The following is a 115,343-nucleotide window of genomic DNA, read 5'->3' on the forward strand; positions in this document are numbered from 1 at the left end:
TTGGTTCGATGACTACAATTCTTATCACCCGCACAGTGCGTTGGGATATTTGCCACCGACCGTGTTCAGGGAAAAACAATCGGTAACTTGAATATACCGACGGTACTGGATTACAGGGTCAAGACCAACGGGGGCTTGAAAGTCGCACTCACAAACCGCATTGAAATTGCTGAAGTGGAACCATCATCATGCAAAGAAAATGTTTGTATGCCATTAGTCAAGATAGTACTACCCAAAATGTCATAGCCATATTTACCATCACACACGGGAAAATACTTTAGTGTCATTGTTGGATATTGATTTGGCGGCACTTTTACATTCACATAAGCCGTTGCCCAAGTCTGCCCGCCATGCCCATCGTCTGACAAATAATCAAACGATGCAGTTCCCGTAAATCCCGTCGTGGCTTGAAACTGCACTTGACCATTCACGATGGATGCATGACCGTTCGCGTGGTCTCTCACGGCACTGACGGTCAACGAGTCGCCATCCACATCGCTGTCATTGCTGGTCAACTGATTGAAAGCAACCGTCACGGGTGTATTTTTATAAGTATCAAACTTGTCGTCCACGGCCACTGGCGCATCGTTCACTGCGGTGACAGGAATGACTGCTTGCACTACGGCTGATTCAGCCCCTGCGGCATCGCGCACTTTGTATTGAAACGATGCGTTGCCGTTGTAGTTGGCATTGGGCGTGAACACCACATTGCCATTGCCGTCCAAACTGACCGAGCCTCCCGAAGCATTGCCAACCCAGCTCAAACTCAATGCGCTGCTTGCATCATCAATGTCGCTGTCGTTGGCCAACAGGGTCGATTTGTTGATGTAAAAAACCGCATCCTCGCTAGCGCCCGTCACGATTTCGCCTTGCGCCGTTGGTGCATCGTTCACGGCGCTGACAACAACCGTTGCGGTCACCGCATTGGATTCCAAACCATCAGGGTCTTTGACCCAGTAGGTGAATGTTGCATTGCCGTTGTAGTTGGTGTTCGGCGTGAACACCACATGACCACTGGCATTCAAATAGGCCGTGCCGCCTGCGCCCGACAGAACGCGCGAAATGGTCAAGCTAGCTTGTGTGTTATCTACGTCTGTGTCGTTTTGCAGCAAGGCACTGCTCAATATCGTGAGCTGCTGATCTTCCACGTCCTGAACCGTCTCACCCGTTGCCACAGGCGCATCGTTCACGCTCAGCAGCGTGATCGTGGCGGTAGCAGATGCAGCGCCTCCATTGCCATCATCGACGGTGTAATCAAAGCTTGCCGTTCCGTAGTAGTTGGCGTCGGGTACAAACAAAATCGTGCCATCGGCGTTGAGCGTCACGCTGCCGTGCCGTGCATTTGAAACGGCTTTGATGGTCAGCACTTGTCCGTCCGTTGCCGCATCCACGTCACTGTCGTTTTTAAGCAAGTCGCTCTGATTGAGCAGCAAATTTGAATCTTCCGATGAGCTGATGGTTTCGCCTGTTGCGACAGGCGCATCGTTGACAGCGGTGATGGTGAATGCTGCCGTTGCCTGTGACAAGGCACCACTTTGATCGCGCACCTGGTACACAAAGCTTGCCACCCCGTGGTAGTTGGCATCTGGCGTAAAAACAATCTCGCCATTGACCAAGGCCACGGAGCCGTGCGTGGCGTTGCCCACCGCAGATACGGTCAAGACATCGTTCGTACCGCCCAATAAAGCATTGGTGCTATCCGCGTCGGTGTCGTTGGATAACAGTTTGGCAAAACTGATGTGCAACGCGTTGTCTTCCGCGCTACCGCTCAAGCTGTCATCGGATGCAACAGGTACGTCGTTGATCTGAGCCACATTGATCGACACGGTGCCTGTTGAAGTTCCGCCCGCACCATCGCTCACGGTGTATTGAAAACTTGCAACACCGAAATAGTTTGCATCGGGCGTGAAAGCAATGCGTCGGCTGCCATCGGCTTGCGTAACGAACCCCACCGTGCCATGCGTGGCGTTGCTGACTGCGGTGATGCTCAGCACCTGACCATCGGTTGCCACGTCTATATCGGTGTCGTTGGTTAGCAAATCAGAGGGGATAAACCAAAGCGTGGTGTCTTCGTTGGTACTGACTGTTTCGCCCGTCACAACTGGCACATCATTGACGGCGTTAACGGTAATGCTCACGCTGGCGTCTGTGGTGCCGCCGTTGCCATCACTCACGGTGTAGGTGAAGCTGGCTGTGCCGTGGTAGTTGGCGTTGGGGATGAAGCGGATGTCGCCGTTGGCGAGCATGCTCACCGTGCCATTTGTCGCGCCTGATACGGCGGTGATGGTTAGCACTTGGCCGTCGGTGGCCGTGTCTACGTCGCTGTCGTTGTTTAAGAGTTGCGCCTGAGTGAAGGTCAACCCCACATCTTCGTCGGTACTGCTGAGCTCGCCCACCGTGACGGGTGCATCGTTAACCGCTGCTAGGTTGATGGTGGCTAGGGCGGTGGCATGTCCCCCATTGCCGTCGCTCACCGTTTAGTTGAAGCTCGCTACACCGTGGTAGTTGGCGTCTGGCGTGAACTGCACGGTTTGCGTGCCGTCTGCGTTGTTGATCAAACTCACAGCGCCGTGGGTCTGCCCGCTAATGCTGCTCACCGAACTCAAGCTCAGGACTTGGCCATCGGTGATGGTGTCTACGTCACTGTCGTTGGCTAGCAGTTTGCTGGCTGCTATGTAGAGCGTGGTGTCTTCGTTGGTACTTGTGCTTTCTCCTAGCACCACGGGTATGTCGTTGACCGCATTGACGGTGATGCTCACGCTGGCGTCTGTGGTGCCTCCGTTGCTGTCGCTCACGGTATAGGTGAAGCTGGCTGCACCGTGGTAATTGGCGTTGGGGATGAAGCGGATGTCACCGTTGGCTAGCATGCTCACCGTGCCGTTGGTAGCCCCCGAGACTGCGGTGATGGTTAGCACTTGGCCGTCGGTAGCGGTATCTACGTCGCTGTCGTTGTTTAAGAGCTGTGCCTGGGTGAAGGTCAACCCGGTGTCTTCGTCTGTGCTGCTGGTCTCGCCCACCGTGACCGGTGCGTCGTTAACAGCTGCAACCGTCACCGTCGCCACGGCAGTGGCATAACCTCCGTTGCCGTCGCTCACGGTGTAGTTGAAGCTGGCTGTGCCATGGTAGTTGGCGTCTGGCGTGTACTGCACGGTTTGCGTGCCGTCTGCGTTGTTGACCAACGCCACCGTGCCATGGGTCTTGCCGCTGATGGTGCTGACTGAACTCAATGTGAGCACTTGGCCGTCTGTCGCTGTGTCCACGTCGCTGTCATTACTCAATAGGGTACTGACTGCGATATTGAGTGTGGTGTCTTCGCTGGTGCTGACCGTCTCTCCCAACACCACCGGCGTGTCGTTGACCGCGTTGACGGTAATGCTCACGCTGGCGTCTGTGGTGGCCCCGTTGCCGTCGCTCACGGTGTAGGTGAAGCTGGCTGTGCCGTGGTAGTTGGCGTTGGGGATGAATTGAATGTCTCCGCTGGCCAGCATGCTCACCGTGCCATTTGTCGCGCCCGATACGGCGGTGATGCTCAATACCTGGCCATCTGTGGCGGTGTCCACATCGCTGTCATTGGCTAATAGGTCAGCTTGCGTGAACACGATGGCGGTGTCTTCGTCTGTGCTGCTGGTCTCGCCCATCGTGACCGGTGCGTCGTTAACAGCGGCAACCGTCACCGTCGCCACGGCGGTGGCATAACCCCCGTTGCCGTCGCTCACGGTGTAGTTGAAACTGGCTGTGCCATGGTAGTTGGCGTCTGGCGTGTACTGCACGGTTTGCGTGCCGTCTGCGTTGCTGACCAAAGTCACTGTGCCGTGGGTTTTGCCATTGATGCTGCCGACAGCGCTCAAGCTCAGCACTTGGCCATCGGTGATGGTGTCTACGTCACTGTCGTTAGCCAGCAGCTTGCTGGCTGCTATGTTCAGCGTGGTGTCTTCGCTGGTGCTGACCGTCTCTCCCAGCACCCCCGGGGTGTCGTTGACCTCGTTGACGGTGATGCTCACGCTGGCGTTGGTGGTGCCGCCGTTGCCGTCGCTCACGGTGTAGGTGAAGCTAGCTGTGCCGTGGTAGTTGGCGTTGGGGATGAATTGAATGTCTCCGCTGGCCAGCATGCTCACCGTGCCATTTGTCGCGCCCGATACGGCGGTGATGCTCAATACTTGGCCGTCTGTGGCGGTGTCCACATCGCTGTCATTGGCCAGCAATTCAGCTTGCGTCCATGTGATCGCGTTGTCTTCATCAATTTGGTCGGTTTCATCTGCTGTCACTGGCGCGTCGTTGACTGCTGACACCGTCACTGTTGCTGTTGAAGTGGCATAACCTCCATTGCCGTCGCTCACGGTGTAGTTGAAACTGGCTGTGCCGTGGTAGTTGGCATCTGGCGTGTACTGCACGGTTTGTGTGCCGTCTGCGTTGGTCACCAAACTGACCGTGCCATGGGTTTTGCCACTGATGCTGCTGACAGAGCTTAAGTTCAGCACTTGGCCGTCTGTGGCTGTGTCTACATCGCTGTCGTTGCTCAACAGGGTACTGGCTGCGATGTTGAGGGTGATGTCTTCGCTGGTGCTGACCGTCTCTCCCAGCACCACCGGCGTGTCGTTGACCGCGTTGACGGTAATGCTCACGCCGGCGTCTGTGGTGGCCCCGTTGCCGTCGCTCACGGTGTAGGTGAAACTGGCTGTGCCGTGGTAGTTGGCTGTGGGGATGAATTGAATGTCTCCGCTGGCCAGCATGCTCACCGTGCCATGAGTGGCGTCTGAGACAGCGGTGATGCTCAGCACCTGGCCATCTGTGGCTGTGTCTACATCGCTGTCATTGGCCAGCAACTCAGCTTGCGTCCATGTGATCGCGTTGTCTTCGTCAATTTGGTCGGTTTCATCTGCTGTCACTGGCGCGTCGTTGACGGCTGACACCGTCACTGTTGCTGTTGAAGTGGCATAACCTCCATTGCCGTCACTCACGGTGTAGTTGAAACTGGCTGTGCCATGGTAGTTGGCGTCTGGCGTGTACTGCACGGTTTGCGTGCCGTCTGCGTTGCTGACCAAAGCCACCGTGCCATGGGTTTTGCCACTGATGCTGCTAACCCCACTCAGGCTTAGCACTTGACCATCGGTGATGGTGTCCACATCGCTGTCGTTAGCGAGCAGCTTGCTGGCTGCTATGTTCAACGTAGTGTCTTCGTTGGTATTCGTAGACTCGCCTTGCACCACCGGGGTGTCGTTGACAGCCCCAATGCTTAAAGTCACCGTGTTCGTACTTGTGGCACCAAAAGTATCTGTCACCACATAGTCAAAAGTCGCTAAGCCGTGGTAGTTGGCATCCGGCAAAAACTCAATTTGCCCTGAACTCAACAAGCGCACTGTGCCGTGACTGGCATTGCCCACACTTTGCACTGACAGGCTGTCGGCATCGGTCAGCACATCGTTGTCGGTGTCGTTGGCCAATACATCCGCTTGTTCAAGAATGATGAGTGTGTCTTCCGTGCCATCAAAGCTGTCACTCTGACTGACTGGCGCGTCGTTGACGGCACTCACACCCGCCACAACAAACGCGGTGCTGGTGGCACCAGATACATCGGTTATTTCGTAACTGAACCTGACATTGCCGTGGTATTGCGCATCGGGCACGAGGTTGATCGTGCCATCTGTGTTGAGGGTGACAGTGCAATGCAGGGCGTCAAACACCCGACTGATGGTGAGGACGTCAGCATCGGTCGCAATATCGTTATCGGTGTCATTTGCTAACAGCTGTTTTGAGGTCAGCACGATGGCACTGTCTTCTTGGGTGACAAACACATCACCCAACGCTTTCGGGCTATCGTTGACTGCAAGCACCGTCAAATTAACGCTCGCGTCTGTGGTGGCTCCGTTGCCGTCACTCACCGTGTAGGTGAAACTGGCTGTGCCGTGGTAGTTGGCGTCGGGAGTAAAGCGGATATCGCCATTGGCCAACATGCTCACCTTGCCATTTGTCGCGCCTGATACGGCGGTGATGGTTAGCACTTGGCCGTCGGTGGCGGTGTCTACATCGCTGTCGTTTTCTAAGAGTTTTGCTTGTGTGAAGGTCAACCACACATCTTCGTCTGTGCTGCTGGTCTCGCCCACTGTCACCGGCGCATCGTTGACCGCTGCAAGGTTGATAGTCGCCACTGCGGTGGCGTACCCCCCGTTGCCATCACTCACCGTGTAGTTGAAGCTGGCTACACCGTGGTAATTGGCATCGGGGGCGAACTGCACAGTTTGCGTGCCGTCTGCGTTGTTGACCAAACTCACTGTGCCGTGGGTTTTGCCACTGATGCTGCTGACAGCGCTCAAGCTCAGCACTTGGCCATCGGTGATGGTGTCTACGTCACTGTCGTTGTCAAGCAGTTTGCTGGCTGCTATATAGAGCGTGGTGTCTTCGTTGGTACTGGTGCTCTCGCCTTGCACCACCGGTGTGTCGTTGACTTCGTTGACGGTGATGCTCACGCTGGCGTTGGTGGTGCCGCCGTTGCCATCACTCACGGTGTAGGTGAAGCTGGCTGCACCGTGGTAGTTGGCGTTGGGGATGAAGCTGATGTCGCCGTTGGCGAGCATGCTAACCGTACCATTGCTCGCGCCCGTGACGGCGGTGATGCTCAATACCTGGCCGTCGGTGGCGGTGTCTACGTCGCTGTCATTTTTTAAGAGTTGTGCCTGGGTGAAGAAGATGGGAATATCTTCATCCACACTGTCTGTATCTTGTTGGGTAACGGGAGCATCGTTCACGGCGCTGACGTCTACATTGACTGTGGCGGTGGTGCTGCCGTTGTTGCTTGCATCGTTGCCGTCGTTGACGATATAGGTGAATTGGGCACTGCCATGGAAATTGCTGTCCGGCACAAAGCGTATGCGTCCATCTGCCAACAAGGTTGCCGTGCCATTCTGTGCGGCGGCAATGCCTGTGATGCTTAGCACCTGACCATCGGTGACCGAGTCCACATCGCTGTCGTTGCTCAGCAAGTCTGCCACGTTGAAATAGATGGCTGTGTCTTCTTGTGTCTGCCCTGTTTCACCCTGCGTCACCGGTGCATCGTTGACAGCAGCAATCACCAGCGTCGTGCTGCCCGTGGTGCTCAAACCATATTGGTCTGTCACGGTGTAGGTGAAGCTGGCCTCGCCATGGAAGTTGGTGTTGGGCATGAACACCACCACACCGTCGTTCAAGCTGACCTGCCCGTTCACCGCATCTGCAACCGCTGTGATGGTGAGTGCGGGTGCATTGGGGTCTGCGCTGGCGTTGGGGCTGCTGTCGTTGGCCAACAAAACGTCTTGGCTCAAGCGCAACACTACGTCCTCGGTGCCGGGCAAAGTTTCGCCACTGACGACGGGGTAATCCAGTGTCACGTAAGTAGCGGCACTCGCGCTCACGCTGGACGTGGTGGATGTTGCGTCTGTCGATGTTGCTGTTGCACTGCTGGTAGCAGACGTGCTGTCTGAACTGGCTTTGCTGCTGGTTGCGCTGCTGATCACCACCGCCTTGACCACCACCACAGGTGCAGCCTCTGTCACAGGGCTGGCTGGCGTTGACGAAACAAAGGCAGGCGAGGACGTGCTACTGGATGTGGCTGCGGTTTGCACCGTCTGCACACCCTGCACCACCAGCACAGGAGCAGAGAACACCTCAGCCTGTTTGACGACCACTTCTGCTGGCGTGGATGGTGCAAGTGACGTGTTTGAGCTTGCGCCTGAAGTCGGCAAGGTGGTGGTGAACTGGTTGTTGGTGCTCACCGCGTTGGCGCTGTTGCTGCTTGGGTTGGTGTTGCTGCCAGCGCTGACCACATTGGCCTGCACCGCTGCCGCCTCTGCCGCACTGGCGGTGGCCCCTAAACCGACCGCGCCTAAAACCCCCAAACCCGCCGCCCCAAACATGCTGCTGCCAGCGCTCTCAATCATGTCTTGTGTGACAAGGCGAATTTCATTGGTCGACGACGCCTGGGTGCTGGGCACGAAGGCCAGCCGCGTCTCTGGGACGCGGATGCTGTTGGCAGCTGGGCTAGGTGTTGGAACTGCATCACTCTTGATTCGACTGTCGCCCGCCACAAAGGTGACCTGCGCGTTGGGCTTGACTGTGGCTTGGGTGGGTGCATCACTGACCACCCGCGCATCCCCAGCCGCGACGGTGCTTTGTGTGGTTTGATTTGCTGCTGCTTTGACGGGCCCAAAATTTGTGGCACCTGTCGCCGTTGTCTGTGTGGGTGCACCCTCCACATTGCCACCGCCTTGCCTGTGTGCTTCTTGCTCTGCGGTACCTTCCCAGTCGCCCGTGCGCAAGGCTTGCTGCTCATAAGTTTGTTCGCGCTTGTCCACCCAGCGTGTGCCACCTTCATCGGTGATCTGCACTTGGCCTTGGTAGCCTTCGTGTTCCAAGACCGTGCCTGCGTCTAGGGTGCGCAGCGTACCGTCGGGGTTGACTTCTCGTATCTGCGTGAATTTGATGCCCTCTGTGTCTGCTTTGAGGGTTTGTGCTGTCAGCGCATCGGTGTGGCCGTCGGCATACGTCACCTCGCCTGTTTTGAAGTTGATGCTGCTGATGTGCTGGCTAGCCAAACTGCTGACTTCGTTGCCTGATTGAACACCGTCTTGGTTGACATCGACCCACAGTTTGATGGCGGCAAACGCCGGGTCGCTCTTGTCAATCGTTCCGTCCCCGTTCGCATCTAACCACTCGATGTTGTTGCGTTGCAAGTCTGCGTTGGCATTGGCCAGTCGTGCTGCGTCAGTGGGATTGCCTTCGCTGGTGTTGCCGCCTAAGTTCAAGATGTCGCGGGTTTCGATCAGACCGTTGCCATTAAAGTCAAGAACTAAAAGAGCTTGTAAGTTACCAGAGAAATCTTTTGCGGAAAATAACTGTGTTTTTTCTAAATACCCATCACCATCGACATCTCTTAACAACTCAATTGTCGAGGCAACCTCTCCTCGCGCATGTACCAACAGTGCGCCATAAGTTTGACTCTTAAAGTCTGCAGATTGTGATGCATCACCATAAACTGCACTTGATCGAAGCTGGATGAGTGCATTGGCTTCGAGAACTGTTGTATCAGCACCTTGAAGTTGTTGCTCATGAATATCTGATTGCGTATTAATCCAATGCTCTCGAATCGTCTCATATTCCCAAGATGTTTGAATACAACCATCTTGGCTTAACTTGTCATGTAGCTGCTCTCCGAACCCATTTAAATTGATGGCTTGAAGCTTCTCTGTACCTTCATCTGAATAGCTTAAAAAATAAGCTCGGTCTCCATCAAATTTAATTTCTGGGAGCTTTGCTGGATTTAGTGCAACGTGATACTGATCCCATTGCAGCTCTGGTACGCCATCTAAGTTGAGCTTTCGATCAATCCGGTCGTTTAATAAGTCCACTTGTATTTGGGCTTGACTCAAAATTTCCTGAGCATACATTTTGGCTATTTGCCCACCCAATCCGTTATTCCGGTTCTGTGCCGTTGCGTTACCTGCGCTATCCAATGTAATTTGAGCCGTCCCACTAATTTCAACGCTGAGGTCACGTGCAACGTTCGTCACATCGTCAATACCGACATCTGCATGTTTTGTGATTGATTGGAATTTTTCAATATCAACAGCCCATTTAGGTTGGATACAGAAATGACCTTCTGCAAAGGATAAAAATCTTGTGGCTGATGCCCAAGAAAAGCTGTCTGTGTAACCTGTTAAGGCTCCATTTTTCTGGTCCCACTGCACGCTTGGTAGCGTCGAGGCATTCACACTAACGTGGAAACTTGTAAATACAGCAGGATCAACCCCTTGTGCGAATAGTGCTTCATCTATTGCCTGGTTACGCTGAGTGACTATTTGATTTAATCCATCAAGTAGCTGGTTTGCTACTGAAATTGCAGCATTGGCCCCCCCGCTTTGATCGATATCCACCAAAGGAATAATTTCTCCATTGGCATTCCAGCCAAAATGCACAAGGCCTAAGGGCGGAGGTGGTGGATCGTCGTCGCCCCAGAGGCCGCCCAAAGCACCACCGATAAACCCGCCAATGGCTCCACCAATAGCTGCTCCAATTGGCCCGCCCATGACAGCACCAATGTCTTCACCAATGTAGGTGCCCAACATCGTGCCTGCTGCAACTTCGGGGTTATCTTCAAAGTTGCGAATGGCCAATGCATAGCTCAGGTAAGGCACCGACTCGCCCGCAGCCGTGTTGCCAAAGGCCTCGTTCATGGCGTTGTCCAGCGCACGGTCACTGACCACGTTGATGCCGTTGGCAATGATGAGGCTGTCTCCGCTTTGCAGGCCTTGCGCCAAACTGAGCCAGCCTGCGGCTGCGCCTAAGTCGCCGGGCAGGTTGTTGCCCGTGGCACCAAAGGCTTCTCCCAATTTGTCGGTGGCGTTATACAAGTTGACCAAGGCGCTGAGCTTGCCCACATCGCTCAAGTGGTCCCAGTTGTTGGCAGCCATGAGGCTGTTGAACAAGGCGCTGGCTTGTTGTTGGGCTTGGGTGTTGTACTGATCTTGGGTTAGAACGCTGCCTTGTTCGTTGATGTGTTGGTTGACTTCTACCGTGTTGCCACTGGCATCGATGGCGGTGGCTTTGAGGTTCAAGTCGCCTGATGACGAGTGAACAATCTCGCCCACGATGTCGCCGTCTGCGGTGGCTATCAATGCACCGCCACCGGGCAAGGTGTAGAAGGAGAGGGATTTGTCGTTGCCTAGCCCTAGCTTGTCCATCTGCGCCGCGAGTGCGTCTTGTTGCGCTGTCGTGAGGGTGTTGGCTTGCGTGTCTAGGTAGTGGGTGAAAGTGTTGGTGTTGGCATTGGTGGGGGCGGGTGTATCGGGTAACGTGCCGTTGGCGTCTGCCACCTGCACACCTTTGTCGGTAGGTAGTTTAGGGTTGCTGAACACATCAAGGAGGTTTTCGAAAACCTGCGCTGCATCGCTACCTGTTCTCAGTGCGTTGCTCACCTCACCTGTTGCGGGGTCGTATTGCTGCACTTGATCGCTGGTGCCTGTGCGCACTTGCACGATGCCCGTCTCAGGGTCGCGCTCCATCGTTTGACCTGGCCCTGCACTCAGCAGCACATGGCCGTCTTTGTCGAGCAGTTTGGCGGTAACTGTGGTTTGACCATTCGCTGTGGTGGATGTGCTGACTACGCTAGTGCCATCGGGGAGAGTGGCGTCGATGGCGTCGCCGGCAATACTCGCAGGCCGCTTGGCGATGATGACCACGTCATCAAGCTTTGTTACAGAATTCGCACTGGTCTCGGTAGCTAAATTTTCTCGATTCGTATCGTGTAAGTCATAGCCAGAGAATTTCTTTACATACGACGAAATTCGAGTCCCATTCCCGTCAATGTTGTCATCTACTCCATCCGATTTCAAATATCGTTGAAGCCCGCCAACACCTTTTAGGTGCGCCCCAGCAATAAGACCACTTTCCGTAATAAATGTTCCATCTGAAAGTGTTTTACCAATGTACTGATCTAAACCAAGATTTTCTATATAGTTCCATTGTTTATCAACGTAAGCGCGAATAGCATTCTCTTGCGCCTGTGAATTAGATAAAAAATCATCTTTGCTTGATACACCATCCTTACCCGTCCACTGCCCTCTCCAATCATTCTGAGTACTTCCATCTCGCTTGTAATAGCCAGCGTCGATTAGAGCAGTTTCACCGACTTGGTATTTTCCTAAGTATCCGAATTGATTGACTACAGAGTAATTCCCGCCAGATTCCCTTGCAGCCAAGCTCGTCAAAAAATCTGACATATTTTTCATTTTTTAGCTCCGAGCAAATTCGACAAAACACCCGTCAACTCAGTGCTGGGCGACGATATCGATTCAATGTCTGATCGAATAGACAACATCCCCCAGCCAGCACCTGAAGAAGGTGCATAAACGAAATACAAATACTCTGCATCACACGCATGAGGACGACAAGTTGAATAGATATAAATCACGTCGCCATTTTTTAGGGTTTTCTTTTCAGCGGGACTTGTAGGTCCAGAACCAAAAGACACCCACTTCAGTCCAAGATATGGCTCAAATACTTTTTTGTAAGCAGCAGAAAAGCGTTGCTCTTTCAGAGCGTTAAAAAGAAGCGGTTGCACCTGCTCCTGCTCCTGCTGAAAATTGTTTTGCGCCCAAATTGCAGGCGTCATTAAAAACACAGCACAAAGCAAGCATCCTCTCCACGCTTGACCTATGGCATTGCCCACAAACACCACTTTGCCTTCAGCTTGATTCACAACCGATGAGCCTAGTGGCGCAGCAATGTCTGAACCCTTGTGGTTAGTTCCTTCGTATTGCTGTTGAAGCTTTGTGTTATTTGCATCAATCATGCTTTGTCTCCCTGATGTGCTTTAGCGTGAGCCATGCAATGACGAGAAGCGGATAGATGAGTTGTCTAAGAAAGAAATACTCCGTTTCGGCAGGGGTCGTGTTTTCGTGGAAATGGCCGCCAAGAATTAGCGTTTCGCCAAACCCGTAGAAAAATGCACCAAGAGCAGCCCATCTCAATGTGGACTGATGCCGCAATGGGAAAAGGAGCGCACAAAGCAAAAGTACGCTGGCTGGAATCGCGCCCCACAAGCTGGCTGCAACCCAAAACCCGCGTGTCCAACTAATTCCATCCATCTCGGCACAAGCTCGCACACCACCCCACAAAACAAAAATCCAAATCAACGAACTCAACCGCTTGGATTTAGGTTGCTCTTTGGTAACTACTTCGCTTTGCGTTTCTGCGTTCATGCAGCGCTCCTAAAAAACTCGTCGTTTTTCGCTATTTGATTTGTGTCACTACTAGCTATGTCTTCTTGTGTCTGCCCTGTTTCACCCTGCGTCACCGGTGCATCGTTGACAGCAGCAATCACCAGCGTCGTGCTGCCCGTGGTGCTCAAACCATATTGGTCTGTCACGGTGTAGGTGAAGCTGGCCTCGCCATGGAAGTTGGTGTTGGGCATGAACACCACCACACCGTCGTTCAAGCTGACCTGCCCGTTCACCGCATCTGCAACCGCTGTGATGGTGAGTGCGGGTGCATTGGGGTCTGCGCTGGCGTTGGGGCTGCTGTCGTTGGCCAACAAAACGTCTTGGCTCAAGCGCAACACTACGTCCTCGGTGCCGGGCAAAGTTTCGCCACTGACGACGGGGTAATCCAGTGTCACGTAAGTAGCGGCACTCGCGCTCACGCTGGACGTGGTGGATGTTGCGTCTGTCGATGTTGCTGTTGCACTGCTGGTAGCAGACGTGCTGTCTGAACTGGCTTTGCTGCTGGTTGCGCTGCTGATCACCACCGCCTTGACCACCACCACAGGTGCAGCCTCTGTCACAGGGCTGGCTGGCGTTGACGAAACAAAGGCAGGCGAGGACGTGCTACTGGATGTGGCTGCGGTTTGCACCGTCTGCACACCCTGCACCACCAGCACAGGAGCAGAGAACACCTCAGCCTGTTTGACGACCACTTCTGCTGGCGTGGATGGTGCAAGTGACGTGTTTGAGCTTGCGCCTGAAGTCGGCAAGGTGGTGGTGAACTGGTTGTTGGTGCTCACCGCGTTGGCGCTGTTGCTGCTTGGGTTGGTGTTGCTGCCAGCGCTGACCACATTGGCCTGCACCGCTGCCGCCTCTGCCGCACTGGCGGTGGCCCCTAAACCGACCGCGCCTAAAACCCCCAAACCCGCCGCCCCAAACATGCTGCTGCCAGCGCTCTCAATCATGTCTTGTGTGACAAGGCGAATTTCATTGGTCGACGACGCCTGGGTGCTGGGCACGAAGGCCAGCCGCGTCTCTGGGACGCGGATGCTGTTGGCAGCTGGGCTAGGTGTTGGAACTGCATCACTCTTGATTCGACTGTCGCCCGCCACAAAGGTGACCTGCGCGTTGGGCTTGACTGTGGCTTGGGTGGGTGCATCACTGACCACCCGCGCATCCCCAGCCGCGACGGTGCTTTGTGTGGTTTGATTTGCTGCTGCTTTGACGGGCCCAAAATTTGTGGCACCTGTCGCCGTTGTCTGTGTGGGTGCACCCTCCACATTGCCACCGCCTTGCCTGTGTGCTTCTTGCTCTGCGGTACCTTCCCAGTCGCCCGTGCGCAAGGCTTGCTGCTCATAAGTTTGTTCGCGCTTGTCCACCCAGCGTGTGCCACCTTCATCGGTGATCTGCACTTGGCCTTGGTAGCCTTCGTGTTCCAAGACCGTGCCTGCGTCTAGGGTGCGCAGCGTACCGTCGGGGTTGACTTCTCGTATCTGCGTGAATTTGATGCCCTCTGTGTCTGCTTTGAGGGTTTGTGCTGTCAGCGCATCGGTGTGGCCGTCGGCATACGTCACCTCGCCTGTTTTGAAGTTGATGCTGCTGATGTGCTGGCTAGCCAAACTGCTGACTTCGTTGCCTGATTGAACACCGTCTTGGTTGACATCGACCCACAGTTTGATGGCGGCAAACGCCGGGTCGCTCTTGTCAATCGTTCCGTCCCCGTTCGCATCTAACCACTCGATGTTGTTGCGTTGCAAGTCTGCGTTGGCATTGGCCAGTCGTGCTGCGTCAGTGGGATTGCCTTCGCTGGTGTTGCCGCCTAAGTTCAAGATGTCTCGCGTCTGAATGACGCCATCACCATTGAAGTCAATAGTCAGTACCGCTTGCAAGTTGCCTGCGCTGTCTGTGGCGGCCACTGCTTGGGTTTGCTCAAAATATCCATCGCCCTCGACATCGCGCAGCACTTGCGTGAGTTGGGTTTGGGCCGCTTGCACACCGGGGATGTCACCCAGGTGCAGCACCAGCGCACCAAATGTTTGGCTCTTGAAGTCGGCGCTTTCTGCGGCATTGCCTTGCAAGCTAAACGCCTCATTGCCGGCATAGGATTGGCCGCCTACGCCTAGTTTGAAGTCGTGGGCTAGCTCAGTGAGGTGCGCTTGGGCTTGGCTAATTTGATGGCCTAGCGCGTTGTAGTTCTGCTCTTGGCCTGCTTTGAGTTGCTGCTGCGAATAAACACCATCTTCCGTTTGAACGTCAACGGTCTCCAGCAACGCATCGCGCTGGGCTTGCAGCTGTTGTATTTGTTCTTGAGCATGTTGCCACTTCGCTTGCTCGGTCTGCACTTGCCATGCAGGAGCGAGGCCGCCGTTGTTGCTCAAAGTTTCCAGTAATTTCTGCGCAATGCTCTCGCTAAATATAGGCTCATGGAATGTGGTGCCATCGGTCATGGTGACCTCTAGCCACGCACCACCTGTTTGGCTGCTGTAGCCGATGCGCGGAATCAAGTACGGGTTGATGGCCACGTCGTCTGCGCTGCTGGGGTTCTTCTCGTTGATGGCTTGCACCACAGCTTCGAGCAAGCTCTGCACACCTGTGGCCAAGTTGTTGGCCACATCACCACCGCCACTTTGGTTGTAGTCGATGGTGTGTTGGATGTTGCCGTTGGCATCCCAACTGAAATGCACAGCGCCATCTGGGGGTGGGGGTGGGTCGTCGTCGCCCCAGAGGCCGCCCAAAGCACCACCGATAAACCCGCCAATGGCTCCACCAAGTGGCCCACCAAAGTACATGCCCACCAAGGTGCCAATGCTCTGCGCTGGGTTGTCTTCTAAATTGTTGAGCGCCAACGCTATGCTGACGTAGGGCACGGCATTAGACATGGCGTTGCTGGCTGCCGCACTCTCTAAAGCCGACTCTGCCGCCGCGTCAAAGGCCGCGCTGCTGGCAGCATCGACGGTGCTTTGCGCCATCATGTCGTCCATCATCTGCATGGCCGCATCGCTCATGTAGCTGCTGTACGCGTTCAACCCCATTTGCCCCACTTGCAAGCCGCTTTGCAGCGTCATCCACCCGTTGCCGCTGTCGAGGCCTTGCATGAGTCCCAGCACACTGGCAAAGCCACCCAAGTCGCCGGCTAGCTCTGCGCCTACAGCGTGGGCTGCGTTGTACGCACCCGTGAGTGCGCTGAGTTTGCCGACATCGCTCAATTGATCCCACTGCTGGAGGTTCATGAGTCCGTTGAACAAACCTATGCCCTGCGCCACGCTTTGTAACTGGGCTTGGTTGTACTGCTCTTGGGTTTGAACGCTGCCTTGTTCGTTGATGTGTTGGTTGACTTCTACCGTGTTGCCACTGGCGTCGATGGCGGTGGCTTTGAGGCTGAGGTCACCCGTGCTGCTGCGGTTAATCTCGCCCACGATGTCGCCGTCTGCGGTGGCTATCAATGCGCCGCCACTAGGCAAGGTGTAGAAGGAGAGGGATTTGTCGGTGCCTAGGCCTAGTTTGTTTATCTGCGCCGCGAGTGCGTCTTGTTGCGCGGTGCTGAGAGTACTTCCTTGCGTGTCTAGGTAGTGGGTGAAAGTGTTGGTGTTGGCATTGGTGGGGGCGGATGTATCGGGCAACATGCCGCTGGCGTCGGATTCGCTCTGTTGTGTGTTTTCTTGAGCTTTGTGAACTTGGTCGCTTTGCAAGTCCATGCCGTTCACAGAGTCGGCGCTATAAATATTGATCTCTGGAGTTCCCCGAGGGTCTTGCAAAGACGTCAACAATTCACTCTGCGAAAGAACCCGCCGTTCACCACTTACGGTTGTTTCGATGACCTGAGGAGAGCTTGCATCTTGTGCGTGTGCCAGATGTATTCGATTGCCACTTTGCACAACTACCGCCACGGGTTGCATTTCACCGTCAACAACCTCACGATCAAAAAAAGCGATGGCTTTGCCACTTTTATCGACCAACGCTTGTATTTGCCATGTATTGCTCGACGAACCATCCGAAGAAATAGGCGCATAGAGCACCGGCTTACCATCACGACCCAGAAACATGGTTTGCAATGTCAACGCGCCCGCATCAGCAATTTGTCCCTTGACGCCTGCGAGCATGTACAAGGCATCTTCAATCTTTACTGAGCTGTGCTCTGCCACGGTTTGCAACGCCTCCCCCGTGGCAAGTCCAGCTAGCGGGTTTGCTAAAAATGTACCCAACGTTGCCAAGGTGTCCACGCCACCCATTTGACCCAGCGCAGGAATGGGAACAACCTGTGTTTCCTGAAACTGTTCTCCGAGTTTGGCAATATTGGATGTGGTGACGTTTTGTATCTTTCCCGTGATGTCGTGCCCACTTTCAGGCTGGCCATTTTCAAGTGCGATTTGTTTGAATTGCGGCGTATCAATCAAACGTGCCGCACCAGGCGCATCTTGTACTTGTGCGTCAACACCGTACATCTTGGCCACCACTTGAGCCAACATGCCGCCTAGGCTGTGGCCTGTGGCTAGGGTGGTGATTTTTGGTGCATCAGTAATGTTATCCTGCTCAGCATATTTACCAACTGCATCGACTGCCATTCCCTGAGCCTGCTTCATATAAGCAGCCGCATCGGTGAACTGTCCATTCCAAGTGCCGTTAGCTGCTGCTTTGAGTGCTGTGGTTAAGTCAGTGGTTGAATCACTCCCTCGATAGGCCACCACCAACTCACCTGTTTTAGGGTTCACATATGCACTGGCGGCAAAGTCGGGGGATTGGGGATTTTCTAAAACAACTTTAAGTGGCTCAAACCCTGCGGGTGGAATGAACGGCGTTTTGCTGTCATAGGCCCCGCGCGCAAAAGTTGAGGCCTGAACAGCCTTGCCACTCACGCTTGATAAATTCAAATCGCTCATGGCTTATCTCCTTTGGGCATGCCTTCCCACACCCCTTTGTAAAAGTTGTGCTCTTGCTCACGGTCTTGTTTAACCACTTCGCCTGCACGCGAACTCCAAGCAGCAGGCAAATAAATTTCGTACAAAACCTTGTCTACCTTGAAGGTCATCTTGTCTTCAAGCTGCAGGTTCAATGTTTGCCCGTTGACAAACGGATGCCCCCCGCAACCATGGTTGAGCTTTAGATAGCTGTAGCGGCCATGAATCTCTCGGTCATAAGCCATGGTTTGCAAACGTCCCGTACCTTGACGCGCACCTACCGACTGCCAGTACAAATCTTTTCCTGTTTCAGGGTCGACGAAGGGAGTATTCCCAAAAATAACTCTTGGTTTACGACCTGAGGTTTTGGTCACTGAATCGAATGCCCAAAGCTGTCCATGTTTAATCGACGAGAAATACCCCTTTGCAGAATCGAAGTCCACAACTGGCGACCCCTCACGCCAAGGCAGCTTTTGAACAGTGCGATCAAAGTACAACTCCAACACACAGTTCATCACTGGGCTGCATGCATTTTTGTTTCCGCCCCAACCACAGTCTTGTTCTGCGCCTTCAGGTTCGCGTCTGAATGCTGCGGCCACTACGCCTTTGAGTTCATCGCTGGCCCATTCCATCGGCATTCCCGCGTCCCGCGCCACCGCTGTCGTGTACACCCAAATATTGGGATCACGCCGAAACACACCACCGCTACCTCCATGCTCGCGCTCGTAGCGCAACATTTTTTTCGCAGGTTCAGCAGGTGTCTGTGCAAAGGCTTCGACTGCGCTCAATGCTGAAAGAACAACAAGGACGTATTGGGTCAAATTTCTCATGCAGCTCTCCAATGCAATCGTCATTGGCTGCTTGTTCGAAATTACATAAAAAGAACTACTAGCTCAAGACAATTTAAGAAATTAAACTATCTGAGCTAGACACTGAATTTAAGTGCCTCTTTTCTTTACTGCTACCGTTGGTGTTGCACGGTAGGTTCGCGCTTTCGCTTTCAGCGTGCGCCGGTGAGCTGTTTTACTCAGCCGACTGTGCCTGCGCCCATATCTTGAGGTATTTGTAATAGCTGGTCTCTGCGTTAGAGATGGCCAAAGCAAGGCCATGCCCTCCGTCCAAAAAGCCTGCACGCAGCACATAGGTACGAAAGAATGCCCATGCACCGTGCCCAACGGCGCTGCCCACAGTGGCGCGCTTGCCACGCGCCAATGCTTGCTTGGCCGAGGCAGTGGAATAAGCATCCACTTTGGCCAGAACTTGCGAAAAATCGCGGTAGCTGTAATGCAACAAATCGTTTTGAAGTTGCTTGCATGGCAAGGTGGTCACCACGCGTTCGTGCACCAGGTCTTGAGAGAACTGCGCCTGCAGGCGAGGGAACAAACGCAACACATGGTCAGGTCGCCAGCCCGCGTGATGAATGAATTTTCCACAGTACCAAGACAGGCGCGGGATTTCATATGCCACAGCGTCAGCACCTGACGTCAAAACACCGCGAATCTCTACAGCCAAAGCCGGTGTCACACGTTCATCGGCATCGATGGACAACACCCAATCGCTGGTCGCCATGTCGAGGGCACGATTTTTTTGTGGGCCAAATCCCGGCCATCCATCGGGCTGCGCCACCTTGGCACCATGACGCAGCGCAATGGCTACGGTCTCATCGGTGCTGTGACTATCAACCACCACAATTTCGTCCACCCAACCTTTGAGTGACATCAAGCAATCGTCCAGGTTGTGCGCCTCGTTGCGAGTGATCACGATGACAGAAAGGGTTGGGGCACGAAGTGTCATCGGATGGGTCCATTCACGGGTGGGCGTTTTTTTGGGCGTCCAAAAGCTTGGTCAAGGTGGTGGCCAACTCGTCTTGGCCAAGCAGCTTGGCGCTGTCGATCAAGCGTTGCACCACCCGCGGTTCAGGCGAGTAATGCACCACACGTGCAGCGACAAAGAACACGTCTTGTGCGTTCTCGGCATTCACCGTGTTCATGGTCAGTTCTGCAAATTCTGCTTGGTTTTGAAACAACCAAGAGGCATTGGCGTGCGAAATCGGGTCGTCTCGGTACGCCGCGTCACGCTGAGCGATGGGCCGGTAGACTTGTGCCACACGGTTGAAATCCCACGCCGCATACAGACACCCAATGAACATCAAAGCGGCCAAAGTGATGACGCGTGCCTGTGACACGGTTGAGGGCTGTTCAAGGTCTGCCAACTCAACCGACACCAGCTGCGGCTTGCACCACAGCAGCCCCAGGGCAAGCCCAACCGCCATTTGGAACGGTCCGTACCACAAGGGGTATTCGAGCAAACTGTGCACCCCTACCACCAAGAGCACCCCCCAAGCCATGCTGCGCCAAGTGTCTTGCTCTCGCCAGGGTTGACGCTGCCACACCCACATGGCGGCACACGTGAGCAAGACCAACGCGAGGGGAATGCCAAAGTCCATTGCCAGTTGCAGTGGCAGGTTATGGGCGTTGTCGGGCATGTCGCAAAAACGCATGCCGGAATAAGCAGTCATGAAATGGGCGTAGTCCAACTCACCCCAGCCCCAGCCAAGCCAGGGGTGTTGGGCGATCAACACCAAGATGTTGGACCACAACACGCTGCGACCACCGCAGGCTCCTAAATCCTGCGCCTGACCTGCAATGCGCTGAATGACGCTCATGCCTGGATGACCTGTGATGTAGGCCGCGATCCAAGGCATCAGTGCCGACCACAGCAGCACCAAACACGGGGCCGCTAACGCCGCCACCAACAAGGCACGTTGTGACCCTGCCTGCTGGCGACATGCGCGCCATGCCCACAACGCGGCCAACACGCCCAATAGCAGCCACTGTAGGGCGCCCGTGCGTGACACAGAGCAAGCCACACCCATCGCCAACAGATTCAATAGCAACACAGCAAGTGCCAGCACACGTGGTGTGAGTGGTGCGCGTTGTGCGCGTGCGGCCAACAAGGCGAGCCCTGCAGCCAAGCCAATGCTGGTAAGGGTTGCAAACTGGTTGCGTTGGCGCAAGTTGGCAAAGGCCTCGCCGAAAGGCGGTTGGCTCACCCAAGGTGCCAGCTCCCTGGCCCAACCCAAATATTGCAAAACACCCAACAGACTACTGACCGCTGCGGCCACCAGCCAAGCCAACGCAACCCAAAACATCAAACCATTGCCGCGCCAAGCCACGTGCATGCCCACGCGAGCCATCAAGGCGATGCTAAGCAAAGCAGCCAACAAGCCCACGGTAAGCGCATGGTCCACTTCTTGAGGAACCAAGACCAAAGAGGTCAAACACGCCAGACCGATCACCCACATGGCTACCAAGCTCGACCGCGACATGGGCTGGTGCAACACAGGCAAGTCGACCACCAGCAAGACCAAGCAGGCTGACGCGATCCAACTGACCAACAGCGGAATGACTGCGGTTGTGGGAGTGGCCGTGAAAGGGTTGAGCCAGGGAAGCGTGAGGCAAGCCATCAACAGTGCGTTGCGCAAATGCATGGCGTAGGTGCGTAATGGTGTGTGCATGAGCGCCGATTTTCCATCATCTTTCAGGCGTGAAAAAAGGCGCCGCAGCGCCTTCTTTGAAACCGCCCAGCGTTACTTGCAATCGCTGGGCACGTACTTGGTGTCCAAGGCATCGCTGCCCACACTGATGCCGGCAAACGTGGACGCTCCTTTGGCCAGACATTTCCACATCACCGAACCCGACACAGCGGTACTGGTGGCAGTAGGAGTTGGCAATGCAGACACGGTGGCGCCCGACTGTGAATAAGGTACCAACAGCAAAGTGCCGCCGCCTGCCGCCGTGGTGGTGGTGATGGTGATCACGCCGGTTTCTGTGGCAATCGCAATGCTGCTGATATTTTTGGTCGCGGCCGGCGACACGTAATCTGAACGGTAGCCATTGGTAGAGCTGGCCACACTGCCGCTGTTGACTACATCCAGTACTGTCGTCTTAGCCGCTGTGGCCAAGCCCAAACCTTCGGCCACACGGGCACGCACCACATAGTCTTGGTAGGCAGGCAAAGCCACCGACGCCAAAATGCCAATGATGGCAATCACAATCATGAGCTCAATCAATGTGAAGCCTTTTTGAGCGATCTGTTTCATAAAAACTCCTGGTGTAGATGAGTGCTTGGGATTCGTGATGAATTCTAGGAAGCGCTTTTACATGCCAACCACAAGACAAGCTTCAAAAAAAAGCGAGCGGTGAATAGTCACCGCTCGCCGTATCTGGAGAAGCACCCGAGCTTTACGCTTGCTCTGTCGCTTCTTGCTTGTGACGATGCTCCATGAATTTGCCCCAAGCCAGAACAATCGCTGCTCCGGCGGCGGCAGCTGTCATGTGGAACCAGTGGTTTTCACCGGCAAAGTCGCGCAGCAGCACGTCACTAGCAACCGTCTCACCACCCACCCAGCCAATCAATGCCGCACCCAAGGTGATGATGACGGGGAAACGCTCCATCAACTTGATCATCATGGAGCTACCAAAAATCACCAAAGGAATACTGATGGCCAAGCCGATGATCAGCAACAGTTGGTCGCCTTTGGCCGCAGCAGCCACGCCAATCACATTGTCCAAACTCATCACGAGGTCAGCAATCAGAATCGTGCGCACAGCGGTCATCAAGTTGGATTGCTCATGGCCTTCATCTTCGCCTTCTTCTTCATCGGCCAACAGTTGGGCACCGATCCATAGCAACAACAAACCACCAATGATTTGCAAGCCTTGCAACTCCAGCAACCAAGCGGCCACGATGGTCAAGCCAATACGCAAGAACACGGCAGCACCAGAGCCATAGAAAATGGCTTTCTTTTGTTGTGCCGGTGGCAGACCACGTGCGGCCAAGGCGATCACCACCGCGTTGTCGCCAGACAAAAGGATGTTGATCCAAATGATTTTCAGCAGCCCGACAAGAAAGTCTGGGTTCTGAAAGGTTTGTAGAAAGTCCATGCTGGCTCCGTTGTCGTTATGGGGCGGCAAGACAGCGGTCTTGTCGCAGCTTTGAAAGGCACAAAGTGTAACGGGCCCGACAAAGTGGGCCCGTTGGTATTACTGCTTACGCAGCAGACCTTACTTGAGCTGTGCCTTGAGCAGCTTGCCCAACTCGGAAGGGTTACGCGTGACGATGAAGCCGCACTCTTCCATGATGGCCAGTTTGGCGTCGGCCGTGTCAGCACCACCAGAGATCAAAGCCCCTGCATGGCCCATGCGCTTGCCGGGAGGTGCGGTCACGCCTGCGATGAAACCAACGATGGGCTTTTTCATGTTGGCTTTGCACCAACGGGCGGCGTCGGCCTCGTCTGGACCACCGATTTCACCGATCATGATGACGGCGTCGGTGTCTGGATCGTCGTTGAATGCTTGCATCACGTCGATGTGCTTCAACCCGTTGATCGGGTCACCACCAATACCAACGGCACTGGATTGGCCCAGACCCACTTCGGTCAACATAGCCACAGCTTCATAGGTCAAAGTGCCCGAGCGGGACACCACACCAATGCGGCCTTTGCGGTGAATGTGACCCGGCATGATGCCGATCTTGATTTCGTCAGGCGTGATCAAGCCAGGGCAGTTGGGGCCCAACAGCAGCGTCTTCTTACCGCCAGCCGCTTCTTTGGCTTTCATCTTGTTGCGCACTTCAAGCATGTCGCGAACTGGAATGCCTTCGGTGATACAGATGGCCAAGTCCAAGTCGGCTTCCACAGCTTCCCAAATGGCAGCAGCAGCGCCAGCTGGTGGCACGTAAATCACAGACACCGTGGCGCCTGTGTTGTGCGCAGCCTCTTTGACCGAGGCAAAGATAGGCACGTCAAAAATCTTTTCGCCAGCCTTCTTGGGGTTCACACCCGCCACGAAACAGTTTTTACCGTTTGCGTATTCAATGCACTTCTCGGTGTGGAACTGACCGGTTTTGCCGGTGATACCTTGGGTGATGACCTTGGTGTTTTTGTTGATGTAGATTGACATGGGGCGTCCTATTTACTTAACTGCGGCAACGATGGACGTTGCGGCTTCGGCCATGGTGTCGGCAGAGATGATGGGCAAACCCGACTCGGCCAGCATTTTCTTGCCCAGCTCGTCGTTGGTGCCCTTCATGCGCACCACCAAAGGCACCGACAAATTGACCGCCTTGCAAGCAGTGATCACGCCGCTGGCAATGGTGTCGCACTTCATGATGCCGCCAAAGATGTTGACCAAAATGCCTTTGACATTGGGGTTTTTCAACATGATCTTGAACGCTTCGGTGACTTTCTCAGCCGTTGCGCCGCCGCCCACGTCAAGGAAGTTGGCAGGCTCGCCACCGAACAGCTTGATGGTGTCCATCGTGGCCATGGCCAAGCCAGCACCGTTGACCAAGCAACCGATGTTGCCGTCGAGCGAGATGTAGGCCAAATCGAACTTCGAAGCTTCGACTTCGGCAGGATCTTCTTCGTCCAAATCGCGGTAAGCCACGATTTCGGGATGACGGAACAAGGCGTTCGCGTCGAAGTTGAACTTCGCGTCCAAGGCCATCACCTGGCCTTTGCTGTCGCGGTTCAAGGGGTTGATCTCGACCAACGATGCATCGGTATCCATGTAGCACTGGTACAGCTTTTTAAAGATGTCCACGGCTTGTGCGGTGGAGTCAGCAGGCATGCCAATGGCGTCTGCAATCTTCTTGGCTTGTGCGTCGCCCAAACCGGTCAGCGGGTCGATGAACTCGGTGATGATTTTCTCGGGTGTGCTGTGGGCCACTTCTTCAATGTCCATGCCGCCTTCGCTGGACGCGATAAACGCAATCTTTTGCGTGGCACGGTCGGTCACCACCGACACGTAATATTCTTTGTTGATGTCGGCGCCATCTTCAATGTAGAGGCGACGCACTTTTTGACCTTCAGGACCTGTCTGATGAGTTTTGAGCTGCATGCCCAAGATTTCACCAGCCAAACGCTTGACGTCGTCAATGGTCTTGGCCACTTTCACGCCGCCGCCTTTGCCGCGGCCACCTGCGTGAATTTGTGCCTTCACCACCCACACGGGGCCACCCAGTTTTTGAGCGGCTTCCACCGCCTCTTGAACCGTGAATGCTGGAATGCCGCGGGGTACAGGCACGCCAAATTGACGCAAGATTTCCTTGCCTTGGTACTCGTGAATCTTCATGAGATCTCTCTTCGGAATCGGTAGATTTGTGTTACGGATATAGCACTCATAAATGTATCATGCTGCATTGCATCAACCTTTGATTTGGCTTACGCCCAACAAAGGCCCTCATTTTTGTGATCATTCGCGTAACTAAAAGTATGGCCAAAGTTTTTATCGACGGCGAAGCAGGCACCACAGGACTGCAAATTCGCGAGCGCTTGGCCCAGATGCCACAGATTGAGCTGGTCAGCATTGACCCCGGCTTGCGCAAAGACCCTGACGCCAAACGTGCCCTGATGGCGCAGGTCGACTTGGTCATTTTGTGTCTGCATGACGATGCAGCACGTGACTCGGTGGCCATGATCGACAGTTTGATCGGACACCGCCCCAAAATCATCGATGCATCCACCGCACATCGCGTCGCACCTGGCTGGGTCTACGGGTTTCCCGAGTTGGCCTCAGGCCAGCGCAATGCAGTGATTCAAGCCACCCGCGTGGCCAACCCCGGCTGCTACGCCACGGGCGCCATTGCCGTGTTGCGCCCTTTGGTAGATGCCGGCTTGGTACCCGCAGACTTTCCGTTGGCGCTGCCCTCTGTCAGTGGTTACTCCGGTGGTGGCCGCGCCATGATAGAAGACTACGAAGCAGGACGCGCCCCTTTGTTCGAGGCTTATGCCCTCGGCCTTGAGCACAAACATTTGCCAGAAATGATGGCCTATGCGGGCTTGACGCGTCGGCCCATTTTTGTGCCGTCGGTCGGCAACTTCCGTCAAGGCATGTTGGTGCAAGTGCCGCTGCATTTAGACCTGCTGCCTGGTAAGCCCAAAGCAGCAGACCTGCACAACGCCTTGGTCAAACACTACGGCACCAACCCAGACAGCTGGGTCAGCGTGCATCCGGCCACCGACAACGGCAAGCTTGACGCTACCGCGCTCAACGACACCAACCAATTAGAAATTCGGGTGTTCGCCAACGAGAGCCATCGCCACGCGGTGTTAATGGCGCGCCTGGACAACTTGGGCAAAGGTGCCAGCGGTGCTGCGGTACAAAACCTGCAGTTGATGCTAGGCATCTAACTCACAACTCGTCAGCGCCAGCCACCACGCGCCGCACCACCTCAGGGGCAAAACCCCGACTCACCAAAAAACGAGTTTGTTTGGCGCGTGCCGCCCCATCTGCGGGTGGCGTACCAAACTTTTTGCGCCAGACCTCACGGGCCCGCTCAAGCTCGGTGCTGCGTAAATCTTGCACGGCCTCAGCAATCGCCTCTGCAGGCAATCCCTTGGCTTGCAACTCTTGACGCACCCGGGATGCACCGAGCTTGTTCGAACGCCGATTCACCACCGACTCCACCACACGTTGTTCGTTGATGAAGCCCTTGGCTTGTAAAAAGTCCAGCGCCTGGGCCAACTCACCAGGCGTTTCTTCAAACGCCTTGAGCTTGCGCTCTAACTCGTGGCGTGAATGCTCGCGCTGCGACAACAAGCGTAGAGCACGGCCTTTGAGAGAGAGCTGAAATCCACCCACCTTGCGGTCTTTGGGAACGTCAGCCTCTGCGCCAGCATTCACTTGCGACATGTTTTGCCTTAAGCCGTGACTTCTTTGCCGTCAATGGCCTCTGCCAGCAACGGAATACCCAAAGAGTCGCGCACCTTGTTTTCAATTTCGTAGGACAAGGCGGGGTTCTCACGCAAAAACTCGCGTGCGTTGTCACGGCCTTGACCAATTTTTTCGCCTTGGTAGGCGTACCAGGCACCTGACTTGTCAATGATCTTGGCCTCCACACCCATGTCGATGATCTCGCCATGACGGCTGATGCCTTCACCAAACAAGATGTCGAAGGCGGCGGTTCTGAAAGGAGGCGCCACTTTGTTCTTCACCACCTTGACTTTGGTCTCGTTGCCAATTGCTTCCTCGCCCTTCTTGATGGTGCCAGTGCGGCGAATGTCCAAACGCACAGAGGCGTAGAACTTGAGTGCGTTGCCACCCGTGGTGGTTTCGGGTGAACCAAACATCACACCAATCTTCATACGAATTTGGTTGATGAAGATGACCGTGCAGTTGGTTTTCTTGATCGACGCGGTGAGCTTGCGCAGGGCTTGGCTCATCAAACGTGCTTGCAGGCCGGGCAACGAGTCGCCCATGTCGCCTTCGAGTTCTGCCTTGGGTGTCAACGCGGCCACCGAGTCGATGACCACCAAATCCACCGCACCCGAACGCACCAGACTGTCGACAATTTCCAAGGCTTGTTCACCGGTGTCAGGCTGGCTGATCAGCAACTCTTGCAAATTCACACCCAGCTTTTGCGCGTACTGCACATCCAAGGCGTGTTCAGCATCCACAAAAGCGCAAGTGCCAGCTTGTTTTTGCATTTCGGCAATGACTTGCAAGGTCAGCGTGGTTTTGCCTGAGGACTCAGGGCCGTAGATTTCAATCACGCGCCCACGTGGCAAACCGCCCACGCCCAAGGCAATGTCCAAGCCCAAAGAACCGGTTGATACCACCTGGATATCGTCAATTACCTCGCCTTCACCCAAGCGCATGATGGTGCCCTTGCCGAATTGTTTTTCGATTTGGGCGAGGGCGACTTGGAGGGCTTTGGCTTTTTCGCCATCGGCGACTGGGTTTTTGGCGTTCATAAAAATCTCCATCAATTCAAGGACTTACCGGATATCCCAGCCACTGTGTTGATCAACAGCTGGATGCTTGACCAGTACTTTAACGTAAAGTCAAAATTAATAAACAGTTTTTTTGGTCAGTTTGCCTTACTATTTAAAGATGGCTAAAAAACCAATTTTTTCAAACACGACACAAGACTGGCGACAACTGCACCTGGGGCGTTTACTCGGACATGCCATGCGCCGCTTTGATGCACGCGTGCTGCACCTCATGGCAAACAACGACGAGGTGCCATTGGCACTTTCCAACTTAGCGGCTCGCGCACAAGTGAGCGCGGCGCACATCCACATCACGCGACATTTAAACCTGCAAGGATCTCGCTTGAGCGAACTGGCACAGGCTGCAGGCATGACCAAACAGGCGATGGGCGACTTGGTCACGCAGTGCGAGGCCTGGGGCTTGGTCACACGCGCACCCGACCCGAGTGACGCACGGGCGCGGCGCATTGTGTTTAGCGACACGGGATTGGCCTGGTTGCGGGCATTTGAGCGTGCAGTTGCACAAGCCGAAGCGGAATTTCGCCAAGAAGTCGGGGCCGATGTAGCCACCGTGGTCAGCTTAGGGTTAGAGGCCTATGCGGGCGCTTACCCGGACCTAGAATTGAACTCATAAATTTGCCAATAAACGTCCAACCCGCAGGAGACAAACATGCGCATTTTGATTGCCGAAGATGACTTGGTGTTAGCCGATGGTCTGTTGCGCACACTGCGCGCATCGGGTGCCGCAGCCGACCATGTGGCCAGTGGCAGCGAAGCCGACGCGGCGCTGATGACCACCGACGAGTTTGATTTGCTCATCCTCGACCTGGGCTTGCCCAAGATGCACGGGCTCGAAGTGCTCAAGCGCTTGCGTTCACGCGGGTCCTCCATGCCGGTGTTGATTTTGACGGCCGCCGACAGCGTGGAAGAACGCGTCAAAGGCCTGGACTACGGCGCCGACGATTACATGGCCAAACCGTTCAGCCTGCAAGAACTTGAAGCCCGTGTGCGTGCCCTCACACGCCGGGGCATGGGAGGGGCCACCTCGTCCATCAAACACGGTCCCTTGGTGTACGACCAAACAGGCCGTGTGGCCACCATCGACGGCAAGATGGTCGAGTTGTCCGCGCGTGAGCTGGGCTTGCTGGAAGTGCTGCTGCAACGCACCGGTCGCTTGGTCAGCAAAGACCAATTGGTCGAGCGCTTGTGCGAATGGGGCGAAGAGGTGAGCAACAACGCCATCGAGGTGTACATCCACCGCCTGCGCAAGAAGATTGAAAAAGGTCCGATCCGCATTGCCACCGTGCGCGGCTTGGGCTATTGCTTGGAAAAGATTCCGGGCTAAGCCCCGCGAATCCGTACGTCCATGGTCAAGCTGTTTCAGCGCGAACAACACTCGCTGTTTGGTGAGATCCTAGACTGGATGCTCACACCGCTGCTGCTGCTGTGGCCTGTGAGCTTGGCGCTGACGTGGCTGGTGGCACAAAACATTGCAGGGCGTCCGTTTGACCGTGGCTTGGAATACAACGTACAAGCCTTGGCGCAACTGGTCAAAAGCGACCAGCAACGCATGTACTTTCATCTGCCACTGCCCGCGCGTGAAATTCTGCGTGCCGACGAAGCCGACTTGATTTACTACCAAGTGCTCGGAACACGAGGCGAGTTTGTCAGTGGGGAACGTGACTTTCCTCTGCCGCATGAAGAAGAACTGCCACAACCTGGCGAAGTGCATTTGCGCGATGACGAAATGCGTGGCAGCGATGTGCGCGTGGCCTACACCTGGGTGAAGATCGACGCACCAGGCGCCAAACCGGTGTTGGTTCAAGTGGGCGAAACCTTGGAAAAACGTTCGGTGCTGGCCACTGAAATTATCAAAGGCGTGATGCTGCCGCAATTTGTCATCTTGCCGTTGGCTGTGCTCTTGGTGTGGTTGGCCCTGGCACGTGGCATCAAACCTTTGAACTTACTGGAAGAGCGCATTCGCCTGCGCAAACCCGACGACTTGAGCCCCTTGGATGAACACAGCGTGCCATTGGAAGTGGCCCCGCTGGTGGCCTCCATCAATGATCTGCTGACGCGCTTGAAAGAATCCATCGCCACCCAAAAACGCTTCTTGGCCGATGCAGCACATCAACTCAAAACGCCTTTGGCGGGATTACGGATGCAAGCCGATTTGGCACAACGCGAAAGTGCCAGCGCCGAGGAGTTGAAGCAATCGTTGAAATTGATTGGCCGAGCCAGCATTCGCGCCACCCACACCGTGAACCAATTGCTGTCTCTGGCGCGCGCTGAAAGTGGCAGCACGCACATCACGCGCGCGCCCTGCGACTTGGTGGCATTGGCGCGCGATGTGATCCAAGACTCTCTGCCACGCGCCATGGACAAGCACATCGACCTGGGCTACGAAGGCGTGGCGCTGGGCAGCCCCGACGTGCGCATCAACGGCAACGCCACATTACTCAAAGAGTTGATTCGCAACTTGGTGGACAACGCCATCAACTACACCCCGTCCACTGAAGAAACTCCGGGCGTGGTGACCGTGCGCATCTTGGCCGATCGCTTTGGCAAAGTCGTGCTGCTGCAAGTGGAAGACTCAGGGCCTGGTATTCCAGAAGCCGAGCGCGAGTTGGTGTTTCAACCGTTCTATCGCGCCTTGGGTACCGAAGCCGATGGCTCAGGCTTGGGCTTGCCCATCGTGATTGAGATCGCCCAGCAACACAGCGCCACCGTGACGCTGGAAGAAGTGGCAGCTGGCAAGCCCATGCCCGGTGCACGCTTCACGATACGCTTTAACTCTGGAACAAATTGAGCTGCAAACGCTCGCGTTCGATGGCCCGTTGAACGGGTGGGTGTTGCGCCACACGCTGTACAAAAGTCCACAGCGATGGGTAGTCTTCGGGGTTGATGCCCGCAATCGTGCCCCAACGCGTGAGGGTCAAGGCGTAGGCATCCAAGGGGCCAAAGTGGGCGCCACCAAACCAAGGTTGACCTTGTTTCAAGGAAGCCTCGACCAAGGCTTGCAACTCCGCCAGCAAGTTGCGGTACGTGCCAACAGCATGCGTCTTGATATCAGCCTGCACCTCGGGTGAGCTGCTGTACTTGTTGGGCATGAACACATGGGTGAAGGTGGTGTGCACCGTGTTGTTCATCCACATCAAGGTTTCCAGCACCTTGGCGCGGGCCACACCTGAGGCAGGCAAGAAGTTGGCTTGCGGAAACTTCTCTGCCAAGTACAAGCTAATCGCCACGATTTGCGTGATGACTTGTCCGTCATCCACCAGCACCGGCACTTGCCCACGCGGGTTGATGCGTTGGTAGGCGGGTTCGTACTGCTCGCCTTTGTGAAGCTTGACCATGTGGGGCTCATAGGACGCGCCACTGGCTTCCAGCAAGCAATGGGGCACAAACGAACACGCGCCGGGGGCGAAGTACAAAACAAGACTCATGGTTTTTCCTGTCGTTGAAGAAGATGTTCTTGCACAGCACTTGTGGCCTGGGCCGCGCACGGCATGCTGCACAACTCATGGTGATTCACCGGACACGCACGGTTGAACGTCACCACATGGTCCACCTCGGCACGAATGCCAATCCACTCACCCACCGTGTGGTCATGGTGGCTGGGAACATGGGCCATCACGGTCTCACCCGTTTTCAGCCGCAGCGTGTACAAAAATTCTGAACCGCGAAACGACTTGCGCAAAATCTCTGCCTTCACCGGCGCATCGTCGTCGTGCACGATGTCATCGGCACGCAGCAAGACATCGCATTCACCGGCAGTGAAAGCGCAGGGCAGCGGGCATTCCGCCACATCGGTCAATTCACCCACAGGGGTAGACACCACGATTTGGTTGTTCACCTCACGCAGGGTGGCTGGCGTGAACACCCCATGGCCAATAAAGTCTGCGACAAAGCGCGTGGCCGGGCGGTGGTAGAGCGTGTACGCATCGTCCCACTGGTGCAAACGACCTTCAGACATGACACCAATCACATCGCCGATGGCGAAGGCTTCCATTTGGTCATGCGTCACAAACAAGGCCGTGGTGTTGGCTGCCTTCAAAATGCCACGCACCTCCAGTGCCAAGCGCTCGCGCAACTCAACATCCAAATTTGAAAACGGCTCATCCAGCAACAAGAGTTGTGGGGCGGGGGCCAATGCACGCGCCAACGCCACACGCTGCTGCTGACCACCCGACAACTCGTGCGGGTAGCGCTGCGCGCTCGACGCCAAGCCCACCAAGTCCAACACCTCGCGCACACGTCGCTGTTGTTCGCTGCGCGCTTGGTGGTGCAGCCCAAAGCGCACGTTGTCTTGCACCGACAAATGGGGGAACAAGGCATAGTCTTGAAACACCATGCCAATGCGGCGCGACTCAGGCGGCAGCCGCACACTGGCACTGCTGACCACGGCATCAGCCAGACGAATCTCGCCCGCCGTGACACGCTCCAACCCGGCGACCGCACGCAGCAGCGTGGTTTTGCCGCAGCCCGAGGGACCAATCAGCACGCCCACTTCACCCGCACGCAAGCCAAAGCTCACGGCATCGACCGATGGGCGTGGGCGGTCTGGGTAACGCACTTGAAGCTGGGCAACATCTAAAAACATCGTTTCATTGTAAAGAGCGCATCTGAGACGACACGCCATGCAGGCACATGCCCCTCCCTACAATGCCGCATGCCGTTTCGTGCCCAGCTTCTTGTTCGCGTGTTCACTTTGTGTGTGGCCGTATTGCTGGCCTGGCCAGTGCTCACCGTGCTGTCGTCTTGGCTGCAGTTCACCCCGGAGTCGTCATCCATCTTGGCCGAAATGGCCAGCACCGTGTTGCCCGATTACCTGGGCACCACCTTGTGGCTGTGTGCCTTGGTGAGCTTGGGTGTCATCAGCATGGGGACGGTGACCGCCGCGGCGGTCACGCTGTTTGATTTTCCTGGGCGTCGCACCTTGGAGTGGGCACTGCTCTTGCCACTGGCCATGCCCGCTTATGTGGTGGCTTATGCCTACACCGATTTTTTGCAGTTCAGCGGCCCCTTGCAAACCTGGATGCGCAACAGCTGGCACTTGGAAGGTCGCGTGTTACCGGAAGTGCGCAGCGTGTGGGGCGCCGCTTGCGTGTTCACCTTGGCGCTGTACCCCTATGTCTATCTGCTTGCACGTACAGCGCTGGCTGAACGGGCCAACCACCTGATGGAAGCCGCCCGCTTGCTGGGTGCCTCCATGCCCCGACGCATTTTGCGTGTGGCACTGCCGCTGGCACGTCCTGCCATTGCCGCAGGTACCGCACTGGCCTTGATGGAAACACTGGCAGACTTTGGCGTGTCGAGTTACTTTGGCATCCAAACCTTCACCGCTGGCATCTACAAAGCTTGGTTGGTGATGGACAGCCGCACAGCCGCCGCGCAACTGGCCACCATGCTGCTGCTTGTCGTGGTGGTGCTACTGACCTTGGAACAACGTGCGCAATCGCGTCTACGCTTTGCCAGCACACGCGCGGATCGTGTCAGTGCAGAGTCTCAACCTTTACGCCTGAGCGGCTGGGCAGCCGTTGCTGCGCTGGTGCTGTGTGCGCTGCCCGTGCTGTTTGGGTTTGTGCTTCCGGTGGCTTTTATGCTGCGTGCCTTGGTCTTGGGCACAGAGTGGGCCGATCTGCCTTGGGCGCGCTTTGGTCAATGGGCACTGACCAGCCTGTCGCTGGGCTTGACCACAGCGGTGTTGGCCGTCGGCGTGGCTGTGTTGCTGGCCTCCCACGCGCGTTTGCAACCGAACTGGATGTCACGCCTGGTGATGCGCTTGGTGGGGCTGGGTTATGCCGTACCCGGCGCTGTGATTGTGGTCGGCTTGCTGTTGCCTGTGGGCTGGCTGCAAGCCACCTGGCCCAACTCTGGCATTGGCTTTTGGTTGACCGCCACCGTGCTGGGCTTGATTTGGGCCTACCTGGTGCGCTTTGTGGCTGTGGCCTTGCAATCGGTGCAAAGCGGCTACAGCCGCTTGTCCCCCAGCCTTGATGACAGCGCACGCATGCTGGGTGTCTCTGGCCTGCGCTTGGTCGCACGGGTGCATTGGCCCATGCTGCGCAAACCGGCTGCTGCTGCCGCCTTGTTGGTGCTGGTGGACGTCATGAAAGAACTGCCCGCCACCTTGGTGCTGCGCCCCTTCAACACAGACACCTTGGCCGTCATGGCTTATCAATTGGCCCGTGACGAACGCCTCGGTGAAGCGGCTTTGCCCTCGCTGGCGCTGGTGCTGGCTGGCTTGTTGCCTGTGATCTTGCTCAGCCGCACACTGCGTCGCCAATAAAACCCCTTCTGACGCGCGACCAGCAGGCTGCCAGCGGGAACTGAAAACACCGTCCATTTGAGAACGATTCGCATTTGGTGTAAGCTTGTCGCCAGTTTCAAATTTTGGAGTCCCTCTCATGCGCCGCATCCTGACCGCTTTGTCCCTGGCAAGTTTGAGTTTGCTTGGCAGCTCATTGCATGCACAAGAGCAAGTGCTCAACCTCTATTCCGCGCGTCACTACCCAACGGATGAGGCCTTGTATGCCGACTTCACCAAGGCCACCGGCATCAAAATCAACCGCGTTGATTCTGACGATGCAGGCATCGTGACACGCCTTAAAGCGGAAGGCAGCGCGTCACCTGCCGATGTGATTTTGCTGGTCGATGCAGCGCGCTTGTGGAAGGGCGAGGTCGACGGCCTGTTCTTGCCCATTCGCTCCAAAGTGCTGGAAACCGCCGTTCCCAAGCAACTGCATGCAAAGCCCACCGACGACGGCGGCATTGCCTGGTTTGGTTTGTCCACGCGCGCGCGCGTGGTGGTGTACGACAAGCTCAAAGTCAAGAAACAAGACGTCGACACCTACGAAAAGCTGGCCGACCCCATCAACAAGGGGCGCTTTTGCGTGCGCTCGGGCTCGCACCCCTACAACCTGAGCTTGTTTGGCGCCATGACCGAGCACTTAGGCCCAGTTCAAACCGAGGCATGGCTCAAGGGCTTGGTCAACAACATGGCTCGTGCTCCGCAGGGTGGCGACACCGACCAAATCAAAGCGGTGGCCAGCGGCGAGTGCGGTGTGGCCTTGACCAACACGTATTACCTAGCGCGCTTGATGCGCTCTAGCAACCCGGCCGAGAAAGCCGTCGCCGAGCGCGTGGGCGTGGTGTTTCCCAACCAGCAAAGCTGGGGCACGCACGTCAACGTGGCGGGCGGTGCCGTGGCGCGCCATTCCAAGAACGCCACCAACGCGGTGAAGTTTTTGGAGTATCTGGTGAGCCCCGCTGCACAAAACCATTTCGCCAACGGCAACAACGAATGGCCCGTGGTCCAAGGTTTGAAGCTTGATAACCCCGTGCTCAACGCCATGACCGCAGGCAACTTCAAAAGTGAATTGGTGCCGATCAGCGCGGTTGGCATGAACCAAATCAAAGTGCAACAAATGTTGGACCGTGTGGGTTTTAAGTAAGCCTCAGACACATCTTTCTCAATCGCCCCGATTGAAACAACCAATCAAGAGACGGGCCAGATGGAATTATGATTCGCTCAATGAGTTCTACTCATTCGATAGCTTTCATCAACTTCACCTAGGAAACTCTCATGTCTCTGATCAACACGCAAGTTCAACCCTTCAAAGCCAACGCCTTCCACAACGGCAAATTCATCGAAGTGACCGAAGCCAGCCTCAAAGGCAAGTGGTCTGTGTTGATTTTCATGCCTGCTGCTTTCACCTTCAACTGCCCCACAGAAATTGAAGATGCGGCCGACAACTATGCAGCTTTCCAAAAGGCCGGCGCCGAGGTTTACATCGTCACCACCGACACCCAGTTCTCGCACAAGGTGTGGCACGAGACATCACCTGCCGTGGGCAAAGCCAAGTTCCCCTTGGTGGGCGACCCCACCCACCAGCTGACACGCGCTTTTGGCGTGCACATTGATTCCGAAGGCTTGGCACTGCGCGGCACCTTCGTGATCAACCCAGACGGCGTCATCAAGACCATGGAAATTCACTCCAACGAGATCGCACGTGACGTGTCTGAAACACTGCGCAAACTGACCGCCGCTCAATACACCGCCGCCAACCCAGGCCAAGTGTGTCCAGCCAAATGGAAAGAAGGCGCGAAGACCTTGGCTCCTTCGATCGACTTGGTCGGCAAGATCTAAGAACAACCCTGCCAGCGCAGGGCAGCATACAAACACCCTGCGACCGCAGGGCGTTGAGCGCAGCGCACATCAGCCACAAGTTGGCGTGCGCTGTACCCAGCGAACCCCACCCCGATTCATCACCAAGGTCAGCACCCCCGTGCATGGCCTGGGGCTTTTGCACCCCGAAACAGGAGAACACCATGCTCGACGACACACTCAAAGCCCAACTTCAGCAATACCTCGCATTGCTGCGCCAGCCCATCCGTCTGATCGCATCCTTGGACGACAGTGAAACCGGCAAAGACATGGCGGAGTTACTCAACACCATCGTAGGCTTGTCTGACAAAGTCACGCTCGACACTTCGGGCACAGATGCACGCAAACCTTCATTTGCGGTTGTTCGGGAAGGCGAGACTCAAGGTGTGCGCTTTGCAGGATTGCCCCTAGGCCACGAGTTCACCTCGCTGGTGTTGGCCCTGTTGTGGACCGGTGGTCACCCGCCCAAAGTAGAACAAGACGTGATTGACGGCATCAAAACGCTCGAGGGTGATTTCAACTTCGAGGTCTACATGTCCCTCAGCTGCCACAACTGTCCAGACGTGGTGCAAGCGCTCTCGCTCATGGCCATCGTCAACCCCAAAGTCAAAACCGTGGTGATCGAAGGCGGCGCGTTCCAGAAAGAAGTGGAAGAACGCCAAATCATGGCTGTCCCCATGGTGTTCTTGAACGGCCAAGTATTTGGCTCAGGCCGCATGGGTGTGGAAGAAATTGTGGCCAAGCTCGACACCAATTCAGAAGCCCGTGAAGCCGCCAAGCTCAATGAGAAAGAGCCCTTTGATGTGCTGATCGTGGGCGGTGGCCCAGCCGGTGCTGCCGCTGCGGTGTATGCGGCGCGCAAAGGCATTCGTGTGGGTGTGGCGGCAGAGCGCTTTGGGGGCCAAGTCAACGACACCATGGCGATTGAAAACTACATCTCGGTGTTAGAAACCGACGGCCCCAAAATGGCCGCCGCGATGGAAGCCCAAGTGCGCCACTACGAAGTGGACATCATGAACCTGCAACGCGCCGCCAAGGTGGTACCTGCCACCACACCTGGCGGATTGACACAGGTGCACATGGCCAACGGTGGCGTGCTGTCTGCACGCAGCGTGATCTTGTCCACCGGCGCACGCTGGCGCAATGTCAATGTGCCGGGCGAAGAACAGTACAAAAACAAAGGCGTGGCCTATTGCCCCCACTGCGACGGCCCCTTGTTCAAGGGCAAGCGCGTGGCGGTGATCGGCGGCGGTAACTCCGGCGTGGAAGCAGCCATCGATTTGGCTGGTCTGGTCGCGCATGTGAGCTTGGTGGAGTTTGCCGACGCCTTGAAAGCCGATGCGGTGTTGGTCAGCAAGCTCAAGAGCCTGCCCAATGTGAGCATCCACGTGAATGCGCAAACCACCGAGATCACCGGGGACGGCCAAAAAGTCACGGGCCTGAGCTACAAAGATCGCGCCAACGAAGCGCTGCACCACATCGAACTCGCTGGCGTGTTTGTGCAAATCGGCTTGGTGCCCAACACCGAGTTCTTGAAGGGCACGATCGAGTTGAGCAAGTTCGGAGAAATCGTGGTGGATGCCAAGTGCCACACCAACCTGCCGGGCGTGTTTGCCGCGGGCGACGTGACCACCGTGCCCTACAAGCAAATTGTGATTGCCGCAGGCGAAGGTGCCAAAGCCGCGTTGAGCGCGTTTGATTACCTGATTCGCCAGCCCGTGGTCACGCCCGCGGCTGCCGTCACGGCTTGATCATTGCGAGGCAGCCGCCGAAGCAGGGGCTGCCTCTTGCGGCGCGACGGTGCCAGGCACTTTGATTTGCACCGCCTCAGGCGCCACTTGGTTGTCTAGGCGCTCGGGCTCGCGCACAGGGTTGGGGTCAAGCCCCAAAAAGCCCAGGTAGCCGCCCGTCCACAACGCAAACAACACGTTGGCCAATACCAACACAACAACTGCATTGCGCCAAAAAGAAGAAGGGTTCATGGGGGGCTGTGCCTTAGGTTGAAAGGTGACTGAGGGGGCTCACTGAAGCCGCACACTCACTTCAGCGCTGGTGATGCGTTCGCGCCCTTGTGCCGTGTCCACGCGCAGCGCACCATCCAGGTCTACACCACGTGCCGTGCCCACACGGCCATCGCTCAGACGAACAGGCCTATCGTGCAGTGCATCACGGGCGTTGAACAGCGCTTGCAAGGGGGCAAACCCTTCACGCTCAAACGCCAACAAGGTTTTCAACAAGGGCAAGGCCACTTGCGTCAATGTGCTGGGGGCAGTGGCCTCGGGCCACAACTGTTGCAAACCCAAAGGTGTGGTGGACAGCCCGGGCTCTTGGGGTGGCGCGATGTTGATGCCTACGCCCACCACGCAGTAACGGGGTTGCTCTGGCGTCGCGTGTGCCGTCAGTGCGGTTTCGATCAGCACACCTGCCAGCTTGCCCCAACCATCGCTTGTCTGCGCTTGGGCCACCCACAAGTCGTTGGGCCACTTCAGGCGCACACCCAGCGCACCCTCAGGGTCAAGGCTTTGCGCCAAACACAAACCCACCGCCAGCGACAAACCCGACCAGTCGCGAGGCATCAGGGGCAAGCCCAAAGAGAAAGTGAGCGCCTCGCCCGCCTGGCCATGCCAAGGGCGCCCCAAGCGACCCCGTCCCGCCGTTTGTGCCTCGGCCACCAACAGCACGGGATCGTTCTGGCCCGCACGCGCACGGCGCATCAGCTCGGTGTTGGTGGAATCGATCTGGGGCAGCACCTCCACCGTCAAGCCAGGTTGCCAAGCCACCAAGGCTTGCCACAGGTCTTCAGCGGGCCAGATCATGGGTCAATGCTTTTTGTCGGCCTGCTTGGCTTTTTTCTGGGCACGGCGCTCGCGCTTGTTGGGCTGGCTTGATGCCAACAAGGTGCCACGGCATTTCTTGGCACCACACCAGCAGGGGTATTCGGCCTTGAGCTTGTCGGTCAGTGGCGCGTCAATCACCAAGCCGTAGTCGTAGTTCAGCTCTTCACCGGCGGCGATGTTGCGCAAGGCCTTGATGAACACGCGCCCCTCCACCTCGTCAGGCTCGCAATTGGGCTTGCACGAGTGGTTGATCCAGCGCGAGGAGTTGCCGCCGTACAAGGCGTCAATCACATGCTTGTCGTCGAGGTGAAAGTAGAAGGTGTGGTTCGGGTCTTTGGGGTCATGCGGGTGGCGACGCAAAGCCTCTTTCCAGGTGATGATCTCGCCCACATACTCAATGATGGTTTCGCCTTCGGCGATGTCGGTCAGGGCAAACACCCCTTTGCCGTGCACGCCGGAACGTCGGGTTTGAATGCGGCGGCCGGTGACGGGAGCGGGGGTATTTTTGGACACGGTCAAAACTCTGTTAACTTAAATACGTACGCACACATGTGCGCACAGGCGCGTGTGCATGCGCGCACGCGCGAGAAGCGCAAATTGTAGTGGTGAGTTTTCTAAGGACCTTTGAAATGAGCAAAACCCTCGTGATCGCCGAAAAACCTTCGGTCGCGCAAGACATCGTGCGCGCACTCACGCCTGTGGCGGGGAAGTTCGAAAAGCACGACGATCACTTTGAAAGCGACACCTATGTGGTGTCCAGCGCTGTGGGCCACTTGGTCGAAATCCAAGCGCCCGAAGAGTTTGACGTCAAGCGCGGCAAATGGAGCTTTGCCCACCTGCCTGTCATTCCACCCTACTTTGATTTAAAGCCGGTCGAGAAAACCAAAAGCCGCTTGAACGCGGTGGTCAAGTTAGCCAAACGCAAAGACGTGACCGCCTTGATCAACGCCTGTGACGCGGGCCGTGAAGGCGAATTGATCTTTCGCTTGATCGAGCAATACGCCGGTGGCAAAAAGCCGCTGGACAAACCCGTCAAACGCTTGTGGTTGCAATCGATGACACCACAAGCCATTCGCGATGGCTTTGACTCACTGCGCTCTGAAAAACAAATGCAAGGTCTGGCCGACGCTGCGCGCAGCCGCTCGGAGGCAGACTGGCTGGTGGGCATCAACGGTACCCGTGCCCTGACCGCGTTCAACTCGCGCGAAGGCGGCTTCTTCTTGACCACGGTAGGCCGCGTGCAGACGCCCACGCTGAGCGTGGTGGTGGAGCGTGAAGAACAAATTCGCAAGTTTGTCAGCCGTGACTATTGGGAAATTCACGGCAGCTTTCAGGTGGCTGCTGGCAGCTATCCTGGCAAATGGTTCAACCCCGAACACAAAAAAGACGCCGACGACGCCGAGAAAAAGCACGACCGTGTGTGGAGCGAAGCCGAAGCCTTGGCGATTGCCGATGCCGTGCGCCACCAGCAAGCCACGGTCACCGAAGAGAGCAAACCCACCACCAAGGCCAGCCCCGGCTTGTTTGACTTGACCTCGCTGCAACGCGAGGCCAACGGCCGCTTTGGCTTCTCCGCCAAAACCACGCTGGCACTGGCGCAAAGCCTGTACGAACGCCACAAGGCCTTGACCTACCCGAGGACCGATTCACGCCACCTGCCTGAAGACTATGTGCCAGTGGTGAAACAAACCTTTGAGATGCTGGCCGACAGCGGCATGAAACACCTGGAGCCACACGCCTTGGTGGCCTTGAACAACAACTACGTGCGCAAACTGCCACGGGTGTTTGACAACAAAAAGGTCAGCGACCACTTTGCCATCATCCCCACCTTGCAAGCCCCCAGCGGCCTGTCTGAAGCCGAACAAAAACTCTACGACATGGTGGTGCGCCGCTTCATGGCGGTGTTCTTCCCCAGCGCCGAGTACATGGTGACCACACGCATCAGCACGGTCAAAGCCGCCGGCATGGACCACCACTTCCGCACCGAAGGCAAGGTCTTGGTCAACGCCGGTTGGATGGCGGTGTACGGCAAAGACGCCGCACAAGAAGCCTCGGACAACGAAGAAGACGGCAAAACCCTGGTGGCCTTGGCCGCAGGCGAGTCGGCCAAGAACGAGCAAGCAGACGCCAAAGGCCTCAAGACCCGCCCACCGGCGCGCTACAGCGAAGCCACCTTGTTGGGCGCCATGGAAGGCGCGGGCAAGCTGGTGGAGGACGACGAATTCCGCGAAGCCATGCAAGAAAAAGGCTTGGGCACACCCGCCACGCGCGCGGCCATCATCGAAGGCTTGATCAACGAGAAATACCTGATCCGTGATGGCCGAGAAATGATTCCGACCGCCAAGGCCTTCCAGCTGTTCACCCTGCTGCGTGGTTTGGGCGTGGAAGAGCTCTCCAAGCCCGAGTTGACCGGCGGCTGGGAACACAAACTGGCGCTGATGGAACACGGCGAACTCAGCCGCGAAGCCTTCATGCGCGAGATTGCGGCCATGACCGAGCACATCGTCAAAAAAGCCAAAGAGTTCGACCGTGACACCATCCCGGGTGACTACGCCACCTTGCAAACTCCCTGCCCCAAGTGCGGCGGTGTGGTGAAAGAAAACTACCGCCGCTATGGTTGCGTGGGCAAAGACGGCGCTTCGGAAGGCTGCGGCTTTTCGATCAGCAAAATTCCAGGCGGCCGCACCTTTGAAGCCGCCGAGGTGGAGCAGTTCATCCGCGACAAAAAGATTGGCCCACTGGACGGTTTCCGCTCCAAAGCAGGTTGGCCGTTCACGGCAGAAATTGCGCTCAAGTACAGCGAAGAAGACCAGAACTGGAAACTCGAATTCGACTTTGGCGACGACAAGAACGCCGAGTCTGGCGAGATCGTGGAGTTTGGTGACAGCGAGACCTTAGGCAACTGCCCCAAGTGCAGCAGCCCTGTCTATGAACACGGCAGCAACTATGTGTGCAGCAAGGCCGTGCCCACGCATGCACAAGCCACACCGAGCTGCGACTTCAAGAGCGGCAAGATCATCTTGCAGCAACCCGTGGCGCGCGAGCAAATGACCAAGCTGCTGAGTGAAGGCAAAACCGACTTGCTCGACAAGTTTGTCTCGATGCGCACACGCCGCGCCTTCAAGGCCTTTTTGCAGTGGGACCCCGAAGCTGGCAAGGTGAACTTCGCCTTCGAACCGCGCACCAGCAAATACCCGGCGCGTGGCGGTAAAACGCCCACCACCAACGCCTTGATCAAAGCCGCTGGCAAGAAAGCCCCCGCCAAAACCACCAAGGGTGCCAAGGCAATCAAGGCCGACAAAGTGGCCAAACCCAAAGCGCCGCGCAAAGTGACCGCCGGCTTTTTGCCCAACGCTGCATTGGCCGCCGTGATTGGCACAGAGGCCGTGGCACGCACCGAGGTGATCAAGAAACTGTGGGACTACATCAAGGCCAACGGCATGCAAGACGCCACCAACAAACGCGCGATCAACGCAGACGCCAAACTCAAAGAAGTGTTTGGCAAAGACCAAGTCACCATGTTTGAACTGGCGGGCATCGTGGGCAAGCACCTGCGTCCCGTGGGCGAATAAGGGTTGAGTCAACGAGTCTGAACGCAATGTCCACCAAGACCCACGCCCCCCTGATCGCCACGCCGCAAAGCATGCACTTTGCCGCGCCACTGGGGCTGCAAAGCGGCGCCAGCTTGCGCGACTACACGCTGGCTTATGAAACCTATGGCACGCTCAACGCTGACAAGTCGAATGCAGTGCTGGTGTGCCACGCCTTGAATGCCTCACACCATGTGGCAGGCGTGTACGAGAACCAAGTCCACAGCGAAGGCTGGTGGGACAACATGATTGGCCCTGGCAAGCCCGTGGACACCGAGCGCTTCTTTGTGATTGGCGTCAACAACCTGGGCTCTTGCTTTGGCTCGACCGGCCCCATGCACACCCACCCCGACACCGGACAGGTGTACGGCGCCGACTTTCCTGTGGTGACAGTGGAAGACTGGGTCAACGCCCAAGCCTTGCTGTTGGATGCATTGGGCATCAGCCAACTGGCCGCCGTGATGGGTGGCAGCTTGGGCGGCATGCAAGCGCTGAGCTGGACGCTGCAACACCCCGAGCGGGTACGTCACGCCGTGGTGGTGGCCAGTGCACCCAATTTAACGGCAGAAAACATCGCCTTCAACGAGGTGGCGCGACGCGCCATCGTGACCGACCCAGACTTTCATGGCGGGCATTTTTACCAGCACGGCGTGGTGCCCAAACGAGGCTTGCGCATTGCACGCATGGTGGGGCACATCACCTACCTGAGCGACGATGTGATGAACGAAAAGTTTGGCCGAGAGCTGCGAAATGCTTTGGCAGGCAGCGCCACCGGCTACCGTTACTCCACACAAGACGTAGAGTTTCAAATTGAAAGCTACCTGCGCTACCAAGGCGACAAGTTCAGCGAGTACTTTGACGCCAACACCTACTTGCTGATCACGCGCGCGCTCGACTACTTTGACCCCGCACGCAGCTACGGCGGTGATTTGTCGGCCGCCTTTGCCCGCACCGCCGCCAAATTTTTGCTGGTGAGTTTCACCACCGACTGGCGCTTCTCGCCCGCACGCAGCCGCGAGATGGTGCGTGCCCTGCTCGACAACCAACGCGATGTGAGTTACGCCGAGATTGACGCGCCCCATGGCCACGATGCGTTTTTGCTGGACGATGCCCGCTACATGAACGTGGTGCGTTCTTACTTTGACCGCATCGCCCAAGAGACCGTGCACGCTGGAGGTGCCGCATGACGCACGACACCCAACTACTCACCTTGCAAGCGATTGCTGCGTTGGTGCCCCATGGCAGCCGGGTGCTCGACCTGGGCTGCGGCGACGGCGCTTTGCTGGCGCATTTGCAGCAACACCGGGGATGCACCGGCTATGGGGTCGAACTCAACGACACCAATGTGCACGCCTGCGTACAACGCGGCGTGAATGTGTTGCAACTCAACCTCGACCAAGGCCTGAGCTTGTTTGGCGACCAGTCGTTTGATGTGGTGCTGCAAATCGACACCTTGCAGCACCTGCGCAACGCCGAAACCATGCTGCGCGAAACCGCACGTGTGGGCCGTTTAGGCATCGTGTCCTTTCCCAACTTTGCGCACTGGCCCAACCGCTTGAGCGTGTTGCAGGGCCGCATGCCCGTGACCAAGCGTCTGCCCTACCAGTGGTACGACACACCCAATATCCGCGTGGGTACGTTTGCCGACTTTGAGGTGCTGGCCACCAAAAACGGCTTGCACCTGCTGGACGCGTTTGGTCTGCAGAACGGCGCGCGCGTGGCGGTGTGGCCCAACTTGCGAGCGGGCACCGCCGTGTTCAAGTTTCAGCGGGGGTGACGCGCACGCGTTCACCACACCGGTTTGTTGATGCGTGTTGCCACGCGAGGAGTGTTTGTATGAATGCCCGAGTTCCCAACGCCGCGCTCAATAGCGCACAAGTGTTGCAATCCGTCACCCAAGCCTGGGACCGCGACATCGTGTCCCAGCTCAGCGACTACATCGCCATTCCCGCCAAGTCACCCGCGTTTGATGCCGAGTGGGCACAACACGGTCACATCGACACCGTGGTGCAACGTGCCGCAGATTGGGTACTGACACAACAGGTGGCAGGCCTGACGCTGGAGATCGTGCGCTTGCCTGGCCGCACGCCGGTGCTGTTCTTTGAGGTGGCGGCCACGCGCGCCAGCCACAGCCAAAGCGAAACCGTGCTGATGTATGGCCACTTGGACAAACAACCCGAGTTCAGCGGTTGGCGCTCCGACCTGGGCCCTTGGACGCCCAAGTACGAAGACGGCAAGCTCTACGGTCGCGGTGGTGCCGACGATGGCTACGCGGTGTACGCCAGCATCGCCGCCATCCAAGCGCTCAAGGCTCAAGGCGCCACCCACCCGCGCATCGTGGGCCTGATTGAAACCTGCGAAGAAAGCGGCTCAGCCGACTTGCTGCCCTATGTGGACGCACTGCGCACGCGGATGGGCAATGTCGGCTTGGTGATGTGCCTTGACAGTGGCGCGGGCAACTACGACCAGCTGTGGCTCACCACCAGCTTGCGCGGCATGGCCAGTGGCGTGTTGAAAGTGGAGGTGCTGAGCGAAGGCGTGCACTCGGGCGACGCGTCGGGCGTGGTGCCGTCGAGTTTTCGCATCATGCGTCAGGTGCTGGACCGGTTAGAAGACAGCGCCACCGGGCGTTTGCTGCCCGCCAGCTTTCATGTGGAGGTGCCGCCCGAGCGCTTGGCCCAAGCACGCGCCACGGCCGCGCTGCTGGGCGACGAGCTGTACCAACGCTTCCCCTGGGCCCACCACGACTGTGGCGGTGCCACGCTGGTCACCCTGCCCATGACCCAAGACCCGCTGCAAGCGCTGTTGCAACGCACCTGGGTACCCACCCTGAGCGTGACCGGCGCCGAAGGCTTGCCCGCCTTCAAAGACGCGGGCAATGTGCTGCGCCCATCCACCGCCTTCAAGCTCAGCCTGCGTTTGCCGCCACTGGTGGATGCTGGGCAAGCGGTGCAAGAACTCAAAGCCCTGCTGGAAGACAACGCGCCCTACCAAGCGCGCGTGACCTTCCACGCCGAAGGCTCAGCCAACGGCTGGAATGCGCCTGACACAGCCTCTTGGTTTGAGCAGGCCTTGAACACGGCCAGCCAAGCGCACTTCGGCGCACCCTGTGGCTACATCGGCCAAGGCGGCACGATCCCGCTGATGAACATGCTCAGCCGCGGTTTCCCCAAGGCGCAAATGATGGTGTGCGGCGTGCTGGGCCCCAAGAGCAACGCCCACGGGCCGAATGAGTTTTTGCATGTGCCCTACGCCAAGAAGCTCACCGCCGCGGTGGCGCAGGTGATGGCGGCTATGCCAGCGTGAGCCGCGCCAACGCCCCCAAGGCTGCCGTCTCGGCGCGCAACACGCGACCTCCCAAGCTCAAAGCCACAAAGCCCTGAGCGCGGGCGGCGGCGTCTTCGGCGTCGCTCAAGCCCCCTTCAGGGCCATTGAGCAGCACCCAGGTGAGGCTTTCGTCTGCCACGCTGTGCTGCGCCAGCAAGGCACCCAAAGGCTGGCTGCTGGGGTGCAAAGACAAGACCGCATGCACCTGTGGTCCCTGCGGTGGCGTCTTGGCAAGGCGGGCTAACCACGCGTCCAAGCGCTCAGGCGCGTCGATCAGCGGCAGGCGGTTGCGCCCACATTGCTCACACGCGCTGGCCGCCACGGCTTGCCAATGCGCGAGTTTTTTGTCGGCACGCTCACCCGTCAAGCGCACGACGCTGCGTTCGGTCATCACGGGGGTGATGCGGGTCACGCCCAGCTCGGTGGCTTTTTCAACCAACCAGTCCATGCGTTCGTTGGCGGGCATGCCGACCACCAGATGGACACGCCGCGTGGCTTCACATTCGGTGGCATGGTGTTCGCCCACACGCACGCGCACATCGCTGCGACCCATGTGTTCCACCTCGGCGGCAAACTCACCCCCTTCGCCATTGAACAAGGTCAAGGCGTGTCCGGGTTGCATGCGCAGCACCTGCACATGGCGTGCGGCGGTGGGAGGTAAATCGAGGGTGGTGCCGCTGGCCAGCGGCATGGGGCAATGAAAGCGCGCCATGCTCACGCGACCCCGCCAGAACGGGGCGTGAGCTTGGGATAGGCCAGGCTGAGCGCAGGTTCGGTGCCTTCGACCTTGTCGATCAAACGCAACAAGGGGGTGAGTTCGCTGTAGCGGCTGGCGGTGGATCGGATGTAACCGATGAATCGCGGCGCGTCGGCCAGGTATTTGGGCTTGCCATCGCGCAAGGTCAGGCGCGCGAAGATGCCTGCCACCTTGAGGTGACGCTGCAAGCCCATCCACTCCACCGCACGCCAGAACTCGCCGAAGTCTTGTGACCAGCCGTCGTGGTCGAGCAAGCCCAGCTTGCGCGCGCGCTCCCAATAGCGGATGGTGACATCGAGCACAAAGTCTTCGTCCCAGCTCAAAAACGCATCGCGCATGAGGCTGGCGATGTCGTAACTCACTGGGCCGTAGACGGCGTCTTGAAAGTCAAGCACGCCCAGCCGTGGCTCGCTGGGGTCGTGCGGCATCATGAGGTTGCGCGGCATGAAGTCGCGATGTACATACACACAGGGTGCCGCCAAGTTGCGCTGCACGATGGTTTGAAAGGTGCGCGCCAGCATGTCACGTTGCTGGGGGTCGAGTTGCACACCACAGTGCTGGGCCAAGTACCAATCGGGAAACAGCGACAACTCGCGTGTCAGCAGCGCCTCGTCATAGGCGGGCAATACGCCTGGACGGCTGGCTTGCTGCCAAGCCAACAAGGCATCGATGGCGCGCATGTACAGCCCATGGTTGGCTTGTGACTGGGTGGGGTCGATGACCTCCATCATGGTCTGCGTGCCCAAGTCATCGAGCAACATGAAGCCTTGCGGCTCGTCCCACGCCAGGATGCGCGGCACCAACAGATGTGCGTCTTGCATCAAGCGCGCCACATGCACAAAGGGCTGGCAGTTTTCTTTGTCGGGCGGCGCATCCATGACGATGCACGAGCCTGCGGAAGTGTCCACCCGAAAGTAGCGCCGAAAGCTGGCGTCAGCCGATGCGGCACGCAGCGTCGTGGGCTGCACGCCATGCACCGCCACTTGGGCGTTGAGCCATTGGGTGAAAGCGGCATGGCGCTCGGGCTGCGACCATTCGATGGTCGCCGAGGTAGAAAGGCCCGAAGGCGCGAGGGTAGGGGGTGTGCTCATGGATAATCCAAATTCTACAAACCAGCTTTGCACACCGTTCTTTGGGGCGTGTGACCAGAGCGTCGCTTTTTGAAAGCTTGTCTCGCGTTCATGTCCTTGCCTGCGTATCCCCGTCTGTCTCGTCTACCTCTTGGGTGGGCACTGGGCTTGCTGGGTGGCGTGATGGGCATAGGGTCAACCGCCCAAGCGCAAGAGTCCAACGGACCAGCGTTGACGCTGCGTCCCAGCAGCACCTTGCAAGAAGTCATTCCAGATGACGTGCGCAAGCAGTCCCCCACCTTCATCCAAAGCGACCATTTGAGCGGTCAGACGGATGTCAAAACCGTGCTGGAAGGCAACGTGATGATTCGTCGCGGCAACATCTTGCTCAAAGCCGACAAGGTGGACTACGACCCGGTGGAAGACTTGGCCCAAGCGCGTGGCAACGTCACCATCAACCGCTCAGGCAATGTCTACCAAGGACCTGCATTAGACATTCACTTGGATGCGTTTGAAGGCTTTTTCACCCAACCGAGTTATCAACTGCTCAAGAACAACGCTTACGGCAAAGCGGAGCGAATTGATTTCATTGACAGCGCACACACAGTGCTGCACAAGGCCGACTTCACCACCTGCCCGCGCAAGCCAGGCCCGAGCTGGATGCCCGACTGGTTTTTCAAAGCCGACAAGATCACGCTGGACACGGACCGCAATGTGGGTATTGCCGAAGGTGCGTCGCTGATCTTCAAAGATGTGCCGATCTTGCCGGTACCCAGCATTGACTTTCCGTTGACCGAAGAACGCAAGTCCGGCTTTTTGCCACCCACCATCGGCGTGGACAACATTGGTGGCCTCGAATACACGCAGCCCTACTATGTGAACCTGGCCCCCAACCGGGATGTGACGTTTTTTCCCACCTACTGGAGCCGCCGTGGGCTGCGCCTGGGCACCGAGTTTCGTTACCTGGAGAGTCAATCGGCAGGTGCGCCGTTTGGTGGGGAAGCACGCATTGATTACATGGAGAAAGACCTGCTGCGCGGCGAGCGTCGCTGGGGTCTGCAATACAAGCACACCGGCTTGATCGACCCGTCATACGCAGGGGGTACGCTGGGCTTGAACCTCAACCTCAACCGCGTGAGTGACGACAACTACTGGAAAGATTTTTCCATGGTCAACAGCTCGGGCGTGCAACGTTTGTTGTCCAGCGACGCAGGCCTGACGTGGACAGACGGCGTTTTCAGCACCAGCTTGCGGGCGCAAAAATGGCAAACTCTGCAAGACGTGGCAGACACCAGCAACCGCATCACGCCACCGTTTGACCGTGTGCCCCAGTTCATCGCCAGGATGCAACGCAGCAATGTGGCGGGGTTTGACTTCAGCGTGCAAGGCGACTTGACCCGCTTTGAATCGAACCGTGACTACGAATGTGCCAACAGCGGCTTGTACAACTGCGCGCCCAACGCCAACCGCAGCGTGGCTTCTCTCCAGTTGAGTCGCCCATTCACCAACGCGCTGGGTTATGTCACGCCCAAAATGCAGGTGAATTCACGCAGCTACCAGTTCGATGGCGGCTTGCCCAACAACAGTTTCTACGACGGCCACGCCGGGCAAACCAGCGCCAGCGTGACCGTGCCCACCTTCAGTCTTGACAGCGGTATGACCTTCGAACGCAAACACCGCTTGTTTGACCGTGCCTGGTTACAAACACTGGAGCCTCGCGCGTTTTACGTCTACACCCCCTACAGAGACCAGAACTATTTGCCCAATTACGACTCAGGCAGCAATTCGTTCAACTTCGCCAGCGTGTTCACAGAAAACGCGTTTGGTGGCTCTGACCGTATCTCTGACAGCAAGTTGTTGACCTTGGGCGCGATCTCACGCTTGATAGACCCTGAGACAGGCGCAGAAGGTGCGCGCTTTGGCTTTGCACAGCGTTTGCGGATGCAAGATCAACGCGTGGTGATTCCCGGAGACTCAACGGCTAAATCGGGCATCAGCGATATCTTGGCCGGTGCCACCCTCAACTTGAGCAGAACCTGGGCGCTGGACTCGACGGTGCAATACAACCCCAAAACTGAAAACTACATACGCCGCATGGTAGGCGGGCGTTACAGCCCAGGCTCATACCGCGTCATCAACGCGGCTTACCGCAGCCAGAACAACGACGACGGTTCGGCGTCTTCACGCCAAATCGATATCGGTTGGCAATGGCCATTGCACGACCTATGGGGTGGCGCGGATGAGTCCTTGGGCGAGGGCCGTGGCTTGGGAGAAGGTCGCTGGTACAGCGTGGCACGCATGAATTACAGCCCTTTGGACAAAAAAGTGGTCGAGTCCATCATTGGCTTCGAATACGATGCAGGCTGCTGGATCAGCCGCGTGGTGGCCGAGCGTTTGCAAGTGACCGACGGTTTGGCTCGCCAACGTTTGCTGTTCCAATTGGAGTTTGTCGGCTTCTCTCGCTTGGGCACCAATGCCTTGGGCTCGTTGCGCACCAATGTGCCACGCTACCAACCCCTGCGTCAAAATTCGATGACGCCTAGCCGTTTTGGCAATTACGATTGATGGTGACCATGTCTTTTTCAATGCTTCGCTCTGCACTCAGGTTGCCCCTGGTCTTGCTGGTTGTCTTTGCAGCCACTGTGACGACCCATGCACAAACATCTCCACAAACAGCGTTGGCAGGGCGTGATTTCATCGTTGCCGTGGTTGACGCGTTACCCATTACCAACCACGACGTTCAATTGCGCGCAGAACAGTTGCGTCAGCAGCTCTCACAGCAAGGCCGTTCGATCCCACCAACCAGCAGCTTGCTGCGCGAAGCCTTGGAAGGCTTGATCAACGAAAAAGCGTTGTTGCAATTCGCCAAGGAAACGGGCGTCGAAGCAGAGGCCGTCCCCACCGAACCACTCACGGGAACGCCCGCGAACTCGGCACGAGAGCGTCAAGATCAACGTGACCAACTCACGCTGCGACGACTGACTGAGCGCAACGTGCCTGCACGCATCAAAATCAGCGATCTTGAAATTGAGCAAGCGCTTCGGGACCGCCAAGGTTCGCAAGTCAACACCACCGCCGAGATTGAGCTCGGTCACATTTTGATTGCGGTGCCAGAAAACGCCAGCGAAGCACACGTGTCCTTGTTGCAAGCCAAAGCACAGAGCACCTTGTCGCGCCTCAAGCGAGGTGACAGCTTTGCAGTAGTGGCCAAGGAAGTCTCTGACGGCGCGGACCGAGACAAGGGGGGCTTGATGGGCTTGCGTCCCGCCGACCGTTACCCCACGTTGTTTGTCGAAGCCACCCAAGGCTTGTCTGTGGGTGAACTGAGCCCCGTGGTGCGATCGGGTGCTGGCTTTCACATTCTCAAGCTGGTGAACAAGCGCAGCAACAACACCATGACGGTCACCGAAACACGTGTGCGTCATATTTTGCTGCGCCCCAGTAGCCAACTGAGCCAAACCGCGGCGCGCGCGCAACTGGCTGAGAGCCGTCGCCAAATCGACGCCGGTAAAGCAGACTTCGCCAAGGTGGCACAGGAAATATCTCAAGATGCCAGCGCCGCCAATGGCGGCGATCTGGGCTGGGTGGGTCCTGGCATGTTTGTGCCTGAGTTTGAACAGGTGATGAACAAGTTGACCGTGGGCCAGTTGTCTGACCCCGTCATTTCTCGCTTTGGCGTTCACTTGATTCAGGTGTTGGCGCGTCGTGACGCCGCGTTGAGTGAACGCGAAATGCGCGACATTGTGCGCAACAGTCTGCGGGAGAAGAAATACGACGAAACGCTCCAACTGTGGGTGCAAGAGGTGCGTGGGCGCGCTTATGTGGAATACCGCGATTCCCCGCAATAAATTGGATCTGCGTTGAAACACATTGCCCGCAAACGCTTCGGCCAACACTTTTTGACCGATGGGGCCATCATCGATGGCATCGTCGACGCCATCGCACCCCAGCCAGGTGAGCCCATGGTTGAAATTGGCCCGGGCCTGGCCGCTCTCACGCAACCTTTGGTGGAGCGCTTGGGCCACCTGCACGTCATTGAGCTAGACCGTGATTTGGCGGTTCGCCTGCGTGCGCATGGTCAATTGACGGTGATTGAATCTGACGTGCTACGGGTGGATTTCACAGCCCTGGCACAAACGCTGAATGTGCCGCGTCTGCGCGTGGTGGGGAACTTGCCCTACAACATTTCGTCGCCCATCTTGTTTCATCTGCTGGACCATGTGGCCGTCATCCAAGACCAGCACTTCATGTTGCAAAAAGAGGTGATCGACCGCATGGTCGCAAAACCATCCACCAGCGACTACGGACGATTGAGCGTGATGTTGCAGTGGCGCTACGCCATGGAAAACGTGTTGTTCGTTCCCCCAGCGTCGTTTGACCCACCACCACGGGTAGACAGCGCAGTGGTGCGCATGGTGCCTTTTGCTGAGCCTCCTACCTTGGACCTGCGTTTACTTGAAAGCATGGTCCAAGTCGCCTTCAGCCAGCGGCGTAAATTGCTGCGCCATACCTTGGGGCGCTGGCTAGAAGCACGTGGTTTTGGCGGGCATTTTGACGTGCAACGCCGCGCCGAAGAAGTGCCTGTCGCCGAATACGTGGCGCTGGTTCAATCTTTATAAAGATCGTTTAAATCACAGACCCAACCAACAGCAAAAAGCCCGTCAATGACGGGCTTTTGGTTTGGATACGGGTGTTGGGAAAGATTAAGCGGCCGTCAACCAGTAACCGGCATTGAAGGGGCTGCTCATACGCAAGGCCATGGGCGAGACATCGACCAGCTTGTCGGTTGGCATCTTCTCGCCTTCTTCCAGACCTTCCACGCCTTCGACATCCGCAGCACCAGCGACTTTTTCAGCCGATGGTGCACGTGCCACCGAGAAAGAATAGAAGCAACGGAATGGGACTTTGCGATCTGCCCAGTAATCTGAGGCTTCGCGGAAGATGTCCAACAGCTGCTCACGGGCTTCTTTGTCGAACTTGGCATGAGCAGGGATGTGCTCCAACACCAAGATAAAACCTGGCTGAGGACCTGATTTGTGCAAGGGGTCGGTCATACCGTCGTACAAAGAATCGAAATTCTTGCTGGCTTGGGCAGGGAAGGTGAACTCTTTGGCGATCAAATCCAGAACATCTTGCTTGCTTTGGGTTTGAGCCAAATTGGCATACAAAAAATGGTGTCCGAGTGCTTGTGCAGCATCTTGCAAGTCTTGCACGCGGAATGCGCGAATCGACTGAACAATGTTGGTTTTCACCGTACGAAGTGGCATATCCATCGCCGTCTAGTTCCTGGGGAAGTTGTTTGCATGAATTCGGGTAAACCCCGAAATTTGATGTGCAAGTGTCGCTGAAAGCCCACAAAAAAGCAAGTGCCCGCCCAAGAAGGGCGGGCACCGAAGTGGTTAATGCAAGAAAAGTAGGTGCTTACAACAACGTCATCAGCGCGTGGCGCTGGCGTCTGCCACGGTGAGTGCCGTCATATTGACGATACGACGCACGGTGGTGCTCGCCGTCAAAATATGGACCGGTTTGGCCGCACCCAGCAACACGGGGCCAATCGCAATGTTGCCGCCTGCCGCTGTCTTGAGGAGGTTGTACGCAATATTGGCGGCATCCAAATTCGGCAACACCAACAAGTTGGCATTGCCAATGAGGGTGGAGGTGGGCATTTGAGCCGCGCGCGAAGCACCGTCCAAGGCGACGTCGCCATGCATTTCGCCATCTATTTCAAGCCAGGGCGCTTTTTTCTGAACCAATGCAAGGGTTTCGCGCATTTTGATAGCGGTGGGCTGGTTGCTGCTGCCAAAGTTGGAGTGGGACAGCAAGGCAGCTTTGGGGTGAATGCCGAAGCGTCGCATTTCCTCTGCCGCCATGATGGTGATTTCTGCCAATTGCTCGGCTGTCGGGTCGTAGTTGATGTGGGTATCCACCAAAAACACCTGACGATCGGGCAACAACAAGCCATTCATGCAGGCATAGGTGCTCACACCTGGGCGATTGCCAATGACTTGATCGACGTAATTCAGGTGGGTATGCGGCGTGCTCCAGGTGCCACAAATCAGGCCATCAACCTCACCTTTTTGCAGCATCATGGTGCCGATCAAAGACAAGCGGCGACGCATGTCAATTTTGGCCAATTGCTCAGTCACGCCTTTGCGCGCGGTCATCTTGTAATAGGTTTGCCAAAAATCTCGGTAGCGGTGGTCTTGCTCCACGTTGACCACTTGGTAGTCCACGCCCTCTTTCAGGCGCAAGCCAAAAGTTTCAATGCGCTTGGCAATCACGGCGGGACGCCCGATCAAGGTTGGCTGGGCCAAGCCCTCGTCCACCACGATCTGGACCGCACGCAACACGCGTTCTTCTTCGCCTTCGGCGTAGCACACGCGTTTTTTGCTGGCGCGCTTGGCTGCCGCATAGATGGGCTTCATGGTGGAGCCCGAGGCATACACAAAGCTCTGCAGTTTTTCAATGTAGGCCTGCATGTCTTGGATCGGGCGACGCGCCACGCCACTGTCCGCTGCGGCTTTGGCCACAGCTGGCGCGATCTTGATCATCAGGCGAGGGTCGAACGGTTTGGGAATCAAGTACTCAGGGCCAAAGGCCAAGCTTTCACCCGCATAGGCAGCCGCCACCACTTCGCTTTGCTCGGCTTGAGCCAGCTCAGCAATCGCATAGACCGCAGCAATTTCCATCTCATCGTTGATGGTGGATGCGCCCGCATCCAGAGCACCGCGAAAGATGTATGGGAAACACAAGACGTTGTTGACTTGGTTGTGATAGTCGGTGCGACCTGTGGCAATGATGGCATCGCTGCGCACAGCCTGAACTTCTTCAGGCAAGATTTCTGGCGTAGGGTTGGCCAATGCCAAGATAAGTGGCGTGGCTGCCATTTTCTTGACCATATCGGCCTTGAGTACGCCGCCAGCGGACAAGCCCAAGAAGATGTCTGCACCTTCAATCACATCACCCAAGGTGCGTGCTGAGGTTTTTTGAGCAAACTGAATCTTGTCTTCGTCCATCAATTCGGTGCGGCCCTCAAAGACCACACCGGCCAAATCCGTCACGAAAATATTGCTACGTGGCACGCCAAGCTTGAGCAACAAGCCCAAACAAGCCAGCGCTGCAGCTCCGGCCCCAGAGGTGACGACCTTGACGTTTTTGATGTCTTTATTGGCGACTTTGATGCCGTTCAAAATGGCCGCGCCCACCACGATGGCGGTGCCGTGCTGGTCATCATGGAAGACTGGGATTTTCATGCGTTCGCGCAATTTGCGCTCGACATAAAAGCAATCTGGGGCCTTGATGTCTTCGAGGTTGATGCCACCAAAGGTAGGCTCTAACGCGGCAATGATGTCCACCAACTTGTCGAGGTTCTTCTCCTCAATTTCCAAGTCAAACACATCAATGCCCGCAAATTTTTTGAATAAAACGCCTTTGCCCTCCATGACTGGCTTGGACGCCAGTGGGCCGATGTCGCCCAAACCCAAGACGGCAGTGCCGTTGGAAATCACCGCCACCAAATTACCACGGCTGGTGTATTTGTAAGCGGCCTCCGGGTCTTTGACGATTTCTTCGCAAGGTGCAGCAACGCCGGGTGAATAAGCCAGGGCCAAGTCGTGCTGGTTGACCAGCTGCTTGGTCGCCGCAATGGCAATTTTTCCGGGGGTAGGGAACTCGTGGTACTCAAGCGCCGCACGGCGCAGTTCTTCACGGGCTTGGTTGGAATTCACGGCCATTGTTTATCTCCTGAAAATGCAATGGGCTGTCACTTGGAATTCCAAGCAACAGCCCAACAAGGCGCTTTCATTGTAGGCCGGGGCAAGCCGCGGTCACGGCCGCGTGATGTGCGTGGCTAGGTGGCTCTGTTTTTACTTTTATGCAAAGCCCACTCAATGAACCACGAGCCGCGTGTGCTCGGCACGACGCGCGGTCTGTGCACCACTGAGCACAAAGCCGCGCACCTGAGCCTCAGCGTCAACAAAGTGCCAAACACCTATCGCCGTGCTTTGCCATTGCCCGGCTAGACCTGGCGAAGGAGGTGCCACCACCAGTGGCATGGCGGGTGTTTTGATGGCCACGGGCATCAAAGGAAAACGCACCTCCGTGGGCGTACCCGCCAAGGTGTGCGCCAGCGCTTTGGCAGCATGCATGATGGGCATGACGTAAGGCAATGTGCGAGAAAGCCCACCGACCGATGATCCAACATATTGGGTGTTGTCACCCAAGGCATACACATGAGAAGCACTGCTCTGCAAGTTAATGTCCACGAGCACCCCACGGTCGACCTCAAGACCCGCTGCCTGTGCCAAGCCAATGTCCGCTCGCAAGCCCACCGCGCTCAACACGACATCGGTGGTTGTGCTTTGCCCATTGGCCAAGGTAACAACCAACTCATGACCTGCACGATCTACTGCCTGCACTGTGGTGCCCAAATGCCATTGCACGCCCAACGCACTCAAAGCCGTTCGCAGATCGGCGCTGGCCGCTTGAGGTAACAGGGCGGACAAGGGTTCAGCGCCGGGATCTACCACCTGAACCGCGTAGCCAGAAGCTGCCAAGTCATTGGCGAACTCGCAACCAATCAAGCCTGCACCCATGACCAACACACGCGCACCGGCAACCAACTTGTCGCGGAACGTGGCGTAGTCGCCCAATGAGTTCACCGACATCACGTCATGCGTCGCGTTGCCCGCGAAACTCAACCGAATGGGTCGGGCTCCCGTGGCCAGCACCAACTGACGGTAGGCAAATGCGCCTTTGGAAGTTTGGACTTCTTGGCCCACCACATCCACCGCGCTGACCTGGGTGTGTTGCAACAGCGTGACGCCTAGCGTTGCCACCATTTTTTCGGCTGACGTAGTGACCAATTGCCCGGGGGCTTTACCCTGTACCAGCGCGTTGGAGAGTGCCGGTTTGGCATAAAAGTCACCCGCATCGGCCGTCACCATGAGCACTGGTGTGGTGGTGTCGAGCTTGCGAAACTCTCGCACGACAGACCAGCCAGCCAAGCCAGAACCCACCACCAACACGGGGGCATCGGGGTGACGCTGTGCAGTCATGGTGACTCCTTAAAACTCGACCGGTTCGAAATCAGCTTTGGCCACACCGCAGTCAGGGCAAGCCCAGTCTTGCGGCACATCAGCCCATAAAGTGCCAGGGGCGATGCCATCTTCTGGGCGACCTGCGGCCTCGTCGTACACAAAACCACACACGATGCAGATGAAAGATTTGAAATTAGCGTTGCTCATGATGTATTCCTTTTTTTGAGTTCAGTCGGTGGACGTGGGTTAAACAGCAGCCTTGACTTTGTCGAGTTGGGCTTGGTAATGGTTGGCATGGCGCTCTTCCACCTTGGCCAAAGCAGCAAAGCGCTTTTGCGCTTTCAACAAAGTGGCAGCAAACTGGGCGGCGTGCACTTTGGATTCTTCAATTTGTTCGTCCATCTCGGCCACGGCAGCGGCATTGCCTTCTGCTTCGGCGGTTTTGCGGAACGTGGGGTACATCTCGGTGTACTCGTAGGTTTCACCATCGATGGCGATTTGCAAGGCTTTGGCAGGGGTCATCTCAGCCTTGGGGTAGAGCAAGTCCAAGTGACCAAAGGCGTGCATGACTTCCTGATCCGCGGTTTCTTCGAACGTACGCGCGGTTTCTTCATCGCCCATTTCTCGGGCTAACTTGGCGAAGTAGCGGTACTTGATATGGGCCATCGATTCGCCCGCAAAAGCGGCTTCGAGGTTGGCGATGGTTTTGATCTCGGGACGGGTCTGTGCAGTCATCTGGAACTCCTTCAGTTAACGAAATTAATCGGGACAGGAGGAATGATAGGCCCAGTTAATTGATTGGGCCAATTGAGATTTTCTAATTCATTGATAGGGGCTATGAAGTACAGGGCGTGGGTGGATAAGCCAGCCCTCCTCAGAGACTGCGTCACGATTACGTCGGGCGGGCTCACCCCACCCACACCCTATGCGCCGTGCCAAATAAATCAAGCCCGCATCAAGGCTTCAATTTCAGACGCCACCACCGGCACACCACGCGTGATCAACTGGCAACCATCAGAGGTCACGATCGCATCGTCTTCAATGCGGATACCGATGTTCCAAAACGCCTCGGGCACATCGTCTGCAGGGCGCACATACAGGCCTGGCTCGATGGTGAGCACCATGCCCTCGCGCAAGATGCGGCTGGGACGATTGATGATGGTTTCGCCTGAGAGCGGGTCTTGGCGCTCGCTGGTTTGGCCCAGCTCTGACTGCTCCACATAGCTGCCGCAGTCATGGACATCCATGCCCAGCCAATGGCCGGTGCGGTGCATGTAAAAAGGAAAGTAAGCCCGCTTTTCAATCACGTCTTGTGCGTTCCCGTGTTGGGCTGGATTCAACAGCCCAAGGTCTAACAAGCCTTGCGCCAGTACCTTCACGGTGGCTTCATGCGGATCGGTAAAGCGTGCACCTGCGCGGGTCGCTGCCACGGCGGCGTCTTGGCTGGCGAGCACCAAGTTGTAGAGGTCGCGCTGCGGGCCTGTGAATTGACCATTGGCGGGGAAGGTTCGGGTGATGTCGCTGGCATAGCCGTCCAGCTCACAACCTGCATCGATCAACACCAATTCACCAGAGCGCACAGGCGCCACATCCGCTCGGTAGTGCAGGACGCACGCATTGGCACCAGCCGCCACGATGGAGGTGTAGGCCGGAAACTGCGAGCCATGCAGGCGGAACTCATGCAACAGCTCCGCATCCAAGTGGTACTCGCGCACGTCTTGGCCAGCGCGCAACATGCGCGCGCTGGTTTGCATGGCGCGGATGTGCGCACGTGCGCTGATGGCACTGGCGCGACGCATGATGTCTTGTTCGTGTGCGTCCTTAACCAGGCGCATCTCGTCCAAGGGGCCACACACATCGCGTTGCTGCGCGGGACACTGCGCGCCAAAGCGCACGCGCGCGCGCACGGCATTGAGCCAACCGTCGACACGCGTTTCCAAGCCTTTGTGCGTGGCAAACGGATACCAGACCGTGTGTTGGTTCTCCAGCAGCTTGGGCAATTGCTTGTCCAGCTCAGCCGCCGAGTACGCAGCGCTGACGCCCAGCGTATCAACCGCCGCATCAGGGCCCAGTCGGTAACCGTCCCAAATTTCGCGCTCTAAATCTTTAGGCTGGCAAAACAAGGTGCTTCGCCCTGTGGCGTCCAGCACCAACCACGCATTGGGCTCGGTGAAGCCGGTCAGGTAATAAAAGTAGCTGTCGTGGCGGTAGGGAAAATCGCTGTCTCGGTTGCGGGCATGCTCAGGCGCCGTGGGAACGATGGCCACACCACCAGTGCCCAATTGGGCAGCCAACTGGGCGCGTCGTTGCGCATAGATTGAAAGAGTCGTTTGAATCATAGGATGGCGCGCTAGGGAGATGGTGATGTACAGGTTCAGCGATTGAGCTGGCCCAAACGCTCGGGCGTGCCCACGTCAGTCCAAGGACCCTCGTAGAGTTGGGCGCTCACCGCGTGATTGTCCATGGCGGCCCGCAACATCGGTGCCAAAGGGGCTTTCAAGCCCAACGGATTTCCGTTGGGAACGGCACACCATGGTGCGTTGAAAAATGCGCGCTTGTAGAGCGCAATCGTGCTGAAGGTCCAGCGGGGAACGTCTGGCGTTCCCGTCGTCGGCTCATGCTTGGGCAGGTTCATGGCCAAGCCTTGAGGGGACAAGCCAAAATCGCCACCCGGGTTGTGCGCCGGGTTGGGAACCAGCCAAATGTGGGCGAGTTGGGGGCTGGCTTTGAAGCGCGCTTTAACTTCGGCAGAAAAGACAAATTCTGGGGCAAACACATCGCCCGCAGCCACCCAAAACACCTCATCGAGTTGGGGCAGTGCGCGAACAATGCCCCCGGCAGTTTCAAGTGCGCCACCAAAGTCAACCCCTTCTTGCGAATAGTGCAGGTGCATCGGGGCTTGGCCCGCGATTTCAAACACTTGGCCAAAGTGCTGTGGAATTTGCTCGCCCAGCCAGGCCGTGTTGATCACCAGCTGTTGCACGCCACCACGCTGCAAGCCCTCCATGGCCCACTGCATCAAGGGTTTGCCACGCACGGTCAACAAAGGTTTAGGCGTGGCATCGGTGAGCGGGCGCATGCGCTCGCCACGACCCGCGGCCAAGAGCAAGGCATCGGCCGCAAGGGTTGGATGGGAGGGAGCACGATTCATGACCAAACGAGTGTAGCCAGCGGTTTTGAGTCAATACACGCAGGCGACAAGGCGGGTTCAGCCCGGTGTAGGGCGGCTCGCTAAAATCTGGGTTTTCCCTCATTACCCCCCGGAGTCGCCTGACATGGCAAACACCCAACAAATGGCCAGTGCAATTCGTGCCCTGGCAATGGACGCTGTCCAACAAGCCAACTCAGGACACCCCGGCGCGCCCATGGGCATGGCCGATATGGCCGTTGCCTTATGGGGCGACCACCTGCGCCACAACCCCAAAAATCCGCATTGGTTGAACCGCGATCGCTTTGTGCTCTCCAACGGACACGGCTCAATGCTGATTTACGCCTTGTTGCACCTCACCGGTTACGACTTGCCGATGAGCGAGTTGAAAAACTTTCGCGTGCTGCACAGCAAAACTGCAGGCCACCCCGAAGTGGGCGTGACTCCTGGCGTAGAGACCACCACCGGCCCGCTGGGCCAAGGCATCACCAACGCCGTGGGCATGGCCTTGGCTGAAAAGCTGCTGGCCAGCGAGTTCAACCGCGAAGGCCACAACGTGGTTGACCACCACACCTACGCCTTCATGGGCGATGGTTGTTTGATGGAAGGCATCAGCCATGAAGCCTGCTCGTTGGCAGGCGCTTGGAGACTCAACAAGTTGATCGCACTCTACGACGACAACGGCATCTCGATCGACGGTCAAGTGGCCCCATGGTTTGCCGACAACACCCCCGAGCGCTTCAAAGCTTATGGCTGGCAAGTGATTGGGCCCATCGACGGGCACGACGCCGCGGCAGTCAGCAGGGCCATTGCCACCGCCAAACTGAGTGCCGACAAACCCACCTTGATCGTGTGCAAAACCAGCATTGGCAAGGGCAGCCCCAACCGCGCCGACACCGCCAAAGCCCACGGCGAACCCTTGGGTGCCGAAGAAATTGCATTGACCCGTGCGGCCATTGGCTGGAACCACGCGCCCTTTGACGTGCCCAAAGAGGTCTACGCAGACTGGAATGCCGCCGCCAAAGGCAAAGCCTTGGAAGCCGAATGGAAAACCACCTTTGCGGCCTACAAAGCGGCTTACCCCGCGTTGGCCAAAGAGCTGTTGCGCCGCATGGCGGGCGAACTGCCCAAGAACTTTGCCCAAAGCGTGGTCGACACGGTGATTGGTGCACACACCAAAGCTGAGACTGTGGCCAGCCGCAAGGCCAGCCAGTTGGCTCTGGAAGCATTCACCGCGGCTTTGCCCGAGATGCTGGGCGGCAGCGCAGATCTGACCGGCTCGAACCTGACCAACACCAAGAGCACGCCCAATCTGCGCGTGGACTTGGCAGGCCACGTGGTGAAAAACGAAGCCGGTGTGGGTGGACGTCATATCAACTATGGCGTGCGTGAGTTCGGCATGGCCGCGATCATGAACGGCGTGGCGCTGCATGGTGGATTCATTCCCTACGGCGGCACGTTCTTGACGTTCAGCGACTATTCACGCAACGCCATTCGTATGGCGGCACTGATGAAGCAACGCGTGGTGCATGTGTTCACCCACGACTCCATTGGTTTAGGCGAAGACGGCCCCACGCACCAGTCCATCGAACATGCGGCCTCACTGCGCTTGATTCCCAACCTGGACGTATGGCGTCCCGCAGATACGGCTGAAACGGCAGTTGCCTGGGCTGTGGCACTGCAAAACCAACACAAGCCCACGGCTTTGTTGTTGAGCCGTCAAAATCTGCCGTACTTGCCCAAAGGTGAGGCGCTGGTCAGCCAAACGGCTGGCGACATCTCCGGCTTGGATGCCATCAACAAGGGCGCCTACGTATTGGCAGAGCCCTCCGAAGTGGGCTTGAAGAAGAAGGCCCAAGCCGTGATCTTGGCCACGGGCTCTGAAGTTCACTTGGCGCTCAAAGCCCAAGCGCTGCTGGCCGAGAAAAAGATCGCCGTGCGCGTGGTGTCTGTGCCCAGCACCACCACCTTTGATCGTCAAAGTGTGGCGTACAAATCGGCGGTCTTGCCAGCGGGCATCCCACGCATTGCCGTGGAGATGGGCTCGACCGACGGCTGGTGGAAATATGGTGTCTCCGCAGTGGTGGGCATCGACACTTACGGCGAGTCCGCGCCTGCACCGGTGCTGTTCAAGCACTTTGGCTTCACCCCCGAGAACGTGGCCGAGACGGTGCAAGCCGTGCTGGCCAAGTAACTGTTTCACTGCTTCATTTTTAACTTTAGAAGGGTAATTTCATGGCTATCAAGATCGGTATCAACGGCTTCGGTCGTATCGGACGCATGGTGTTTCGCGCCGCTGTACAGAACTTCAACGACATCGAAGTGGTTGGCATCAACGACTTGCTGGAACCCGATTACTTGGCATACATGCTCAAGTACGACAGCGTGCATGGCCGCTTCAAAGGTGAGGTGTCTGTGGACGGTGGCAACCTGGTGGTCAATGGCAAAAAGATTCGACTGACCCAAGAACGTGATCCGTCGGCTTTGAAGTGGAACGAGATCGGTGCTGACATCGTGATTGAAGCCACTGGTTTGTTCTTGGACAAGCCCACGGCCGAGAAACACTTGGCGGCAGGTGCCAAGAAAGTGTTGCTGTCAGCGCCTTCCAAAGACGACACCCCCATGTTTGTGTACGGTGTGAACCACACCACGTATGCGGGCCAAGCCATCGTGTCTAACGCTTCTTGCACCACCAACTGCTTGGCACCTGTGGCCAAAGTGTTGAACGACAAATGGGGTATCAAGCGCGGCCTGATGACCACCGTGCACGCAGCCACCGCCACCCAAAAAACCGTGGACGGCCCGTCCAACAAAGACTGGCGCGGTGGCCGTGGCATCTTGGAAAACATCATCCCCTCCAGCACTGGCGCCGCCAAGGCGGTGGGCGTGGTAATTCCAGAGCTGAACAAAAAGCTCACTGGCATGTCCTTCCGCGTGCCAACCTCTGACGTGTCGGTGGTGGACTTGACGGTTGAATTGAACAAAGAAGCCAGCTACGCTGAAATCTGCGCCGAAATGAAAGCACAAAGCCAGGGCGCCTTGAAAGGCGTGTTGGGTTACACGGAAGACAAAGTGGTTGCCACGGACTTCCGCGGCGAGCCATGCACCAGCGTGTTTGACGCAGATGCCGGCATTGCACTGGATAGCACCTTCGTGAAAATCGTGTCTTGGTACGACAACGAGTGGGGCTACTCGAACAAGTGTTTGGAGATGGTTCGCGTCATCGCCAAGTAATACGGCAAGCCCAAGGCACTCGAGGTGCCTTGAGCATCCAGCGCCCGGGCTTGAATGCTGCGGGCGTTTTTTATGCCACAACCAGTATGGCCCACACCGAGCGCCGCAAATATGGCGACGGGCATGGTGTGAACAAGCTTCATGGGAATGCGGTCTGCCAATCTATTCCCCAAAAACACGGCGGGTACGTCTGCAATCAGCATGCCTAGCGTGGACCCCATCACCACCAGGAGTGGATCGCCATAGTGAACCGCCATGGCCACCGTCGCGATTTGGGTTTTGTCTCCCATCTCCGCCAGAAAAAACGTGACAAAAGTCGCCCCGACCACACCAAAACGTTGTGCAATCTGCGTTTCTTCCTCTTCGATTTTGTCCGGAATCAACGTCCAAATGGCCATGCCAATATGAAGATGCGATCTATCTACGTATACGAAAAATCTGTTCTTGTGAAAAATTTCGCCCCAAAACCGTGATGGGCTACTTGTTTGGTGCGTTTATTGCTTGCATATGGTGCGCTTTGTAAAAAAAGCACCGACTCGCACCAAACAAGTTCAACCCATCAAGGATTTATTCATGGACGCACTTAAACAGGGCGCAGATGCACTGTTCATCCTCCTCGGAGCCATCATGGTGCTGGCAATGCATGCCGGCTTTGCTTTCTTAGAACTAGGCACCGTTCGCAAAAAAAACCAGGTCAATGCTTTGGTGAAAATTTTGGTGGACTTTTGCGTATCGACCGTCGCTTATTTTGTGGTCGGTTACGGCGTAGCCTATGGCACGAGTTTCATGGTGGGAGCCGAAACACTAGCGGCCAAAAATGGCTACGAACTCGTGAAGTTCTTCTTTTTGTTGACTTTCGCCGCTGCCATTCCTGCGATTATTTCTGGCGGCATTGCTGAGCGCGCCAAGTTTTGGCCACAGCTTATTGCCACCGCCGTGATCGTCGGTTTTATTTATCCCTTTTATGAAGGCATTGCCTGGAATCAACATTTCGGTGTTCAGGCTTGGCTCAAAACCAGCACCGGTGAAGAGTTCCATGATTTCGCAGGCTCCGTGGTTGTGCATGCCTTGGGGGGCTGGATTGCTTTACCCGCCGTATTATTACTAGGCGCACGCAGCAACCGTTACCGCAAAGACGGGGCTGTCTCTGCCCATCCACCTTCAAGCATCCCCTTTCTCGCCTTAGGCGCATGGATTTTGATCGTGGGCTGGTTTGGATTCAACGTGATGAGCGCTCAAACGCTAGACAAAATTTCTGGTTTGGTGGCGGTAAATTCACTGATGGCCATGGTCGGCGGCACTTTGGTTGCTCTGCTGTTGGGTAAAAACGATCCTGGCTTCGTGCACAACGGCCCACTTGCCGGTTTGGTCGCTGTTTGCGCTGGCTCTGATGTGATGCACCCGATGGGCGCTTTGGTGGTTGGCGCTGTGGCTGGGGCCATTTTTGTGGTCATGTTCACGCTGACACAAAATAAATGGCGTATTGACGATGTGTTGGGAGTCTGGCCTTTGCACGGTTTGTGTGGCACCTGGGGCGGCATTGCCGCTGGCATTTTTGGCACCACAACGCTCGGCGGCCTAGGTGGGGTGAGCTTGTCGGCCCAGTTGGCAGGTACGGCATTGGGGGTTTGCTGGGCCTTGATTGGGGGCTTTGTGGTTTACGGTATTTTGAAAATATCCCTTGGTTTGCGGCTGAGCCAAGAGGAAGAATTTGAAGGAGCCGATTTGACAATTCACAAGATCAGCGGAACACCCGAACGAGAAGTGAGCTGGTAAGCCGCATGAATTGTGGTTTTTCACGCATGAATTCTTTCAAATACAGGTAAACGCTTGGTTTTTCTGCTCACTTGTGCTCCATAATGGTCTTTGCTGGGTTGGCGCTCGCGCCAGCACAGTGTGTTTGGTGATCGGTCAGTTTCGCGCCACCGCTTTGGTTGCGTTGTGCATTCGGGACTCCATCGCTTGTTTTTTGTGTTTTAAGGAGTCCCTTTCATGGGCAATAAACTGTACGTCGGCAATTTGCCGTATTCGGTACGCGACAGCGATCTTGAGCAGTCTTTCGGACAGTTCGGTACTGTGACCAGCGCCAAAGTCATGATGGAGCGCGACACTGGTCGTTCCAAAGGTTTTGGTTTTGTGGAAATGGGCAGCGACGCCGAAGCACAAGCCGCTGTTGAAGGCATGAACGGCGCACCTTTGGGTGGTCGTAGCCTGGTTGTCAACGAAGCACGCCCCATGGAGGCACGTCCTCCACGTACCGGCGGCGGTGGCTACGGTGGTGGTGGTGGTGGTGGCGGTGGCGGCTACGGTGGTGGCGGTCGCGAAGGTGGTGGCGGCGGCGGTTTCCGTAGCCCCTACGGTGGCGGCGGTCGCGAAGGCGGCGGCGGTGGTCGCAGTGGCGGCGGCGGTGGTCGCGGCGGCTTTGGCGGCGGCGGCAACAGCTACTAATCTGCCCAGCTCACGCTGAAGCAAATCAAAAGGCTCCCGAGGGAGCCTTTTTGCTGTCTACTCACACGCCTTAGGGTTTGCTTTTACGCGGCAATATCGTGCCATGCACACGACCGCCCAGTTGCATCAAGCGGTCCATGTTGTCGTAATCCATGTGATCAGCCGTGAATCGTTCGCCATCGCCCCTAAGCAGCTCCACGGGTAAATGCGTTCGGATTTTTTCTGTATTGGGAAACAAGTGTAAAAACTCACTGCGCAATTCGCTACGCGGCCATATCTCACCCCGTGCACTTTGAGCAGCCTCTCGGATCAATACTGTTTTCTCAAACAGCTGAATTTCTGAGCCATCGGCATTGATCACGGCACGCGTAGCACGCGCCGTGGTGATACGACCCTCTCTAGAGATCGCACGAATACGTGGCTGGTCTATTTCAAGAGTATCGGTGTCTGGATAGTGTCGGCCTTGCACTCCTGCCATTTCGCTTTTGAGTACGCCGCGTGCATCAAAAACTTTGACCGAGAAGTCACGCATGAAATAGTCAGGAACATGCTGGGGTGCAGCTTCCAGCTCCACATCCAACACGGTTGGGGTGTTGCGAACCAGCCAATACGTCGCAAGCGCCATCAACCCCATCAAGATAAGTGGAAGGTAAACCGCCACACGATCCCAAAGGTGTCGAGCTCGCATCCACCATGAAACACGTGTTGCCAATGCGGTCATGCCAAATAACCTCGCCACAGATCTGCATAACGACCTGAAGCGACCAATAACAAATCACAGAACTCACGCGCCGCGCCATGGCCACCTTCGCGTTCGGTGACGTAATGGGCGATGGCCTTCGCTTCGATATGTGCATTGCTAGGTGCACAAGCAAAAGCAACGCGCTGCATCACGGCCAAGTCAGGCCAATCATCGCCCATTGCTGCAGCTTGCGACCAATCAAGCCTCAACGATTGCAGAATTTCGAGCGCAGCAGGGGCTTTATCTTCCGTGCCATAGCGAACATGTTCAATGCCCAGAGCCTTCAGTCGTGTCCGCAAAGGGGCACTGTCCCGACCGGTGATGACAGCCGGTGTAATGCCCGCCTGCCGCAACATTTTTAAACCATGTCCATCCAGGGTCGAGAAGCGCTTGATCGTTTCGCCGACGTCGGTGAAATACAAACCGCCATCGGTCAAAACACCGTCGACATCAAAAAAAACTACGCGAACACCCTGGGCGCGTAACAACAATGTCGGATCAATTTGGAGAGCAGGCGTACGCAAAGGCGAATGAGACATCAAATCACCTTGGCACGCATCAGGTCGTTGGTGTTGATGGCACCACACAGGAGGCCCTCCTCGTCAACCACCAGCACACTGGTGATGCGATGGAGTTCCATCAACTCCGCGGCTTCTGCGGCCAAAGCATTGGCGCGTACAGAACGAGGGGTCGTGTGCATCACTTGTTCTGCCGTCAGGGCGCGCATGTCTACACCTTTTTCAATCAGGCGACGCAAATCACCGTCGGTAAAAATACCAAGAACTTTGCGCTGTTCATTGACCACAGCCGAAGCACCCAGCCCTTTAGCGCTCATCTCGCGCATCAAATCACTGAATGTGGCGGACGGCAATACGCTAGGAACAGCGTCGCCACTGCGCATGACATCGCTTACATGGGTGAGCAAGCGACGACCCAAAGCGCCTCCGGGATGTGAGCGTGCAAAGTCTTCAGCTTTGAAACCACGAGCATCCAGCAATGCAACGGCCAAGGCATCACCCAATGCCATTTGTGCCGTCGTACTGGCTGTAGGCGCCAAATTCAACGGGCAAGCTTCCTTGGTTACTCCGCTATCGAGCACGATGTCCGCATGACGCGCCAATGTGGAAAGAGCTCCTCCGGTAATGGCAATCAACGGCACACCTTGCCGCTTCAAGACTGGCAAGATAGCCGACAGCTCATCACTCTCACCGCTGTTGGAGATGGCAATCACCAAATCACTGTCTTTGACCATGCCCAAATCCCCGTGACTAGCCTCAGCAGGGTGCACAAACATGGCTGGTGTTCCGGTCGACGCCAGGGTTGCCGTGATCTTGCGTCCAATGTGTCCGCTTTTACCCATTCCCATCACCACCACGCGGCCACGCACAGCCAGAATAGCGCGAACAGCGTGCACAAAACTCGGCGTCAATCGGTCACGCAGTTGATGGACCGCTTGGGCTTCAATTTCTAGCGTGTCATGCGCGAGCGTCAAGATGCGTTGATCATCCAAGACGTTTTGAATGGTCGCGTTATGAGAAGTTTGGGTCATGGGTTAATTTTATCGGTCCACCTGTATTTATTTGCCAATACAAAAACTTGAAAAAATCACGCCTAACAAGTCGTCAGATGTGAACTCACCGGTGATCGCATTCAGTGCGTTTTGCCCCAGTCGCAACTCTTCGGCTAGCAAGTCCAAGGCGGGTTGTTGCACCTGTAAACAGGCCATGGCTTGATTCAAATGCGTTTGCACATCACGCAATGCTTGAACATGCCTTTCCCGCGCCATGAATAAGCCTTCTGTGCCACTGCCCTGCCAACCCACAACATCCAGCAACTTTTGCCGCAATGCCGACAGCCCCAGTCCTGTCTTCGCAGACAACACAAGGTGCTCATCTGAAGTGCAACTCTTTTGTGTGAAAGCGCTTGTGTCTGCCTTGTTCCATAAATGCAGCAGTGGGACATGACGCGCGAGAGTGGTTGTCAATGTCGCTTCAATTTGTGCATCGGCTTGAACATACATCGGATCGTCTTGCCGTGTGAGGTCATGTAAAAACAACACCGCATCTGCTTGTCCAATTTGCGCCCATGCACGTGCAATGCCTATGCGCTCGACCTCATCTACATCTGGGTGATCACGTAGACCGGCCGTGTCCACCACATGCAATGGAACACCCTCAATCTGAATGGTTTGTTGCACCACGTCACGGGTGGTCCCGGCAATAGGCGTCACGATGGCGAGTTCGGCACCCGCCAACGCATTAAGCAACGAACTTTTCCCCGCATTGGGCTGTCCAGCAATGACCACGCGAATGCCTTCGCGCAACAGCGCACCTTGACGTGTGCGCAGCATGACTTGACTGAGCTGATTTTGCAATCGTTCTAGCTGGCCTTGCGCGTCCGCCTGCTTCAAAAAGTCGATGTCTTCTTCCGGAAAATCAAGCGTCGCCTCTACCAACATGCGCAAGTGAATCAGTGCATCTCGTAATTGATGAATTTCTGCTGAGAACGCACCGGCCAGAGAACGGCTCGCACTACGGGCGGCTGACTCGGTGCTGGCATCTATCAAGTCGGCCACAGCCTCTGCTTGAGCCAAATCGAGTTTATGGTTCAAAAATGCGCGCTGCGTGAACTCACCTGGCTGCGCCAAACGCAAACCAGGCAAAAGTGGTTGCTGACCTTCAACGCACGTTGCCGCGACCTCCAAACAACGCGCCAACAAAAGCTGCAAAACCACCGGACCACCATGTGCTTGAAGTTCAAGCACGTCTTCGCCTGTGTAACTGTGTGGCGCTACGAAGTGAAGCGCCAGCACATGGTCTATGGGCGAGCCAGTTGCATCAAGAACTGGTAAATAAGTCGCCTCTCGTGGCTTCAACCCTCGACAACACAAGGCCTTGACCAAAGGCGTCAATCGTTTGGCACTCAAACGAACAATGCCAACAGCCCCGCGACCTGGCGCTGTGGCAATGGCAATGATCGGTGCGTCGTGTTGGGCAAACATGGTGGTGATTGTCAGGAAAAAACCCCGCTGTCCTTGCGGACGGCGGGGTTTATTTAAAAAACAACATGGCCTTCGTTTAGAACTTAGGCAAGTTGAACTGGGGGGGGACACCCATGCGGGTGTTGATGACCCACTGCTGAACAATTGACAAAACGTTGTTGGTGATCCAGTACAACACCAACCCAGCAGGGAAGAAGAAGAACATGACACTGAACGCGAGCGGCATGATCCACATCATCTTAGCTTGCATCGGATCTGGTGGTGCAGGATTCAAAGCTGTTTGCAGCATCGTGGTTGCTGTCATGGTCAGAGGCAGAATAAAGAATGGATCCGGTGCAGCCAAGTCATGAATCCAACCAATCCAAGGAGCGTTGCGCATTTCAACGGTTGACAACAGAACCCAGTACAAGGCAATGAACACTGGAATTTGTATCGCGATCGGCAAACACCCACCCATGGGGTTGACCTTCTCTTCACGATAAATTTTCATCATCTCCATTTGCATTTGTTGCGGGTTGTCTTTCAGGCGCTCACGCATTTCCATGATGCGCGGATTCACCGCCTTCATCTTGGCCATGCTGCGATACGCATGTGCGTTGAGCCAATAAAACCCTGCCTTCAACAAAACCACCAAGGCCACGATAGACCAACCCCAGTTACCCAGGAAATGGTTCAACTTATCGAGCAACCAGTACAAGGGTTTAGCCATGATGGTGAGCCAGCCATAGTCTTTGACCAACTCCAAACCAGGATAAACGGCTTCGAGTTTTTTCTCTTCTTGAGGGCCCACATAGAAGGTGGCTGCCACCGTTTTGGTATCCCCTGCCTTGATGGTGTCGAGGGGAGCAATCAACGTTGCGCGGTAGCAGCAGTCTGCAACCGAAGAACCAATGTCCACAGCATCCAAAGAAATATTGCGATTCAACCCGTCTGGCAAGATCCACGCACTAAAGAAGTAATGCTGGACCATTGCAATATAGCCATTGAGCGACTGCTTCTCGACATCTACTTTTTTCTTCTTGATGTCTGCGAACTCAACCTTTTGATATTTCTTAGCTTCGGTGTAAACCGCGGGACCCGTAAAAGTCGAATAGAAAGACGACTCGCCAGTGGGTTTGTTGCCGTCACGTACCAACTGGAAATAAAGCTGAGGCGCAACGTCTTGTTGACCCACGTTCACAATCTCATGTTTCACAGCAACGTCATATGCGCCACGCTTGAGGGTGTAGGTTTTCACCAGTTTCACCCCGTTTTGTACGGGGGACTCAAACGTCACCGAAACTTCGGAGGCATCTTTTTGTAGGCTGCGCACGCCGGGATGCACCGTCATTTGGCTTTTATGCGTAGGCAAAGCATCGCTTGTCGCGCTGCCAATCAGCCCTGTTTGAGCTAAATAAATGCGGTCCTTGCTGTCATCCAGCAAAACCACATTTTTGCCCACATGGTTGACATCTGCATGTTCCAAAAACTCCACACGTGATACGGTTGCACCTTCTGTATCAAAACGAAGTTTCAACACATCGCTTTGCACGTCAACGTATTCTTTAGCTTTGCTGCTTGCAGCATCAGCCAAAGGCAGAGTCATCGAAGATGCACTCGCCACGGCTGAAGGCACGCCAGCATTATTTGTTGCGGTTGATGATGCCGCGATAGCAGGCACCTCCTTGGAAGAAGAGGCTGTCGTTGGCGTTGGGAAAAACGTGGCTTTATGACCGTTGTGTACTTGCCATTGATCCCACAGTAAAACCATGGAAAAACCAAAGATCACCCACAAAATGGTGCGGCGAATGTCATTCATGAAGATTTCTTCCTGAGTTGGAGGGGGTCAAAGGCGCTGTAAAGACGGTTTGCTTTGGAGGAACAGGGTCATGTCCGCCGGCACACCAAGGATGACAACGCACCAAACGGCGCAATGTCATGTAGGCACCATGTTGCGCACCATGGCGCTGCAGCGCTTCAAGTGCATACGCTGAACATGTTGGCTCAAATCGACAAACTGAGCCCAACCAAGGGCTCAAGAACAGTCTGTATGTCTGGACACATCGAATTAAAAAGGCTTGCATCATGAAGTAGCCACTTTGCCAAACAACTGTGTCAGTTCTTGTCGCACAGCTTGTTTGAGAATCTCAGAAGAAGCACTCATGAATCTCTTTGAATCAAACGCTGCACGCAGGCGAACAACATACGCTGTCGGCTTCAGATTTGATGCAAATTCTTGTGACACGTGATGAATTTGACGCCTGATGAGATTTCGCGTGACAGCACGCTTGGCCCACCGTTTGGGTGTCAAGGCACCAAGTATCAAAACACCGTCAGCAAACGGGGCCTGAGTTTTTTCAAACCCAAGCCCCGTAGAGGTTTTTTCAGTTGGTTGCCATTCGTGCAACACAAAGTGCGGTGTTTTCGCCGCGGTGCTTGCGCGCATGACTGCCTGAAATTCAACCCACTGCTTTAAACGTTCCACGGCTCGCTGGTCGCGGATAGGTTCAATCGCAAGAAAATTAGACAGCTAAACGCTTACGACCTTTGGCGCGGCGTGCGTTGATCACGGCACGGCCGCCACGGGTCTTCATACGGACCAAAAAGCCATGGGTACGGGCACGACGGGTTTTAGAAGGCTGGTAAGTGCGTTTCATGTTGATTCCAAATATCTGAACCCTGTAGATCAGGGAAACCAATTATTATCTCAAATTTTTTAGCTGTCGACAAGCCATAAACAACCTACCAACTTGAGCAGCGTTTTTGCCTTTCAAAAAACATTTATTTCTTCTGTGGATAAATTTTTGATAAAGTCCAGTTCCGCGTGCTTTTATGCACAGCTATCCACAGAAAAAACTCATGATTCAGGGTGCATCCCCATCCAGCAGCTCCGACGGCTTACCAGCAGGTTCTGGTGATGGTTTATGGCAGGCCTGTGTCGATCAATTGGCCCAAGAACTCCCTGAACAACAGTTCAATACTTGGATCAAACCTTTGACGGCAACCGTTGCTGAAGATCTCAGCAAGATCCTTGTTTTGGTTGGAAATCGCTTCAAACTCGATTGGATTCGTGCCCAATATGCAAGTCGAATTGCGTCAATTTTGCATCAAATGTATGGTCATCCGATACAACTTGAGTTAGCGATTACTCCTAAAGAATCGCCCGTCAGAACTAAACCTATTTCTTATTCACAAGAATTAGAGTCATTGCCTGAAAGTCTGATTGGTTTGGAAGAAACCGCTCCCAGCGGCCCCAGAACCAGATTGAATACGGCGTTGACATTTGATAGCTTGGTTGAAGGAACTGCAAACCGTATGGCACGTGCAGCCGCCATGCACGTCGCCACCATGCCAGGACAACTTTACAACCCACTCTTTATCTATGGTGGCGTGGGATTAGGTAAAACGCACTTGGTCCACGCTGTAGGTAATAAGTTACTGGCAGAGCGGCCCGATGCAAAAGTTCTCTACATCCATGCAGAACAGTTTGTTTCAGATGTGGTCAAAGCTTATCAACGCAAAACATTTGATGAATTCAAAGAGCGCTATCACTCCTTGGATTTGCTTCTGATTGATGACGTTCAATTTTTTGCTAACAAAGAAAGAACACAAGAAGAGTTTTTCAATGCGTTTGAGGCATTGTTGGCTAAAAAGTCACACATTGTGATGACCAGTGATACCTACCCCAAAGGTCTGACAGACATTCACGAGCGACTCGTTTCCAGATTTGATGCTGGTCTGACCGTTGCCATTGAGCCTCCCGAGCTGGAAATGCGGGTTGCAATTTTGATCAGTAAATCACGCACCGAAGGCACTGAAATGCCTGAAGAAGTGGCTTTCTTTGTTGCCAAAAATGTTCGATCCAACGTGCGTGAGTTGGAAGGAGCACTGAGAAAAATCTTGGCTTACTCACGTTTCAACCAAAAAGAAATTTCTATTCAATTGGCACGTGATGCCTTGCGTGATTTGCTGTCTATTCAAAACCGACAGATCTCTGTCGAGAACATCCAAAAAACCGTCGCAGACTACTACAAAATCAAAGTTGCAGACATGTATTCAAAGAAGCGTCCTGCTTCAATTGCAAGACCTCGACAAATTGCCATGTATTTGGCTAAAGAATTGACCCAAAAAAGCCTTCCTGAAATCGGTGAACTGTTTGGTGGCAGGGACCACACCACGGTACTTCATGCTGTACGGAAAATCACAGCTGAACGATTACAACTCAGCGAACTCAATCAACAACTCCATGTCCTTGAGCAGACACTCAAAGGCTAAACCGTAACTGTATAAAGCTGTGGATGAATTTTGCACAACACATGACTTATCCACAGACCCAACCACTTTGTAGAAGTTATCCAGTTTGATGAAACATCAGAAAACACATTTGCCAACACCTTTGAAAGCCTCTCAAGTGCTTGAAAAAAAAGAGGAAAATGCTGTTGTCCACAGAAACAAGCTGTGCTTATCTACTACTACTAATCTAAATTAAGAAATCAAGAGGAACCCATGATCGTACTGAAGGCCACACAAGACAAGGTGCTCGCAGTCCTGCAATCTGTCGCAGGTATTGTGGAACGCCGTCATACCTTGCCTATCTTGGCCAATGTGCTGATTCGTAAAACAGGTGGTTCATTGCAACTAACCACAAGCGATCTAGAAATTCAAATCCGCACAACAGCCGAACTTGATGGCGATGCTGGCAATTTCACAACCACAGTGGGTGCACGCAAGTTGATTGATATTTTGCGCACCATGCCATCCGATCAAACCGTCAGTTTGGAATCAAGCCAAAACAAATTGATTCTCAAAGGTGGTAAGAGTCGTTTCACTTTGCAAACTTTGCCAGCAGAAGATTTTCCGTTGGTTCAAGAAGCGGCAACCTTTGGTCCCTCTTTCAGCGTGCCACAAAAAACACTGAAAGAGTTGTTGCACCAAGTCTCTTTTGCAATGGCCATTCATGACATTCGCTACTACCTCAACGGCATCTTGTTCGTTGCAGAAGGAAAGCAGTTGAGCCTGGTAGCAACCGATGGACATCGGTTGGCTTTTGCTTCTGCCATCTTAGACATCGAAGTTCCACGCCAAGAGGTCATCTTGCCGCGCAAGACTGTGTTGGAAATGCAGCGCTTGCTGAGCGACAAAGAAGGCGCCATCGACATGCAATTTGCCAGCAATCAAGCTAAGTTCAGTTTTGAAGGAATGGAATTTGTGACCAAGTTGGTTGAAGGTAAGTTCCCCGATTACAACCGTGTGATTCCAAAAAATCATAAGAACACCATCACTCTGGGCCGTACAGCCTTGTTGGCGACATTGCAACGCACAGCCATTTTGACCAGCGAAAAATTCAAAGGTGTTCGTTTGAATTTGGAGCCTGGTGTTTTGCGTGTGGCGTCAAGCAATGCAGAACAAGAAGAAGCAGTGGACGAACTTGAAATTGATTACGGCGGTGATGCCATTGAAATTGGTTTCAACGTGACGTATTTGATCGACGCCTTGACCAACATGGACCAAGACATGGTTCAAATTGATCTGGCTGATTCCAACAGTTCTGCCCTGATTACCATTCCTGAAAATGCCACCTTCAAATACGTTGTGATGCCCATGCGTATCTGATTTGCATCTGACCTTACTTTTATTGATAGATCCCGTGATGCCATGCGCATCGCGAACGAAGACTTGCCATGACTGAACCTACAAACACCACCAACCAAGAAGCCGCCGGGGAAGGCTATGGCGAAGGATCGATTCAAATTCTTGAAGGTCTTGAAGCCGTTCGCAAGCGTCCAGGTATGTACATCGGTGACACATCTGATGGCACAGGTTTGCACCACTTGGTGTTTGAAGTGGTGGACAACTCCATCGACGAAGCATTGGCTGGCCACTGTGACGACATCGTGGTGACTATCCACAGCGACAACTCCATCAGCGTGACCGACAACGGTCGTGGCATTCCAACGGGTGTCAAGATGGACGACAAGCATGAGCCCAAGCGCAGTGCCGCAGAAATCGCATTGACCGAATTGCACGCGGGTGGAAAGTTCAACCAGAACAGTTACAAAGTTTCTGGCGGTTTGCATGGTGTTGGTGTGTCGTGCGTGAATGCTCTGTCTAAATCTTTGCGTTTGATCGTTCGTCGCGAAGGCAAAGTTCACACGCTGGAATTTGCCAAAGGATTTGTGCAAAACCGTTTGATTGAGGTTGTCAACGGTGTTGAAGTTTCACCCATGAAGGTCACTGGAGAAACAGAAAAACGCGGTACCGAAGTTCACTTTCTACCCGACGTGGAAATCTTCACGCAAAACAGTGACTTCCACTATGAAATATTAAGCAAGCGCTTGCGTGAACTCAGTTTCTTGAACAACGGTGTGCGCATCCGCTTGATCGATGAACGGACCGGCAAAGAAGACGATTTCTCTGGCGCCGGGGGTGTCAAAGGTTTTGTCGACTTCATCAATTCGGGTAAAAAAGTCTTGCACCCCAACGCTTTTTATGCCGAAGGTGAGCGCCCTGCCGACACCTACGGTGGCATTCCTGGGACCAGCATTGGTGTCGAAGTGGCCATGCAATGGAACGATGGCTACAACGAGAGCGTGCTGTGTTTTACCAACAACATTCCTCAGCGCGACGGTGGAACGCATTTGACGGGCTTGCGTGCAGCGATGACCCGAGTCATCAACAAATACATTGAAGAAAACGACTTTGCTAAAAAAGCCAAAGTTGAAGTCACCGGCGATGACATGCGCGAAGGCTTGTGTTGTGTGTTGTCCGTGAAAGTACCTGAACCGAAGTTCAGCAGCCAAACCAAAGACAAGTTGGTGTCCAGCGAAGTGCGTGCGCCGGTTGAAGACATCGTCGCCAAAACACTGACCGACTACCTGCAAGAGCGTCCCAACGATGCCAAGATCATTTGCGGAAAGATCGTGGATGCTGCACGTGCCCGCGAAGCCGCCCGCAAAGCCCGTGAGATGACACGTCGCAAAGGGGTCTTGGATGGCATGGGCCTACCAGGCAAATTGGCCGATTGTCAGGAGAAAGATCCTGCCTTGTGCGAAATCTACATCGTTGAGGGTGACTCCGCTGGTGGCTCCGCCAAGCAAGGACGTGATCGCAAATTCCAAGCTATTCTGCCCTTGCGCGGCAAGATCTTGAACGTCGAAAAAGCACGTTACGAAAAGCTGCTGACCAGCAACGAAATCTTGACCCTCATCACGGCCTTGGGTACCGGTATTGGCAAAGCCAGTGCCGAATCGGGTAAGTCGGCGACGGATGACTTCAACGTCGACAAACTGCGCTACCACCGCATCATCATCATGACCGACGCGGACGTCGACGGGGCACACATTCGAACCTTGCTGCTGACTTTCTTTTACCGTCAGATGCCCGAGTTGGTCGAGCGTGGCCATATTTACATTGCACAGCCGCCGCTCTACAAGGTCAAAGTGGGCAAAGAAGAGCAATACCTCAAAGATGGTCCAGCACTCGATAGCTTTTTGCTGCGCATTGCGCTCAAAGATGCCAGCATCACCACGGGTGGCACCAATCCCCAAACCTTGAGCGGCGAGACATTGGCCGAACTGGCACGTAAGCACCAACTGGCCGAAGCGGTGATTGCGCGTTTGAGCGGTTTCATGGACGCGGAGGCCCTGAGGGCCATGGCCGACGGAGTGTCGGTCAACCTAGACACAGTGGCAGAAGCAGAAGCTTCGGCTGTCGCCATGCAAGCCAAGTTGCGTGAACTTGGCAGTGGTTCAGAAGCCTCGGGCGAGTTTGATGTGCGCACCGACAAACCCATTTTGCGCATCAGCAGAAGCCATCACGGCAACGTCAAGAGCAGCGTCATCACGCAAGACTTTGTGCACGGTGCCGACTATGCTGCGCTGGCTGAAGCTGCTCAAACCTTCCGCGGTTTGCTCAACGAAGGCTCACGCGTTCAGCGCGGTGAGGGCGAGAAGGCCAAAGAAGAAAAAGTCAGTGACTTCCGCATCGCCATGCGTTGGTTGATTGCCCAGGCAGAACACGCCACCGCACGTCAGCGCTACAAGGGCTTGGGTGAGATGAACCCTGAGCAGTTGTGGGAAACCACCATGGACCCCAATGTGCGCCGTTTGTTGCGCGTGCAAATTGACGACGCGATCGAAGCCGATCGCGTGTTCACCATGTTGATGGGCGATGAGGTGGAGCCCCGTCGCCATTTCATCGAAAGCAACGCTCTGCGCGCTGCCAACATCGACGTTTAATTGGCTTTGCTGGCTGGGCCTTGGCCCATGCGACCCCTGTTGTGGGGTTCGCGTGGCAAGGTTTCAGCATCAAAGATCTTTTGCTGCTCTGCGGTCAGCTGTGCATAAAACTGCTTGGTGGCATCGCTGCGTTGCTTCATGTGGCTTTGCATCGCGGCGTGGTGTGCCTCATGGAATACCGCCATCTTGTCTATGCGCTCAGGCGTGGTCAGCTTGCCCAAGGCTTCTCGGTCCAAGGGCGCCATGGCGGGGTGTGTGGAGGGTTTCATGGCCTCTACAAACGTGTTCCACGCAGGCTCTTGGCTACTGCTGAGCTTGAGTTTGGCTTTGAGTTCTTGTTGGCGCGCCTCCCAGCGTTGGGCCATGTGTGCGTGCGGGCTGCTGCTGTCACCCATGTGGGTGTGTCCCATCATGCCGTCGCCGGCCATGCCCATGCCCCCCATGGGTTGGGCTTGCGCGCCCAGGCTCAAAACCAAGCCAAGCCCAGCCAGGGCAGTGGCGAAAGTCAAACGTGAAGGTGTGAAACGGTTCATGACAAAGTCCTTTGAAACAAGAAGCGACATGCTTCGGTCAAGTTCAGACTGTGCGCGGCCTATGTTTCGCCACCTTGTGTCACACAACAACTTACGTAAAGTTGTGTAACTCAATCCATCAGACCGGCACGGAAATCGTCCACGGCTTGGGCCAACTCTTCGCGGGTGTTCATCACAAATGGACCGTATTGCGCAATCGGTTCATGCAAGGGCCTGCCTGCGATCAAGATGGCACGGGTGTTGGCGTGAGCACGCAGCACCACACCGTCGCCACCATTGCTCAAAATCGCCATCCGTTGCGCGGGCACTGTTGTTGCCGTGTTGCCTTGAACAACGTCTAAGCTGCCTCGGTAGACGTACAAAAAGGCGTGATGACTGGACGGAATCGCTTGTTCCAGAACCACGCCGTCGCGATCGGGGAAATGCACATCCACATACAGCGGCTCGGTGTGCTCGCGTGTCACGGCACCTGCCACTCCCAGTGAGGAGCCAGCAATCACCCGCACCAACACCTGCTCAGGCGTGGTGACCTCGGGAATGTCTGCACTTTGAATGTCGCGGTACCAGGGCTCACACAGCTTGTTTTTGGCGGGCAGGTTGAGCCAGAGCTGAAAACCCTCCATCACACCTTCTTCTTGCTCGGGCATCTCGCTGTGCACCAGGCCTCGTCCTGCGGTCATCCACTGCACACCACCGTTTTGCAGCAAGCCTTCATGGCCACCGCTGTCACGATGCCGCATGCGACCTGCAATCATGTAGGTCACGGTCTCAAAACCGCGGTGCGGGTGATTGGGAAAACCGGCAATGTAGTCGTCGGGTTTGTCGCTGCCAAAGGCATCGAGCATCAAAAACGGGTCTAGGCGTTGCTGCAAATCGTGCGACAACACGCGGGTGAGACGAACGCCCGCGCCGTCTTGCGTGTCTTGGCCGCGTACCAGGCGCTCCACACCTCGGGGTCGTGTGATGGGGCTCATGCGACTTGGTACCCTTCTTGTGCAATGGCTTTTGCCAACGCTTCATGGGCTTGTGTGCTGTCGACCTCCACTTTGTTGTGTGCTCGGTCAATCGTCACCTTGGCTTCGGGGTCGAGACGCAACACCGCTTTTTTGACCGCCATCTCGCAGTGACCGCAGGTCATGCCTTGAACTTGGAATGAGTGATTCATCAGTGGCTCCTTAACAAAGGAGTAAGCTTAACTCTTATGAGTGATACCACCTGTGACATTGGAATTGGCGGCATGACCTGTGCCTCATGCGTGGCCCGTGTGGAGCGAGCCATCGCCAAACTGCCAGGGGTGACGGATGTCAGCGTCAATTTGGCCACGGAGTCCGCGCGTGTAGTCTGGAATGACGACGACGCCAGCCACGAAGCGCGCTTGCGCCGTGCGGTGCGTGATGCGGGCTACGAACCCCTGGCACCCGAGCACCTCGAACAACAAGCCGCAGGTCCGTGGGTGGGTTTCTCGCCGGTGTTCGCGGGCGCGGTGTTGAGCTTGCCCTTGGTCTTGCCCATGCTGGGTGATGTGTTGGGCCAGCATGGGATGTTGCCTGCGTTGTGGCAGTTTTTGTTGGCTACCCCGGTCCAGTTTGTGCTGGGTGCGCGTTTTTACAAAGCGGGTTGGCACGCTTTGTTGGCGGGCACGGGCAACATGGACTTGTTGGTGGCCCTGGGCACCACTGCCGGTTGGGCCTTGTCGGTGTGGCTGTGGTGGTCTGCCGCTGATGGCACCATGGTGCACTTGTATTTCGAGGGCTCGGCTGTGGTCATCACGCTGGTCTTGCTCGGCAAATGGCTGGAAGCCCGCGCCAAGCGCCAAACCACCGACGCCATTCGTGCGCTGCATGCCTTGCGTCCCGCGCGCGCGCGCGTCATCGGGCCGGATGGCGAACAAGACATTCCCATTGAAGAGCTGTTGGTAGGCGACCACGTGGTCGTGTTGCCAGGTGAGCGCGTGGCTGCCGATGGCCGGGTCTTGGAGGGCGACTCTCAACTCGACGAATCCATGCTCACTGGCGAACCGCTGCCTGTGCCCAAGGGTGTTGGGGCCCGGGTAACGGGTGGCAGCATCAACGGGGAAGGCCGTTTGGTCATGCAGGTCTCGGCCACGGGCACCGCCACGGTGTTGGCCAACATCATCCGTTTGGTGGAAGACGCGCAATCGGCCAAGCCCCCCATTCAACGTCTGGTGGATCAAGTCTCCGCCGTGTTTGTGCCCGTGGTGTTGGTGTTGGCCTTGCTGACCTTGCTGGCCTGGTGGTGGAGCGGCCACAGCGTCGAGCTGTCGCTGATTCATGCCGTGGCCGTGTTGGTCATTGCCTGTCCGTGTGCCCTAGGGCTGGCCACGCCGGCGGCCATCATGGCGGGCACGGGTGTGGCGGCCAAGCACGGCATCTTGATCAAAGATGTGCAAGCCTTGGAGGTGGCGCACCGCGTGGACACGGTGGCCTTTGACAAAACCGGCACCCTCACGGTGGGGCAACCGCGCTTGCTGTCGCTCACACCCGTTGTTGACGCACCGCAAGGCGCAGACGATTGGTTGGCCATAGCTGCCAGTTTGCAAAGCGGCAGCGAGCACCCCTTGGCACGTGCCGTGGTGCAGGCTGCCAAAAACCAGAACGGCACCTTTGCCGCTCCACAAGCCGTGCGCGCGGTGCCAGGCTACGGCAGCGAGGGCCAGGTGCAGGGGCGCGCCTTGCTGTTGGGCAGCTTGCGGTGGATGACGGCCTTGAACTTAACTGGCTCTGCCAGTCAGGCCGCGCCCTGGGAGGCGCAAGCGCTGGCCTTGCAGGCCCAAGGTGCCACGGTCTCGGTGTTGGTGGAGCGCGTGGGTTCGGGCGACACGGCGCAGTTGTTGCCACGTGCCTTGCTGGCGTTTGGTGACGAGCCTAAACCGGGTGTGCAAGCCGCCCTGGCCGCGTTGCGCGCGCGCGGCTTGCGCTTGGTCATGATCTCTGGCGACAACCTGGGGGCTGCACGCGCCATGGCGCAACGACTGGGCCTGCACGATGATGAGGTACATGCCGAGGTTTTGCCTGGCGACAAATTTGCCTTGGTGCAGCGCCTGCAGCAGGGCGACAACGGGGCCCGTCGGGTGGTGGCCTTTGTGGGCGACGGCATCAACGACGCGCCTGCACTTGCGGCTGCCGATGTGGGCATGGCCATGGCCAACCCCAACGGGGGCGGCACCGATGTGGCCATGCAAGCCGCAGGCATCACGCTCATGCGTGGCGAGGTGGCGTTGGTCGGGGCGGCGCTGGACATTTCCAGCCGCACCGTGGCCAAAATTCGGCAAAACCTGTTCTGGGCTTTTGCCTACAACGCGGCAGGCATTCCATTGGCCGCTTTGGGCTACTTGAGCCCGGTGGTGGCTGGTGCTGCCATGGCCTTGAGCTCGGTCAGTGTGATGACCAACGCCTTGTTGCTCAAGCGTTGGTCACCACGTGTTGGGACCGAAAAACCTCAGTGACCGTTGTGGCCAGGTGGCTTGGGGCTGTTGGAGAACCAGGCCACATACAACGCAGGCAACACCACCAAAGTCAGCAGCGTGGCGGTGAACAAGCCGCCAATCACCACAATGGCCAAAGGACGTTGCGTCTCTGAGCCGATGTCGTGACTCAGCGCCATGGGCAGCAGGCCCAAAGCGGCCAGCAAGGCCGTCATCAGCACGGTGCGCAAGCGCTGAAGTGCACCTTCTTTCACGGCGTCAATCACGGTGAGGCCGGCGTTGCGCAACTGCTGAAATACGGACAGCATCACCACACCGTTGAGCACCGCTTGACCGGACAGCGCGATAAAGCCAATGGCCGCAGACACCGACAACGGAATGCTGAAAATCCACAGCGCCACAAAGCCACCAATCAAAGCCAAAGGCACGTTGAGCAAAATCAGGCCAGCCGTTTTGAACGACGCAAATGCGTCAAACAGCAGCACAAAAATCAGCAACAGCGAAATAGGCACCACCACCGCCAAACGTTGCATGGCGCGTTCTTGGTTTTCGAACTCGCCCGACCAGGTGACGGCGTAGTTGTCGGCAATCGTCACGTTCTTGGCCACACGTGCTTTCATGTCGGCCACGATAGAGCCCATGTCGCGGCCCTTCACAAAAATGCCAATGGCCATGGTCCGGCGCCCCGCTTCACGGGCAATGTTCATGGCACCACTGGCCTGACGGATGGTGGCCACGTTCTCTAGCGTCGTGTAACCCCCGCCGGGTATGGCGATGGGTGTGGCGGGCAGGTTGGCGGCGGTGCGTTTGTCGCCGCTCAAACGCACCACCACGCTGAACTTGCGCTCACCCTCCCAAATTTGGGTGGTGGCACGCCCTGCGAGTGCTGACTCGATCACGTCTTGCACGTCGCCCACATTCAGCCCCAAGCGTGAGGCGCGGTCACGGTCAATGTCAATCACCAGCTGTGGCACTTCGCCCAAACGGTCAATCTCGGCACGTTGCACGCCTTGCACCTGTTTGAACTCGCGTTGCATGGCTTCTGTGGTGCGCCGCAACTCGGTCAGGTCGTCGCCCGAGACCTTGACCACGATCTGTCCTTTGATTTGCGAGATCGACTCCAGCACGTTGTCGCGGATCGGCATCGAGAACGCGGGGTCCACGCCAGGAATGACGGCCAGCTTCTCGTCCATCTCTTCAATCAGCAAATCACGCGTCATGCCCTTGCGCCATTCTTCTGCGGGTTTCACGTCGACAAACACCTCGGCCATGCTGAGGGTTTTGGGGTCGGTGCCGTCTTCGGGCTGGCCGGCTTTGGACACCACGGTGCGCACTTCGGGCACCGTGAGCAGTTGCAGGCGTGCTTTGCGCAAAATCTTGGCCGCCTCTTCTTGTGACACGCTGGCTGGCATGTCCCAGTTGACCCAGAAGGTGCCTTCGTTGAGCTCAGGCAAGAACTCCGAGCCCAAATGGGCGGCTGCTACGACAGACAGCGCAAAACAACTCAGGGCAACTGTGACGACCTTGCGGGGCTTCTCAATGGCCCAGTCCAGCACCGGGGTGTACACCTGTTTGGCCCATGCCACCAGGCGGTTGTCGCCGTGTGGAATGCCCTTGCGCAGCATCCAGTAGGCGAGCAATGGCACCAAGGTGAGCGAGAAAATCAAAGCCCCAATCAGCGCCGTGGTCACCGACAACGCCATCGGCTGGAAGATGCGGCCTTCATGGCGTTGCAAGGCAAAAATCGGGATGTGCGCCGCAATGATGATCAACATCGAGAACAGGGTAGGACGCCCCACCTCGTTGGCGGCGTTGGTGATCAGGGTGCGACGCTCCTTCTCGTTCATGCCTTCCCCGCGCTCAGACAGGCGGTGCATGATGTTTTCAATCACGATCACCGCGCCGTCCACGATGATGCCAAAGTCCATCGCGCCCAAGCTCAGCAAGTTGGCAGGCACGCCCATGATCTTGAGGCCTAAGAACGTGGCCAACAGGGCCAGTGGAATCACCACCACCACCGCCAATGAGGCGCGCATGTTGGACAGGAACAGGTAGAGCACCAACGAGACCAGCAACGCACCTTCGACCAAGTTTTTGAACACCGTGGTCAAGGTTTTGCCCATCAACCACGAACGGTCGTAGAAGGGCTCGATTTGCACGCCGTGTGGCAGCACACGGTTGTTCAGGTCGGCAATTTTTTCTTTCACGCCCTTGAGCACCACGCTGGGGTTTTCGCCTTTGCGCATGATCACAATGCCGGTCACCACGTCGTCGTCCAAGTCTTGGCCCACGGTGCCCAAACGTGGCACGGCACCGATGCTGACCTTGGCCACATCGCGCACCAGCACCGGGGTGTTGCTGCGTGCGGTGACCACAATTTGTCCAATGTCGTCGGCGGAGCGCAATAGCCCCAAGCCACGGATGGCGAACTGCTGTGCGCCTTGCGCCACATAACTGCCGCCCGCGTTGGCGTTGCCTCGGCCCAGCGCATCTTGCAAGTCTTGCAGCGTCAGCTTGTAGGCGCGCAGCTTTTGCAGATCGGGCTGAACCTCGTATTGTTTGATGTAGCCGCCCATGCCCACCACGTCGGCCACACCGGGAATCTGGCGCAAGGCGCGCTCGACGGTCCAGTCTTCGATGGTGCGCAAATCGGTGGAGGTCTTGCCATCGCCTTTGAGGCGATAGCGCATGATCTCGCCCACGGGCGTGGCGTTGGGCATGACCTCGGCTTCAACGCCTGGGGGCAAATCGACGCCACGCAAACGCTCGTTGACTTGTTGGCGTGCCAAATTGACTTCGGCCTTGTCGTCATACGTCACCACCGTGAACGACAAGCCAAATTGGGTGTGTGAGAACACGCGGATCGAATTGGGCAAGCCCGACAGCGCGACTTCAATGGGCAGAGAAACCTCCTTCTCCACCTCCTCCGCCGCGCGCCCAGGGTAGAGCGCAATCACCGTCACTTGGGTATCGGTCACGTCTGGGAACGCCTCAACCGACAGGTTTTTGAACGCGATCACGCCAGACATCACGAACAACAGAGTGCCCAGCAGGATGAACAGCGGTTGGTTCAGCGCATAGTGGATCAGACGTTTCATTTGTGATCCGCGCTGGTGCCACCGGCAGAGGTGTGGGGTTTGGCCTGGTCTTCGGCGTTGCGGAACTCGCGTGCTAGCAGCAACCCGTTGTCTTTCACCACCAGCTCATTGGCTTTGAGCCCGTCGATCACCAAGACCTCTTGCAAACCTTCATAACCGAGTTTGATGCGACGAGGCTCAAACACGCCGGTTTCGGTTTGCACATAGGCCCAATGTTCGGTGCCGCGCAGCTGCACCGCGCTGGCTGGCACCAACACACCTGCAGCGAGCTGACGCTCGATGCGCGCCGTGCCCAGCATCTCGGCTTTGAGCAAGCGTTGGCGGTTGTCGATCACGGCGCGGACCTTGATGGTTCGGCTCGTTGGGTCAATGAAGTCGCCCGTGGCCGCAATCGTGGCTTCGAATTTTTGGCCTACGACGTTGGGCAACACCAGTTCAATTTTGGTGCCCGGTTTGAGGGATGCCACGTCAGACTCGCGCGCATCAATTTGCACCCACAACGAACGGGGGTCGCTCACCACAAACAAGGCCGGGTTGCCGGGGCCCCCTTGGTCGGGGCGCACTTCCAGGCCCGCGCTGAGGTTGCGCTCTACCACCACGCCGGAGATGGTTGCTGACACGCCCAGTTGTTGGTTCACCAAGTTGCCGCTGCCATACATGCTGGTGCGTGCTTGTGCCCGCGCAACCTCGGCTTGCGCACGCGATGCGTCAGCTTCGGCTTGCTCTAGGTCTTTGCGTGACACGATGCCCGCATTGAACAGGGTTTGTTGGCGCGCCAAGGCGCGCTCGGTCAAACGTGCATCGGCTTGCGCTTTGGCGGTGTCGGCTTGTGCGGCACCGAAGTCGGGAGAGGCAAACGTGGCCAGCACTTGTCCTGCCTTGACGCTTTGACCGACATCCGCGTTGAGTTGCACCACACGGCCCGCAAACGCGGGGTAAATGCGTTGGGTGCGCTCTTCGTTCCAGACCAAACGCGCCGGTAAATCAATGGTCACGCTTTGGGCCGCGACGGCCGGGGCTGTGCCCAACAAGGCCAGCTGCGGGTGACCAGCGGGAAAGCGCAGTTGTTGCCCTTGCACGATGGGTTGAGCGATCACAGGGTGGGGGGCGAGTTCGGGTTTGCTCAGCCAGTAACCCAGTGCCAGCACAGCCACCAAGCCAGCGGCGACTCCCCAGCGTTTGGTCGGGGTGTTCAAGAGGGTTTGGAGCTTGTTGGGCTCGTTCGCAGTGTTGTGGTGCATGGTGTGTCGGCTCAGCGTGTGCTGGCGGTCTGAGGGGGGGTGCGCAGCTGCCAGGCGGTATGCGCTTTGGCGTAGTCGGCGCGGGTGAAGGCGGCTTCAATCAGGGTGCTGCGCAAGGTGCGGCGTGCATCCAGCAAATCGGTCAAAGACGAGGCGCCTTGGGTGTAGGCCAATTCGGCTTGCTCGGCCACGCGGCGTGCACGCGGCAAGATGTCTTGTTCGTACAGGGCTTCGCGCTGTTGGGCGGCATTTCGTTCTTGCAGCAGGCGTTGAAAATCGGCCAAGGCGTCGCGGCGGGTTTTGTCCAACAGATCTTGGGCCAAGGTCAGCTGGGCCTGTGCGCGGCCAATTTCACCCTCATAGCCATAGCCCCATTGCAAAGGCACCGAGACGCGCAATTCGAGCAGGCGACGCGATTGCGAGGGGTAGTGGTCCAGGCTGCTGCCCAAGGTCAGGTCAGATTTCTTTTGGGCTTGTGCCAGCTCCAGTGCGGCGCGCGCGGCGGACACGCGCTCCAGTGCCGCCACGACGTCGGGGCGTTGGTCCAGCCAGGCCTCTTGCACGGTGCTGGCGTCCAGCATGGCTTGCAGCAAGGGCCAATCGGCGTTGATCTGCCAATCTTTCAGGTTGATGCGCAAGTTGGTGAATTGGCCCAGTTGCAACACGGCGCGTTCTTGGTCGAGCTGCGCACTGTGCGCATCGGCTTGTGCGCGCTGGGCTTCGATTTCCAGCCGCGCCGACTCTTGGGCCGACAGATCGCCCGCTTTGAGTCGCACCGTGGCGCTTTGTGCCAGTAGTCTGGCGCTGCTGGCCAGTGCCTGCATTTCGCGGTTGCGCTCCATGGCGGCCAGCAAATCGAAATAAGCAGACGCAGCCCCGAGTTGTTGCATCACCCGCATATCTTGCAGGTCAGCCACGGCGGCGTTGGCCTGACGTTCGGCGCTTTGGGTGCGTAAGCCGCGTTTGTTGCCGCGTTCCCAGGTCCAGTCGATACCGCCCGACTTGTCGATCTTCTTTTGACCGAAGGGGCCAGCGCCAATGCCGTGTTCCAAGTCCATTTGGCTGGTCTTGGCCGTGAAGATCGGAAAGGGGGATCGATCGGCGGCCAGCACGTCTGCGCGGGCCGCCTCAGCGGCTTGGCGTGCCATCGACACATCCAGGTTGTTGCGTGCTGCTTCCAGCACTTGGGGCAACCCCAGCGTGTCGGCGCAAGCCAGGCCACCCCACAGGGGCAGGGCCAGGCCTAAGACCCAGCTCAGGCGGCGCGGATGCAGGTTCTGTCGTATGCTCATGCCGCGTTTATCGCGCATCCTCCCTGACCAAAGCCTGACCACTACTTTTTTCTACGCCCGTGCGAATTTTGCTGATTGAAGACGACGCCGTGCTGCAAGCGGTGATGTTGCGCAGCCTGAGCGATGCGGGCCACCGTGTGGATGCCGCCAGCCATTTGGAGGAGGCCTCCCACTATTGGCAAGTGCAAACGTATGACGCGGTTTTGCTGGACTTGAACTTGCCTTTGAATGGACAGCCTCACGCAGCGGCGGGCAGTGGCTTGCAACTCTTGCGCGAAGCCCGTCGCCGAGGTGACCGCACACCGGTGTTGGTGTTGACGGCGCGCAACAGAACCGACGAACGCATTGCGGGTTTGGATGCCGGTGCCGATGACTACTTGGGCAAACCCTTCGACTTGGAAGAGGTCGAAGCGCGGCTGCGCGCTTTGGTGCGTCGAACCCTGGGGGCAGATGACCACGTGCAGGTGGGCCGTTTGGTGTTGCAGCGCAAGAACCGCCGGATCTTGGTCGATGAGATTGATCTGGCCTTGCCCGCGCGTGAGTTTGAAGTGCTGTGGGAGCTGATGACACCGCCCGGGCGCACCGTCAGCAAGCGCGTGTTGTCCGACAAGCTCTCAGGCTTTGACGAGGCCTTGGGCGACAACGCCTTGGAGGCCTTCATTTCCCGTTTGCGTAAAAAACTGGCCCACACGGGCGCGACCATTCGGACCCTGCGAGGCATGGGCTACTTGCTGGAGGAGCAGGCATGAGCATTGAGCGACTGACTGTCAAACCGTCCTTGCGCAACCGCTTGTTGCGCCATGTGTTGCTGCCGTTGGCGCTGACCTGGCTGGTTGGCTCGGCGCTGGTGGTGGGCATTGCCACGTACTTCACCCAACAAGCCTATGACCGTGCCTTGCTGGACGATGCCTATCTGGTGGCCAGCCATGTGCGCCGCAATGCCGATGTGAGCATGGGGGGCTTAGAGCTGAGCTTGTCGGCTCAGGAAATGAGCACCGTCTTGTTTGACCAAAGCGAGTCCTTGTACTTTGCTGTGCTGCGTCCCGACGGCAGTTTGGTCGCCGGTCATACCGGGTTGCCAGGCAAGCTGGGGACGACAGGGCAGCCGGTGTTTGACACCCTGGACTATCAAAACCGCAGTTTGCGCAGTGTCACCATCCACCGCGAGCAGCCGGTGGATTTTTATGTGGTGATGGCGCAAACCACCACCAGCCGTGACCGCTTGTTGCAGCGCTTGCTGGCGTTTTCGATTGCGCCGCAGATTTTGTTGTTGATTGGTTTGGCGTTGTGGTTGCAGCGCGCCATCGAAACCGACCTGCACCCCTTGGCCGAGCTGACCCGCTTGGTGGGCAAGCGCGATGCGCGTGACCTCACGCCCGTGCCCGTCTCGGGCAGCACGCGTGACGTGCAGCGCTTGGGCCAGGCGGTCAACGCTTTGTTGACGCGCATTGCGCAAAGCGTGCAAGCGCAGCGTGAGTTTTCGGGCAATGTGGCCCACGAACTGCGCACGCCGCTGGCGGGCATTCGCGCCCTGGCCGACTATGGTTTGCGTCATACCGACCCTCAGGTGTGGCGCGAGCAATTGCAAGGCATTGCGCAAAGCCAAGAGCGTGCCAGCCATTTGGTGGACCAGCTTTTGGCACTGGCTTTGGCCGATGAGGCCCAGCAAAGTCTGGTGCGTGAACCGGTGGCGTTGGATGTGCTGGTGGGTGAAGCCGTGTTGCGCTTTTTGCCCCGTGCTGATGCGGCCGGGGTGGACCTGGGTGCGCGGGGCGTCGAGCAAGCTGTGCAGGTGATGGGCGGTGCGGCCTTGATCGAGGGCGTGCTCAACAACTTGCTGGACAACGCCTTGCGCTATGGCCGAGCGCCAGAAGGCGAGAGCCACATCACGGTGGCGGTGCACGAGGCACCGCAAGCCGTGGTCTTGTCGGTCAGCGACAACGGGCCGGGTGTGTCGGCCGCGCAAATGCAACAACTCACCAAACGCTGGGTGCAGGGCTCGGCCGGCGAGGCGCTCAAAGAGGGCTCGGGGCTGGGCTTGGCCATCGTCAGCGAATACGCCCGTTTGTTGGGTGCGCAGGTGTCGATGCAAGGCGAGACACCCTCTGGCTTGCGGGTCAGCTTGACCTTCTTGAAAACGCCGTCCGCCTGAAGCTCAGGGCGCACCCATAAGCGATATGGCGCTCAACCCCACACCCTGCGGGCCTTTGGCGCTGTGCGCAGCGAGCGAGGGCCTTGTAAAATCGCACCCTGCTTGACAGGGCGGCACACAGCCCCTGTATTCAAAGGTTGGCTGTTTTATGTTGTATCCCCAAGAGTTTGATGTCATCGTGGTCGGCGGTGGCCATGCCGGTACGGAGGCCGCGTTGGCCGCTGCGCGCATGGGCGCCAAAACCCTGCTGTTGTCGCACAACATCGAAACCTTGGGCCAGATGAGCTGCAACCCTTCCATTGGGGGCATTGGCAAAGGGCACTTGGTCAAAGAGGTGGATGCCCTTGGTGGCGCCATGGCCTTGGCGACCGATGAAGGCGGCATTCAGTTTCGTATTTTGAACAGCTCCAAAGGGCCAGCCGTGCGCGCCACCCGTGCCCAGGCCGATCGCATTTTGTACAAGGCGGCCATCCGCCGCCGTTTGGAGAACCAGCCCAATCTGTGGTTGTTTCAGCAAGCGGTCGACGACTTGATGATGGACGGCGACCGTGTGGCCGGTGCGGTGACCCAAGCCGGCATCCGTTTCAAAGGCCGTACCGTGGTGCTGACCGCCGGCACTTTCCTAGACGGCAAGATCCATGTGGGCTTGAACAACTATTCGGGTGGTCGTGCAGGCGACCCACCGGCGGTGAGCTTGTCTTCCCGTCTGAAAGAGCTCAAGTTGCCGCAAGGCCGCCTGAAAACCGGCACGCCCCCAAGGCTTGATGGACGCACCATTGACTTCAGCCAATGCACCGAACAACCCGGGGACGGCATGCCCGGTGGTTTGCCCGGCGAGGTGCCGGTGTTCAGCTTCATGGGTCGTGCGGTGATGCACCCTCAGCACATGCCGTGCTGGATCACCCACACCAATGCGCGCACCCATGACATCATCCGCTCAGGCTTTGACCGCAGTCCCATGTTCACCGGCAAGATCGAGGGCGTGGGGCCACGCTATTGCCCCAGCGTGGAAGACAAAATCAACCGCTTTGCCGACAAAGACAGTCACCAGATTTTTCTCGAGCCCGAAGGCCTGGCCACCCACGAGTACTACCCCAACGGCATTTCGACCAGCTTGCCCTTCGACATCCAGTACGAGTTGGTGCGCTCTATGAAAGGGCTGGAAAACGCCCACATCATTCGCCCGGGTTACGCCATCGAGTACGACTACTTTGACCCGCGTGAGCTCAAGCGCAGCTTTGAAACCCGGGCCATTGGCGGCCTGTTCTTTGCAGGCCAGATCAACGGCACAACAGGTTACGAGGAGGCTGCGGCCCAAGGCTTGTTTGCTGGCATCAATGCGGCCCTGCAGTGCCGTGCCATGGCGGGGCAAGCCAATGATTTTGGCGGCGCTTGGACGCCTGGGCGTGACCAGGCCTATTTGGGCGTGTTGGTTGACGACCTGACCACCAAAGGCGTGACTGAGCCCTACCGCATGTTCACCAGCCGGGCTGAGTTCCGCCTGCAACTGCGCGAAGACAACGCCGACATGCGCTTGACCGAGATGGGTCGCCAGATGGGGTTGGTCGATGACGCACGGTGGGAAGCCTTCAGCCGCAAGCGCGATGCTGTTTCACGTGAAACAGAGCGCCTGAGGTCGGTCTGGGTCAATCCCCGCAATTTGCCGTCCGCCGAGTCTGAGCGGGTGTTGGGCAAGGCCATTGAGCATGAGCACAACCTGGCTGATTTGTTGCGCCGCCCAGATGTGAGTTATGACGCGCTGATGTCGCTGGATGGCGGTCGCTATCAAAGCCCCGAGTTGGTGGCTGGTTTGGGCGGCGATGATGTTTCACGTGAAACCACCCGTGCCGTGGTGGAGCAGGTGGAAATTGCTGCCAAGTACTCGGGCTACATTGACCGTCAGCGTGATGAGGTGCAGCGTGCCGCCCATTACGAAAACCTCAGTCTCCCAGAAGACCTGGACTACAACCAGGTGACGGCACTGTCTATCGAGGTGCGACAAAAGCTCAGTCGCCACCGTCCCGAAACGCTGGGGCAGGCTTCGCGCTTGTCGGGCATCACGCCTGCTGCCATGTCCTTGTTGCTGATCCACCTCAAGCGCGCCCGTGTCAAAGGCTTTGTGCCCGAGGCCTCGGCGCTAGAGTCTTCCGACGTGGCGGCGGCGGCCTGACCATGTCGCACCCCTTGGCTGGCGCTTTGCGCCAAGGTTTGCTTGAGCTGGACTTGCCTTTGGATGAGGCCGCGCAGGCGCAGCTCTTGGCCTACATGGACTTGATTGCCAAGTGGAACAAGGTCTACAACCTCACGGCGGTGCGTGATGCACAGGAAATGTTGACGCACCATTTGCTCGACAGTCTGGCGGTCGTTGCGCCATTGCGTCGCGAGTTGGCTAAGTTGGCGCAACCCTTGGCCGTGCCGGCTGATGCGGCTTGGCCCCATATTTCGCCTTTGCCTGCTGAGGCGGGCTCGCCGCGATACCGTTTGTTGGATGTGGGTGCAGGTGCCGGTTTGCCGGGCGTGGTCATTGCCATCACTTGCCCGGAGGTGTCGGTGACTTGTGTCGACACCGTGGCCAAAAAAGCAGCATTTGTGCAGCAGGTGGCCGTTAGTTTGCGCCTGCCCAATTTGCGCGGCCTGCACGCCCGGGTCGAGACCTTGACCGACCCGTTCGATGTGGTGTGTTCGCGTGCCTTTGCCTCGTTGGTGGACTTCACCGCATGGTCCGCCTCGGCACTGGCGCCGCATGGTGTTTGGTTGGCCATGAAGGGCAAGTACCCCGAGGCAGAGATCCAGGCCTTGCCGAAAAGCGTGAAAGTGTTTCACGTGGAACCATTGACCGTCCCCGGTCTGGACGCTGAACGCTGTATCGTTTGGATGCGCGGTTAAACTCCCATCCCCATCCCCTGTTTTGAGGCTTGCATGCTCGGTGTGTCCGACTACGGCGCTTTCGTCGTGGCCATCATTGTGTTTTTGGCCATTCCCGGTCCTGGTAATTTGGCGTTGTTGACGGCAACGGCCAAGGGCGGCGTGCGAGCTGGATTGGCAGCAACCTTGGGCGTGATTGCGGGCGACCAGGCTTTGTTGTGGATGGCCGTCGCCGGTGTGGCCGCCTTGTTGTTGACCAATCCGGGCGTGTTTCACACCGTTCAGTGGGTCGGGTCGATTTATTTGGTTTGGTTGGGTGCCAAGTTGCTCAGTGCCAAACCAGGAGATGCCCCGGTGCTGGAACTCAAGCCCCACCACTACTTGCGACAAGCCTTCGTTATCACCGTGTTCAACCCCAAAGCCATTGTGTTTTACATGGCGTTTTTCCCATTGTTTGTCGATCCGACGGTGCATCAGGGCTGGGTGACCTTTGCGCTCATGGCCGCAACCATTGCCGCGTTGACCTTTGTCTATGGCTTGGTGGTCGTCGTGTTGGCGCATTTCCTGGCCGCGCGCGTGCGCGCCAGCGCGCTGGCCTCTACCTTGTTGAACAAGGTCGCCGGCTTGTTGCTGATTGGTTTTGGTCTGAAATTGGCCTTGTCTAAATAAATACTCTCAACGGAAAGTCTCCATGGCCAAAATCTTCTGTGTCGCCAACCAAAAAGGTGGCGTGGGCAAAACCACCACCACGGTGAACTTGGCGGCTGGTTTGGCCTCGGTGGGGCAGCGCGTGTTGATGGTGGACTTGGACCCGCAGGGCAATGCCACCATGGGCTCTGGAATTGATAAGCGCCAACTCACTTTGTCGGTTTACGACGTGCTGCTGGAGTCCGCCAGCATTGCGGAGGCGCGGGTGCGCAGCAACTGGGGTGACGAGGGCGCACGCGCCAAGGCTCCGACCTACGACGTGCTGGGTGCCAACCGAGATTTGGCGGGGGCCGAGGTGGAGTTGGTCGATCTGGACAACCGTGAGAACCGCCTCAAGCAAGCCCTGGCCAGCGTGGCCCAAGACTATGACTTTGTGCTGATCGATTGTCCGCCTTCATTGTCTATGTTGACGCTCAACGGTTTGTGCTCTGCGCATGGCGTGATCGTGCCCATGCAGTGCGAATACTTTGCGCTGGAAGGCCTCACGGACTTGGTCAACACCATCAAGCAGGTGCATGCCAATCTGAACCGCGAGCTCAAAATCATTGGCTTGTTGCGCGTCATGTTTGACCCTCGCATCACCTTGCAGCAACAGGTGAGCGACCAGCTCAAGGACCACTTTGGCGACAAAGTGTTCAACGCCGTCATTCCGCGCAATGTGCGCTTGGCCGAGGCCCCCAGCTACGGCCTGCCAGGCGTGGTGTTTGACCCGTCGGCCAAAGGCAGTCAGGCCTTTGTCGATTTCGCGCAAGAGATGGTCCAGCGCGTCCAAACCCTTTGAGTTCCCAGACCGCCATGTCCACCGTCTTACTTTTGCCCGGCTGGCACAACAGCGGCGCTGACCATTGGCAAAGCCTGTGGGAGGCGCAGCATGGCGACACCCGTGTGGCCCAGCATGACTGGTCGTTCCCTCTGCGCGGCGACTGGATGGCGCAACTTGAAGAGGCCGTGTTGGCCCATGACGAGGTGACGTTGGTCGCCCACAGCCTGGGCTGCATTCTGGTGGCCGCATGGGCTGCGCATTCCCAGCACACCGAGCGTGTGTTGGGCGCTTTGTTGGTGGCGCCGGGTGACGTGGAGCGGCCAGAAATGCGGCACGTGCTGCACAGCTGGAGCCCTATCGTGCGTGAGCGGCTGCCGTTTCCAAGCACCTTGGTCACCAGCCGCAATGACCCGTATTGCAGCTTCATGCGCGCCAGCCGGTTGGCCATGGACTGGGGCTCGCGCTTGGTCGATGTGGGCAACCGAGGACACATCAACAGCGACTCAAATGTGGGTGACTGGCCTCAAGGCCGAGCCTTGTTGGACGAATTCAAAATCAAAGAGAAAACACACCATGGTCACTAAAAAACCCAAAGGCTTAGGCCGCGGACTCGAAGCCTTGTTGGGCCCCAAAGTGGACGATAGCGCAGCAGCCAAAGCCGCGGCCAACGAGGGCTTACCCCATACCTTGCCTTTGAGTGAGATGGTGCCTGGCATGTACCAGCCACGCACGCGCATGGACGAAGGCGCGTTGTACGAGTTGGCCGAAAGCATCAAAGCCCAAGGCATCATGCAGCCGATTCTGGTGCGCCAACTCACCGACGGCCCCAACGCAGGCAAATACGAAATCATTGCCGGTGAACGCCGCAGCCGCGCGGCCAAACTGGCTGGGCTCGACACCGTGCCTGTGCTGGTGCGCGACGTGCCCAACGAGGCCGCTGCGGCCATGGCCTTGATTGAAAACATCCAGCGTGAAGACCTCAACCCACTGGAAGAAGCCCAAGGACTGCAACGCTTGATCAAAGAGTTTGGCCTGACCCACGAAACTGCCGCCCAGGCGGTGGGCCGCTCGCGCAGCGCGGCCAGCAACTTGCTGCGCTTGCTCAATCTGGCCGAGCCCGTGCAAACCATGCTGATGGCGGGTGATTTGGACATGGGCCATGCCCGTGCCTTGTTGGCCCTGGACCGCGCAACGCAAATCACGGCGGCCAACCAAATCACCGCCAAGCACATGTCGGTGCGCGAGGCCGAGAGCCTGGTCAAAAAGCTCAGTGCCGAATTCAATCTGGTGCCGCAAAAGCCCAAAAAAGAAAAATCACGCGATTTGAAGCGCGTGGAAGAAGAGTTGTCCGACTTGCTCACAGCGGAGGTCGATGTGCGCATCAAAAAGCGCGTCAAACGCCAAGGCCGCATCGAGGAAATGGGCGAACTGGCGATTCAATTTGGCTCGTTGGACGAACTCAATGGCTTGATCGACAAGCTCAGGGCTTGAGCCTGTTCGACCGATACCCACACTGATGCACGATGGCTGTAAACCCCGTCGTTGACCCTTCGCTGGACGATGCCGATCGTGTGCTGGAAGACATGTCTGCCGCCCGGCGGCGGCTGTTTTCCAAATACTGTTTGCAGCTGACCCTGGCCTCGGCGCTGCTCTTTTACTTTCTCGATCATCCCGGTTACGACCATCGCATTTATTTGTTCAGCGCGGCCCTTTGTCTGGTTCTGATGGTGTTGCTGCGGCGAGGTTTTTCGACCTTGTACTCGGCCAATGCCGTGTTGCTGACGGGTCTGGTGACCCTGACCTGGGCTGCGGCGCAAACCGGGGGCGTGAACTCCTCGAAAAACTTGTGGTTCAGCCTGCTGCCCATGGTGGCTTTGCTCACGGTCGGCCGAACGGCTGCGGTGTGGTGGCTCGGACTGATCTCGCTGGTTCAGTGTGGGCTCATGTGGGCGGGCATGCGGGGCCTGATCGATACCCGTGTCGACTGGCACCACATGATTGCCTGGGGCGTTTTCAACCAAGTGTGCGTGGTAGGTGCTTGGGTTTTTGGGGTGCATCTGTATGAGCGCATGTACCGCCAGCAAGTGCAGGCCAACGAACAACATAACCAGGCGCTAGAAGCAACCCACGACGACTTGCAACGCGCCCAGGCCCACAAAGATGAATTCATTGCCTCGGTTGGCCACGAGTTGCGCACGCCCATGAATGCAATTTTGGGCTTCAACGGCATCTTGCATGGGCAACTCGCTGACCGACCCGACGATGTGGCGGTGGTGGACCACATCCGTGTCTCCACCGAGCGCTTGCTACAGGTGGTCAACGACATCCTGGACTTTTCGCAATTGCAAGCCGGACGCCTGGTGTTGCATGCGCAAGAGTTTGATTTGACCGATGCCGTCACCTCGGTCTTGAAACCTTACCGAGAAATCGCCCAGCGCAAGGGCTTGGCCATGAACGTCGAGATGCCATTCGACGACCATGCGTGGGTCTATGCTGACAAAGGCCGGTTCCAACAAATCTTGCAAAACCTGGTTGACAACGCCATCAAATTCACCGACCAAGGTCTCGTCTCGGTGTCTGTTGTGTTGCAAGACGCACATGTCCGGGTGGCCGTGCAAGACACGGGCATTGGCATCGCCGAGGACCGACAACAAGTCATTTTTGACCGCTTTGAACACGCCAATATTCAAACCAACCGCCAGTACGGTGGAACCGGTTTGGGCATGTCCATTTGCGAGCGTCTGGTGACCTTGCAAGGTGGCACCTTGGGCGTGCGCAGCCATGTGGGCGAGGGCGCTTATTTTTGGTTCACCCTGCCCATGCCCATGGTGGCCACGCCCACCTTGGCATCACAAGACTGGGCCAGCTTGACGCAAGAGCCCTTGAACTTTTTATTGGTCGACGACAACGCCGTGAACTTGCTGGTGGCGGGCCTGATGTTGAAAAAGCATTTCCCCAACGCCTCGGTGCAACAAACCGACACCGGCGAACATGCCTTGAATCTGCTGCGAGAGCAACGCTTTGATCTGGTCTTGATGGACATGATGATGCCGGACATGGATGGCCTGGAGGCCACCCGCACCTTGCGCCAAACCTTTCCCGCGCCTATCTGCGATGTGCCGGTGCTGGCGTTGACCGCGAGTGTGAACCCGGTGGACCGCGAGCGCTGCTTGGACAGTGGCATGGACGATGTGCTCTACAAGCCGCTCGACCCGGTGGAGACGGTGCAACATATTTGCAAATTCTTGTCGCGTCACCGACTCGCAGGGGTGACCGCATGATGGCCTGGCGTCGCCTCATGGACCGGCTGGCTGCGTGTGTGCCGGCACGTTTGCGTGAAAACAAGATGCAGTCTTTCGTCTTGTCTTCTTTGCTGGTGATCGTTGGCTGGTTGCTGTGTGCCGCGCTTGGCGCGTCCGCGCAAACCCTGGGCGCCAGCGCCATTGTGTTGGCCCAAGTGTTGGGCCTGCTGGCCTTGTACAAGGGCGTGTCTTTGCGCACCTGCATTCAGCATGTGTTGTGGGTGGGTTTGGTTGCGCTGTGCTACATCGCTTGGTCGACCGGCGGTTTGTTCTCTCCCTTTTTGGCATGGCTGACCATGGTGCCGGTCATTTCCTTTCACCTGGTGGGTCGTCGCCAGGGCTTGTGGTGGACCGGCGGTGTGTATGCCTTGGTGCTGTGCATGGCCTATGCCAACGCACAAGGTCTGTTAGAGCCTGCCTTTGTGCTCTCAGAGGGTTTGGCGTGGACATCGCTCATCATCAACTTGGTCGTTCCCGTTGCGTTGATGTTGGTTCCCATGCTCTACGACAAGCTCTACAAGCGCGGCTTGCAAACCAGCAAAGAACGCACCCTGGCGCTTGAACAAAAACGACAGGAACTGCTGCGCGCCTCAGAAATACGCGAGCACTTCATCAGCACCGTCAGCCACGAATTGCGCACTCCCATGAATGCCATTTTGGGATTCAACGCCATGCTGTTGTCGCGTGTGCAAGATCGGCCTGAGGCGCTCAAAATTTTGAACCACACACGCCAGTCCGCCGACCATTTGCTGACGGTCATCAACGATGTGCTGGACTACTCGCAGTTACAAGCGGGTCAACTCAGCGTTCACACCGAAACTTTTGCACTCAGGGACACGGTGAACAACGCCTTCGGCCTGTTCCATCTGCGTGTGCAAAGCATGCGCATTGACTATTACTGCATCATCGATCCTGATGTGCCGGTTTGGGTCAAGACAGACCGCCATCGCTTGATGCAAGTGCTGGTGAACTTGCTGGGCAATGCCATCAAGTTCACCCACCAAGGCCATGTGATTTTGCGTGTGCGTGCGCATGACAACGGCGTGCGATTTTTGGTGGAAGACTCTGGCATTGGCATTTCTCACGAGCAGCGTGGGCGCATTTTTCAACGCTTTTCCCAGGCCGATTCGGGCATCCAAAACCGCTATGGTGGCAATGGACTCGGCTTGTCCATCTCGCAACGTTTGGTGGCCTTGCTGGGCGGAGAAATTGGCTTTGAAAGCGAGCCCGGTCGAGGCGCTGTGTTTTGGTTTGACTTGCCATTGCGTGAGGTGGCCGAGCCGACCACAGGCCAAACCCACCATGGGGCCGTGCATAAAACCGTCGATGCGTCGCTGCGTTTTTTGGTGGTGGACGATCACCCCATCAACCGTTTGTTGATTCGTCAAATCCTGCACAACACCTGGAAAAACTGTGTGTTGGTGGAAGCCGAAAACGGCCTCAAGGCCTTGCATGCGCTCAAGAGCCAACCGTTCGATGTGGTGTTGATGGACATGGTCATGCCCGAGATGGATGGCATTGAAGCCACCCAAAGCCTGCGCAAGGCTTTGCCCGCCCCTGCATGCAACACCCCGGTGTTGGGGTTGACGGCCAACGTCAATCCGCAAGATCTGGCCCGCTTTGAGGCTGCTGGCGTGAATGCCGTGCTGCTCAAACCCTTCGACCAAGACAAGCTGTGTCATCAAGTGGAGGCGTTGGTGTCGGCCACCGCCCACACACGCGCTACCTGATTGCGCAAGGTCTTAGAGGCTAAAAATCTTGCCCGGGTTCATGATGTTGTGTGGGTCCAGCGCACGTTTGATGGTGCGCATCATGTCCACCGCCCCGTGGCCCGTTTCGGTCAACAAGAAATCCATTTTGTGCAAGCCAATGCCGTGCTCCCCGGTGCAGGTGCCTTCCAGTGCCAAGGCGCGTTGCACCAGTTGGTGGTTCAGCTTTTCAGCGGTTTCACGCTCGGCGGGAATGTTGGGGTCGATCAAATAGCCAAAGTGGAAGTTGCCATCGCCCACATGGCCCACCAAGAAATACGGAATGCCTGAGGCATCGGCTTCGGCCACCGAGTCAAGCAAGCAGTCGGCCAGTCGGCTGATGGGCACACAGGTGTCGGTGCTGATGGCGCGGCATCCGGCGCGGCTTTGAATGGCGGCGAAATACGCGTTGTGCCGCGCCGTCCACAAGCGCGTGCGCTCCTCGGGCGTGGTGGCCCACTCAAACGATTGCCCGCCGTGTTCAGAGGCAATCTCTTGCACGGTTTCGGCCTGCTCTTTCACACCGTTGGGCGAGCCATGAAACTCCATCAACAGCATGGGCGACTCGTTCAGGCCCAGCTTGGCATACGCATTGACCATGCGCACAGTGTTGGCGTCGATCAACTCCACACGCGCAATCGGCACGCCCATTTGAATGATGGTGATCGTGGCCTGCACAGCGGCTTCAATGCTGGGGAAAGAGCACACCGCCGCAGACACGGCTTCGGGCAAGGGGTACAGGCGCAGGGTGATTTCCGTCATCACCCCCAGCGTGCCTTCGCTGCCCACCATCAAGCGGGTCAGGTCGTAGCCAGCGCTCGACTTTTTGGCACGGGTGCCGGTGCGAATCACCTCGCCACTGGCGGTTACCACTTCGAGGGCCAACACGTTCTCGCGCATGGTGCCGTAGCGCACGGCGTTGGTGCCGCTGGCGCGGGTGGCGCTCATGCCGCCGATGGTGGCGTCGGCCCCGGGGTCGATCGGAAAGAACAAGCCCGTGCTTTTGATTTCTTCATTGAGTTGTTTGCGTGTCACGCCGGGTTGCACCGTCACGGTCAAGTCTTCGGCGTTGATGCTCAGCACGCGGTTCATGCGCCCCACGTCCAGGCTGATGCCGCCTTGCACGGCCAACAAGTGACCTTCGAGCGACGAGCCCACGCCAAACGGAATCACGGGCACTTTGTATTGCGCGGCCAAGCCCACTGCGTCGGCCACGTCTTGGGTGCTTTCGGCAAACACCACCGCAGCGGGTGGTGGCACCGTGGTGAACGCCGACTCGTCACGGCCATGCTGTTCGCGCACGATCTGCGCGGTGGAACAGTTGGCACCAAAGCGTTGGACCAGAGCGTCGAGCAGGGCTTGCGGCACTTCGCGCTGGGACACCGTGGGGGCAAGATGGGCGTGGGATGTGGGGGCGTTCATGGGGCAGTCTCCGTGTTTGCCAAAGATTCTACGGACAAGCTTTGTGGCTTGGGCGCATCGTGTGCGACAGGCACAATAAGCCTTCGACGAGACAAGGACCCCACACCATGAGCAACCGACTGACGCAAATTGCCACCCGCACCGGAGACGCAGGCACCACGGGCCTGGGCAACAACCAACGCGTGTCCAAAAACAGCTTGCGCGTGCATGCCATGGGCGACGTGGACGAACTCAACTCCCACATTGGTGTGCTGTTGTGCGAAGACATGGGGGTCGATGTGCGCGAGGTGTTGGTGGAAATTCAGCACCAGCTGTTCAACCTGGGTGGCGAGTTGTCCATTCCCGGCTTTGAGTTGCTCAAAGACGAAGCGGTGTTGGCTTTGGACGACGCGCTGGAGAAATACAACGCGCAGCTGCCACGTCTGCAAGAGTTCATCTTGCCGGCGGGCAACCGCGCCGCATCGCTGGCCCATGTGTGTCGCACCGTGGCGCGCCGCGCCGAACGTGCGGTGGTGGCCTTGGGCAACGAAGAGGCCATTCAAGAGGCCCCGCGCCAATACCTCAACCGACTCAGCGACTTGATGTTTGTCTTGGCCCGTGTGCTCAACCGCCTCAACGGCGGCGACGATGTCTACTGGAAGAGCGAGCGCATGCAGCGCGCCAACAGTCAGGACTAACTACAGATCTTTCACGTTAACGCGGCGACAAAACGGCCATCGTGATGCGCGACACGCAGGTCAGCTCACCTGCATCGTTGTGCATTTCAATCTGCCACACCTGTGTGCTGCGTCCGATGTGAACCGCCCGCGTGATGCCGGTGACCCAGCCGCTGCTGGCCGCCTTGATGTGGTTGGCGTTGATGTCCAGGCCCACGGCCCGAAAACCCTCGGGGCAGCTGTAATGCGCCCCGCATGAGCCCAGGGTTTCAGCCAGCACCACACTGACCCCACCGTGCAAGATGCCATGCGGTTGCCGCGTGCGGTGATCCACCGGCACGCGCGCGCGGATGAAGTCGTCGCCCACCTCCAAAAACTCCATGCCCAAATGTGCGGGCGCTGTGTCGTGGTGGCTTTCACTGAGCAGCGCCACAGAAATGGGTTTTTGCCAAATACGCATGGTCTTCGTCTTTCAGGTGTTGGACGACGATGCCATCAACGCGTCGTCAAAAATAGCCACCGCACGTGTCCACCCGGCGGATGCGCCACGAATCTTGTGTGGAAAGCAGCTGATGTAAAAACCTGTGTGCGGCAAGGCTTCGAGGTTGTGCATTTTTTCGATGTGGCAGTAGCCAATGTCACGCCCGGCTTTGTGGCCCTCCCAAATCAGTGATGCGTCCTGCGTTTCGCCATATTTTTTTGCTGTGTGCACAAAGGGCGCGTCCCAACTCCAAGCGTCGGTGCCGGTCAATCGAATGCCGCGCTCCAGCAAATACATGGTGGCCTCATAGCCCATGCCGCAACCGCTCGACACAAAGTCGTTGTGCCCATAGCGCGACCCGGCGCGGGTATTGACCACCACAATCTCCAGCGGGCTCAAGGTGTGGCCAATGCGCAGCAACTCGGCCTCCACGTCAGCGGCGGTCACCACATAGCCGTCGGGCAGGTGGCGAAAGTCCAGCTTCACGCCGGGTTGAAAGCACCACTCCAGCGGCACATCGTGAATCGCGATGGCCGGCTTTTTGGTGCCCAAGGCGTTGTCCATGGTGGAGTGAAAGTGGTAGGGCGCATCCAAGTGGGTGCCGTTGTGGGTGGACAGTTGCACAAACTCTACGGCCCAGCCTTCGCCATCGGGCAAGTCCTCTTTTTTCAGCCCTGGAAAAAACGGCTCGATCTGCGCATAAGTGTTTTCGTGCGTGAAGTACTCGATCTTGGGCGCGAACGCGGGCGGGTCACTGACCACATCGTTCTCTAAAAAAATAGACAAGTCCACAAAGCGTCGTGCCATCGGTATCTCCTGAAATAGTCTTGTAGGCGGAGCTTAACTTGGTGTTCTCTCGGGGGCCATGCAGGGCTGTCGCCTGTTAATCTTGCTGCATGACCACGCCTGCGTACATTCCCCAAATCCGCCTCTACCAAGACTGGCTCAGCCAGCACAAAGGCTTACGCTTTGACAGCTACGACGACTTGTGGCGTTGGTCCACCACCGACTTGGATGCGTTTTGGCAAAGCATCTGGGACTACTTTGATTTGCGCTCGCCCACACCGCACCAAGCCGCCTTGGTGAAAAACGCCATGCCCGGTGCCCAGTGGTTCACCGGCGCGCGCCTGAACTATGCCCAACAGGTGTTTCGCCACGTGGAGGCAGCCCATGCGGCAGGCTTGATGGCCCTGGTGAGTCGCAACGAAAAAGGTCTGCACCAAGAACTGTCATGGCCCGAACTCAAACGCCAGGCGGCCTCGTTGGCGCTGCACCTGAAAGCCCAAGGCCTGCAACCCGGCGACCGTGTGGCCGCCTACTTGCCCAACATCCCGCAGGCCATGGTGGCGTTTTTGGCCACGGTGAGTTTGGGGGGCGTGTGGAGCATTTGCGCGCCCGACATGGGGACCCACGCCGTGCTCGACCGGTTTGCGCAAATCGAACCCAAAATTTTGATCGCCTGCGACGGCGTGCGCTACGGCGGTCGCGAGCACGACCGCATGCAGGTGGTCTCCGACATGCGCGCCCAACTGCCCAGCGTGCAACACCTGATCTTGCTGCGCAACCTCAACGCCGATGCCCGCTTGCCTGACAGCACAGACTACGACAGCACCATCACCCGCGACGACGCGGCTACGGCGCAGTTCCAGCCGTTGTCACTGCCCTTTGACCACCCGCTGTGGATTGTCTATTCGAGCGGCACCACGGGCTTGCCCAAGCCCATCGTGCATGGCCACGGTGGCAGCACCATCGTCGCCTTGGCCTTGAAGGTCTTGCACAACGACGTGGGCTGCAGCTACCACCCCAACAGCTGGGGCGAGCGCTACCACTGGTACAGCTCGACGGGCTGGGTGATGTGGAACGCCCAAATGAGTGGCCTGCTCAACGGCACCACCTGCGTCATCTATGACGGCAACCCTGGTGGCACCGACAAAGACCAACCCGACTGGGGCACGCTGTGGCGCTTTGCGGCAGACACCGGTGCCACTTTTTTTGGTGCCGGTGCGGCCTTCTTTGCCAACTGTCTCAAGTCGGGGCTTGATCTGTCGCAGTGGCCGGCCTTGGCGCGTGTGCGCGCTTTGGGCACCACCGGTTCGCCCTTGAGCGAAGACGCGCAACGCTGGGGCACCGAACAGTTCCGCACCCTGCGTGCCATGGCGGCCCGCTCAGGCATGGCGGGCGCGCAAGCCGCAGACCAAGACATTTGGTGGTGCAACATCTCGGGCGGCACCGACTTTGCGGGTGCCTTCATCGGTGGCAACCGTGAGTTGCCACTCATCCCCGGCCAAATGCAATGCCGCTTGCTCGGGTGTGCGGTGGAGTCTTGGAACGAACAAGGCCAGCCGGTGGTCGATGCGGTGGGCGAATTGGTGTGTACCCAACCCATGCCGTCCATGCCGCTGTATTTTTGGAACGACGCGGGCAACGCGCGTTACCTCGCCAGCTACTTTGACATGTACCCTGCCGGGCATGGCCGTCAGCCCGGTGGCGGCGACGCCTCGCCTGAGATGGGCGCGGTGTGGCGGCATGGCGATTGGCTCAAAGTCACACCCAGCGGCGCATGTGTGATTTATGGCCGCAGCGACGCCACCATCAACCGCCATGGCCTGCGCATGGGCACCAGCGAGTTGTACAGCGCAGTAGAAGCCTTGCCCGAAGTGATGGACAGCATGGTGGTGGACCTGGAGTATCTGGGGCGTGAGAGCTACATGCCTTTGTTTGTGGTGCTGCGCGATGGCCTGGTGTTGGACGAGGCCATGAAGTCCAAACTCAACGAGGCGATCCGAACCGCACTCAGTCCGCGCTTTGTGCCGAATGACATTTTTCAGGTCGTGCAAATTCCGCGCACCCTCACGGGCAAGAAGCAAGAGCTGCCCATCAAAAAACTCATGCTGGGTCAGCCGCTGGAAAAAGTGGTCAACCAAGACGCCATGGCCAACCCGGGTTGCCTGCCTTGGTATGTGAGCTTGGCGAAGCGCCACTTGGAGTCCGCATGAGCTTGCCCGCACCTGCCTTAGAACATGTGTGCGACTTGGCCGTCACCATCGACACCCCGGTGGAAGTGGGCACCACCGCCATGGGCCTGCGCCGCATGATTCCCATCACCGGTGGCACGGTCACGGGGCCGCTGATGCGTGGGCGCATCGTGGCGGGTGGGGCTGACTTTCAGTTGATCGTGGGCGATGGCACGCAGGCGCACTTGGATGCGCGCTATGTGTTGGAACTCAATGACGGCACGCGGGTGTTTGTGCAGAACAAGGCACTGCGTGTGGCCAGTGCCGAGGACTCCGCGAAGATTCGGCGCGGTGAGCCGGTGGACCCGACGCGGGTGTACTTTCGCTGTCAACCCATTTTTGAGGCGAGTACGCCGCAGTGGTCTTGGTTGGCTGAGCACCAGTTCATTGGTGTGGGGTTACGTTTGCCGGATGCGGTGCATTTGAGTTTTTACAAAGTCTGTTGAGGTTCAGGCGCTTACTTTGTTTGCCTGCTTGCCTTGCTTAGTTCATTCGCTTCGCCAAGACGATCAGCCAGCACCCGCTGCTGCTCCGCGCTGCGCGCTTTATGTCGCCGCATCGGGCACTGACTGCTCGCCTTGGCTACGGTTGGGTTGGGGTGGCTTGGTCACAGCAGCTGGGTGATCAGCCAGCACCCGCTGCGGCTGTGCGCTACGCGCTTGATGTCGCCGCATCGGGCGCTGACTGCTCGCCTTGGCTACGGGCGAGAGTGAGGGTGAGGGCGACTTGGCGTTGCGTGGGTTCGCGCTGAGACCGGGTGGGGTCACAAGCGGTTGGGCAACCACAGCGCGATGATGGGAAACGCGATCAAGATGATCAAGCGCAAGATGTCGGTCACGACAAACGGAATCACGCCTTTGAAGATGGTCATGAAGCTGACGTCTTTGACCACGCTCTTGATCACAAACACGTTCATGCCCACGGGCGGGTGAATGAGCCCCAGCTCCACGGTCATGACGATGATGATGCCAAACCAGATCGGATCAAACCCAAGCTGCAAGATGACGGGATAGATGATGGGCACGGTCAAGATGATCATGGCCATGGCGTCCATCAAGCAGCCCAGCACCAGGTACATCACCATGATCATGGCCAGCACCCCGTAGCGGCCAATGCCTAAGCCGGTCAAGAACTCGGTCAGCTTTTGCGGGGTTTGGGTGATGGTAAGAAAGTAGCCAAACAGCAGCGCACCAATCAACACCGTGAACACCGCCGCCGAGGTGCGGGTGGCGGACAACAAGGCTTCACGAATGCCCGCACGGTCCAGCTTGCCGCGCAACACGCCCAGCAAAAAGGCACCACTGGCGCCCACGCCACCGGCTTCGGTGGGGGTGAAAAAGCCGCCGTACAAACCGCCAATGACAAACAAGAACAAGGTCAGTGGAGCCCACACTTCTTTGAGGCCGTTCATGCGCTCACCGAAGGACTTGCGCTCGCCAGCAGGCAGCCAATCGGGGCGAAATTGCACGATCAAGAAAATGGTGATCACGTACATGCTCATGGCCAACAAACCCGGCACGATGCCCGCCATGAAGAGTTTGCCAATGTCTTGCTGCGTCAGAATCGCGTACACCGCGAGCACGGTGGAGGGTGGCAGCATGGCACCCAAGGTGCCGCCCGCGGCAATCACGCCGGTGGCAAACGATTGGGGGTAGCCAAAGCGGCGCATCTCCGGGTAGGCCACGGCAGAAAAGGTGGCGGCGGTGGCGACCGATGAACCACAAATGGCGGCAAAGCCGCCGCAGGCCAGCACGGTGGCCACACCCAAGCCGCCGCGCAAATGACCAATGAAGGCATTGGCGGCGCGAAACAATTCACGGCTCACGCCCGACACCGACACAAACGCACCCATCAGCATGAACATAGGAATCACGCCAAAGGTGTAGTCGGTCACGGTGCGCATCGAGGTCTGGCCCACCAGCTTCAAGGCCGGGCCCGTGCCCGCGATGTAGCTGTAGCCCACCACGCCCACCAGCCCCATGGCCATGCCCACGGGCACGCGCAACAGCATCAAGACAAACAAGACCACAAAGCCGATTACGGCCACAGCATCGGTACTCAGTTCCATGGTCACTCGTTAGTTTTTGTTTCGGGGTGATCTTCCAGCGCTTCGGGCTGCATGATCAGCCGCCAGGTGCGGATGCCAATCAGCAGCACGGCGCACACATCGCCCATCCAGGCCACGGCAAAGAACGGCCAGGTGGGTAGGTTCAGGTCGTAGGTGAGCACGTTGTCGCGCATCGTCACCGCCACCTTGTCAAACAGCATGATGGTTTGCACCGTCACCACAAACAGCAACACCAAGGTGGCAAACACATCGATGAAGCGGCGCATGCGCGGGCTCGCACCGGTCCACAGCAAGTCCACCGTGATGTGGCTGCCACGGTAACTGGTGGCGGCAATGCCCCAAAAGATCAAGATGCCCAGCAGCATGCGACCGAAGTCGTAGCTGTCGGGAATCGAGGTGTCAAAGAACTTGCGCAGCACCACCGCAAGGAAGATGTTGGCCGCCACAATGCCCACAAACAAGGCCGCCATCCACTCGATGGCATCGATGATGCGATCGAATGGACTCTTGGCTTTCTCGGTCAGACCCGTCATGCCGCGATCACAGGCCCGACTTGTACTTGGCCAGCGATTGCTTGAAGGCCGACATCACCGCTGCAGGGTCTTGGCCGGTTTTCTTCACGTCGTTGGCCCACTGCACTTCCACCGGAGCCACGGCTTGTTTCCACGCCGCAAGTTGCTCGGGCGTGAGCTTGTACACCTCGCGGCTGGGGTCGGCAGCCAGTTTGACGCGACCCGAAATTTCAAAGTCGGCCCAGGCACTGCCCACTTTTTCGGCCCACTCGCTGGTGCAGTGACTGTCCACGGCTTTCTTTTGGTTGGCCGACAAGGCGTTGTATTTGTCGTTGTTCATCACCCACACGAAAGGCGTGGCGTAGAGGGGCACGTCCATGTGGTACTTCACCACTTTGTCGATCCCAAACAACATCACCGAACCCCAAGGGAAGGTGATGGCCTCGGCCACACCGCGCTCGAGCATGTCGCGTGACTCGGGGGCCGAGGCTTGCACGTTGGTGCCGCCCAAGAGCGTGATCATCTGGCCCACGGTCGAGGTGGCGGGACGCACTTTCATGCCTTTGATGTCGGTAGGCAGCACGATTTTTTTGCGCGAGTGAAACGCGCCGGGGTCATGCGCGAAGGCAAAGCAAAAGTGCACGTCCTTCATTTCTTTGGCCGCGTAAGCGCGGTACCACGCGTCAATCGCGGCAGAGCCTGCTTTGGCGTTGCTGATCATGAAGGGCAGTGAGGCGGCGGCAAAGATCGGGAAGCGCCCCGGTTGGTAGCCAGGGTTCACGTACGAAAAATCGGCAATGCCGTCGCGCGCCATGTCGTAGTGGTCAAACGCTTTGCCCAGTTGTTCGGACGGAAACATGGTGGCGGTGAGTGTGCCGCCTGAGGCCGCTTTCAAGCTCTCGCCCCACGCCACCAAGGCCGGGTTCAGTGCGTGCTGCGCGGGCACCCAGCTGGCGAACTTCAAGGCCACCGGTTTGTCTTGGGCCTGGGCGGCGCCCAAACTGAAGGCCAATGCGGCGGTGGTGAGCAGGGTGCGGGAGAGTGGGATGGGCATGGGTGTGTCTCGCAAAGAAAGGGCTTATTTGTAATCGCTGAACTTGGGACTGACTACGGGTGTTTCCCCCTGTCAACCTTTGTCTGCGTGCTGCGTGCGCACCCGTGGCATCCAGCGGATGGGTTGCGCGCGCAGCTCGCGCGCCGGTGCGCCGTGTGCACGCAAGGCCACGTCCAAGGCCTGACCAGCTTCGTCGCGCAAGGCGGCTTCGCGCGCTTGGTCAATCGCCTGCGCGCGGGCTTGTGGCGTGTCAAACACGGCACCCTGTGCCAGGTGACGCACGATGTGCAACAGGTTGTCGCGCCCGCGTGTGTGGGTGCTGCCATAGCCTTTGATCAGGCGGCCGCACTTCGCCAGCGCCAGCCCCAAGTCTGGGTGCGCGCGTGCGCCTGCCTCGACGGCTGCCAACCAGTCGGTGATCAGCGCTTGTTCTTGCGCGTAGCGGTGGCCCAAGCGACGCAAGCCGCGCATGCTGCTCAAGAGCCGCAGCATCAGCAAGCCACCCACCGTGTGCGTGCCCACCTTGATCGGCAAGCCCAACGGCGCTTTGCCGCTTGCCACACGGCGTTGCTCCCAAGCTATCAAACGTTCGGCCAGGGGGCTGGGCAAGAGCCCGGCAAACTCCGGCACGCCGGGTTTGAAGTGGTCGTACAGCTTGACCACATCGTCGGGCTTGGCCTTGACCTCGTCGCGCACGCGTTGCAGACGCGAGGCCCGGCTTTTCAAGTCGGCCACGCGCACGATGTCGTCAAACGCCATCCACAGTGCCAACCAACGCGCCACCTCTTCGGTGGCGCGGCTTTGCCCCGGCGCGCCCGACTGCTCGGCGGCCCACACGGCTTGCAAACGTTGCACATACAGCGCCGCGTAGTTGGCGCCTTGGTAGTCGATCAAGCGGGCGTGGCCCAAGCGCAGCATGGGGTGCACGGCGGCTGGAAACAAAGCCGCCACGCCCTCTGGCAGCGCGGGCGCATCCGCTGCGTCGGCTGTGACGTTGGCTGTCGGCGCGAGCACGGCATCGACATAACGCGACTGGCTGCGTTGCTCTTGCACCGCGTCCAGTCCCAAGGCAAAGCCGCGCAAGCTGGCTTGCTGGCTGGCGTTGCCCGTGGCGTGGCCGTCCAAAATGGCCGCCTCGTAATCGGCGCGTTGCATGGGCAGCACACCGCTGGCGGCAATGCAGCCGAGCATGGTGGCGCTCACCACGGTGCCGGCTTGGCGGGTCAGTGCCGCCATGTCGAGCACATGGCTGGTTTGGCTGTGCTGTTGCAACAGGTGCACCAGCGCGGCGTCGTCCAAACGGCCATCGCCGATTTGCATTTTTTCTTGCGTGGTCAAGGCGCGGTTGCTGGCGCTGACCACGCAGGTGCGGTCTGCCGAGCACAGCCCGAGCGCGGTTTGCCTGGCGGTTTCCAGCAACTCCGACGACACCAGCAAGTCCAAACGTCCCGGCAAAGGGTTCAAGCCAAACACCGGGCGTTGTCCGCCCAAGGCGCTGATGTGGGTGGGAAACACCTCCAGGTAATACGTGGTGGCGCCGGTGCGCTGGGCCACGCCGGGTACCGAGGTGGCTTGGGCCGGGTAGCCCGCGTGACGCGCCGCGTCCACCAGCCAGTCGGCCAGCACACCGCCGCCTTCGCCGCCGAGGGCGCACAACAAAATAGAAATCGCTTGGGTCATGTCAATGCCTTACGCAGGTTGAAGCACGCGGACCAGCCCTGCGCGCAATGAGGCCAGCAAACGTTCCCACACACCTGGGTTTTGCACCACCTCGGCCCGGTAAAACGAGGGGCACAGCGTGGCCGCATGCGCGTTCTCGCCACACAAACCGCAGCCCACACAGCCGTCGATCACGGTGGCCACCGGGTCTACCTTCAAGGGGTCGGGGTTGTCTTTCAGGGTCAGCGTGGGGCAGCCGGAGAGGCGAATGCAGGCATGGTCGCCGTTGCACACGTCTTCGTCCACGCCGTACTTCACGCGTTGCACGCGCTCGCCTTGTTTGAGCAAACTGGCGATCCAGGGTTTGATGCGGCGCTGTCGCTCGAGCTGGCATTCGCCCTCGGCCACGATCACCTTGAGCCCGTTGAAGTCCGAGGTGAAAGCCTCCACCAAGGTCTCGCGCACCTTGGCCACTTCGTAGGTGTGCACGGTGCGCAGCCATTGCACACCCAGGCCTTGCAGCGTGCGTTCAATGGTTTGGTTGGTGTGGGCCAGGCTTTGCCACTTGTCGGCGGCGGCCAGTTTGGCCGCGTCGTCTGGGGTGGAGATGATGTCTTGCGTGCCCGTCGCCGAGGTGTAGCCATTTTTAAAAATCAGCAACACCGCGTCGCCCCCGTTGAACAGTGCGCTTTGCACCCCGGTGAGCAAGCCGTTGTGCCAGAAGCCACCGTCGCCCATGATCGAGAGCACGCGCCGTTGCATCGACGGCGACACACCGGCCCGACTCGCCAGGCTCATGCCATAACCCAAGATCGTGTGGCCGGTGGAAAACGGCTCGAAGGTGCCTAGCGCATGGCAGCCAATGTCGGCCGACACATGCACCGCGCCAATGTCTTGTTGCGCCAACTTGATGGCCGAAAACACCGGACGCTCCGGACAGCCAATGCAAAACCCGGGCGGGCGCGGCGGCAGGGTTTGGCCTTGGGCTTGCAGCGCTTGGGCCACACCAGTGCGGCGTGTTTGGTTGCCTTGCAGCCACGCCTGCACGCCCGACGTGGCGGTGGCTGTGGCGTCGGTTGCGCCAGACGCAGAAGCTTCGTTTGACGGCACCGTCAAATAACGGTTCACAAACTGCAGCAGGCCTTGCGCCATCACCTCGGCGGTGTACTCGCCGCCTTGGGGCAACACGTCTTTGCCGTGCAAGGGGGTTTGCAAGTCACGGCGACGCAGCAAGGTGGCCACTTCTTGTTCGATGTATTCGGGCTGACCTTCTTCCATCAGCAACACGCCGCGCTTGCCTTGGCAGAAGTTGGCGATTTGGTCGGGCAGCAAAGGGCAGGTCACGTTGAGCACCAACAGCGGAATGCGGCTGTTGCCAAACGCGTCGGCCAAGTCGAACTGCTGCAAGGCGCGGATCAAGGTGTTGTAGAGACCGCCTTGCACGATGAGCCCCAAGTCGTGGTGCTCGCCGTCAAAGTGTTCGTTCAGGCCATGCGCCTCGATGTAGGCGCGTGCGGCCGGAATGCGTTCTTGGTGCTTGAGCTTTTCTTGGCCAAACGTCACCGGTGGATGGGCCAAGCGGCTGTAGTCAAACTTGGCGGGCTCGGCCAACAGGTGCAACGCTGACTGCGCGGGCGCTTGGTTGTCTTTGGCCACAAAGCTGCCGCGCACATGGCAGGCGCGGATGCGCAACTCCATCACGGTGGGCATGTTCGACGCTTCGGAGAGTCGAAAGCCGTGCTCCACCATGTCGACCATGCGGCTCAGATCGGGACGTGGGTCCAGCAAGACCATGCCAGACTTGAGCGCGTAGGCGTGGGTGCGTTCTTGTATCACCGACGCGCCTTCGCCGTAGTCTTCGCCCACCACAATCAGCACGCCACCTTTCACACCCGGCGATGACAAATTGCTCAGTGCGTCCGCCGCCACGTTGGTGCCGACGATGGATTTCCAAGTCACGGCACCGCGCAAGGGGTAGTGGATGGAGGCGCCCAACATGGCCGCTGCCGAGGCTTCGTTGGCACAGGCCTCCACATGCACGCCGAGCTCTTGCATGTAGTCCTTGGCTTGCACCATCACATCCAGCAAGTGCGACACCGGTGCACCTTGGTAGCCGCCCACATAGGCCACGCCCGATTGCAGCAGCGCTTTGGTGATGGCCAAGATGCCTTCCCCATGAAACGTCTCGCCCGCGCCCATGCGCAGCATCTCAACTTCTTTGCTGAATGAAACTTCCACGGCTTGTCTCCTGTTGTGAGCGCAAGCTTAGCAGGGCCTGATTTTTTCAAGCGTCAGACAAATGACGCGCATCAGTTTGGATAAGCGGAGTAAAGTCACTTATCCCTTCGGTTTACGTCCGAAAAAGAAGAACCTCCCCATGCATTTAAGTCGTCTCCCGGGCCGCTCTCTAAAAGCAAGGGTCACCCTGTTCACGCTGTTTATATTTCTGAGCAGCATGTGGTCCTTGGCGTTGTATGCCGACCACATGTTGCGCAGAGACATGCAAACGCAATTGGAAGCGCAGCAACTTTCAACCGTCACGTTGTTGGCCAACGAAGTCAACCGTGGCCTCACCGAGCGTCGTAACGCACTGCAAAAAGCAGCCACGGTTATCGGCGAAGTGATACGCCAGAAACCGCAGGCCACACAGACACAACTCTCGTCCTTGGTCGTGCTGCAAGAGATGTTCAGCGGCGGCACATTTGTGACCGACACACGCGGCACGGTGCTCGCCTCCTATCCTGAATCCTTGCATCGCCAAGGTGTGAATTACGCCGGCCGTGCCTACCTTCGTGCGGTGCTCGACAGAGGGGAAACCGTGATCACGCAGCCTGTCATGGCCCAGCTGCTGAAAGCGCCCGTTTTCGTCATGGCCACGCCGGTGCTGGATGCGCAAGGGCAGCGCATCGGGGCGTTGGTCGCAGGCATCAACTTGGAGTTACCCAACTTCATGGACATCGTGCAAGACAGCCATTACGGTGAGACTGGCAGTTACTTGGTGGTGGCGCCCGAGCAACGCATGATCGTGACCTCCAGTGACAAGCGCCGCATCATGGAGACCTTGCCAGCCGAGCATGTGAGCCCCACCTTGGACCATTTCATTCGTGGCGCAGAAGGCTCGGCGGTGTTCGTGAGCCCGCTGGGCATTGAAGTGTTGGCGTCGGTCAAGCGGATCCCGGTGGCGGGTTGGTATGCGGCCGTTGTGCTGCCGACACAAGAGGCCTTTGCCCCGATAGAGGTGATGCACCAACGCATCTTGTGGGCTGCTTTCGTGACCACGTTGCTCGCTGGGGCCGTGACGTGGTGGATGTTGGGTTGGCAGCTTTTGCCCCTGCAATCCACGGCACGGGCGTTGGCGGAGATGGCGCAAGAAAGCGCGCCCTTGCAGCCGCTGGTGGTCACCCGGCAGGATGAAATTGGTCAGGTGATTGGTGGCTTTAACCACCTGCTGGTCGAGTTGGAGAAACGCCAGCAAGGCTTGAGGGAGAACGAGCTGCGTTACCGAACCGCGTTCATGACCAGCCCGGATGCGCTCTCGATCACGCGTTTGTCTGACGGCCAGTACCTCGACATCAACGAGGGCTTCGTCCGCCTGTTTGGTTGGTCGCGTGAAGAGGTCATCGGTGCCACTTCCTTGAAACTCAACATTTGGCACCGTCTGGAGGACCGTGCGGTCTTCATCCACACGATGCAAACACAGGGCCAATGTCAAAACATGGAGTTTGAGTTTCTCACCAAGACGGGGCAGCGAATTTCAAGCTGGGTGTCCTCTACACCGCTGACAGTCGACGGCGAACCTTGCCTGTTGTCGGTGACACACGACATCACCGAGCGCAAGGAGGCCTTGAGTCAAATTCATCAATTGGTCTACACCGACACCTTGACCGGGTTGCCCAACCGACGCTACTTTTTGGACCGACTCAACCAGGCCTTGACGTCGAGTCTTCAAAAACGTCGCTGGGGCGCCTTGATGCACATTGACCTGGACGACTTCAAAACCCTCAACGACACGCAAGGCCACGAAAAAGGTGATCGACTGCTGCAACAAATTGCCACACGTCTTGAAACTTGTGTGAGGGCTCAAGACACCGTGGCCCGACTTGCTGGCGACGAATTCATTGTGTTGTTTGATGATCTGAGCCAAGACACTGGCGAGGCGGCCACCGAGGCTGAACACGTGGCCAAGAAAATCGTAGCCGCGCTGAATTTGCCCATGTACCTTGACCGCATGGAACATCAAATGACGTGCGGCATTGGCATCACCTTGTTTGGGCCTGCGCATGAGACGGCCACAGAGTTGCTCAAGCGTGCCGATTTGGCTTTGCACAAGGCCAAGCGCATGGGCCCCAACACCACGCTCTTTTTTGAGCCCGAAATGCAGGAAATGGTCAGCGCACGCGCGGTCATGCAACGCAACCTCCGAGAGGCCTTGCAAAAGCAGCAGTTCGTGCTCTATTACCAAGCGCAGGTGTCGGATCAGCAGCAGATTTTTGGTGTGGAGGTCATGGTGCGCTGGATTTCGCCTGAGCGAGGCCTGGTGCCTCCTGGCGAGTTCATTCCGTTGGCTGAGGAAACGGGGCTCATCGTTCCCTTGGGCACGTGGATCTTGCATGAGGCCTGCAAACAGTTGGCTGTGTGGCAGCACCACGAAGACATGGCGCACCTCACATTGGCCGTCAACGTCAGCGCCCGTCAGTTCAACCAAGATGATTTTGTCGACCAGGTGCAAGAGGCCTTGCGCGCCACCGGCGCGCCGCCGAACAAGCTCAAACTTGAATTGACCGAGGGCATGATGGTGACCCACATGCAAGGCGTCATTGCCAAGATGCATGCGCTGAAAAAAGTGGGCGTGGGTTTTTCTCTCGATGACTTTGGCACCGGCTTCTCATCGTTGGCCTATCTGAAGCGCTTGCCTCTGGACCAGCTCAAAATCGACCAGGGCTTTGTGCGCGACATCTTGGTGGACCACAACGATGCTGCCATTGCCAAGATGGTGATTGCCCTGGGCGACAGCCTGGGCCTGTCCGTGATTGCCGAGGGGGTTGAAACCGACGCCCAGCGCCAAGCACTGGCCAACATGGGCTGCACCAATTACCAGGGGTATCTCTTCAGTCGGCCGGTGCCGGTGCGAGAGTTTGAGGCCCTCTTGCGCGCCACCCACGCGCACGCATGAACTAGCGCGTGCTCAGCAGCGCCTGCTCTTGCACCCACGTGCGAAAGCGCGTGAGCACTTCAGGCGCGTGGCCCACATCGGGCGTGATCAAGTAGTAACTGCGTGTGCCGCGCAAGGCCTTGGGGCAGGCCACCACCAATTCGCCACGCGCCAACTCACCCGCAATCAACAGCCGTGGCATCAAGGCCACACCCAGGTGGTGGGTGGCGGCCACCGCCAGCATGGAGAACAGTTCATAACGCGGGCCACCCAGAGCGTTGGGCGCGCTCACGCCCATGGCGTCAAACCACTGGCGCCAACCTTCGGGCCGTGTGCTTTGTTGCAGCAGGGGCAGTTGTGCCAGGGCTTTGGGCGTGAGGTGGGTGCGCCCAGCCATCAGCTGGGGGCTGCACACGGGCACCACCTCTTCGTCCAGCAGTTTGTCGGCCCGCGTGCCGGGCCAGTTGCGCACTTGTTCGGGCGTGCCGGTGTAGAGCGCGGCATCGAAGGCGGTGTCTGCAAACAAAAAGGGCCGCGTGCGGGTGTCGATGTGCACTGTGATGTCGGGGTGACGCTGGGCCAGGGTGGCCAGACGCGGAATCAGCCAATGGGTGGCAAAGGTGGGCACGGCGGCCAGGGTGAGGTGACCACCCGTGCCTTGGCGTGTCATGGTGTCGAGCGTGTCGCGCTCCAGGCCGTCGAGCCGCTGCCCCACTTGGCGGGCGTAATCCACCCCCGCCGGGGTGAGCGCCACGCCGTGGCGGGTGCGGCGAAACAGCTTCAACCCTAAAAAGTCTTCTAACAGCGTGACTTGACGTGACACCGCACTTTGCGTCAGCACCAGCTCTTGCGCAGCCCGTGTGTAGCTCTCATGCCGGGCGGCAGCGTCGAAGCACAACAGGGCTTGGGTAGACGGTATTTTGCGGCGCATCGTCTGTTCAGATATCAGGATTGAGCATAACTGGATGTTAAATCACCGTTTCTCCGCGGTCCTCGGGGCATTTAAGATCACCCCAACCTTTATTCAGACACACAGGAGCTCCCTCATGGCCCACGCCGCTTTCAATTGGCAAGACCCGTTTTTGCTGGACCAACAACTCACCGACGAAGAACGCATGATCCGCGAAGCGGCAGCGGCGTATTGCCAAGACAAGTTGCAGCCGCGTGTGCTGAACGCCTTTCGCAACGAAAAAACCGACATC

Annotated in this window: 91 protein-coding genes and 1 pseudogene (1 of these 92 running past the window's edge); 39 read left to right on the forward strand and 53 right to left on the reverse strand. The window is 57.4% G+C overall.

Annotated elements, in window-relative coordinates:
• A partial coding sequence (locus tag B9Z41_RS17325; RefSeq protein ID WP_143474155.1) for an integrase core domain-containing protein occupies positions 1-91 on the forward strand: 91 nt, incomplete at its 5' end.
• Positions 92-110: 19 nt separating this feature from the next.
• Here B9Z41_RS17325 and B9Z41_RS07820 read toward each other — a convergent pair.
• The 12 genes from B9Z41_RS07820 to sucC form a co-directional block, all read right to left on the reverse strand.
• Positions 111-2,474, reverse strand: a complete 2,364-nt coding sequence (locus B9Z41_RS07820; RefSeq protein ID WP_100146505.1) for a tandem-95 repeat protein — start codon at positions 2,472-2,474, stop codon at positions 111-113.
• Between the two features lie 3 nt (positions 2,475-2,477).
• Positions 2,478-11,207, reverse strand: a complete 8,730-nt coding sequence (locus tag B9Z41_RS07825; RefSeq protein WP_158236151.1) for an S-layer family protein — start codon at positions 11,205-11,207, stop codon at positions 2,478-2,480.
• A gap of 545 nt (positions 11,208-11,752) precedes the next feature.
• Complete coding sequence (locus tag B9Z41_RS07830; protein ID WP_100146507.1) at positions 11,753-12,319, reverse strand: Ivy family c-type lysozyme inhibitor; 567 nt, start codon at positions 12,317-12,319, stop codon at positions 11,753-11,755.
• On the reverse strand, positions 12,312-12,728 hold the full coding sequence (locus B9Z41_RS07835) for a hypothetical protein (RefSeq protein WP_100146508.1): 417 nt from the start codon (positions 12,726-12,728) through the stop codon (positions 12,312-12,314). The genes B9Z41_RS07830 and B9Z41_RS07835 overlap by 8 nt, the downstream gene beginning before the upstream one ends.
• The gene (locus tag B9Z41_RS07840) at positions 12,725-17,605 is read right to left on the reverse strand and encodes a cadherin-like domain-containing protein (protein WP_143474166.1); all 4,881 of its coding nucleotides are present in this window, start codon (positions 17,603-17,605) and stop codon (positions 12,725-12,727) included. The genes B9Z41_RS07835 and B9Z41_RS07840 overlap by 4 nt, the downstream gene beginning before the upstream one ends.
• Complete coding sequence (locus B9Z41_RS07845) at positions 17,602-18,453, reverse strand: hypothetical protein (protein WP_143474167.1); 852 nt, start codon at positions 18,451-18,453, stop codon at positions 17,602-17,604. Before B9Z41_RS07845 ends, B9Z41_RS07840 begins: the two co-directional genes overlap by 4 nt.
• Before the next feature lie 193 nt (positions 18,454-18,646).
• Entirely contained in the window at positions 18,647-19,417 is a 771-nt protein-coding gene (locus tag B9Z41_RS07850) for a glycosyltransferase family 2 protein (RefSeq protein WP_100146511.1), read from the reverse strand.
• Positions 19,418-19,430: 13 nt separating this feature from the next.
• Complete coding sequence (locus B9Z41_RS07855; protein WP_100146512.1) at positions 19,431-21,140, reverse strand: PglL family O-oligosaccharyltransferase; 1,710 nt, start codon at positions 21,138-21,140, stop codon at positions 19,431-19,433.
• A gap of 72 nt (positions 21,141-21,212) precedes the next feature.
• Entirely contained in the window at positions 21,213-21,725 is a 513-nt protein-coding gene (locus tag B9Z41_RS07860) for a pilin (protein ID WP_100146513.1), read from the reverse strand.
• A 142-nt stretch (positions 21,726-21,867) separates the two neighbouring features.
• Entirely contained in the window at positions 21,868-22,569 is a 702-nt protein-coding gene (locus tag B9Z41_RS07865) for a TerC family protein (RefSeq protein ID WP_100146514.1), read from the reverse strand.
• Between the two features lie 120 nt (positions 22,570-22,689).
• Positions 22,690-23,586, reverse strand: coding sequence for a succinate--CoA ligase subunit alpha (gene sucD / locus B9Z41_RS07870; protein ID WP_100146515.1), 897 nt, complete (start codon positions 23,584-23,586; stop codon positions 22,690-22,692).
• A gap of 12 nt (positions 23,587-23,598) precedes the next feature.
• Positions 23,599-24,759: an ADP-forming succinate--CoA ligase subunit beta gene (gene sucC, locus B9Z41_RS07875; protein ID WP_100146516.1), complete on the reverse strand. Its 1,161-nt coding sequence runs from the start codon at positions 24,757-24,759 to the stop codon at positions 23,599-23,601.
• A gap of 140 nt (positions 24,760-24,899) precedes the next feature.
• On the opposite strand from sucC, the gene argC reads away from it, so the two are divergent.
• Positions 24,900-25,817, forward strand: coding sequence for an N-acetyl-gamma-glutamyl-phosphate reductase (gene argC / locus B9Z41_RS07880; RefSeq protein WP_100146517.1), 918 nt, complete (start codon positions 24,900-24,902; stop codon positions 25,815-25,817).
• 1 nt (position 25,818) lies between these two features.
• Here argC and recX read toward each other — a convergent pair whose 3' ends face one another.
• Both recX and recA read right to left on the reverse strand, forming a co-directional pair.
• The gene (recX, locus tag B9Z41_RS07885; RefSeq protein WP_100146518.1) at positions 25,819-26,319 is read right to left on the reverse strand and encodes a recombination regulator RecX; all 501 of its coding nucleotides are present in this window, start codon (positions 26,317-26,319) and stop codon (positions 25,819-25,821) included.
• An 8-nt stretch (positions 26,320-26,327) separates the two neighbouring features.
• Entirely contained in the window at positions 26,328-27,380 is a 1,053-nt protein-coding gene (gene recA, locus B9Z41_RS07890) for a recombinase RecA (RefSeq protein ID WP_233202587.1), read from the reverse strand.
• Positions 27,381-27,519: 139 nt separating this feature from the next.
• Between recA and B9Z41_RS07895 the strand changes: the two genes are divergently transcribed.
• Genes B9Z41_RS07895 through B9Z41_RS07905 form a run of 3 tightly spaced genes read left to right on the forward strand, consistent with a single transcriptional unit; the run spans position 27,520 to position 30,207 of the window.
• Entirely contained in the window at positions 27,520-28,032 is a 513-nt protein-coding gene (locus tag B9Z41_RS07895; protein WP_100146520.1) for a MarR family winged helix-turn-helix transcriptional regulator, read from the forward strand.
• A gap of 36 nt (positions 28,033-28,068) precedes the next feature.
• On the forward strand, positions 28,069-28,743 hold the full coding sequence (locus B9Z41_RS07900; protein WP_100146521.1) for a response regulator transcription factor: 675 nt from the start codon (positions 28,069-28,071) through the stop codon (positions 28,741-28,743).
• Between the two features lie 21 nt (positions 28,744-28,764).
• Positions 28,765-30,207, forward strand: a complete 1,443-nt coding sequence (locus tag B9Z41_RS07905) for a sensor histidine kinase (protein ID WP_100146522.1) — start codon at positions 28,765-28,767, stop codon at positions 30,205-30,207.
• Here the strand turns inward: B9Z41_RS07905 and B9Z41_RS07910 are convergent.
• Positions 30,188-30,844 carry a glutathione S-transferase family protein gene (locus B9Z41_RS07910; protein ID WP_100146523.1) on the reverse strand — a complete coding sequence of 219 codons (657 nt, stop codon included), beginning with the start codon at positions 30,842-30,844 and terminating at the stop codon, positions 30,188-30,190. The two genes, B9Z41_RS07905 and B9Z41_RS07910, sit on opposite strands and share 20 nt — an antisense overlap.
• Positions 30,841-32,001 carry an ABC transporter ATP-binding protein gene (locus tag B9Z41_RS07915; protein ID WP_100146524.1) on the reverse strand — a complete coding sequence of 387 codons (1,161 nt, stop codon included), beginning with the start codon at positions 31,999-32,001 and terminating at the stop codon, positions 30,841-30,843. The genes B9Z41_RS07910 and B9Z41_RS07915 overlap by 4 nt, the downstream gene beginning before the upstream one ends.
• 69 nt (positions 32,002-32,070) lie before the next feature.
• Between B9Z41_RS07915 and B9Z41_RS07920 the strand changes: the two genes are divergently transcribed.
• The 4 genes from B9Z41_RS07920 (at position 32,071) to ahpF (ending at position 37,319) form a co-directional block, all read left to right on the forward strand.
• Entirely contained in the window at positions 32,071-33,690 is a 1,620-nt protein-coding gene (locus tag B9Z41_RS07920; protein WP_100146525.1) for an iron ABC transporter permease, read from the forward strand.
• Positions 33,691-33,808: 118 nt separating this feature from the next.
• Positions 33,809-34,855 (forward strand): extracellular solute-binding protein, encoded by a 1,047-nt coding sequence (locus B9Z41_RS07925; RefSeq protein ID WP_100146526.1) that lies wholly within the window; start codon positions 33,809-33,811, stop codon positions 34,853-34,855.
• Between the two features lie 131 nt (positions 34,856-34,986).
• Positions 34,987-35,550, forward strand: coding sequence for an alkyl hydroperoxide reductase subunit C (gene ahpC, locus B9Z41_RS07930; RefSeq protein ID WP_100146527.1), 564 nt, complete (start codon positions 34,987-34,989; stop codon positions 35,548-35,550).
• 182 nt (positions 35,551-35,732) lie between these two features.
• Complete coding sequence (gene ahpF, locus B9Z41_RS07935; protein ID WP_100146686.1) at positions 35,733-37,319, forward strand: alkyl hydroperoxide reductase subunit F; 1,587 nt, start codon at positions 35,733-35,735, stop codon at positions 37,317-37,319.
• Here ahpF and B9Z41_RS07940 read toward each other — a convergent pair whose 3' ends face one another.
• From B9Z41_RS07940 to B9Z41_RS07950, 3 genes are read right to left on the reverse strand one after another with little or no spacing between them, the layout of a single operon-like run.
• Positions 37,320-37,550, reverse strand: coding sequence for a hypothetical protein (locus B9Z41_RS07940; protein ID WP_100146528.1), 231 nt, complete (start codon positions 37,548-37,550; stop codon positions 37,320-37,322). It lies immediately after the preceding gene.
• A gap of 39 nt (positions 37,551-37,589) precedes the next feature.
• Positions 37,590-38,384, reverse strand: coding sequence for a biotin--[acetyl-CoA-carboxylase] ligase (locus tag B9Z41_RS07945; RefSeq protein ID WP_100146529.1), 795 nt, complete (start codon positions 38,382-38,384; stop codon positions 37,590-37,592).
• 3 nt (positions 38,385-38,387) lie between these two features.
• Positions 38,388-38,918 carry an SET domain-containing protein gene (locus B9Z41_RS07950; RefSeq protein ID WP_199172957.1) on the reverse strand — a complete coding sequence of 177 codons (531 nt, stop codon included), beginning with the start codon at positions 38,916-38,918 and terminating at the stop codon, positions 38,388-38,390.
• A gap of 116 nt (positions 38,919-39,034) precedes the next feature.
• Between B9Z41_RS07950 and B9Z41_RS07955 the strand changes: the two genes are divergently transcribed.
• The 4 genes from B9Z41_RS07955 to B9Z41_RS07970 are packed head-to-tail and all read left to right on the forward strand — an operon-like array spanning position 39,035 to position 45,301.
• Positions 39,035-41,977: a DNA topoisomerase III gene (locus tag B9Z41_RS07955; RefSeq protein WP_100146531.1), complete on the forward strand. Its 2,943-nt coding sequence runs from the start codon at positions 39,035-39,037 to the stop codon at positions 41,975-41,977.
• Positions 41,978-42,003: 26 nt separating this feature from the next.
• Positions 42,004-43,182 (forward strand): homoserine O-acetyltransferase, encoded by a 1,179-nt coding sequence (locus tag B9Z41_RS07960; protein ID WP_100146532.1) that lies wholly within the window; start codon positions 42,004-42,006, stop codon positions 43,180-43,182.
• Entirely contained in the window at positions 43,179-43,772 is a 594-nt protein-coding gene (gene metW, locus B9Z41_RS07965) for a methionine biosynthesis protein MetW (RefSeq protein ID WP_100146533.1), read from the forward strand. Before B9Z41_RS07960 ends, metW begins: the two co-directional genes overlap by 4 nt.
• Before the next feature lie 59 nt (positions 43,773-43,831).
• Entirely contained in the window at positions 43,832-45,301 is a 1,470-nt protein-coding gene (locus B9Z41_RS07970; protein ID WP_100146534.1) for a M20 family metallopeptidase, read from the forward strand.
• Here B9Z41_RS07970 and B9Z41_RS07975 read toward each other — a convergent pair.
• Positions 45,288-46,034: a 16S rRNA (uracil(1498)-N(3))-methyltransferase gene (locus B9Z41_RS07975; protein WP_100146535.1), complete on the reverse strand. Its 747-nt coding sequence runs from the start codon at positions 46,032-46,034 to the stop codon at positions 45,288-45,290. The two genes, B9Z41_RS07970 and B9Z41_RS07975, sit on opposite strands and share 14 nt — an antisense overlap.
• Before the next feature lie 2 nt (positions 46,035-46,036).
• The gene (locus B9Z41_RS07980) at positions 46,037-47,170 is read right to left on the reverse strand and encodes an aminoglycoside phosphotransferase family protein (RefSeq protein ID WP_100146536.1); all 1,134 of its coding nucleotides are present in this window, start codon (positions 47,168-47,170) and stop codon (positions 46,037-46,039) included.
• Positions 47,171-47,260: 90 nt separating this feature from the next.
• Here B9Z41_RS07980 and B9Z41_RS07985 point away from each other — a divergent pair, with 90 nt between their 5' ends.
• The 3 genes from B9Z41_RS07985 to rsmA are packed head-to-tail and all read left to right on the forward strand — an operon-like array spanning position 47,261 to position 51,768.
• The gene (locus B9Z41_RS07985) at positions 47,261-49,714 is read left to right on the forward strand and encodes an LPS-assembly protein LptD (protein WP_233202588.1); all 2,454 of its coding nucleotides are present in this window, start codon (positions 47,261-47,263) and stop codon (positions 49,712-49,714) included.
• Positions 49,715-49,722: 8 nt separating this feature from the next.
• Positions 49,723-50,997 (forward strand): peptidylprolyl isomerase, encoded by a 1,275-nt coding sequence (locus tag B9Z41_RS07990; protein ID WP_233202589.1) that lies wholly within the window; start codon positions 49,723-49,725, stop codon positions 50,995-50,997.
• 12 nt (positions 50,998-51,009) lie between these two features.
• Entirely contained in the window at positions 51,010-51,768 is a 759-nt protein-coding gene (gene rsmA, locus B9Z41_RS07995; RefSeq protein ID WP_100146538.1) for a 16S rRNA (adenine(1518)-N(6)/adenine(1519)-N(6))-dimethyltransferase RsmA, read from the forward strand.
• 258 nt (positions 51,769-52,026) lie between these two features.
• Here rsmA and B9Z41_RS08000 read toward each other — a convergent pair.
• From B9Z41_RS08000 to B9Z41_RS08030, 7 genes and pseudogenes are all read right to left on the reverse strand, one after another.
• Positions 52,027-52,422: pseudogene (locus B9Z41_RS08000) on the reverse strand (barstar family protein); the annotation flags it as partial.
• Positions 52,423-52,584: 162 nt separating this feature from the next.
• Positions 52,585-54,882 (reverse strand): NADP-dependent malic enzyme, encoded by a 2,298-nt coding sequence (locus B9Z41_RS08005; RefSeq protein ID WP_100146540.1) that lies wholly within the window; start codon positions 54,880-54,882, stop codon positions 52,585-52,587.
• A 153-nt stretch (positions 54,883-55,035) separates the two neighbouring features.
• Positions 55,036-56,205, reverse strand: coding sequence for an FAD-dependent oxidoreductase (locus B9Z41_RS08010; protein WP_100146541.1), 1,170 nt, complete (start codon positions 56,203-56,205; stop codon positions 55,036-55,038).
• Between the two features lie 9 nt (positions 56,206-56,214).
• Positions 56,215-56,394: a rubredoxin gene (locus tag B9Z41_RS08015; protein WP_100146542.1), complete on the reverse strand. Its 180-nt coding sequence runs from the start codon at positions 56,392-56,394 to the stop codon at positions 56,215-56,217.
• 39 nt (positions 56,395-56,433) lie between these two features.
• Positions 56,434-56,922, reverse strand: coding sequence for a rubrerythrin family protein (locus B9Z41_RS08020; protein ID WP_100146543.1), 489 nt, complete (start codon positions 56,920-56,922; stop codon positions 56,434-56,436).
• A gap of 209 nt (positions 56,923-57,131) precedes the next feature.
• Entirely contained in the window at positions 57,132-58,526 is a 1,395-nt protein-coding gene (locus B9Z41_RS08025) for an aminopeptidase P N-terminal domain-containing protein (protein ID WP_100146544.1), read from the reverse strand.
• 35 nt (positions 58,527-58,561) lie between these two features.
• Entirely contained in the window at positions 58,562-59,338 is a 777-nt protein-coding gene (locus B9Z41_RS08030) for a nucleotidyltransferase family protein (protein ID WP_100146545.1), read from the reverse strand.
• Positions 59,339-59,462: 124 nt separating this feature from the next.
• On the opposite strand from B9Z41_RS08030, the gene tkt reads away from it, so the two are divergent.
• Positions 59,463-61,529: a transketolase gene (gene tkt, locus B9Z41_RS08035; protein ID WP_100146546.1), complete on the forward strand. Its 2,067-nt coding sequence runs from the start codon at positions 59,463-59,465 to the stop codon at positions 61,527-61,529.
• A 41-nt stretch (positions 61,530-61,570) separates the two neighbouring features.
• A complete protein-coding gene (gene gap, locus B9Z41_RS08040; RefSeq protein ID WP_100146547.1) occupies positions 61,571-62,569 on the forward strand; it encodes a type I glyceraldehyde-3-phosphate dehydrogenase in 999 nt (332 codons plus the stop codon).
• Here the strand turns inward: gap and B9Z41_RS08045 are convergent.
• Positions 62,524-62,967, reverse strand: coding sequence for a TMEM165/GDT1 family protein (locus B9Z41_RS08045; protein ID WP_100146548.1), 444 nt, complete (start codon positions 62,965-62,967; stop codon positions 62,524-62,526). The genes gap and B9Z41_RS08045 overlap by 46 nt on opposite strands.
• Before the next feature lie 175 nt (positions 62,968-63,142).
• On the opposite strand from B9Z41_RS08045, the gene B9Z41_RS08050 reads away from it, so the two are divergent.
• On the forward strand, positions 63,143-64,345 hold the full coding sequence (locus tag B9Z41_RS08050; protein WP_100146688.1) for an ammonium transporter: 1,203 nt from the start codon (positions 63,143-63,145) through the stop codon (positions 64,343-64,345).
• 216 nt (positions 64,346-64,561) lie between these two features.
• Positions 64,562-65,017, forward strand: a complete 456-nt coding sequence (locus B9Z41_RS08055) for an RNA-binding protein (RefSeq protein WP_100146549.1) — start codon at positions 64,562-64,564, stop codon at positions 65,015-65,017.
• A gap of 70 nt (positions 65,018-65,087) precedes the next feature.
• Here the strand turns inward: B9Z41_RS08055 and lptC are convergent, their stop codons facing one another.
• The 8 genes from lptC to rpmH form a co-directional block, all read right to left on the reverse strand.
• Entirely contained in the window at positions 65,088-65,738 is a 651-nt protein-coding gene (lptC, locus tag B9Z41_RS08060) for an LPS export ABC transporter periplasmic protein LptC (RefSeq protein WP_369823306.1), read from the reverse strand.
• Positions 65,735-66,298: an HAD family hydrolase gene (locus B9Z41_RS08065; protein ID WP_100146551.1), complete on the reverse strand. Its 564-nt coding sequence runs from the start codon at positions 66,296-66,298 to the stop codon at positions 65,735-65,737. The genes lptC and B9Z41_RS08065 overlap by 4 nt, the downstream gene beginning before the upstream one ends.
• Positions 66,298-67,308 (reverse strand): SIS domain-containing protein, encoded by a 1,011-nt coding sequence (locus B9Z41_RS08070; RefSeq protein WP_100146552.1) that lies wholly within the window; start codon positions 67,306-67,308, stop codon positions 66,298-66,300. The genes B9Z41_RS08065 and B9Z41_RS08070 overlap by 1 nt, the downstream gene beginning before the upstream one ends.
• A 27-nt stretch (positions 67,309-67,335) precedes the next feature.
• On the reverse strand, positions 67,336-68,760 hold the full coding sequence (gene mnmE / locus B9Z41_RS08075; RefSeq protein WP_100146553.1) for a tRNA uridine-5-carboxymethylaminomethyl(34) synthesis GTPase MnmE: 1,425 nt from the start codon (positions 68,758-68,760) through the stop codon (positions 67,336-67,338).
• Positions 68,761-68,836: 76 nt separating this feature from the next.
• Complete coding sequence (gene yidC / locus B9Z41_RS08080) at positions 68,837-70,558, reverse strand: membrane protein insertase YidC (RefSeq protein ID WP_100146554.1); 1,722 nt, start codon at positions 70,556-70,558, stop codon at positions 68,837-68,839.
• Positions 70,551-70,826 carry a membrane protein insertion efficiency factor YidD gene (gene yidD, locus B9Z41_RS08085; RefSeq protein ID WP_100146555.1) on the reverse strand — a complete coding sequence of 92 codons (276 nt, stop codon included), beginning with the start codon at positions 70,824-70,826 and terminating at the stop codon, positions 70,551-70,553. The genes yidC and yidD overlap by 8 nt, the downstream gene beginning before the upstream one ends.
• Positions 70,823-71,224, reverse strand: a complete 402-nt coding sequence (gene rnpA, locus B9Z41_RS08090; protein WP_100146556.1) for a ribonuclease P protein component — start codon at positions 71,222-71,224, stop codon at positions 70,823-70,825. The genes yidD and rnpA overlap by 4 nt, the downstream gene beginning before the upstream one ends.
• A 37-nt stretch (positions 71,225-71,261) precedes the next feature.
• Positions 71,262-71,396 (reverse strand): 50S ribosomal protein L34, encoded by a 135-nt coding sequence (gene rpmH, locus B9Z41_RS08095; protein WP_005798102.1) that lies wholly within the window; start codon positions 71,394-71,396, stop codon positions 71,262-71,264.
• 202 nt (positions 71,397-71,598) lie between these two features.
• On the opposite strand from rpmH, the gene dnaA reads away from it, so the two are divergent.
• The 3 genes from dnaA to gyrB all read left to right on the forward strand — a co-directional run bounded on the left by dnaA (position 71,599) and on the right by gyrB (position 76,976).
• Positions 71,599-73,014, forward strand: a complete 1,416-nt coding sequence (dnaA, locus tag B9Z41_RS08100) for a chromosomal replication initiator protein DnaA (RefSeq protein ID WP_100146689.1) — start codon at positions 71,599-71,601, stop codon at positions 73,012-73,014.
• Between the two features lie 231 nt (positions 73,015-73,245).
• Positions 73,246-74,352, forward strand: a complete 1,107-nt coding sequence (gene dnaN / locus B9Z41_RS08105; protein ID WP_100146557.1) for a DNA polymerase III subunit beta — start codon at positions 73,246-73,248, stop codon at positions 74,350-74,352.
• Positions 74,353-74,420: 68 nt separating this feature from the next.
• Positions 74,421-76,976, forward strand: coding sequence for a DNA topoisomerase (ATP-hydrolyzing) subunit B (gene gyrB / locus B9Z41_RS08110; RefSeq protein ID WP_100146558.1), 2,556 nt, complete (start codon positions 74,421-74,423; stop codon positions 76,974-76,976).
• Here the strand turns inward: gyrB and B9Z41_RS08115 are convergent.
• The 3 genes from B9Z41_RS08115 to B9Z41_RS08125 form a co-directional block, all read right to left on the reverse strand.
• The gene (locus B9Z41_RS08115) at positions 76,973-77,509 is read right to left on the reverse strand and encodes a Spy/CpxP family protein refolding chaperone (protein ID WP_233202590.1); all 537 of its coding nucleotides are present in this window, start codon (positions 77,507-77,509) and stop codon (positions 76,973-76,975) included. The genes gyrB and B9Z41_RS08115 overlap by 4 nt on opposite strands.
• A 110-nt stretch (positions 77,510-77,619) precedes the next feature.
• Complete coding sequence (locus B9Z41_RS08120; protein WP_100146559.1) at positions 77,620-78,483, reverse strand: pirin family protein; 864 nt, start codon at positions 78,481-78,483, stop codon at positions 77,620-77,622.
• Positions 78,480-78,674, reverse strand: a complete 195-nt coding sequence (locus B9Z41_RS08125; protein WP_100146560.1) for a heavy-metal-associated domain-containing protein — start codon at positions 78,672-78,674, stop codon at positions 78,480-78,482. The genes B9Z41_RS08120 and B9Z41_RS08125 overlap by 4 nt, the downstream gene beginning before the upstream one ends.
• A 36-nt stretch (positions 78,675-78,710) precedes the next feature.
• On the opposite strand from B9Z41_RS08125, the gene B9Z41_RS08130 reads away from it, so the two are divergent.
• The gene (locus B9Z41_RS08130) at positions 78,711-80,975 is read left to right on the forward strand and encodes a cation-translocating P-type ATPase (protein WP_233202591.1); all 2,265 of its coding nucleotides are present in this window, start codon (positions 78,711-78,713) and stop codon (positions 80,973-80,975) included.
• Here the strand turns inward: B9Z41_RS08130 and B9Z41_RS08135 are convergent.
• From B9Z41_RS08135 to B9Z41_RS08145, 3 genes are read right to left on the reverse strand one after another with little or no spacing between them, the layout of a single operon-like run.
• Positions 80,969-84,052, reverse strand: a complete 3,084-nt coding sequence (locus B9Z41_RS08135; protein WP_100146561.1) for an efflux RND transporter permease subunit — start codon at positions 84,050-84,052, stop codon at positions 80,969-80,971. The genes B9Z41_RS08130 and B9Z41_RS08135 overlap by 7 nt on opposite strands.
• Complete coding sequence (locus B9Z41_RS08140; protein ID WP_100146562.1) at positions 84,049-85,293, reverse strand: efflux RND transporter periplasmic adaptor subunit; 1,245 nt, start codon at positions 85,291-85,293, stop codon at positions 84,049-84,051. The genes B9Z41_RS08135 and B9Z41_RS08140 overlap by 4 nt, the downstream gene beginning before the upstream one ends.
• An 11-nt stretch (positions 85,294-85,304) precedes the next feature.
• Positions 85,305-86,585 carry a TolC family protein gene (locus tag B9Z41_RS08145; protein WP_100146692.1) on the reverse strand — a complete coding sequence of 427 codons (1,281 nt, stop codon included), beginning with the start codon at positions 86,583-86,585 and terminating at the stop codon, positions 85,305-85,307.
• Between the two features lie 59 nt (positions 86,586-86,644).
• On the opposite strand from B9Z41_RS08145, the gene B9Z41_RS08150 reads away from it, so the two are divergent.
• From B9Z41_RS08150 to B9Z41_RS08195, 10 genes are all read left to right on the forward strand, one after another.
• On the forward strand, positions 86,645-87,334 hold the full coding sequence (locus tag B9Z41_RS08150; protein WP_100146563.1) for a response regulator transcription factor: 690 nt from the start codon (positions 86,645-86,647) through the stop codon (positions 87,332-87,334).
• Positions 87,331-88,737, forward strand: coding sequence for a sensor histidine kinase (locus B9Z41_RS08155; protein WP_100146564.1), 1,407 nt, complete (start codon positions 87,331-87,333; stop codon positions 88,735-88,737). Before B9Z41_RS08150 ends, B9Z41_RS08155 begins: the two co-directional genes overlap by 4 nt.
• Before the next feature lie 148 nt (positions 88,738-88,885).
• The gene (gene mnmG, locus B9Z41_RS08160; RefSeq protein ID WP_100146565.1) at positions 88,886-90,907 is read left to right on the forward strand and encodes a tRNA uridine-5-carboxymethylaminomethyl(34) synthesis enzyme MnmG; all 2,022 of its coding nucleotides are present in this window, start codon (positions 88,886-88,888) and stop codon (positions 90,905-90,907) included.
• Positions 90,908-90,909: 2 nt separating this feature from the next.
• A complete protein-coding gene (gene rsmG, locus B9Z41_RS08165) occupies positions 90,910-91,623 on the forward strand; it encodes a 16S rRNA (guanine(527)-N(7))-methyltransferase RsmG (protein ID WP_100146566.1) in 714 nt (237 codons plus the stop codon).
• A gap of 33 nt (positions 91,624-91,656) precedes the next feature.
• Positions 91,657-92,271, forward strand: a complete 615-nt coding sequence (locus B9Z41_RS08170) for a LysE family transporter (protein ID WP_100146567.1) — start codon at positions 91,657-91,659, stop codon at positions 92,269-92,271.
• A gap of 22 nt (positions 92,272-92,293) precedes the next feature.
• Complete coding sequence (locus B9Z41_RS08175; RefSeq protein ID WP_100146568.1) at positions 92,294-93,091, forward strand: ParA family protein; 798 nt, start codon at positions 92,294-92,296, stop codon at positions 93,089-93,091.
• Positions 93,092-93,105: 14 nt separating this feature from the next.
• Positions 93,106-93,657, forward strand: a complete 552-nt coding sequence (locus B9Z41_RS08180) for an alpha/beta hydrolase (RefSeq protein ID WP_100146569.1) — start codon at positions 93,106-93,108, stop codon at positions 93,655-93,657.
• The gene (locus tag B9Z41_RS08185; protein WP_100146570.1) at positions 93,647-94,564 is read left to right on the forward strand and encodes a ParB/RepB/Spo0J family partition protein; all 918 of its coding nucleotides are present in this window, start codon (positions 93,647-93,649) and stop codon (positions 94,562-94,564) included. Before B9Z41_RS08180 ends, B9Z41_RS08185 begins: the two co-directional genes overlap by 11 nt.
• 32 nt (positions 94,565-94,596) lie before the next feature.
• Positions 94,597-96,354: a hybrid sensor histidine kinase/response regulator gene (locus B9Z41_RS08190; protein ID WP_100146571.1), complete on the forward strand. Its 1,758-nt coding sequence runs from the start codon at positions 94,597-94,599 to the stop codon at positions 96,352-96,354.
• Positions 96,351-98,105: an ATP-binding protein gene (locus B9Z41_RS08195; protein WP_100146572.1), complete on the forward strand. Its 1,755-nt coding sequence runs from the start codon at positions 96,351-96,353 to the stop codon at positions 98,103-98,105. The genes B9Z41_RS08190 and B9Z41_RS08195 overlap by 4 nt, the downstream gene beginning before the upstream one ends.
• Before the next feature lie 12 nt (positions 98,106-98,117).
• On the opposite strand, the gene B9Z41_RS08200 is transcribed toward B9Z41_RS08195, so the two are convergent.
• Positions 98,118-99,545 (reverse strand): FAD-binding oxidoreductase, encoded by a 1,428-nt coding sequence (locus tag B9Z41_RS08200; protein WP_100146573.1) that lies wholly within the window; start codon positions 99,543-99,545, stop codon positions 98,118-98,120.
• A gap of 107 nt (positions 99,546-99,652) precedes the next feature.
• Here B9Z41_RS08200 and B9Z41_RS08205 point away from each other — a divergent pair, with 107 nt between their 5' ends.
• Complete coding sequence (locus B9Z41_RS08205) at positions 99,653-100,222, forward strand: cob(I)yrinic acid a,c-diamide adenosyltransferase (RefSeq protein WP_100146574.1); 570 nt, start codon at positions 99,653-99,655, stop codon at positions 100,220-100,222.
• A 16-nt stretch (positions 100,223-100,238) separates the two neighbouring features.
• Here the strand turns inward: B9Z41_RS08205 and B9Z41_RS08210 are convergent, their stop codons facing one another.
• Entirely contained in the window at positions 100,239-100,661 is a 423-nt protein-coding gene (locus tag B9Z41_RS08210) for a hotdog fold thioesterase (protein WP_100146575.1), read from the reverse strand.
• 12 nt (positions 100,662-100,673) lie between these two features.
• Positions 100,674-101,489, reverse strand: a complete 816-nt coding sequence (locus B9Z41_RS08215) for a cyclase family protein (protein WP_100146576.1) — start codon at positions 101,487-101,489, stop codon at positions 100,674-100,676.
• 89 nt (positions 101,490-101,578) lie between these two features.
• Between B9Z41_RS08215 and B9Z41_RS08220 the strand changes: the two genes are divergently transcribed.
• Both B9Z41_RS08220 and B9Z41_RS08225 read left to right on the forward strand, forming a co-directional pair.
• Positions 101,579-103,678 carry an acetoacetate--CoA ligase gene (locus B9Z41_RS08220; RefSeq protein ID WP_100146577.1) on the forward strand — a complete coding sequence of 700 codons (2,100 nt, stop codon included), beginning with the start codon at positions 101,579-101,581 and terminating at the stop codon, positions 103,676-103,678.
• On the forward strand, positions 103,675-104,142 hold the full coding sequence (locus B9Z41_RS08225; protein ID WP_100146578.1) for a DUF3237 domain-containing protein: 468 nt from the start codon (positions 103,675-103,677) through the stop codon (positions 104,140-104,142). Before B9Z41_RS08220 ends, B9Z41_RS08225 begins: the two co-directional genes overlap by 4 nt.
• A 99-nt stretch (positions 104,143-104,241) precedes the next feature.
• Here the strand turns inward: B9Z41_RS08225 and B9Z41_RS16945 are convergent, their stop codons facing one another.
• From B9Z41_RS16945 to B9Z41_RS08250, 6 genes are all read right to left on the reverse strand, one after another.
• Entirely contained in the window at positions 104,242-104,463 is a 222-nt protein-coding gene (locus B9Z41_RS16945) for a hypothetical protein (RefSeq protein ID WP_143474168.1), read from the reverse strand.
• On the reverse strand, positions 104,460-105,764 hold the full coding sequence (locus B9Z41_RS08230) for a TRAP transporter large permease (RefSeq protein ID WP_233202592.1): 1,305 nt from the start codon (positions 105,762-105,764) through the stop codon (positions 104,460-104,462). Before B9Z41_RS08230 ends, B9Z41_RS16945 begins: the two co-directional genes overlap by 4 nt.
• A 2-nt stretch (positions 105,765-105,766) precedes the next feature.
• Positions 105,767-106,297, reverse strand: coding sequence for a TRAP transporter small permease (locus B9Z41_RS08235; RefSeq protein ID WP_100146579.1), 531 nt, complete (start codon positions 106,295-106,297; stop codon positions 105,767-105,769).
• A gap of 7 nt (positions 106,298-106,304) precedes the next feature.
• Entirely contained in the window at positions 106,305-107,330 is a 1,026-nt protein-coding gene (locus B9Z41_RS08240) for a TRAP transporter substrate-binding protein (RefSeq protein WP_100146580.1), read from the reverse strand.
• Positions 107,331-107,402: 72 nt separating this feature from the next.
• Positions 107,403-109,010 carry an indolepyruvate oxidoreductase subunit beta family protein gene (locus tag B9Z41_RS08245; RefSeq protein ID WP_233202593.1) on the reverse strand — a complete coding sequence of 536 codons (1,608 nt, stop codon included), beginning with the start codon at positions 109,008-109,010 and terminating at the stop codon, positions 107,403-107,405.
• Positions 109,011-109,019: 9 nt separating this feature from the next.
• Positions 109,020-111,227 (reverse strand): indolepyruvate ferredoxin oxidoreductase subunit alpha, encoded by a 2,208-nt coding sequence (locus tag B9Z41_RS08250; protein ID WP_100146582.1) that lies wholly within the window; start codon positions 111,225-111,227, stop codon positions 109,020-109,022.
• A 262-nt stretch (positions 111,228-111,489) separates the two neighbouring features.
• Here B9Z41_RS08250 and B9Z41_RS08255 point away from each other — a divergent pair, with 262 nt between their 5' ends.
• Entirely contained in the window at positions 111,490-114,162 is a 2,673-nt protein-coding gene (locus B9Z41_RS08255; RefSeq protein ID WP_233202594.1) for an EAL domain-containing protein, read from the forward strand.
• Position 114,163: 1 nt separating this feature from the next.
• On the opposite strand, the gene B9Z41_RS08260 is transcribed toward B9Z41_RS08255, so the two are convergent.
• Positions 114,164-115,072 carry a LysR substrate-binding domain-containing protein gene (locus tag B9Z41_RS08260; RefSeq protein ID WP_100146584.1) on the reverse strand — a complete coding sequence of 303 codons (909 nt, stop codon included), beginning with the start codon at positions 115,070-115,072 and terminating at the stop codon, positions 114,164-114,166.
• Between the two features lie 115 nt (positions 115,073-115,187).
• Between B9Z41_RS08260 and B9Z41_RS08265 the strand changes: the two genes are divergently transcribed.
• On the forward strand, positions 115,188-115,343 hold the 5' end (the start) of the coding sequence (locus B9Z41_RS08265) for an acyl-CoA dehydrogenase (protein WP_100146585.1). The gene runs 1,041 nt beyond the window's last position; only the first 156 of its 1,197 coding nucleotides appear in the window; it begins with the start codon at positions 115,188-115,190; the stop codon falls past the right edge of the window.

This window comes from Limnohabitans sp. JirII-31 (assembly GCF_002778315.1).
Lineage (GTDB): Bacteria > Pseudomonadota > Gammaproteobacteria > Burkholderiales > Burkholderiaceae_C > Limnohabitans.

Excerpts from the sequence above, each read along its gene's own strand:
- B9Z41_RS07830 (WP_100146507.1), bottom strand. The coding sequence starts at position 12,319 with ATGATTGATGCAAATAACACAAAGCTTCAACAGCAATACGAAGGAACT.
- B9Z41_RS07835 (WP_100146508.1), bottom strand. The coding sequence starts at position 12,728 with ATGAACGCAGAAACGCAAAGCGAAGTAGTTACCAAAGAGCAACCTAAA.
- B9Z41_RS07840 (WP_143474166.1), bottom strand. The coding sequence starts at position 17,605 with ATGAGCGATTTGAATTTATCAAGCGTGAGTGGCAAGGCTGTTCAGGCC.
- B9Z41_RS07845 (WP_143474167.1), bottom strand. The coding sequence starts at position 18,453 with ATGAGAAATTTGACCCAATACGTCCTTGTTGTTCTTTCAGCATTGAGC.
- B9Z41_RS07850 (WP_100146511.1), bottom strand. The coding sequence starts at position 19,417 with ATGACACTTCGTGCCCCAACCCTTTCTGTCATCGTGATCACTCGCAAC.
- B9Z41_RS07855 (WP_100146512.1), bottom strand. The coding sequence starts at position 21,140 with ATGCACACACCATTACGCACCTACGCCATGCATTTGCGCAACGCACTG.
- B9Z41_RS07860 (WP_100146513.1), bottom strand. The coding sequence starts at position 21,725 with ATGAAACAGATCGCTCAAAAAGGCTTCACATTGATTGAGCTCATGATT.
- B9Z41_RS07865 (WP_100146514.1), bottom strand. The coding sequence starts at position 22,569 with ATGGACTTTCTACAAACCTTTCAGAACCCAGACTTTCTTGTCGGGCTG.
- sucD (WP_100146515.1), bottom strand. The coding sequence starts at position 23,586 with ATGTCAATCTACATCAACAAAAACACCAAGGTCATCACCCAAGGTATC.
- sucC (WP_100146516.1), bottom strand. The coding sequence starts at position 24,759 with ATGAAGATTCACGAGTACCAAGGCAAGGAAATCTTGCGTCAATTTGGC.
- argC (WP_100146517.1), top strand. The coding sequence starts at position 24,900 with ATGGCCAAAGTTTTTATCGACGGCGAAGCAGGCACCACAGGACTGCAA.
- recX (WP_100146518.1), bottom strand. The coding sequence starts at position 26,319 with ATGTCGCAAGTGAATGCTGGCGCAGAGGCTGACGTTCCCAAAGACCGC.
- recA (WP_233202587.1), bottom strand. The coding sequence starts at position 27,380 with ATGAACGCCAAAAACCCAGTCGCCGATGGCGAAAAAGCCAAAGCCCTC.
- B9Z41_RS07895 (WP_100146520.1), top strand. The coding sequence starts at position 27,520 with ATGGCTAAAAAACCAATTTTTTCAAACACGACACAAGACTGGCGACAA.
- B9Z41_RS07900 (WP_100146521.1), top strand. The coding sequence starts at position 28,069 with ATGCGCATTTTGATTGCCGAAGATGACTTGGTGTTAGCCGATGGTCTG.
- B9Z41_RS07905 (WP_100146522.1), top strand. The coding sequence starts at position 28,765 with ATGGTCAAGCTGTTTCAGCGCGAACAACACTCGCTGTTTGGTGAGATC.
- B9Z41_RS07910 (WP_100146523.1), bottom strand. The coding sequence starts at position 30,844 with ATGAGTCTTGTTTTGTACTTCGCCCCCGGCGCGTGTTCGTTTGTGCCC.
- B9Z41_RS07915 (WP_100146524.1), bottom strand. The coding sequence starts at position 32,001 with ATGTTTTTAGATGTTGCCCAGCTTCAAGTGCGTTACCCAGACCGCCCA.
- B9Z41_RS07920 (WP_100146525.1), top strand. The coding sequence starts at position 32,071 with ATGCCGTTTCGTGCCCAGCTTCTTGTTCGCGTGTTCACTTTGTGTGTG.
- B9Z41_RS07925 (WP_100146526.1), top strand. The coding sequence starts at position 33,809 with ATGCGCCGCATCCTGACCGCTTTGTCCCTGGCAAGTTTGAGTTTGCTT.
- ahpC (WP_100146527.1), top strand. The coding sequence starts at position 34,987 with ATGTCTCTGATCAACACGCAAGTTCAACCCTTCAAAGCCAACGCCTTC.
- ahpF (WP_100146686.1), top strand. The coding sequence starts at position 35,733 with ATGCTCGACGACACACTCAAAGCCCAACTTCAGCAATACCTCGCATTG.
- B9Z41_RS07940 (WP_100146528.1), bottom strand. The coding sequence starts at position 37,550 with ATGAACCCTTCTTCTTTTTGGCGCAATGCAGTTGTTGTGTTGGTATTG.
- B9Z41_RS07945 (WP_100146529.1), bottom strand. The coding sequence starts at position 38,384 with ATGATCTGGCCCGCTGAAGACCTGTGGCAAGCCTTGGTGGCTTGGCAA.
- B9Z41_RS07955 (WP_100146531.1), top strand. The coding sequence starts at position 39,035 with ATGAGCAAAACCCTCGTGATCGCCGAAAAACCTTCGGTCGCGCAAGAC.
- B9Z41_RS07960 (WP_100146532.1), top strand. The coding sequence starts at position 42,004 with ATGTCCACCAAGACCCACGCCCCCCTGATCGCCACGCCGCAAAGCATG.
- metW (WP_100146533.1), top strand. The coding sequence starts at position 43,179 with ATGACGCACGACACCCAACTACTCACCTTGCAAGCGATTGCTGCGTTG.
- B9Z41_RS07970 (WP_100146534.1), top strand. The coding sequence starts at position 43,832 with ATGAATGCCCGAGTTCCCAACGCCGCGCTCAATAGCGCACAAGTGTTG.
- B9Z41_RS07975 (WP_100146535.1), bottom strand. The coding sequence starts at position 46,034 with ATGGCGCGCTTTCATTGCCCCATGCCGCTGGCCAGCGGCACCACCCTC.
- B9Z41_RS07980 (WP_100146536.1), bottom strand. The coding sequence starts at position 47,170 with ATGAGCACACCCCCTACCCTCGCGCCTTCGGGCCTTTCTACCTCGGCG.
- B9Z41_RS07985 (WP_233202588.1), top strand. The coding sequence starts at position 47,261 with ATGTCCTTGCCTGCGTATCCCCGTCTGTCTCGTCTACCTCTTGGGTGG.
- B9Z41_RS07990 (WP_233202589.1), top strand. The coding sequence starts at position 49,723 with ATGTCTTTTTCAATGCTTCGCTCTGCACTCAGGTTGCCCCTGGTCTTG.
- B9Z41_RS08005 (WP_100146540.1), bottom strand. The coding sequence starts at position 54,882 with ATGGCCGTGAATTCCAACCAAGCCCGTGAAGAACTGCGCCGTGCGGCG.
- B9Z41_RS08010 (WP_100146541.1), bottom strand. The coding sequence starts at position 56,205 with ATGACTGCACAGCGTCACCCCGATGCCCCCGTGTTGGTGGTGGGTTCT.
- B9Z41_RS08015 (WP_100146542.1), bottom strand. The coding sequence starts at position 56,394 with ATGAGCAACGCTAATTTCAAATCTTTCATCTGCATCGTGTGTGGTTTT.
- B9Z41_RS08020 (WP_100146543.1), bottom strand. The coding sequence starts at position 56,922 with ATGACTGCACAGACCCGTCCCGAGATCAAAACCATCGCCAACCTCGAA.
- B9Z41_RS08025 (WP_100146544.1), bottom strand. The coding sequence starts at position 58,526 with ATGATTCAAACGACTCTTTCAATCTATGCGCAACGACGCGCCCAGTTG.
- B9Z41_RS08030 (WP_100146545.1), bottom strand. The coding sequence starts at position 59,338 with ATGAATCGTGCTCCCTCCCATCCAACCCTTGCGGCCGATGCCTTGCTC.
- tkt (WP_100146546.1), top strand. The coding sequence starts at position 59,463 with ATGGCAAACACCCAACAAATGGCCAGTGCAATTCGTGCCCTGGCAATG.
- gap (WP_100146547.1), top strand. The coding sequence starts at position 61,571 with ATGGCTATCAAGATCGGTATCAACGGCTTCGGTCGTATCGGACGCATG.
- B9Z41_RS08045 (WP_100146548.1), bottom strand. The coding sequence starts at position 62,967 with ATGGCCATTTGGACGTTGATTCCGGACAAAATCGAAGAGGAAGAAACG.
- B9Z41_RS08050 (WP_100146688.1), top strand. The coding sequence starts at position 63,143 with ATGGACGCACTTAAACAGGGCGCAGATGCACTGTTCATCCTCCTCGGA.
- B9Z41_RS08055 (WP_100146549.1), top strand. The coding sequence starts at position 64,562 with ATGGGCAATAAACTGTACGTCGGCAATTTGCCGTATTCGGTACGCGAC.
- lptC (WP_369823306.1), bottom strand. The coding sequence starts at position 65,738 with ATGACCGCATTGGCAACACGTGTTTCATGGTGGATGCGAGCTCGACAC.
- B9Z41_RS08065 (WP_100146551.1), bottom strand. The coding sequence starts at position 66,298 with ATGTCTCATTCGCCTTTGCGTACGCCTGCTCTCCAAATTGATCCGACA.
- B9Z41_RS08070 (WP_100146552.1), bottom strand. The coding sequence starts at position 67,308 with ATGACCCAAACTTCTCATAACGCGACCATTCAAAACGTCTTGGATGAT.
- mnmE (WP_100146553.1), bottom strand. The coding sequence starts at position 68,760 with ATGTTTGCCCAACACGACGCACCGATCATTGCCATTGCCACAGCGCCA.
- yidC (WP_100146554.1), bottom strand. The coding sequence starts at position 70,558 with ATGAATGACATTCGCCGCACCATTTTGTGGGTGATCTTTGGTTTTTCC.
- yidD (WP_100146555.1), bottom strand. The coding sequence starts at position 70,826 with ATGATGCAAGCCTTTTTAATTCGATGTGTCCAGACATACAGACTGTTC.
- rpmH (WP_005798102.1), bottom strand. The coding sequence starts at position 71,396 with ATGAAACGCACTTACCAGCCTTCTAAAACCCGTCGTGCCCGTACCCAT.
- dnaA (WP_100146689.1), top strand. The coding sequence starts at position 71,599 with ATGATTCAGGGTGCATCCCCATCCAGCAGCTCCGACGGCTTACCAGCA.
- dnaN (WP_100146557.1), top strand. The coding sequence starts at position 73,246 with ATGATCGTACTGAAGGCCACACAAGACAAGGTGCTCGCAGTCCTGCAA.
- gyrB (WP_100146558.1), top strand. The coding sequence starts at position 74,421 with ATGACTGAACCTACAAACACCACCAACCAAGAAGCCGCCGGGGAAGGC.
- B9Z41_RS08115 (WP_233202590.1), bottom strand. The coding sequence starts at position 77,509 with ATGAACCGTTTCACACCTTCACGTTTGACTTTCGCCACTGCCCTGGCT.
- B9Z41_RS08120 (WP_100146559.1), bottom strand. The coding sequence starts at position 78,483 with ATGAGCCCCATCACACGACCCCGAGGTGTGGAGCGCCTGGTACGCGGC.
- B9Z41_RS08125 (WP_100146560.1), bottom strand. The coding sequence starts at position 78,674 with ATGAATCACTCATTCCAAGTTCAAGGCATGACCTGCGGTCACTGCGAG.
- B9Z41_RS08130 (WP_233202591.1), top strand. The coding sequence starts at position 78,711 with ATGAGTGATACCACCTGTGACATTGGAATTGGCGGCATGACCTGTGCC.
- B9Z41_RS08135 (WP_100146561.1), bottom strand. The coding sequence starts at position 84,052 with ATGAAACGTCTGATCCACTATGCGCTGAACCAACCGCTGTTCATCCTG.
- B9Z41_RS08140 (WP_100146562.1), bottom strand. The coding sequence starts at position 85,293 with ATGCACCACAACACTGCGAACGAGCCCAACAAGCTCCAAACCCTCTTG.
- B9Z41_RS08145 (WP_100146692.1), bottom strand. The coding sequence starts at position 86,585 with ATGAGCATACGACAGAACCTGCATCCGCGCCGCCTGAGCTGGGTCTTA.
- B9Z41_RS08155 (WP_100146564.1), top strand. The coding sequence starts at position 87,331 with ATGAGCATTGAGCGACTGACTGTCAAACCGTCCTTGCGCAACCGCTTG.
- mnmG (WP_100146565.1), top strand. The coding sequence starts at position 88,886 with ATGTTGTATCCCCAAGAGTTTGATGTCATCGTGGTCGGCGGTGGCCAT.
- rsmG (WP_100146566.1), top strand. The coding sequence starts at position 90,910 with ATGTCGCACCCCTTGGCTGGCGCTTTGCGCCAAGGTTTGCTTGAGCTG.
- B9Z41_RS08170 (WP_100146567.1), top strand. The coding sequence starts at position 91,657 with ATGCTCGGTGTGTCCGACTACGGCGCTTTCGTCGTGGCCATCATTGTG.
- B9Z41_RS08175 (WP_100146568.1), top strand. The coding sequence starts at position 92,294 with ATGGCCAAAATCTTCTGTGTCGCCAACCAAAAAGGTGGCGTGGGCAAA.
- B9Z41_RS08180 (WP_100146569.1), top strand. The coding sequence starts at position 93,106 with ATGTCCACCGTCTTACTTTTGCCCGGCTGGCACAACAGCGGCGCTGAC.
- B9Z41_RS08185 (WP_100146570.1), top strand. The coding sequence starts at position 93,647 with ATGGTCACTAAAAAACCCAAAGGCTTAGGCCGCGGACTCGAAGCCTTG.
- B9Z41_RS08190 (WP_100146571.1), top strand. The coding sequence starts at position 94,597 with ATGGCTGTAAACCCCGTCGTTGACCCTTCGCTGGACGATGCCGATCGT.
- B9Z41_RS08195 (WP_100146572.1), top strand. The coding sequence starts at position 96,351 with ATGATGGCCTGGCGTCGCCTCATGGACCGGCTGGCTGCGTGTGTGCCG.
- B9Z41_RS08200 (WP_100146573.1), bottom strand. The coding sequence starts at position 99,545 with ATGAACGCCCCCACATCCCACGCCCATCTTGCCCCCACGGTGTCCCAG.
- B9Z41_RS08205 (WP_100146574.1), top strand. The coding sequence starts at position 99,653 with ATGAGCAACCGACTGACGCAAATTGCCACCCGCACCGGAGACGCAGGC.
- B9Z41_RS08210 (WP_100146575.1), bottom strand. The coding sequence starts at position 100,661 with ATGCGTATTTGGCAAAAACCCATTTCTGTGGCGCTGCTCAGTGAAAGC.
- B9Z41_RS08215 (WP_100146576.1), bottom strand. The coding sequence starts at position 101,489 with ATGGCACGACGCTTTGTGGACTTGTCTATTTTTTTAGAGAACGATGTG.
- B9Z41_RS08220 (WP_100146577.1), top strand. The coding sequence starts at position 101,579 with ATGACCACGCCTGCGTACATTCCCCAAATCCGCCTCTACCAAGACTGG.
- B9Z41_RS08225 (WP_100146578.1), top strand. The coding sequence starts at position 103,675 with ATGAGCTTGCCCGCACCTGCCTTAGAACATGTGTGCGACTTGGCCGTC.
- B9Z41_RS08230 (WP_233202592.1), bottom strand. The coding sequence starts at position 105,764 with ATGGAACTGAGTACCGATGCTGTGGCCGTAATCGGCTTTGTGGTCTTG.
- B9Z41_RS08235 (WP_100146579.1), bottom strand. The coding sequence starts at position 106,297 with ATGACGGGTCTGACCGAGAAAGCCAAGAGTCCATTCGATCGCATCATC.
- B9Z41_RS08240 (WP_100146580.1), bottom strand. The coding sequence starts at position 107,330 with ATGCCCATCCCACTCTCCCGCACCCTGCTCACCACCGCCGCATTGGCC.
- B9Z41_RS08245 (WP_233202593.1), bottom strand. The coding sequence starts at position 109,010 with ATGACCCAAGCGATTTCTATTTTGTTGTGCGCCCTCGGCGGCGAAGGC.
- B9Z41_RS08255 (WP_233202594.1), top strand. The coding sequence starts at position 111,490 with ATGCAAACGCAATTGGAAGCGCAGCAACTTTCAACCGTCACGTTGTTG.
- B9Z41_RS08260 (WP_100146584.1), bottom strand. The coding sequence starts at position 115,072 with ATGCGCCGCAAAATACCGTCTACCCAAGCCCTGTTGTGCTTCGACGCT.